Annotated in this window: 99 protein-coding genes, 5 tRNA genes and 4 pseudogenes (2 of these 108 cut by a window edge); 65 read left to right on the top strand and 43 right to left on the bottom strand. The window is 70.9% G+C overall.

Translation table 11 applies throughout. The features are described 5' to 3' along the window. Window positions 1-489: the 3' portion of a hypothetical protein gene (locus IE263_RS02935; RefSeq protein ID WP_189931798.1), read on the top strand. It extends 42 nt beyond the left edge of the window; 489 of the gene's 531 nt are visible here — the last part of the coding sequence; the start codon falls outside the window, past its left edge; it ends in the stop codon at window positions 487-489. A 58-nt stretch (window positions 490-547) separates the two neighbouring features. Here the strand turns inward: IE263_RS02935 and IE263_RS02930 are convergent, their stop codons facing one another. Further along, window positions 548-955: a MerR family transcriptional regulator gene (locus IE263_RS02930; RefSeq protein WP_189932044.1), complete on the bottom strand. Its 408-nt coding sequence runs from the start codon at window positions 953-955 to the stop codon at window positions 548-550. Between the two features lie 49 nt (window positions 956-1,004). On the opposite strand from IE263_RS02930, the gene IE263_RS02925 reads away from it, so the two are divergent. Beyond that, window positions 1,005-1,889: an NAD(P)-dependent oxidoreductase gene (locus IE263_RS02925; protein WP_189932042.1), complete on the top strand. Its 885-nt coding sequence runs from the start codon at window positions 1,005-1,007 to the stop codon at window positions 1,887-1,889. A gap of 130 nt (window positions 1,890-2,019) precedes the next feature. Here IE263_RS02925 and IE263_RS02920 read toward each other — a convergent pair. Both IE263_RS02920 and IE263_RS02915 read right to left on the bottom strand, forming a co-directional pair. After that, window positions 2,020-2,092 (bottom strand) — tRNA-Arg (locus IE263_RS02920). Window positions 2,093-2,301: 209 nt separating this feature from the next. Further along, window positions 2,302-2,392, bottom strand: a tRNA-Ser gene (locus IE263_RS02915). A gap of 557 nt (window positions 2,393-2,949) precedes the next feature. Between IE263_RS02915 and IE263_RS02910 the strand changes: the two genes are divergently transcribed. Next, window positions 2,950-7,761: a PAS domain-containing protein gene (locus IE263_RS02910; RefSeq protein ID WP_189931796.1), complete on the top strand. Its 4,812-nt coding sequence runs from the start codon at window positions 2,950-2,952 to the stop codon at window positions 7,759-7,761. A gap of 31 nt (window positions 7,762-7,792) precedes the next feature. Here the strand turns inward: IE263_RS02910 and IE263_RS02905 are convergent, their stop codons facing one another. After that, the gene (locus IE263_RS02905; RefSeq protein WP_189931788.1) at window positions 7,793-8,410 is read right to left on the bottom strand and encodes a TetR/AcrR family transcriptional regulator; all 618 of its coding nucleotides are present in this window, start codon (window positions 8,408-8,410) and stop codon (window positions 7,793-7,795) included. Window positions 8,411-8,540: 130 nt separating this feature from the next. Here IE263_RS02905 and IE263_RS02900 point away from each other — a divergent pair, with 130 nt between their 5' ends. The 5 genes from IE263_RS02900 (at window position 8,541) to IE263_RS02880 (ending at window position 14,733) form a co-directional block, all read left to right on the top strand. Beyond that, window positions 8,541-9,743 carry an MFS transporter gene (locus tag IE263_RS02900; RefSeq protein WP_189931786.1) on the top strand — a complete coding sequence of 401 codons (1,203 nt, stop codon included), beginning with the start codon at window positions 8,541-8,543 and terminating at the stop codon, window positions 9,741-9,743. Between the two features lie 361 nt (window positions 9,744-10,104). Next, window positions 10,105-10,317 carry a hypothetical protein gene (locus IE263_RS02895; RefSeq protein WP_189931784.1) on the top strand — a complete coding sequence of 71 codons (213 nt, stop codon included), beginning with the start codon at window positions 10,105-10,107 and terminating at the stop codon, window positions 10,315-10,317. A 51-nt stretch (window positions 10,318-10,368) separates the two neighbouring features. Then, entirely contained in the window at window positions 10,369-10,989 is a 621-nt protein-coding gene (locus IE263_RS02890; RefSeq protein ID WP_189931782.1) for a restriction endonuclease subunit S, read from the top strand. Beyond that, window positions 10,986-13,037 carry an N-6 DNA methylase gene (locus IE263_RS02885; RefSeq protein WP_189931779.1) on the top strand — a complete coding sequence of 684 codons (2,052 nt, stop codon included), beginning with the start codon at window positions 10,986-10,988 and terminating at the stop codon, window positions 13,035-13,037. The genes IE263_RS02890 and IE263_RS02885 overlap by 4 nt, the downstream gene beginning before the upstream one ends. Window positions 13,038-13,308: 271 nt before the next feature. After that, a complete protein-coding gene (locus IE263_RS02880; RefSeq protein ID WP_189931777.1) occupies window positions 13,309-14,733 on the top strand; it encodes a recombinase family protein in 1,425 nt (474 codons plus the stop codon). A 73-nt stretch (window positions 14,734-14,806) separates the two neighbouring features. On the opposite strand, the pseudogene IE263_RS02875 reads toward IE263_RS02880, so the two are convergent. Then, a pseudogene (locus IE263_RS02875) lies at window positions 14,807-14,953 on the bottom strand (IS30 family transposase); the annotation flags it as partial. Between IE263_RS02875 and IE263_RS02870 the strand changes: the two are divergent. Next, window positions 14,919-15,363, top strand: a pseudogene (locus tag IE263_RS02870) (NUDIX hydrolase). The pseudogenes IE263_RS02875 and IE263_RS02870 sit on opposite strands and share 35 nt — an antisense overlap. 104 nt (window positions 15,364-15,467) lie before the next feature. On the opposite strand, the gene IE263_RS02865 reads toward IE263_RS02870, so the two are convergent. The 5 genes from IE263_RS02865 to IE263_RS02845 form a co-directional block, all read right to left on the bottom strand. After that, on the bottom strand, window positions 15,468-17,126 hold the full coding sequence (locus IE263_RS02865) for a long-chain fatty acid--CoA ligase (protein ID WP_189931774.1): 1,659 nt from the start codon (window positions 17,124-17,126) through the stop codon (window positions 15,468-15,470). A 143-nt stretch (window positions 17,127-17,269) separates the two neighbouring features. After that, a complete protein-coding gene (locus tag IE263_RS02860) occupies window positions 17,270-17,818 on the bottom strand; it encodes a SigE family RNA polymerase sigma factor (RefSeq protein WP_189931772.1) in 549 nt (182 codons plus the stop codon). A 239-nt stretch (window positions 17,819-18,057) separates the two neighbouring features. Further along, the gene (locus IE263_RS02855) at window positions 18,058-19,224 is read right to left on the bottom strand and encodes a lipid-transfer protein (RefSeq protein ID WP_189931770.1); all 1,167 of its coding nucleotides are present in this window, start codon (window positions 19,222-19,224) and stop codon (window positions 18,058-18,060) included. Next, window positions 19,221-19,640, bottom strand: coding sequence for a MaoC/PaaZ C-terminal domain-containing protein (locus IE263_RS02850; RefSeq protein WP_189931767.1), 420 nt, complete (start codon window positions 19,638-19,640; stop codon window positions 19,221-19,223). Before IE263_RS02850 ends, IE263_RS02855 begins: the two co-directional genes overlap by 4 nt. Then, entirely contained in the window at window positions 19,637-20,569 is a 933-nt protein-coding gene (locus IE263_RS02845; RefSeq protein ID WP_229910764.1) for a bifunctional MaoC family dehydratase N-terminal/OB-fold nucleic acid binding domain-containing protein, read from the bottom strand. The genes IE263_RS02850 and IE263_RS02845 overlap by 4 nt, the downstream gene beginning before the upstream one ends. Window positions 20,570-20,808: 239 nt before the next feature. Between IE263_RS02845 and IE263_RS02840 the strand changes: the two genes are divergently transcribed. Continuing rightward, window positions 20,809-21,690: a bifunctional DNA primase/polymerase gene (locus tag IE263_RS02840; protein WP_189931765.1), complete on the top strand. Its 882-nt coding sequence runs from the start codon at window positions 20,809-20,811 to the stop codon at window positions 21,688-21,690. Window positions 21,691-21,770: 80 nt separating this feature from the next. Here the strand turns inward: IE263_RS02840 and IE263_RS02835 are convergent, their stop codons facing one another. From IE263_RS02835 to IE263_RS02820, 4 genes are all read right to left on the bottom strand, one after another. Further along, window positions 21,771-22,733: a hypothetical protein gene (locus IE263_RS02835; protein WP_189931763.1), complete on the bottom strand. Its 963-nt coding sequence runs from the start codon at window positions 22,731-22,733 to the stop codon at window positions 21,771-21,773. Window positions 22,734-22,881: 148 nt separating this feature from the next. Continuing rightward, a tRNA-Ser gene (locus tag IE263_RS02830) sits at window positions 22,882-22,981 on the bottom strand. A 70-nt stretch (window positions 22,982-23,051) separates the two neighbouring features. Next, window positions 23,052-23,621 carry a GNAT family N-acetyltransferase gene (locus IE263_RS02825; RefSeq protein ID WP_189931760.1) on the bottom strand — a complete coding sequence of 190 codons (570 nt, stop codon included), beginning with the start codon at window positions 23,619-23,621 and terminating at the stop codon, window positions 23,052-23,054. Next, on the bottom strand, window positions 23,618-24,385 hold the full coding sequence (locus tag IE263_RS02820; protein WP_189931758.1) for a GntR family transcriptional regulator: 768 nt from the start codon (window positions 24,383-24,385) through the stop codon (window positions 23,618-23,620). The genes IE263_RS02825 and IE263_RS02820 overlap by 4 nt, the downstream gene beginning before the upstream one ends. Window positions 24,386-24,854: 469 nt before the next feature. On the opposite strand from IE263_RS02820, the gene IE263_RS02815 reads away from it, so the two are divergent. The 16 genes from IE263_RS02815 (at window position 24,855) to IE263_RS02740 (ending at window position 37,175) form a co-directional block, all read left to right on the top strand. Beyond that, window positions 24,855-25,124: a DUF6284 family protein gene (locus tag IE263_RS02815; RefSeq protein WP_189931756.1), complete on the top strand. Its 270-nt coding sequence runs from the start codon at window positions 24,855-24,857 to the stop codon at window positions 25,122-25,124. Continuing rightward, window positions 25,121-25,978: a protein spdB gene (locus IE263_RS02810; protein WP_308430573.1), complete on the top strand. Its 858-nt coding sequence runs from the start codon at window positions 25,121-25,123 to the stop codon at window positions 25,976-25,978. Before IE263_RS02815 ends, IE263_RS02810 begins: the two co-directional genes overlap by 4 nt. Continuing rightward, complete coding sequence (locus IE263_RS02805; RefSeq protein ID WP_189931754.1) at window positions 25,978-26,325, top strand: RRQRL motif-containing zinc-binding protein; 348 nt, start codon at window positions 25,978-25,980, stop codon at window positions 26,323-26,325. The genes IE263_RS02810 and IE263_RS02805 overlap by 1 nt, the downstream gene beginning before the upstream one ends. Before the next feature lie 2 nt (window positions 26,326-26,327). Then, complete coding sequence (locus IE263_RS02800; RefSeq protein ID WP_189931752.1) at window positions 26,328-26,645, top strand: hypothetical protein; 318 nt, start codon at window positions 26,328-26,330, stop codon at window positions 26,643-26,645. Window positions 26,646-26,647: 2 nt separating this feature from the next. Further along, a complete protein-coding gene (locus IE263_RS02795) occupies window positions 26,648-26,956 on the top strand; it encodes a hypothetical protein (protein WP_189932036.1) in 309 nt (102 codons plus the stop codon). Window positions 26,957-27,047: 91 nt separating this feature from the next. Continuing rightward, entirely contained in the window at window positions 27,048-29,162 is a 2,115-nt protein-coding gene (locus IE263_RS02790; protein WP_189931750.1) for an FtsK/SpoIIIE domain-containing protein, read from the top strand. A gap of 204 nt (window positions 29,163-29,366) precedes the next feature. Beyond that, on the top strand, window positions 29,367-29,834 hold the full coding sequence (locus tag IE263_RS02785; protein WP_189931748.1) for a hypothetical protein: 468 nt from the start codon (window positions 29,367-29,369) through the stop codon (window positions 29,832-29,834). A 90-nt stretch (window positions 29,835-29,924) separates the two neighbouring features. Further along, entirely contained in the window at window positions 29,925-30,620 is a 696-nt protein-coding gene (locus IE263_RS02780; RefSeq protein WP_189931746.1) for a class I SAM-dependent methyltransferase, read from the top strand. After that, on the top strand, window positions 30,617-31,267 hold the full coding sequence (locus IE263_RS02775; RefSeq protein WP_189931744.1) for a class I SAM-dependent methyltransferase: 651 nt from the start codon (window positions 30,617-30,619) through the stop codon (window positions 31,265-31,267). Before IE263_RS02780 ends, IE263_RS02775 begins: the two co-directional genes overlap by 4 nt. Beyond that, window positions 31,264-32,169 (top strand): bifunctional DNA primase/polymerase, encoded by a 906-nt coding sequence (locus IE263_RS02770; RefSeq protein ID WP_189931742.1) that lies wholly within the window; start codon window positions 31,264-31,266, stop codon window positions 32,167-32,169. The genes IE263_RS02775 and IE263_RS02770 overlap by 4 nt, the downstream gene beginning before the upstream one ends. After that, window positions 32,166-32,558, top strand: coding sequence for a hypothetical protein (locus tag IE263_RS02765; RefSeq protein WP_229910763.1), 393 nt, complete (start codon window positions 32,166-32,168; stop codon window positions 32,556-32,558). The genes IE263_RS02770 and IE263_RS02765 overlap by 4 nt, the downstream gene beginning before the upstream one ends. Continuing rightward, complete coding sequence (locus IE263_RS02760; RefSeq protein WP_189931740.1) at window positions 32,555-33,787, top strand: DUF3631 domain-containing protein; 1,233 nt, start codon at window positions 32,555-32,557, stop codon at window positions 33,785-33,787. The genes IE263_RS02765 and IE263_RS02760 overlap by 4 nt, the downstream gene beginning before the upstream one ends. 163 nt (window positions 33,788-33,950) lie before the next feature. Further along, window positions 33,951-34,136: a helix-turn-helix transcriptional regulator gene (locus tag IE263_RS02755; protein ID WP_189931737.1), complete on the top strand. Its 186-nt coding sequence runs from the start codon at window positions 33,951-33,953 to the stop codon at window positions 34,134-34,136. 64 nt (window positions 34,137-34,200) lie between these two features. Continuing rightward, window positions 34,201-35,562 carry a tyrosine-type recombinase/integrase gene (locus IE263_RS02750; protein ID WP_189931735.1) on the top strand — a complete coding sequence of 454 codons (1,362 nt, stop codon included), beginning with the start codon at window positions 34,201-34,203 and terminating at the stop codon, window positions 35,560-35,562. Window positions 35,563-35,883: 321 nt separating this feature from the next. Beyond that, entirely contained in the window at window positions 35,884-36,630 is a 747-nt protein-coding gene (locus IE263_RS02745; RefSeq protein WP_189931733.1) for a class I SAM-dependent methyltransferase, read from the top strand. Window positions 36,631-36,854: 224 nt separating this feature from the next. Next, a complete protein-coding gene (locus tag IE263_RS02740; protein ID WP_189931731.1) occupies window positions 36,855-37,175 on the top strand; it encodes a hypothetical protein in 321 nt (106 codons plus the stop codon). A gap of 135 nt (window positions 37,176-37,310) precedes the next feature. On the opposite strand, the gene IE263_RS02735 is transcribed toward IE263_RS02740, so the two are convergent. Together IE263_RS02735 and IE263_RS02730 are read right to left on the bottom strand one after the other, a co-directional pair. Beyond that, window positions 37,311-37,397 (bottom strand) — tRNA-Ser (locus IE263_RS02735). 63 nt (window positions 37,398-37,460) lie between these two features. After that, window positions 37,461-39,005 (bottom strand): S1C family serine protease, encoded by a 1,545-nt coding sequence (locus IE263_RS02730; protein WP_189931729.1) that lies wholly within the window; start codon window positions 39,003-39,005, stop codon window positions 37,461-37,463. 301 nt (window positions 39,006-39,306) lie between these two features. Between IE263_RS02730 and IE263_RS02725 the strand changes: the two genes are divergently transcribed. The 3 genes from IE263_RS02725 (at window position 39,307) to IE263_RS02715 (ending at window position 42,168) form a co-directional block, all read left to right on the top strand. After that, entirely contained in the window at window positions 39,307-40,164 is an 858-nt protein-coding gene (locus IE263_RS02725; protein WP_189931727.1) for a glycerophosphodiester phosphodiesterase, read from the top strand. A gap of 193 nt (window positions 40,165-40,357) precedes the next feature. After that, on the top strand, window positions 40,358-40,996 hold the full coding sequence (locus tag IE263_RS02720) for an ATP-binding protein (protein WP_189931724.1): 639 nt from the start codon (window positions 40,358-40,360) through the stop codon (window positions 40,994-40,996). Window positions 40,997-41,202: 206 nt separating this feature from the next. After that, window positions 41,203-42,168, top strand: a complete 966-nt coding sequence (locus IE263_RS02715) for a DUF5926 family protein (protein ID WP_189931722.1) — start codon at window positions 41,203-41,205, stop codon at window positions 42,166-42,168. A gap of 276 nt (window positions 42,169-42,444) precedes the next feature. Here IE263_RS02715 and IE263_RS02710 read toward each other — a convergent pair whose 3' ends face one another. Both IE263_RS02710 and IE263_RS02705 read right to left on the bottom strand, forming a co-directional pair. Continuing rightward, the gene (locus IE263_RS02710; protein ID WP_229910762.1) at window positions 42,445-43,056 is read right to left on the bottom strand and encodes a hypothetical protein; all 612 of its coding nucleotides are present in this window, start codon (window positions 43,054-43,056) and stop codon (window positions 42,445-42,447) included. 55 nt (window positions 43,057-43,111) lie between these two features. After that, on the bottom strand, window positions 43,112-43,777 hold the full coding sequence (locus tag IE263_RS02705) for a bifunctional DNA primase/polymerase (RefSeq protein ID WP_189931718.1): 666 nt from the start codon (window positions 43,775-43,777) through the stop codon (window positions 43,112-43,114). A gap of 511 nt (window positions 43,778-44,288) precedes the next feature. On the opposite strand from IE263_RS02705, the gene IE263_RS02700 reads away from it, so the two are divergent. The 4 genes from IE263_RS02700 (at window position 44,289) to IE263_RS02685 (ending at window position 50,114) form a co-directional block, all read left to right on the top strand. Beyond that, window positions 44,289-45,794 (top strand): PP2C family protein-serine/threonine phosphatase, encoded by a 1,506-nt coding sequence (locus IE263_RS02700; protein ID WP_189932032.1) that lies wholly within the window; start codon window positions 44,289-44,291, stop codon window positions 45,792-45,794. 94 nt (window positions 45,795-45,888) lie between these two features. Next, window positions 45,889-47,388, top strand: coding sequence for an aminopeptidase P family protein (locus IE263_RS02695; protein WP_189931716.1), 1,500 nt, complete (start codon window positions 45,889-45,891; stop codon window positions 47,386-47,388). Window positions 47,389-47,464: 76 nt separating this feature from the next. Continuing rightward, window positions 47,465-48,832 (top strand): MocR-like pyridoxine biosynthesis transcription factor PdxR, encoded by a 1,368-nt coding sequence (gene pdxR / locus IE263_RS02690; protein WP_189931714.1) that lies wholly within the window; start codon window positions 47,465-47,467, stop codon window positions 48,830-48,832. Between the two features lie 67 nt (window positions 48,833-48,899). Further along, window positions 48,900-50,114: an MFS transporter gene (locus IE263_RS02685; protein ID WP_189931712.1), complete on the top strand. Its 1,215-nt coding sequence runs from the start codon at window positions 48,900-48,902 to the stop codon at window positions 50,112-50,114. A 556-nt stretch (window positions 50,115-50,670) separates the two neighbouring features. On the opposite strand, the gene IE263_RS02680 is transcribed toward IE263_RS02685, so the two are convergent. After that, window positions 50,671-51,504 (bottom strand): triphosphoribosyl-dephospho-CoA synthase, encoded by an 834-nt coding sequence (locus tag IE263_RS02680; protein ID WP_189931710.1) that lies wholly within the window; start codon window positions 51,502-51,504, stop codon window positions 50,671-50,673. A 9-nt stretch (window positions 51,505-51,513) separates the two neighbouring features. Then, window positions 51,514-52,455: an intradiol ring-cleavage dioxygenase gene (locus tag IE263_RS02675; protein WP_444545091.1), complete on the bottom strand. Its 942-nt coding sequence runs from the start codon at window positions 52,453-52,455 to the stop codon at window positions 51,514-51,516. A gap of 347 nt (window positions 52,456-52,802) precedes the next feature. Here IE263_RS02675 and IE263_RS02670 point away from each other — a divergent pair, with 347 nt between their 5' ends. The 3 genes from IE263_RS02670 (at window position 52,803) to IE263_RS02660 (ending at window position 56,442) form a co-directional block, all read left to right on the top strand. Beyond that, window positions 52,803-53,642, top strand: coding sequence for an SDR family oxidoreductase (locus tag IE263_RS02670; RefSeq protein ID WP_189931708.1), 840 nt, complete (start codon window positions 52,803-52,805; stop codon window positions 53,640-53,642). 251 nt (window positions 53,643-53,893) lie between these two features. Continuing rightward, entirely contained in the window at window positions 53,894-55,402 is a 1,509-nt protein-coding gene (locus IE263_RS02665) for a cytochrome ubiquinol oxidase subunit I (RefSeq protein WP_189931705.1), read from the top strand. Continuing rightward, window positions 55,402-56,442, top strand: coding sequence for a cytochrome d ubiquinol oxidase subunit II (locus IE263_RS02660; protein WP_189931703.1), 1,041 nt, complete (start codon window positions 55,402-55,404; stop codon window positions 56,440-56,442). Before IE263_RS02665 ends, IE263_RS02660 begins: the two co-directional genes overlap by 1 nt. Before the next feature lie 505 nt (window positions 56,443-56,947). On the opposite strand, the gene IE263_RS02655 is transcribed toward IE263_RS02660, so the two are convergent. After that, the gene (locus IE263_RS02655; protein ID WP_189931700.1) at window positions 56,948-58,696 is read right to left on the bottom strand and encodes a cation:proton antiporter; all 1,749 of its coding nucleotides are present in this window, start codon (window positions 58,694-58,696) and stop codon (window positions 56,948-56,950) included. A 128-nt stretch (window positions 58,697-58,824) separates the two neighbouring features. Between IE263_RS02655 and IE263_RS02650 the strand changes: the two genes are divergently transcribed. The 5 genes from IE263_RS02650 to IE263_RS02630 all read left to right on the top strand — a co-directional run bounded on the left by IE263_RS02650 (window position 58,825) and on the right by IE263_RS02630 (window position 65,198). Then, window positions 58,825-59,193: a hypothetical protein gene (locus tag IE263_RS02650; protein WP_189931698.1), complete on the top strand. Its 369-nt coding sequence runs from the start codon at window positions 58,825-58,827 to the stop codon at window positions 59,191-59,193. Window positions 59,194-59,381: 188 nt separating this feature from the next. Next, a complete protein-coding gene (locus tag IE263_RS02645; RefSeq protein WP_229910761.1) occupies window positions 59,382-60,719 on the top strand; it encodes a hypothetical protein in 1,338 nt (445 codons plus the stop codon). Between the two features lie 256 nt (window positions 60,720-60,975). Continuing rightward, window positions 60,976-61,785 carry a YhjD/YihY/BrkB family envelope integrity protein gene (locus IE263_RS02640; protein ID WP_229910760.1) on the top strand — a complete coding sequence of 270 codons (810 nt, stop codon included), beginning with the start codon at window positions 60,976-60,978 and terminating at the stop codon, window positions 61,783-61,785. Window positions 61,786-61,941: 156 nt separating this feature from the next. Further along, complete coding sequence (locus tag IE263_RS02635) at window positions 61,942-63,363, top strand: DUF2252 domain-containing protein (RefSeq protein WP_189931696.1); 1,422 nt, start codon at window positions 61,942-61,944, stop codon at window positions 63,361-63,363. 11 nt (window positions 63,364-63,374) lie between these two features. Next, window positions 63,375-65,198 carry a glycoside hydrolase family 15 protein gene (locus tag IE263_RS02630; protein ID WP_189931694.1) on the top strand — a complete coding sequence of 608 codons (1,824 nt, stop codon included), beginning with the start codon at window positions 63,375-63,377 and terminating at the stop codon, window positions 65,196-65,198. Here the strand turns inward: IE263_RS02630 and IE263_RS02625 are convergent. Further along, a complete protein-coding gene (locus IE263_RS02625) occupies window positions 65,146-66,453 on the bottom strand; it encodes a chloride channel protein (protein WP_189932026.1) in 1,308 nt (435 codons plus the stop codon). The genes IE263_RS02630 and IE263_RS02625 overlap by 53 nt on opposite strands. A gap of 221 nt (window positions 66,454-66,674) precedes the next feature. On the opposite strand from IE263_RS02625, the gene IE263_RS02620 reads away from it, so the two are divergent. Continuing rightward, entirely contained in the window at window positions 66,675-66,995 is a 321-nt protein-coding gene (locus IE263_RS02620; protein WP_229910759.1) for a hypothetical protein, read from the top strand. A 51-nt stretch (window positions 66,996-67,046) separates the two neighbouring features. Here the strand turns inward: IE263_RS02620 and IE263_RS02615 are convergent, their stop codons facing one another. After that, window positions 67,047-67,505 carry an ATP-binding protein gene (locus tag IE263_RS02615; RefSeq protein WP_189931692.1) on the bottom strand — a complete coding sequence of 153 codons (459 nt, stop codon included), beginning with the start codon at window positions 67,503-67,505 and terminating at the stop codon, window positions 67,047-67,049. A gap of 243 nt (window positions 67,506-67,748) precedes the next feature. On the opposite strand from IE263_RS02615, the gene IE263_RS02610 reads away from it, so the two are divergent. The 9 genes from IE263_RS02610 (at window position 67,749) to IE263_RS02570 (ending at window position 77,712) form a co-directional block, all read left to right on the top strand. Then, on the top strand, window positions 67,749-68,606 hold the full coding sequence (locus tag IE263_RS02610; protein ID WP_189931690.1) for a hypothetical protein: 858 nt from the start codon (window positions 67,749-67,751) through the stop codon (window positions 68,604-68,606). A gap of 128 nt (window positions 68,607-68,734) precedes the next feature. Continuing rightward, window positions 68,735-69,493 (top strand): YcnI family copper-binding membrane protein, encoded by a 759-nt coding sequence (locus IE263_RS02605; RefSeq protein WP_189931688.1) that lies wholly within the window; start codon window positions 68,735-68,737, stop codon window positions 69,491-69,493. An 80-nt stretch (window positions 69,494-69,573) separates the two neighbouring features. Continuing rightward, a complete protein-coding gene (locus IE263_RS02600) occupies window positions 69,574-70,224 on the top strand; it encodes an SCO family protein (RefSeq protein ID WP_189931686.1) in 651 nt (216 codons plus the stop codon). After that, window positions 70,221-70,670: a copper chaperone PCu(A)C gene (locus tag IE263_RS02595; protein WP_189931683.1), complete on the top strand. Its 450-nt coding sequence runs from the start codon at window positions 70,221-70,223 to the stop codon at window positions 70,668-70,670. The genes IE263_RS02600 and IE263_RS02595 overlap by 4 nt, the downstream gene beginning before the upstream one ends. A 13-nt stretch (window positions 70,671-70,683) precedes the next feature. Further along, window positions 70,684-72,645, top strand: a complete 1,962-nt coding sequence (locus tag IE263_RS02590) for a copper resistance CopC/CopD family protein (RefSeq protein WP_189931681.1) — start codon at window positions 70,684-70,686, stop codon at window positions 72,643-72,645. A 7-nt stretch (window positions 72,646-72,652) separates the two neighbouring features. Beyond that, the gene (gene efeB / locus IE263_RS02585; protein WP_189931678.1) at window positions 72,653-73,936 is read left to right on the top strand and encodes an iron uptake transporter deferrochelatase/peroxidase subunit; all 1,284 of its coding nucleotides are present in this window, start codon (window positions 72,653-72,655) and stop codon (window positions 73,934-73,936) included. 95 nt (window positions 73,937-74,031) lie between these two features. Beyond that, window positions 74,032-74,964: a prephenate dehydratase gene (pheA, locus tag IE263_RS02580; RefSeq protein ID WP_189931676.1), complete on the top strand. Its 933-nt coding sequence runs from the start codon at window positions 74,032-74,034 to the stop codon at window positions 74,962-74,964. Window positions 74,965-75,619: 655 nt separating this feature from the next. Further along, the gene (gene serS, locus IE263_RS02575; protein WP_189931674.1) at window positions 75,620-76,897 is read left to right on the top strand and encodes a serine--tRNA ligase; all 1,278 of its coding nucleotides are present in this window, start codon (window positions 75,620-75,622) and stop codon (window positions 76,895-76,897) included. Continuing rightward, entirely contained in the window at window positions 76,894-77,712 is an 819-nt protein-coding gene (locus IE263_RS02570; RefSeq protein ID WP_189931672.1) for an HAD family hydrolase, read from the top strand. Before serS ends, IE263_RS02570 begins: the two co-directional genes overlap by 4 nt. 301 nt (window positions 77,713-78,013) lie before the next feature. On the opposite strand, the gene IE263_RS02565 is transcribed toward IE263_RS02570, so the two are convergent. The 6 genes and pseudogenes from IE263_RS02565 to IE263_RS02540 all read right to left on the bottom strand — a co-directional run bounded on the left by IE263_RS02565 (window position 78,014) and on the right by IE263_RS02540 (window position 82,372). Further along, window positions 78,014-78,101: transfer RNA gene (locus IE263_RS02565), tRNA-Ser, on the bottom strand. Window positions 78,102-78,450: 349 nt separating this feature from the next. Further along, window positions 78,451-78,690 (bottom strand): annotated as a pseudogene (locus IE263_RS02560) (SGM_3592 family protein); the annotation flags it as partial. A gap of 180 nt (window positions 78,691-78,870) precedes the next feature. After that, entirely contained in the window at window positions 78,871-79,590 is a 720-nt protein-coding gene (locus IE263_RS02555; protein ID WP_189931670.1) for an ABC transporter permease subunit, read from the bottom strand. 10 nt (window positions 79,591-79,600) lie between these two features. Then, a complete protein-coding gene (locus IE263_RS02550; protein WP_189931668.1) occupies window positions 79,601-80,512 on the bottom strand; it encodes an ABC transporter ATP-binding protein in 912 nt (303 codons plus the stop codon). Beyond that, complete coding sequence (locus IE263_RS02545) at window positions 80,509-81,417, bottom strand: ABC transporter permease subunit (protein WP_189931666.1); 909 nt, start codon at window positions 81,415-81,417, stop codon at window positions 80,509-80,511. Before IE263_RS02545 ends, IE263_RS02550 begins: the two co-directional genes overlap by 4 nt. After that, window positions 81,407-82,372: an ABC transporter ATP-binding protein gene (locus IE263_RS02540; protein WP_189932023.1), complete on the bottom strand. Its 966-nt coding sequence runs from the start codon at window positions 82,370-82,372 to the stop codon at window positions 81,407-81,409. Before IE263_RS02540 ends, IE263_RS02545 begins: the two co-directional genes overlap by 11 nt. A 256-nt stretch (window positions 82,373-82,628) precedes the next feature. On the opposite strand from IE263_RS02540, the gene IE263_RS02535 reads away from it, so the two are divergent. From IE263_RS02535 to IE263_RS02515, 5 genes are all read left to right on the top strand, one after another. After that, window positions 82,629-84,404, top strand: a complete 1,776-nt coding sequence (locus tag IE263_RS02535; RefSeq protein ID WP_189931664.1) for an SDR family oxidoreductase — start codon at window positions 82,629-82,631, stop codon at window positions 84,402-84,404. A gap of 174 nt (window positions 84,405-84,578) precedes the next feature. After that, window positions 84,579-85,127 carry an RNA 2'-phosphotransferase gene (locus IE263_RS02530; protein ID WP_189931661.1) on the top strand — a complete coding sequence of 183 codons (549 nt, stop codon included), beginning with the start codon at window positions 84,579-84,581 and terminating at the stop codon, window positions 85,125-85,127. Window positions 85,128-85,159: 32 nt separating this feature from the next. Next, window positions 85,160-85,603 carry a hypothetical protein gene (locus IE263_RS02525; RefSeq protein ID WP_189931659.1) on the top strand — a complete coding sequence of 148 codons (444 nt, stop codon included), beginning with the start codon at window positions 85,160-85,162 and terminating at the stop codon, window positions 85,601-85,603. Between the two features lie 41 nt (window positions 85,604-85,644). Further along, window positions 85,645-86,547: an LLM class flavin-dependent oxidoreductase gene (locus tag IE263_RS02520; protein ID WP_189931657.1), complete on the top strand. Its 903-nt coding sequence runs from the start codon at window positions 85,645-85,647 to the stop codon at window positions 86,545-86,547. 167 nt (window positions 86,548-86,714) lie between these two features. Further along, window positions 86,715-87,596 (top strand): Cof-type HAD-IIB family hydrolase, encoded by an 882-nt coding sequence (locus IE263_RS02515; RefSeq protein WP_189931656.1) that lies wholly within the window; start codon window positions 86,715-86,717, stop codon window positions 87,594-87,596. A gap of 12 nt (window positions 87,597-87,608) precedes the next feature. Here the strand turns inward: IE263_RS02515 and IE263_RS02510 are convergent, their stop codons facing one another. The 5 genes from IE263_RS02510 to hisC form a co-directional block, all read right to left on the bottom strand. After that, window positions 87,609-88,673, bottom strand: a complete 1,065-nt coding sequence (locus IE263_RS02510; RefSeq protein ID WP_189931654.1) for a M23 family metallopeptidase — start codon at window positions 88,671-88,673, stop codon at window positions 87,609-87,611. A 206-nt stretch (window positions 88,674-88,879) separates the two neighbouring features. Further along, entirely contained in the window at window positions 88,880-92,371 is a 3,492-nt protein-coding gene (gene cydD, locus IE263_RS02505) for a thiol reductant ABC exporter subunit CydD (RefSeq protein ID WP_189931652.1), read from the bottom strand. Window positions 92,372-92,430: 59 nt separating this feature from the next. Further along, entirely contained in the window at window positions 92,431-93,435 is a 1,005-nt protein-coding gene (gene cydB / locus IE263_RS02500) for a cytochrome d ubiquinol oxidase subunit II (protein ID WP_189931651.1), read from the bottom strand. A gap of 20 nt (window positions 93,436-93,455) precedes the next feature. Continuing rightward, window positions 93,456-94,964: a cytochrome ubiquinol oxidase subunit I gene (locus tag IE263_RS02495; RefSeq protein WP_189931650.1), complete on the bottom strand. Its 1,509-nt coding sequence runs from the start codon at window positions 94,962-94,964 to the stop codon at window positions 93,456-93,458. Window positions 94,965-95,200: 236 nt separating this feature from the next. Beyond that, window positions 95,201-96,280: a histidinol-phosphate transaminase gene (gene hisC / locus IE263_RS02490; RefSeq protein ID WP_189931648.1), complete on the bottom strand. Its 1,080-nt coding sequence runs from the start codon at window positions 96,278-96,280 to the stop codon at window positions 95,201-95,203. Between the two features lie 437 nt (window positions 96,281-96,717). Between hisC and IE263_RS02485 the strand changes: the two genes are divergently transcribed. The 3 genes from IE263_RS02485 (at window position 96,718) to IE263_RS02475 (ending at window position 100,500) form a co-directional block, all read left to right on the top strand. Continuing rightward, complete coding sequence (locus IE263_RS02485) at window positions 96,718-97,830, top strand: LacI family DNA-binding transcriptional regulator (RefSeq protein WP_189931646.1); 1,113 nt, start codon at window positions 96,718-96,720, stop codon at window positions 97,828-97,830. Window positions 97,831-98,340: 510 nt separating this feature from the next. After that, entirely contained in the window at window positions 98,341-99,423 is a 1,083-nt protein-coding gene (locus IE263_RS02480) for a metallophosphoesterase (protein ID WP_189931644.1), read from the top strand. 192 nt (window positions 99,424-99,615) lie between these two features. After that, window positions 99,616-100,500 (top strand): hypothetical protein, encoded by an 885-nt coding sequence (locus IE263_RS02475; RefSeq protein ID WP_189931642.1) that lies wholly within the window; start codon window positions 99,616-99,618, stop codon window positions 100,498-100,500. A 201-nt stretch (window positions 100,501-100,701) separates the two neighbouring features. On the opposite strand, the gene IE263_RS02470 is transcribed toward IE263_RS02475, so the two are convergent. The 3 genes and pseudogenes from IE263_RS02470 to thiC form a co-directional block, all read right to left on the bottom strand. Beyond that, complete coding sequence (locus tag IE263_RS02470) at window positions 100,702-102,138, bottom strand: VWA domain-containing protein (protein ID WP_189931640.1); 1,437 nt, start codon at window positions 102,136-102,138, stop codon at window positions 100,702-100,704. An 80-nt stretch (window positions 102,139-102,218) separates the two neighbouring features. After that, window positions 102,219-102,365: pseudogene (locus IE263_RS02465) on the bottom strand (thiamine biosynthesis protein ThiC); the annotation flags it as partial. 470 nt (window positions 102,366-102,835) lie between these two features. Beyond that, entirely contained in the window at window positions 102,836-104,638 is a 1,803-nt protein-coding gene (gene thiC / locus IE263_RS02460) for a phosphomethylpyrimidine synthase ThiC (RefSeq protein WP_189931638.1), read from the bottom strand. Window positions 104,639-104,892: 254 nt separating this feature from the next. Here thiC and IE263_RS02455 point away from each other — a divergent pair, with 254 nt between their 5' ends. Further along, window positions 104,893-106,605: a YibE/F family protein gene (locus tag IE263_RS02455; protein ID WP_189931636.1), complete on the top strand. Its 1,713-nt coding sequence runs from the start codon at window positions 104,893-104,895 to the stop codon at window positions 106,603-106,605. A 238-nt stretch (window positions 106,606-106,843) separates the two neighbouring features. On the opposite strand, the gene IE263_RS02450 is transcribed toward IE263_RS02455, so the two are convergent. The 4 genes from IE263_RS02450 to IE263_RS02435 form a co-directional block, all read right to left on the bottom strand. Then, window positions 106,844-107,290, bottom strand: a complete 447-nt coding sequence (locus IE263_RS02450) for an SsgA family sporulation/cell division regulator (protein WP_189931634.1) — start codon at window positions 107,288-107,290, stop codon at window positions 106,844-106,846. Between the two features lie 99 nt (window positions 107,291-107,389). After that, window positions 107,390-108,253 carry an IclR family transcriptional regulator gene (locus IE263_RS02445; RefSeq protein WP_189931632.1) on the bottom strand — a complete coding sequence of 288 codons (864 nt, stop codon included), beginning with the start codon at window positions 108,251-108,253 and terminating at the stop codon, window positions 107,390-107,392. Window positions 108,254-108,450: 197 nt separating this feature from the next. Continuing rightward, window positions 108,451-108,663 carry a DUF5326 family protein gene (locus IE263_RS02440; protein WP_189931629.1) on the bottom strand — a complete coding sequence of 71 codons (213 nt, stop codon included), beginning with the start codon at window positions 108,661-108,663 and terminating at the stop codon, window positions 108,451-108,453. A 185-nt stretch (window positions 108,664-108,848) separates the two neighbouring features. Then, window positions 108,849-109,166 carry a cupin domain-containing protein gene (locus tag IE263_RS02435; RefSeq protein ID WP_189931627.1) on the bottom strand — a complete coding sequence of 106 codons (318 nt, stop codon included), beginning with the start codon at window positions 109,164-109,166 and terminating at the stop codon, window positions 108,849-108,851. A gap of 48 nt (window positions 109,167-109,214) precedes the next feature. Here IE263_RS02435 and IE263_RS02430 point away from each other — a divergent pair, with 48 nt between their 5' ends. From IE263_RS02430 to IE263_RS02410, 5 genes are all read left to right on the top strand, one after another. Beyond that, complete coding sequence (locus IE263_RS02430) at window positions 109,215-109,592, top strand: phage holin family protein (protein ID WP_189931625.1); 378 nt, start codon at window positions 109,215-109,217, stop codon at window positions 109,590-109,592. 7 nt (window positions 109,593-109,599) lie between these two features. Further along, a complete protein-coding gene (locus IE263_RS02425) occupies window positions 109,600-110,091 on the top strand; it encodes a low molecular weight protein-tyrosine-phosphatase (RefSeq protein WP_189931623.1) in 492 nt (163 codons plus the stop codon). Then, window positions 110,088-111,242, top strand: coding sequence for a cystathionine gamma-lyase (locus IE263_RS02420; RefSeq protein ID WP_189931621.1), 1,155 nt, complete (start codon window positions 110,088-110,090; stop codon window positions 111,240-111,242). The genes IE263_RS02425 and IE263_RS02420 overlap by 4 nt, the downstream gene beginning before the upstream one ends. Before the next feature lie 230 nt (window positions 111,243-111,472). Next, on the top strand, window positions 111,473-112,378 hold the full coding sequence (locus IE263_RS02415; RefSeq protein WP_189931619.1) for a LysR family transcriptional regulator: 906 nt from the start codon (window positions 111,473-111,475) through the stop codon (window positions 112,376-112,378). A gap of 88 nt (window positions 112,379-112,466) precedes the next feature. Continuing rightward, window positions 112,467-112,949: an NUDIX domain-containing protein gene (locus tag IE263_RS02410; RefSeq protein WP_189931617.1), complete on the top strand. Its 483-nt coding sequence runs from the start codon at window positions 112,467-112,469 to the stop codon at window positions 112,947-112,949. 16 nt (window positions 112,950-112,965) lie between these two features. Here IE263_RS02410 and IE263_RS02405 read toward each other — a convergent pair whose 3' ends face one another. Further along, window positions 112,966-114,513, bottom strand: coding sequence for a globin domain-containing protein (locus IE263_RS02405; protein WP_189931615.1), 1,548 nt, complete (start codon window positions 114,511-114,513; stop codon window positions 112,966-112,968). A 409-nt stretch (window positions 114,514-114,922) separates the two neighbouring features. Next, window positions 114,923-115,343, bottom strand: the 3' portion of a protein-coding gene (locus IE263_RS02400; RefSeq protein WP_189931613.1) for an HAD family hydrolase. The gene runs 212 nt beyond the window's last position; 421 of the gene's 633 nt are visible here — the last part of the coding sequence; its start codon lies beyond the right edge, outside the window; the stop codon is at window positions 114,923-114,925.

Raw genomic sequence — 115,343 nt, 5'->3', positions numbered from 1 at the left:
CTGAACGAGGCCTGGAACCTCGCGACCGCCCTGCTGAAGATCGCGTCCTGGTATCGGCCGGACGCCTGCTACCTGAACGCCTGGGCCAACACCGACGACGAGCTGCGCCGCCTGACGGAGACTCACCCCACGGCTTCGGTCACGCCGTACGGCCGGGACGGAGCCACCCTCCCGGCCAGCCTGGATCTGGCCGCCGACGACTCCGAGCGGTCTCGCGAGAACCTGCGGGCCTGGGCGGACATCACCAGCTGCCACATCCTCTGGCACGACCTGAAGTGGCCGCCCGTGCCCGAACTCGGCCTGGAGTACGAGGAGTACAAGTACGCCGAGCTGGAGATCGCGTGCCACAGCCACGACATCCACTGCGAGGAGTGGACGCCCGACCACACGGTCTTCGTCCACGCCCGCCCCGGACACGACGAGCGGGCGGCATGGCTGGCGAGACAGGTGGGCGCCGAGGTCGTCGGTCCGCCGGAGTTCGGCTGGTAGCAGCTGACGTCAGGCAGCGGAGGCGGTCGCCCTGACGCCGAGAGGTCCACCCGGCTGCTCAGGCGGGAAGGGGCTCCAGATCGGCCTCGCAAAAAGGTGGATAGCTCTCGTTGCCCGTTCGCTCGGCCGCATCGATGTAGGCGGCGAGAGCGCTGCGGGATTGAGCGATCCTGTCCATCTGCTCGTCCAGTCGCTGCATCCGTGACCGCATGGCGGCCAGCAGCTCGGGACACCCGAGCAGCTCCGGGGCCTCTCCGACCGCACAGGGCAGCAGGTACGCGATGTCCTCGGAGGACAGACCGGCACCCAACAGATGCCGGATCTGCCTCACCCGCAGCACGGCGTTTTCGTGGTACTCGCGGTAACCGTTCGCACCGCGGTCTGCCTCCAGCAGGCCCTGGGCCTCGTAGTAGCGCAACTGATGGGCGTTGACACCCGTCCGACGACTCAGTTCCCCGATCCGCATCGTCACCTCACTTGACCTTCACACCGGTATCAACGTTGACGATGCTGCCATGAACAACAGAGCCGATACACCGGTGACGATCATTGGACTCGGACTGATGGGCCAGGCACTCGCCGGCGCGTTCCTGAAAGTCGGGCATCCCACAACCGTGTGGAACCGTACGACCTCCAAGGCCGACCGGTTGGTGGCCGAGGGAGCACGGTTGGCACCAACGGTCGGCGACGCGCTGACGGCAGGTTCCCTGACGATCATCTGCGTCACCGACTACAAGGCCGTGCACGAGTTGCTCAGCTCGAGCGGCATCGAGCTGGACGGCACGACGTTGCTCAACCTGACCTCGGGCAACTCGGCCCAGGCCCGGGAAGCCGCCCAATGGGCCGAGCAGCGAGGCGCCCATTACCTGGACGGCGCCATCATGGCCGTCCCTTCGATGATCGGGACCGCCGAGGCGGTGATTCTGCACAGCGGGCCGCAGTCGGACTTCGAGGCACACCGGTCAACACTCGACGCGCTCGGCACCGTCACCTACCTCGGTGCGGACCATGGGCTGGCGTCCCTGTACGACATGGCCGGCCTCGCCATGATGTGGAGCGTCCTGAACGCCTGGCTCCAGGGCACTGCACTGCTCAGGACGGCCGGTGTCGATGCCGCAACGTATGCGCCGTTCGCGCAGCAGATCGCTACCGGGGTGGCCGAATGGCTGCCTGGGTATGCCCAGCAGATCGACAGCGGCTCCTTCCCGGCCGAGGCGTCGGCTCTGGAGACCGACGCGCGGGCGATGGCACACCTGATCGAGGAGAGTGAGGCGGCGGGCGTCAACGCCGAACTGCCGAAGTTGATCAAGGCGATGGCCGACCGCTCGATCGCCGCGGGACACGGTGGAGAGCAGTACCCCGTGCTGATCGAAGAGTTCTCCGAACCCGGTGACGACTGACCGATCCCGACACGGGGATCCACCTCGGGCTTGCGCGCGGCGGGCTCTCCCGGAGTAAGTGCCGTACCTCGCTGCTGCACGCTCCGGAAACGTGAGAGGCCCCGGATCTCTCCGGGGCCTCTCACCTGTGTGCACTCGGCAGGATTCGAACCTGCAACCTTCTGATCCGTAGTCAGATGCTCTATCCGTTAAGCTACGAGTGCTTGTCTTTCTTCTGTTTTTTGTCCTCCGCTCCCGGCCCTTCCGGCCCGCTCGCGGCGACAGGAAGAACATTACATGACTGCCGCCGTCATGTGAAATCCGATTCGCACACCCCTTGTGACCTGCGAAAACGCCCAGAACGGGGGCTCCGCGGCATCGGGCGGGAACAACGACGAAGCCCCGGTCACGGGGACCGGGGCTTCAGGTGGGGCGGAGGCGGAGGGATTTGAACCCTCGATGGGCTTTAAGGCCCAAACCGCATTAGCAGTGCGGCGCCATAGACCGGACTAGGCGACGCCTCCAGCACAGCCGCTCGCGTGTGTGCGAGTGGTGCGTGCAGATGATGACACAGTCGAGCGCGCTGTCACCAATCGGCCTCCACGGTACTAGGCAGGCGGGTCGCAGGGCAAAGGCCTTGTGGGTCGACCGGACGGGCGCGTCGTTCGCGGAGGCGGAGGAGGAGGGGGAGGAGGGGGAGGAGGGGGAGGAGGGGGAAGGGGCCGACGGGACGTTCGAGGTGTGCCGCCATCCGGCGGGGTGTGGGAGTCACCCGGACGTGTCGGGGCCGGCGGTCGACGTGGCGTACGGTCGCGGCGGCGGCAAGGGCGAGAGCGAGGGCGGTTGCCCGGGTTCCGTTCGCCCTGGCAAAAGCACCCGTCCCGTAAACGTGGCGCGAAGGTCCCGCGAAGCCTCAGCAGGCGGTCACACGTTCTGTGTCACTTCGTCGTGCGAGCTCCCTCTCATCCGGCGCCGCGAGCGCTGCCCCAGCCCTTAGACTCCCTCGCGTGACACGCTGCGGGCCGGTTGGCAAGATGGCCCGAGCGGTCGGCAAGGTGCGGTAACAGGGAGGAAGCGACTCGTGAGCAGCAGGCCATCCCGAGGCGCTGCTCGCCTCGCAGCCATACTCGACGCGCTTCCCGACGCGTTGGTGCTGGTCAACGCCAATGGGACCGTCGTCAACGCGAACACGATCGCGTTGGAAGCCTTCGAGGCGCCCGGGACCGCGCTCGTCGGGCGGGGGCTGCTGGATCTGCTCCCGCACTTCGACTCCAAGCTCATCCCCGGGTCCATGCGACGGCCCGACCACATCGATCCGCGCGGGCGGACCAAGCCGACGCGGATGATCGCCCGGCGCACGGACGGGTCCGAGTTCCCCGTCGAGGTCACCAGCGCGAATCTCGAGAACGGCCAGCAGGCCTACGACAGCCACGGCTACGCCAACGACGAGCTGCTGATGCTCGTCGTACGCGATCTGTCGGGGACCGTCGACACCGAGGCCGAGCTGGCGCGTTCGCAGCGGCAGACCGAGATGATTCTGCGGGCCGCGGCCGAGGGGGTCGTGGGAACCGACACCGACGGGCGGATCGTGCTCGTCAATCCGGCCGCCGCTCAGATACTGGGCTACCGGGCCAGTGATCTCGGCGGCAAGGAGCTGCACACGCTCGTGCTGCACTCGCGTGCCGACGGCGCCCCCTTCCCGTACGACGAGTCGCCGCTCGCGGACACCCTGCGGTCCGGGCGCAAGCACCGGGTGCGGGGGCAGGTGCTGTGGTCGAAGAGCGGGGACAAGGTCTCCGTCGATCTGACGACCGCGCCCGTGCGGGACGGGGACCAGCTCGTCGGCGCCGTCATGACCTTCACCGACCGGCGGCCCTTCGACGCCCTCGCCGAGGAGAAGAGCACCCTCGAGCAGAAGCACGCGGAGGAACTGGAGCGGCTCTCCGAGGAACACGCCTCCGATCTCACCGCGCTGCGCCAGCAGCACGTCACCGAACTGGAGGAGCTGCGCGAGCGGCACGCGGAGGAGCTCGCCGCCGGCGAGGATCGCTACGCCGCGCTGGGGGAGCGGGAGAAGGACCGGTACGAGGCTCTCGCAGCCCGGCACGAGCAGCTTCTGACGCTGCTCGGGCGGTCGCTGCGCGGCCCCCTGGACGAGCTGCGCCGGGAGCTGTCCACGCTCGCCGCCGACGACGCCGGGCAGCTGTGGCCCGAGGCCAACCAGGTGCTGCACCACCTCTCGGCGGGCTACGCGCGCATCACCACCCTCATCGACAACGTTCTCGGCTATCAGCGCCTCGACACCGGCAGCGAGGACATCAGCCGTACGAAGGTGATGCTCGACGCCGTCGTCGCCGCGGGTGTCGACGGGGCCGTCGAGCTCGTCGGGCCGGGTCGCGTGCAGTTCGCCGTGCACGCGCCGCCCATCGAGGCCGAGGTTGACGCGCGTCTCCTCGCGACCGCGCTCGCCCACCTCGTGGCGGACGTCGCCGGCGTCGACGCCACCGGCAACGCGCCCGTCTCGGCGGGCGGTTACATGGACAACACCGTCGTCGTGGCCGCCGCCCAGCGCGGTGAGGTCGTCCGCATCGAGGTGCGCGGGCCGTACGCCGGGGGCGACCCGGTGCACGAGCCGATCGTGCGCGGGATCGTGCGGGCGCACGGCGGTGTGCTGCAGACGCACGAGGTGCCGGGGATGAGCGGCAGCGCTTACGTCCTCGAGGTGCCGTTGGGCGGTGGGGCCGGCGCTGTCGCCGCTGCTCCGGTCGCCGGCGTCGGTTCCGCGGTCGCCCTGCCCGCCGGTTCGGAGGGCGGGGCACCGCAGGCGACGGAGGCCCCGGAGGCGGCGGAGGGTGACGCGGGCGCCGCCGAGCAGAGCTCCGGTGCGGGGCGGCGGCGGGCCCGGCGGTCCTCCGTGGACGCGTTCCTGGAGAGTGAGGTTCCGGGCGCGGGTCCCGCCGAGGGTGCCGAGGGGGAGGCCGCGGCTCCGACCGGGCGGCGTCGTAGGCGTGCCCCGGCCGCCGAGGAAGCGCCGGTCCCGGCTTCGGCCGACGACGCGGAGGCCGCCTCCGGAGGGACCGGGCGGCGGCGCGGACGGTCGGCCGAGCAGGCCGGTGCGGATTCCGGGGCGAGCCCCGGGGCGGGGGTGGCCGAGGGGTCCGTCGTCACGGCGGCCGAGCATGCGGCGGGAACCGCCGCGTCGGGTACGGGACTCGGCGGCACCGTTCCGCCGCAGGGTGTGCCCGCGCCCGGCGGACGGCGGGCCCGGCGTGCCGCCGACGAACCGCAGGCCCTGCCGGCCGCCCTGCCCGCGGGTGAAGGAACGGTTCCCGCGGAGGATGCGCAGCCGACGGGACGTCGTCGGCGTGCCCTGGCCGCGGCGACGGAACGTGCCGCCGCGCAGGAGGCGACGCCCCGTACGGTGTTCGCCCTGCCGCCGGCCGAGGCGGACCGGGCGTCCGACGGGACGGACGAGGTCGCCGAGGCCCAGGCTGTGGGACAGGTTCCGGCTGCGGGGCTGCCTGTGCCGGGGCAGCAGGGGCCTGGGGGCTCTCCGGTGGCCGGGCAGCAGGTTCCTGTTCCGGTTCCGGGGCAGCCGGTTCCCGTTCCGGGGCAGGCGCCGGTTCCGGGTGCGCCGGTTCCCATTCCGGGGCAGGCGGTTCCCGTTCCGGGGCAGGCGTCGGCTCCGGGGCAGCCGGTTCCCATTCCGGGGCAGGCGTCGGCTCCGGGGCAGCCGGTTCCCGTTCCCGGGCAGGCGCCGGTGGCCGGGCAGGCTCCGGTTCCCGCGCAGGCGCAGGTGCCCGTTCAGGGCGCGTCCGAGGACGCGCCGATCGACCACGGTCGGCATGACGCCGTCCCGCACGACCAGGCCGACGACCACACACCGCCGCAGCCGCATCCGACGAGCGCGCCGACGGGCCGTCGCCGCCGGGCGGTGGCCCAGCCGACGGCGGAGGCGGCCGGGGTGGCTTCGCCGCTTCCTCCGGGGGCCGTTCCTGCTCAGGCGCAGGGTCACGACAATGCCGGACAGGCAGTGCCTGCGCCGGGGCAGGCGGCGCCTCAGCAGCCGGGGCAGGCGGTGGTGGTGCCTTCGCAGGGGCAGCAGCCGATCGCGGCGGCCCAGCCGGGGGCGACAGTGCAGCAGCCGGGTGAAGTGGTCGCCACCGCCCAGGGCGGTTCGGGTCAGGGTGGGCAGGCCGGACCTGCGCAGTCCGTCGCCGGGCAGCCCGTCCCCGTACAGCCTGTGCCGGCGCAGTCCGGGCCGGGCCAGCCGCTTCCGGTCCAGCCGTTGCCGGCCCAGGCTCCTCCCGGTCAGCCGGCCGCTGGGCAGCCGGTCCCGGGACAGTCGATCCCGGGACAGTCGGTCCAGTCGGTCCCCGGGCAGCCCGTTGCGGCCCAGCCGACCCTCGACCAGGTACCCCCCGGTCAGCAGGCGGCCGCGGGCGACCTCTCGCCGAACGCCTCCGGGCAGGTCGGCGTGCCCAGCCAGGCTCCTCAGGCCCCTCAGCTCCCCCAGACCGCCGAACCCACCCCTGCCCAGCCGCAGCCCCTCCCCGCCGAGGCAGCTTCCAGCCCGGCCCCCGCGACGCCCACCCCGGGGACGGGCACCCCGCTGCCCCCCGAAGCCACCGCACAGCCGCGGACGGCGCAGCCGCTGCCCGCGGAGGCCGCCCCCGCGCCCATGGACCCCAACTCCACGCAGGGCCGGGCGATCAGCGTGCGGACCCTGGGCCAGGGGGTGCCCTTCACCCGCCAGGCCGCCCAGGTGCAGCAGGTCCAGCAGGCCGCCCAGTCCACCGCCACCCCCGCGCCGCACACGTCCGGTGGTTCCGGGCGGCGGCGCAAGCTGGGTACGCGACCGGACCCCGCCGAGCGACCGGAGCAGGCGGCCCGCCCGCACCCGACGGCCGAGCAGCCCGCCGTACCGCAGGTTTCCGTACCGCAGGCTCCGCCGGCCCCCGCGCCGCAACCCGCTGTCCCGCATCCCTCCCTCGCGGGGCAGCCGCTGCCCGGGCAGGCTCAGGTAGCGCCCGGGACCGAGGGGGTCGGGCGGTCGTACGCCATAGGTGCGCCGGACGAGAACGCCGCCGAGGGGCCGGAGCCGCTCGACGGGCCGGGTGGGGCCGTCGAGGTGGCGGATCCGCCGCGGCCGCAGCCGATGGACGACGAGTTGCCGCCGGAGCCCTTGGACAACCCGCGCCGGCTGCTGGTGTGGCCGGCGCCGGACGTGTCCACGCAGCAGGCGCTCAGCGATCGCGGCTACCGGCCGGTGATCGTGCACTCGCGCGAGGAGGTCGACGCGCAGATCGCCGCGTTCCCGGCCGCGCTGTTCGTGGACCCGCTGACCGGGCCGATCACGCGGACCGCGCTGCAGTCGCTGCGGCAGGCGGCGGTGGCCGCCGAGGTGCCGGTGCTGGTGACGGCCGGGCTGGGACAGGCGACGCGCGAGGCGGCGTACGGTGCCGATCCCGCCGTTCTGCTGAAGGCGCTCGCGCCGCGGGACAGTGAGCAGCATCCGCCGCGGGTGCTGCTCATCGAGGAGCACGCGGAGATCGCGCTGGCGCTGACCGCGACGCTGGAGCGGCGCGGGATGCAGGTGGCGCGGGCGGCGAGCGACGCGGACGCGGTGACGCTGGCCTCCCAGCTGCGGCCGAACCTGGTCGTGATGGACCTGTTGCAGGTGCACCGGGGCCGGGCCGGGATCATCGACTGGCTGCGCGCGAACCAGCAGCTCAACCGCACCCCGCTGGTCGTCTACACCGCCGCCGTCGACCAGGCCGACCTGCCGCGGCTGGCCTCCGGCGAGACCGTGCTGTTCCTCGCGGAGCGGTCCACGAGCGCCGAGGTGCAGTCGCGGATCGTGGACCTGCTCGCCCGGATCGGGACCAACTAGCCCCGGCTTCCTGGTCCCTGACCCCCGGTCCCTACTTGGCGATCAACCTGCGCGCCGCCTCCTTGACGGAGGCGCGCAGACGTTCGTGGTCGGCGTCCTCGCCGCCCACCACGATGCGCCGCATCTGGGGGACGACGGCGGACCAGTTGGCCAGCGCGATGAGCAGGAAGAGCAGGTCACGGGCCGGGATCGCGTCGGTGATGACGCCGCGGTCCTGGCCGTCCTGGAGGGCGGCGACCTTCTGGCGGTAGTGGTCCTGACGCTCGGTCTCGTCGGGGAGTTCGGTGGTGCCGTACTCCAGGCCCTCCCAGAAGAGCAGGCGCAGTACCTCGGGGTGGGCGGCGTGGTAGTCCATCACGCGGTCGATCCAGCCCTCGATGTCGTCCGCGTCGACGGGGACGGCTTCGGCCAGGTCGAGCATGGACTTCTCCAGGACCCGGGTGAACAGCTCCGCCTTGTTGCCGAAGTACGCGTAGATGAGCTGCTTGTTGGCCTTGGCCTCGGCGGCGATGCGGTCGATGCGGGCGCCCGCGACGCCGTAGCGGGCGAACTCGGCGACGGCCGCGTCGAAGATGCGCGCCTTGGTGGCCTCGGGGTCGCGGGGCGTCCGCGCCGTCCCGGGCGTGCCGGGCGTCCTGGTGGTTGCCATGCGGGCATGGTACCGAGACACGTAACCAACTAGTTGGTTGACGGGAATGGCCGGGCGCTCCAGACTGTTGACCCTCCCGTTCCAACCAACCAGTTAGTTGTTAGAGTCGGCTCGAAGGAGCGTCTCCGCCATGCCGTCCGCAGTCACCGCCCGGCAGCCCACCGCAGACATCCAGCGGCCCCCGGCCCGCACCACCCGCCTGCTCCTCCCCCTCATCGCCCTCTGCACCGCCGTCACCGCCGCCAACATCTACGTCGCGGCCCCGCTGCTCCCCCTCATCGCCCACGACTTCGGCTCCGCGCCCTCCGCCGTCGCCTGGATCGCCTCGGTCGCCCAGTTCGGCTACGCCGCCGGCCTGCTCTTCTTCGCGCCGCTCGGCGACCGCGTGAACCGGCGCCCGCTGGTCGCCGCCCTGTCCCTGGTCACCACGGCCGCGCTGGTCGCCGGGGCCGTGGCCTCCGGCACCGCCACGCTCGCGGCCGCCGTGCTCGTCGCCTCGGCCGCGACCGTCGTCCCCCAGCTGCTCGTGCCGCTGGTCGCCGAACGCGCCCCCGCCGACCGCCGCGCCCGCCATGTCGCCGCCGTCATCTCCGGCCTGTTCACCGGCATCGTCGCCGCCCGCGTCCTGGGCGGACTCGCCGGGCAGGCCTTCGGCTGGCGGGCGGTGTTCGTCGGCGCGGCCGTCCTCACGGCGGCGCTCGGTCTGCTGACCGCGGCCGTCCTGCCCTCCGAACGCCGCCGCCCTCGCGACGGCGGGCTCTTCGCCGGTCTGCGCGCGATGCCGGGCCTGGTGCGCCACTCGCCCGACCTGTGGCGGGCGTGCCTGCGGCAGGCGGGAATGTACGGCGCCTGGAGCGCCCTGTGGACCTCACTGGCGCTGCTGCTGACGGGCGAGTCGTACGGCCTGTCCACCGCCACCGCCGGGCTGTTCGGCCTCTTCGGCCTCGCGGCCAGCGCGGTCGCGCCCGTCGCCGGCGGCCTCGTCGACCGCTTCGGCGCCGCCAAGGTCGTCCGCCACGCCTATCTGCTCGCGGCGGTCTCCGTACCGCTGTTCTGGCTGGGCGGGCACGTGATGCCGGCGCTGTTCGTGGCCGCGATCGCCCTCCACGCCGCCCTGGTCGCCTCCCACGTCGCCAACCAGACCCTCGCCCTGACCACCACCTCCGCCCCGGCCACCGCCAACAGCGCCTACGTCGTCGCGGGCTTCGCCGGCGGCGCCACCGCCTCGGCCCTGGCGGGCCTCGCCTTCAGCCACTGGGGCTGGGGAGGGGTCGTCGTGGTGGCGGGGCTGTGGCTGGCGCTGGGGTGGGTCACGACGTCGGCGCGGCAGTGAGGGGTGTAAAGGTCGCGTAGTCCCCTACTGATTCATTCATTCACGCCGCTATGTCGACGGTCGACACCAATAAAAATGCTGCATCACCCAGGTGATGCAGCATTCTCGTCCGCCCGCGAAGACACCACGCAACGCGAAGACTCCTTCGCGAAACGCGAAGACACCTTCGCGTCTAGCGTGATACGGTACGACCACCGAGGCTGGGGTTCTCCGGGTTCGGCGCGGTGCTGCGGGGGCGGAAGTCGCCTACCTCGGCCTGCCAACGCTGAAAGACAGATCGCCGCACCGCCCGACCCGGGGTCCAATCCAAGACGGACGGTGCGGCCCGACCGCCCCTGAGGGGGCTTACGGGAGGATTCTCGTGAGAATCATCAACACCCATGATGCCTGGCCCGGGCCCAAGCAGGCCAGGAAGGCCACGGTCGTGCTGGTGGTGATCGTCGCCGTCGTGGTCCTGGCCGCGCTGGCCGGACACGGGACGGCTGCGGTGGTCACGGTTGCGCTGGCCGCGCTCACCGTGGCGGTGGAGGAGCTGCTCCGTGCGGCTCTGCGGTACTGGTTGCGCGTCGCCTGACGACGTCGACGAGGAAGGACGGGTCGTACTGTGCGAGGAGGTCACACATCCATGGCTCATGACCAGCCCTGGCGTGCCTCCGGGACCACCAGGCTCCCGCTGGGGCACTGCTGTCAGGTCACGGCCGGCCCGTCCGGCTCCCTGCTCGACACGCTCCATGATGGGCCCAGCGGTGTTCCGGTGATCGCACCTCCTGATCTCACCGAGCACCTCACCGTGGACACCCGGCGGATTCGCCGGGTGCCCGACTCCCAGGCCCAGCGCCTCGCCCGCTTCGCCCTGCAGGCCGGGGACATCCTCCTCGTCCGGCAGGGCACGCTCGGCCGGCTGGCCCTGATCGGGGCCGAACACACCGGCTGGTTCTACAGTTCGTCCTGTCTGCGCATCCGGCCCGACCGAACGCGCATCCTCCCGGAGTACCTCGCCGCGTATCTGGCCCATCCCCCGGTACAGCGCGAGCTGGTCGCCCAGGCTCAGTCGGGCACAGTCCCCTCGCTCAACTCTGCCATGCTCAACGAGTTCCCCGTCGAGGTCCCGCCGCTGGCCCGCCAGCAGAGCGTCGTCGACGCCCTCGCCGACATCGACGAGCAGATCGAGGTCCAGAGAATGATGCTCAACCGTCTGGTGACCCTGCGGCCGTCGGTCTTCGACAAGCTCACCAGAGGGGAGTGACCGAGTTGCTGGGGAAGCACCAGGAGCCTCTCACGGTTGACCGTCTCGAGGACTTCCTCCTGCAGACCGCGGACCGACTGCGCGGTGAGGTGAACCTCCCGGAGTTCCCCCAGATCATCGGTCCGCTGCTGCTACTCAAACGCGCCTCCGACCAGCCCGGCTTCCTGCGCCTCCCCGAGGACGCCCACTGGAACTCTGTGCTAGACCGCGGCTGGGGCCGCCTCGGGGAGTGCCTCGACAGGGCACTTGCCACGCTGGAGGCCCACAACTCGGGACTGGCTGATCTCTTCCTCGACGTCCACTTCGACGGGCCGAAGCAGAACGGGCACGTGCTTGCCGAACTCGTCGGCTCGGTCAGCCAGTTGTCCTTGAGCGACGACGATCTCGAGTTCCGTGACGTGGTGGGCCGGGCCTTCGACCGGCTCCTCACGCGCAGCGCGTCGGCGACGGGTCTCAAGGGAGCCGAGTTCTTCACGCCGCGGGCTGTGTGCCGGCTGATGGCCGAGCTGGTCGACCCTCAGCCGGGGCAGTCGATCGCCGACCCACACGCCGGCTCGGGTGGCATGCTGGTGAGCGCCGCCCAGTACGTCACCGAACACGGCGGGCACCAGGCGGACCTGGCTCTGTACGGACAGGAGAAGAACGGCACAGCGTGGCGCACCGGAAGGCTCAACCTGCTGTTGCACGGCCTCAGAGATCACGAGGTGTCTCACTCCGACTCGCTGACCGATCCCCTCGAGCGTGACGACGACTACGCACTCGCCCGCTTCGACCGGGTGCTCACCTCACCGCCGTTCTCGATGAACTACAGCCGGAACGCGATCAGGCATCCGGAACGCATGCGATACGGCTGGGTCCCCGAGGGCGGCAAGAAGGCCGACCTCATGTTCGTCCAGAGTGTGCTGTCCGTGCTGCGTCCCGACGGGACCGGAGCCGTGGTGGTACCGCAGGGCGTGCTGTTCCGTGGTGGTACGGAGGGCGAGATCCGGCGCGGCCTGATCGAGGAGGACCGGCTCGAAGCCGTGATCGGCATCGGGGCGAACGTCTTCTACAACACGGGCATCCCCGCGTGCATCCTCGTCCTGAAGGGCTCCCACGGTCGCTCCGCGGACAGGCGCGGCACCGTCCTGTTCGTCAACGCAGAGCGCGAGGTGACCGTCGGGCGTTCCAAGAACAGGCTCGACGCCCAGCACATCGCCAAGATCGTGGATGCGTTCCTCGGCCGGGCCGACGTCCCCGGCTTCGCCCGCGTCGTCTCCCTTGAGGAGCTCAGGGACAACGACTTCAACCTGAACATCCGCAGATACGTCGACGCCGGCCCGCCCCCCGAACCGTTGCTGGACATCAGCGCGGCACTCACCGGTGGCGTTCCCTGGCGGGAGATCGAGAGCCAAGCTGACCAGTTCCGCGCCTTCGGTGTCAGCCTGGACGACCTCTTCCTCCCCGATCGGCCCAGCTACGGACGATTCCCCGACGCTGGCTACGAGGCGACCGCCGCCCGCATTCCCGACCTGGCCTCCGCCCGGGAACAGCACTTCCTCACCGGAGTACGCGCTTGGTGGACGGGCCAGTACGAGATCGTCAGCGGCCTGGCGAGCGTGGGCCTGGCTCCTGCGGACGTGCGGTCCCAGCTCGAAGCGTCGCTCTGTGAGGAACTGCTCCATTTGGGAATCCTGGACAGATACCAACTGCTCGGAGCCGTGGCCTCATGGTGGTCCGAGCACGAGGACGACCTCAGAGCACTCTCCGCCTACGGCTTCTCCGGGGTGGTTCGTCGCCGACACTCGCTCGCGCGGGGGCGGGCAGGCGTACCGAGCCGGCCGAAGCCGCTTCGACAGAGCGAAGAGGTGGACTACGTGATGGGCATGCTGGGCAGCGACCTGTACGGCCGCATCGAGCAGCTCGTCACGGGCGAACGCCAGAAGCTGGTCGAGGCGTATCTGCGATGGGGAGAACGGTACGCGACCTCCATGGCAGACCTGGAAGACCGGTACCGGACGGCGGCGAACCGGATGCGGCAGCGCATGGCCGATCTCGGCTACTCCTGACGCTGGAGTCGTACGGCGGCACGGAACCCCTGTGCCACGTACGGGAGCCGAACGCCGGGTGCGCCAACCTCGTGGCCGCACCCGGCGTGTTCAGGAGTGGCCAGAGCTGCGTGACGTTCAGCCGCGTACTGCCTGCGCAGCACATTATCGAGAACCTGCCCATACCACCGTAGTTGCGCGATAGCCTCCTGCCCTGAGATCAGTGCAGGTCAGGCTACGAAGCTGGCCACTTGTACGACGCCCGGCAGGGCGGGGAGGTGCCAAGGCGGTTGTGCGGCTCGGGGGGTACGCCCGGATCAGCCTCGACAAGGACGGCGAAGAGCTGGGCGTGGAGCGCCAGCGTCACGACTACCGACAGGTTGCCGGGGTCCGCCCTGGCTGGGAGGTAGCGCGCGACTGCATCGACAACGACGTGAGCGCCTTCAAGCGCAACGTGGTTCGCCCCGAGTTCGAGCGGCTTCTGACGGATCTCCAGTCGGGCGTCATGGACGGCGTGATCGCTTATGACCTTGACCGGCTCGCCTGCCAGCCGCGCGATCTTGAACGACTCATCGACGTGTTCGAGGACCGGCCGGAACTGGTCTTCTGCACGGTCACGAACGACATTGACCTGTCGACGTCGGACGGCCGGACGATGGCGCGGGTAATGGTGGCGTTCGCCAACAAGGCCAGCGCCGACACAGGTAGGCGCGTGGCTCGTAAACATCGCGAGCTTGCGGACGCCGGGAAGAACGGCGGAGGTTTCCCGCCGTTCGGCTGGGAGGCCGACCGGGTGACCGTTGATCCGGAACAGGCCGAGATGATCACGAAGGCACATGACGCGCTGCTGGCTGGCACTCGGCTTTCAACGATCACTACCGAGTGGCAGGGGAAGGGGATTCGCACTTCGCGAAACACAGGCAAGCCGATCACACGCGTTGCCCTGAAAGGCATTCTCACGAATCCGCGTTTGGCTGGATTTCGCCCAGTAAAGAGCCAGAAGCATATCGGTCCGGATGGCAAGCCGGTCATGGGCGTTTGGGAGCCGATCTGCACCCCCGAGAAGCTTGACGCCATTGTGGCCGTTCTTGAGAACGTCAAGTCGCAGTATAGGGCAAACAACCTCAGCAACAACCACAAGTATTTGCTCAGCGGGATCCTCCGTTGCGCCGAATGCGGCACACGCATGATTGCGAACATGCGCTCTTCTTGGAAGGAAGGCAGCAAGGGAAGCCGATTCATGTACCGCTGCCCGGCCGCCAAGGATGGTGGTTGCGGAAAGGTGTCTCGCGCTGGTGAGCCGCTGGATGAGCACATTGTGAATCTGATCCACGAGGCTGAGGCCAGACTGAAGGCTCCTGCCGCTGAACCTGCGGAGTGGCCTGGCGCCGCCCGCCTGGCCGAAGTCGAGCAGGAAATCAGCGAACTGATTTCCGCGATGAACGGAAAGAGGATTTCGGCGGCTACGGCAATTGCCATGTTGGAGCCTCTTGAGCAGGAACGCGATGAGTTGACCTACGAGCGCAGCCGACACACCGTCGAGCGAATGAAAACAACGGCCGCGACGGTCGACTTGTCCGAGGGATTCGAGCGGCTACCCATCGAGCGTCAGCGCGCTGTCGTCATAAAACATATAAAGGCCATTGTTGTGCACCCTGCAGGGCGAGGTGCCCGCAAGTTCAATCCAGAGTTGCTGGACGTCGTTTGGGTCGCCTGAGAGTCCTGTCACGGCTAAAGACCCCTTGCTCATCGATGCTTTCCAGGGGTCGTTGCAACACGCGGTCGGTTGATCAGACCGCGAGCAGTTTATGCAGGCGCTCGGCTGGGGTTTCCCAGCCGAGTGTTTTGCGAGAGCGGCTGTTCACGGCGTAGAGGCGCTCGCGGGTGTGGACGGCGAGGTCGGTGCCCTTGGGGAAGTACTGCCGCAGCAAGCCATCACAAGCGCCGAACAGCTTGGCTGTGGCCGCGTCAGCAGTCGTCACGGACGACGAGGGGCGCATTCTCCTTCAGCGCCGGTCCGACTCGGGGAAGTGGGCACTGCCGGGTGGAGGCATGGAGATGACCGACAGTTTGCCCGGCCCGGCCGTGCGAGAGGTCGAGGAAGAGACCGGCCTGGACATTGAGGTCACGGGTCTCGTCGGCACGTATACCGACCCCCGGCATGTGATCGCGTACTGCGAGGGGGGAAGTGCGCCGACAGTTCAACGTGTGCTTCCGAGCCCGCGTCGCCGGCGGGTCCCTGACGATCTCGAATGAGTCGACAGAGCTCCGGTGGGTCGACCCAGAGGAGCTGGAGAGCCTGGACATGCACCACACACAGCGGCTCAGGAATCGGACACGTCCTTGAGGGCCCGGTCGACGCCGTACCAGAGATAAGAGAAGCCCTCGACAAAGGGCGACGCACAAAGCCCCCAGCGGTTGCCAGGGGCTCTGAACAGGACCCAGCGAAGGTCAGCTGAGCTCGGTCACGTCGAGCTTGCCCAACCTGTGCGCTTCGCGAATCTTCTTCTTGTCGAACTTGCCCACGCTCGTCTTCGGGACCGCCTCGACGATCGTCCAGCGCTCGGGAAGCTGCCACTTGGCGACCTTGCCCTCCTCGGCGAGGAAGGCGCGGAGGGACGCGAAGTCGGCGGTGGAGCCCTCCTTCAGCACGACGGTGGCCAGCGGGCGCTCGCCCCACTTGTCGTCGGGGACGGCCACCACGGCCGCCTCGGCGACCTCGGGGTGGGACATCAGCGCGTTCTCCAGCTCCACCGACGAGATCCACTCGCCGCCGGACTTGATGACGTCCTTGGCGCGGTCGGTGAGGGTGAGGAAGCCGTCGGGGGAGATGGTGCCGACGTCGCCGGTCTTCAGCCAGCCGTCCTCGCTGAACTTGTCGGCGGGGCGCAGGGGTTCGCCGTCGGGGCCGTTGTAGTAGGCGCCCGCGATCCAGGGGCCGCGCACCTCCAGCTCGCCCGCGGACTCGCCGTCCCAGGGGAGGCGTTCGCCGCCGGGGCCGGTGAGGCGGGCCTCGACGCCGGCCGGGAAGCGGCCCTGGGTGAGGCGGTAGCCCAGCTCGGCATCCGTGCCGACGGCATGGGCCGGCGGGCGGGCGATGGTGCCGAGCGGGGAGGTCTCCGTCATGCCCCAGGCGTGGCAGACCCGCATGCCCAGGTTGTCGAACGCCTCCATCAGGGAGGGGGGACAGGCCGAGCCGCCGATGGTCACCTGGGTGAGGGAGGAGACGTCCCGCGGCTTGGCGGTGAGCTCGGCGAGCAGGCCCTGCCAGATGGTGGGGACGGCGGCCGCGTGGGTCGGCTTCTCGGTCTCGATCATCTCGGCGAGGGGCGCGGGCTGCAGGAAGCGGTCCGGCATCAGCAGGTTCACGCCGGTCATGAAGGTGGCGTGCGGCAGGCCCCAGGCGTTGACGTGGAACTGGGGCACGACGACCAGGGAGGTGTCCTCGTCGGTCAGGCCCATCGACTGGGCCATGTTGACCTGCATGGAGTGCAGGTAGATGGAGCGGTGGCTGTAGACCACGCCCTTGGGGTCACCCGTGGTGCCGGAGGTGTAGCACATGGCGGCGGCCTGGCGTTCGTCCAGGTCGGGCCAGTCGTAGGCGGTGGGCTTTCCGGCGATGAGGTCCTCGTACTCGTGGACCTGGGCGGTCGCGTTCGCGAGGAGGGAGCGGTCGCCGGGGCCGGAGACGACCACGTGCTCGACCGTCTTCAGGTGCGGGAGCAGGGGGGCCAGCAGCGGCAGCAGCGAGCCGTTGGCGATCACGACCTTGTCGGCCGCGTGGTTGACGATCCAGGCCAGCTGCTCGGGGGGCAGGCGCAGGTTGAGGGTGTGGAGGACCGCGCCCATGGAGGGGATCGCGAAGTAGGCCTCGACGTGCTCGGCGTTGTTCCACATGAGGGTGGCGACCCGGTCGTCGCCGGTGACTCCGAGGTCCTCGCGCAGGGCGTGCGCGAGCTGGGCCGCGCGGGTGCCGATCTCGGCGTAGGAGCGGCGGTGCGGTGCGCCCTCGCCGGTCCAGGTGGTCACCTGCGATGTGCCGTGGATCGCGGACCCGTGGGTCAGGATCCTCGAGATCAGCAGTGGTACGTCCTGCATGGTGCTCAGCACGGCGTCCTCCCAGGTGCGGCGACATTGCCTACGCGGTGGTAACGGTTGCGCTGATTCTGCGCACATACCGCGCGGTATGTCACTAGGGAGCGACGATCGATCAGGTCACTTTAAAGCGCTCGTCAAATCCCCACTTGGGCGCGTTATCGAACAACGTCCAGCTCAGGGTCCTCGCGGAGCTTGCCGAGGGCCCGGGACACCGCCGACTTCACCGTGCCGACCGAGACGCCGAGAACCTCCGCCGTCTGGACCTCGCTCAGATCCTCGTAGTACCTGAGGACGACCATCGCGCGCTGCCGGGCGGGCAGTCTCATGATCGCCCGCCACATCGCGTCGTGCAGTGCCTGCTGCTCGGCCGGGTCGTCGTCGCCCGGCTGCGGCTCGGGCTCGGGCAGCTCGTCGCAGGCGAACTCGTCCACCTTGCGCTTGCGCCACTGCGAGGTGCGCGTGTTCAGCAGGGCCCGGCGGACATAGCCGTCGAGCGCCCGGTGGTCCTCGATCCGCTCCCACGCGACGTACGTCTTGGTGAGCGCGGTCTGCAGCAGGTCCTCCGCGTCGCTCGGGTTCGCGGTCAGCGACCGGGCGGTACGCAGCAGCACCGGCTGACGGGCCCTGACGTACGACGCGAAGGACGGGTACGGGGAAGGCCGCGTCATGCCGTTCGAAGCGCGGGTGCAGACGGGTGTGGTCATGGCTCCACGCTAGGAGCGGACCCCTGTGCGGCGGATCGGCCGCAGGTGCCGAAGCAGAGTCCGCCTCAGGTTGTAGGGGTCGTACCGGCTCCACCTCCTGAAGGTGGACGAAGGGGCGGCGTCTACTGCGGGATGACCCCTGGGGGTTGGGCCGTCCGCAGCAGGGCGTACGAGAGGCGGAGAGCCGGGGGGCAGGGGCGGGTGTGTGGGAGGGCGTGTGCGGGGCCCGGGGTGCGGGCTCAGCCGTCGGCCACCAGGACCAGCCCCGACGTCGGCACCCCCGTGCCCGCCGTCACCAGCGTCCGGGCCGCGCCCGGGATCTGGTTCACGGACGTGCCCCGCAGCTGCCGTACCGCCTCCGCGATGCCGTTCATGCCGTGGAGGTAGGCCTCGCCGAGCTGGCCGCCGTGGGTGTTGAGGGGGAGATGGTCCTCGGCCGCGTAGGCGGCGGCCTCACCGGGCGGGCAGAAGCCGAACTCCTCCAGTTGCATCAGCACGAACGGGGTGAAGTGGTCGTACAGGATCCCCACGTCGATGTCGGCGGGCGCGAGGCCGGAGGTCCGCCACAGCTGACGGGCGACCACGCCCATCTCCGGCAGGCCGGTGAGGTCGTCGCGGTAGAAGCTGGTCATCTGCTCCTGGGCCCGGCCGGCGCCCTGGGCGGCCGCGGCGATCACGGCCGGCGGACGCGGCAGGTCGCGGGCCCGCTCCACCGAGGTGACGACCAGCGCCTGGCCGCCGTCCGTCTCCTGGCAGCAGTCCAGCAGCCGCAGCGGCTCGGCGATCCAGCGGGAGGCCGCGTGGTCGGCGAGGGTGATCGGCCGGCCGTGGAAGTACGCCGCCGGATTGGCCGCCGCGTACCGACGCGCCGTGACGGCCACGGGCCCGAACGCCTCCGGGGTCAGCCCGTACGCGTACAGGTACCGCTGTGCCGCCATCGCCACCCAGGAGGCCGGGGTGAGCAGCCCGTAGGGGAGGGACCAGCCGAGCGCGGCTCCCTCGGCCGTCGGTTCCCGGTGCCGTACCCCCGAGCCGAATCTCCGCCCCGAGCGCTCGTTGAAGGCGCGGTAGCAGACGACGACCTCGGCCACCCCGGTGGCGACGGCGAGCGCCGCCTGCTGGACGGTGGCGCAGGCCGCGCCGCCGCCGTAGTGGACACGGGAGAAGAAGGACAGCTCGCCCATGCCGCAGGCCTGGGCCACGGTGATCTCCGGGCTGGTGTCCATGGTGAACGTCACCAGCCCGTCCACGTCCGTGGGCCGCAGCCCGGCGTCGTCCAGCGCCGCCCGGACCGCCTCCACCGCCAGCCTCAGCTCACTGCGCCCCGAGTCCTTGGAGAACTCCGTGGCCCCGATGCCGGCGATCGCCGCCCGCCCGCCGAGGGAGTCCCGCCCCCGCACGCTCATCCCGCGCCCCCGCCCGTACGTACGTCCCGCTCCCCCTCCGGGACGGTGACCGTGACCGTGCCGGTGACGTGCCGTCCCCTGCCGTTCTCCCCGAGGACCCGTACCACCGCCGTATCCCCGTCCACCGTCTCGACCGTGCCGCGCAACACCATCGTGTCGCCCGGGTGGTTGGGGGCGCCGAGCCGGATGGCGACCTTCCGGAGCACCGCCGTCGGTCCGAAGTGGTCGGTGATGTAGCGGCCGACCAGGCCGTTGGTGGTGAGGATGTTCATGAAGACGTCCGGAGAGCCCTTCGCGCGGGCGGCCTCCGGGTCGTGGTGCACGTCCTGGTAGTCGCGCGAGGCGAGGGCACCGGCGACGATCAGGGTCCGGGTGATCGGGACCTCCAGCGGCCGCAGCTCCTCCCCGACCCTCACGCCGCCACCCCCTGGAAAACCGGCAGCACCAACTCCTCGTCGTACCGCCGGAATTCGAGCCGCACCGGCATCCCGATGCGGACCTTGTCGTACGGCACACCGACGACGTTGCTCACCATCCGCACCCCCTCGGCGAGTTCGACCAGCGCGACGGCGTAAGGGCCGGCCGCGTCAGCGGCGTGATCGGATGCGGTGAAGGCGGGGAAGGGCGGGTGGTGCATCACGACGTACGAGAAGACGGTGCCCTCGCCGCTCGCCTCGACCGTGTCCCACTCCGGTGCGCCGCAGGTGCTGCAGCCGGGCAGCCAGGGGAAGCGGAGGGTGGCGCAGGCGGTGCAGCGCTGGATGAGGAGGCGGTGCTCGCGTACGCCGTCCCAGAAGCCGGCGTTGTCGCGGTTGATCACCGGGCGGGGGCGGCGCTCCTTCGGTTTCCGGTGCGCGGGCGCGTACTTGAGGATGCGGAAGCGGTGGGTGCCGGCCAACTCGCCGTCCACGCGCACGTCCGTCCGGGTCGTGACGAAGTACCCGGTGCCCAGCCTGGTCGTCTTGCGCTCCGACACCGACTCGATCACCGAGTCGAAGGCGACCTCGTCGCCGGGCCGCAGGGGACGGACGTACTCCTGCTCGCAGTCGGTGGCGACGACGGCGGTGCAGCCCGCCTCGTCGAGGAGGGCGAGCAGCTCCTCGTAGGCCCGCGCGCGGCTCGTGTGGCCGCCGAGGCCGCCCATGGTCCACGCCTGGAGCATGGTGGGCGGTGCGATGGCGCCGGGTCCGGTGTACGCCGGGTTGGTGTCGCCCATCGCCTCGCACCAGTGCCGGATCATGGGGGCGTTGACCGGGTCCCTGCCGACGCCGGCGACGGCGGCCGGCCGGCCCTCGTAGGCCTTCAGGCGTGCCGCCCACGCGTCGTCCACGGCCACCTCGTCCACGGCCGTACTCCTTTCGCAGGCCCGTAACGGAGGACGGACGGTTTCTGACTGTCCGTCAGATACCTGCGCCTGTCAAGGTCACGGGACGGGCGGACGAACACACCTGCCCGGCGGCACGGAAGCACCGCCGCACAGACGCGTGACCACCCACCACCCCGGCACATCTCCGGCCGATCCACCCCTGGCGCGCCACCCCGGACCCCCTTCCCTTTTTCGAACGCGTGTACGAACATAGAGCCATGGCCACCACCGACCGGTACCCCCGGCAGGCCACCACGCTGGCCCTCGCCCACGCCCTGTCGGCCGCCGAACGCGGCCTGGCCGTCATCCCCCTGTCCCGGACGAAGCTCCCGGCCCTGCGCTCCCCCCACCGCGACGACCCCACCGCCCCGCCCTGCCACGGGGAGTGCGGCCGCCCCGGCCACGGCGTCCACGACGCCTCCACCGACCCGGCACGCATCCGCGAGCTCTTCGCCGCCGCCCCCTGGGCCACCGGCTACGGCATCGCCTGCGGCCTGCCCCCGCACCACCTGATCGGCGTCGACCTGGACACCAAGTCCGGCGCCGACTCCTCGACCGCCCTGCGCGAACTGGCCCTGCGCCACCTGTTCACGATCCCGCCCACCGTCGTCGTCCTCACCCCCTCCGGCGGCCGCCACCTCTGGCTCACCGGCCCACCGGACGTCGTCGTCCCCAACTCGGCCGGCCGCCTCGCCCCCGGCATCGACATCCGCGGCGCCGGCGGCTACCTGGTCGGCCCCGGCTCCCGCACCGACCACGGCGTGTACGCCACCGCCCCCGGCACCGCCCACCTCGCCCCGGCGCCCTGTCCCCGCGCCCTGCTGCGCCTCCTGCTGCCCCCACCCCGCAAGCACCACTCCGCCCCGCTCTCCGCGGCCGGCGGCGCCCACGGCCGCGGCCTGATCCAGTTCGTGCTCGCCGCCCACGAGGGCCAGCGCAACACCCGGCTGTTCTGGGCGGCCTGCCGGGCGTACGAGGACGGAATAGGACCGGAACTGGCCGACGTCCTGGTCGACGCGGCCGTACGGACGGGCCTGACGGCACGCGAGGCGCGGTCGACGGTGGAGTCGGCGGCACGGATGACCGGCCATCACTCCTGAAGACCGGGGAACACCAGGTGAGCCAGGCCGCAGGTCGGACCGGCCGGGACCCGGCCGCTCACCTGAGCCGTCGTCAGCGGCTACGGCCGCCTGCGGCGGCGTCGCCACTGCCATGCCGCTGCCACTGCGCAGGACGCCGTGGCCAGGGTGATACCCAGCACGGGCCACCTGCTCCCCGCGAACCGCAGGTCGGCGAGGATCACGGTGAAGATCAGGCCCAGGGGAATCACCAGCGAGAGGAGAGCTTTGGCAGCGGCCGCCAGCATCTCGGGTTCGACCCTCGCGGTCCGCCGTGGCCGAGCCACCGGCTCGCCTGAGTAGAAGGCGGTGGCCCGGTCCAGAAGGTGATCGGTGGACCGGCTGTACGACAGGCCCAGGTACGGGAGCCAGACGAGAGGCGCGACCAGGGCGACCAGGAGCACGACGCCGAGCAGGGCGTAACGCCCCGCCTGGGCCGACCACCGCGCCGGGCCCCCCGTCGTCGCCTCACCCCCCGGCGAGATCAGCCCCAGAACACGCGCCATCCGCATCGTCAGCCCCCACAGGACTGCCACGCGCCCTCTTCCCTTTCCCGCCCTGCCCTTTTCAGTGAGTGACAGGTCCGTCAGCACGGCCCGCGCCTGGTCGACGTCCTCGTACACCCCTTGCAGGACCATGAGTTCGGCGCCGCGGACGGGAGTGGTGGGGTCCCGCCCTTCGAGGGCGGCCAGCTCCAGGCAGATACGCGCCTGGCTGAGCAGTGCCGCGCAGAACGCGAACGGCGCCAGGATCAGCAGCGGGCCACCGACGAGCGCTCCTTCCGCGACGACCTGGCGCTTGCCGCGGGAGAGCGCCAGGGCTCGCAGTTCGGCCGGGGCGGCGTCAGGGTGCTCCGTGCGCATCCGGGTCACCGAGCGCGCGGCGGCCGGGCCCATGTGCCGGACCGCGTAGGAGGCAAGAATTTCGGGCAGGTGCCGCGGGTCCGCGGCCGCCGCCCTCAGCACCGATCGCGACAGAGCAGGGTCTTGCAGCGCGTCCGTGTCGTCGGGAGATCGGCCCGGCACAGGTCACTCCGCCCCCGGGACAGGGCAGGGTCTGCCCGGCCCCAGGATCCCCAAATGCGACATATGTCATATGTAGCACAAACGTCATACAGAAGGGGTGCCTCTCACGAGAGACACCCCTTCTGACCTGCAAGGCTCATGACCTCTGCGGAGGCGGTGGGATTTGAACCCACGGTGACATCGCTGCCACGACGGTTTTCAAGACCATCCGGTTTCGCGTGGCCAGACAGCCCTTGACCTGCATCTACGGCACGTTGCGCCCCACAAGAGTGGCCATGTTGGCCAGAGGATGGCCAAAGGCGCCCAGGAAGGGGCACCTCAAGCCGCGAACGGAAGCCGCGCGGGCGCTGGCGTACGGTCCGTGAATCCGTGATCTGCGGGCCGCGCCGCTCGCTGTGCGAGCCACCCCGAGACCCGTGGGCCACCGTTCACCGCAGCGCCCTCCCGGACCGTACGGACGTACGTGAAGCCCTGGGCGAGGTAGTACCGCTGGAGCGCCCCGTTCGTCGTCCACGCGTCCAACCGAACCCACCGGGCGCCCGCACGGTGCGCCCGGTCACTCGCCCAATCGAGCAGCCGACCACCAAGGTTCTGCCCGGCGTACTCGCGGGCCACGGTGAGCTTGTTGACGAACATCGCCGGTTCGGCCAGTTCCTCGTCAGTCCACAGACCGTCTTCCGCGTCCGGGGTGAGCGTGATGGTGCCGGCGGTGGTGTGCCCGTCGCGGAGCATGAACACTGTGCCCGCTTCGATCGTGGCCAGCAGCTTGTCAGCCGGGTACGGGCGGCTCCACTGGTCGGAACCAAGGCCGCGCAGCCAAGCTGCGGCTTCCTCACGGAAGGCCAGCAGCTTGGCCACGTCGTGCGGCTCTGCGGGGGTGATGATCACGTGTTATCGCTCCGGGCGGCAAGGTCGCCGATCTCGTAGTTCATCCGGTTCAGGTCCCCCCGGAATGTCGTGATGGTGCACCGGATAGGGCGGTCTGCCGAGTAGCCGGTTCGCGTCCAGAGAAGCACTGGCACACCCGCTCCGATCTCCAACAGTCGGGCCTCATCCGGTGTCGGCATCCGCGCCGCGATTTCATCGAAGTACCCAACCTGCTCGATGCCCTGAGCAGCCAGGTACCGCGTCGTTCCCTCAGCGATGTCTCCGGGCTCAGCCAGTCGTGGCGACGCGTCGACCAGCCACGACGGATAGTAGGTCGCCTGTGTGGACCAAGGGACGTCGTCCACATAGCGATGACAAAACCGCAATACCGTCTTCGTACTGGGCTCGACCTTGAGACGCTCAGCGATCTCCTGCGACGCCGGCAGCATCTCGACACGGAACGTCTGGTGCGGCCGTCGTCCCGCGTTCGTCACGTCCGTGTTGTACGCGTCGCCGTTCTGCGGGAACGTCAGGTTCTCGAAGCGAGACGCGTTGAGTTCGAACACCTCGTGAGACTTGACCTCATAGCCGAGTCCCTGGCTTGACGAGATGAGCCCCTCACTGACCAGCAGGCTTAGGCCGTTGCGGATGGTGTTCCGCGACGCATCGAAACGCTGCTGCAGGTCGTTCTCTGAAGGCAGCCGCGCCCCTGGCGCATAGGTGCCGTTGGCGATCTCGCGGCGCAGGACGTCGGCAACTTGCCGGTACTTCGGCTGCTTGTTCATGCCTTCATCATGACGCACTCGCGCAACTTGTTGGTACATGTGGACCCCAATCGCTTGACGACTCACTGTCCGTGGGTGCAGCATCACTGCATCAGCTTGTACCAACAAGCTGACCAGGTGGTGCAACACCTAAGTGTGCCCATCTATGCCCGCCCGGAGGAAAGCCCCCACAGGGGTGAGTACGAAGGAAGCGGCGGTTGCTTGAGAACTCAACAGAGTGCTTTTGAGGGAAGCCCGCCCCACCTCTGCGAACAAGAGGGCGGGTGCGCACGGGTTCTGTCCCGTGCGCGGTACAGCGCATCCCCGACCCCCGCAGCGGTTCTGCGGGCCGGTTGCCTCCGCTGCGCGTCTCGCACGTGCAGCGCTGAGGGGAGCCGGATGTTCCGACTTCAACGGCGCGCACCCACCGGAGTTGCAGCTCCGGTGGGTGCTGTTCGGGCCGTTTCACCTGCTAGGGAGACCACGACCCATGGAACACATCGTCACTGTTCAGGACGTTGTTACCGCGTTCGCCGACTGGATCGAGCCGACGGATGCGGAGTTGGACGTGATCGAGCAGGAGTCCCCGCTGATCCTGGCGGAGGTCGACCTGTTGGACGCGCAGATCATCACGTTGGACCGCACCCCGACCGAGCTGGACAACCGGCGCATCCGCCGGGCCCGTAACCGTGTGCTGGCCGCGCGGCGGGACCTGGTCAACCGTACGGCCGGCGCGAGCGCGCCGGGAGGTGCGGCGTGAAAGCCAAGACCGTACTGCCCGCCGTCGCGATGACGGCGGTGTCCATGGTGCTCACCCTCGCCGTGGTCATGATGTGGCTGGGCACGGCCGTTCCGTGGCCGGTCGCCCTGGTCGTCGGTCTCGGCATCGACGGGGGATGGCTGGCCACCCTCGCCTACGAGCGCCGTCTGGCCGCGCAGGGCGACCACAGCCGCGCGGTGACCGCCGTGGGCTGGTTGTTCGGTCTGGTCGCGGCCGGCGTCCTGGTCGCGCACGCGCTCACCGCTGAGGAGTCCGCCGGGGCGTGGCTGGCCGTGGCGTGGCTGCCCATCGCGGCCAAGGCTCTATGGCTGGTGCACGGGCTGTGGGAGCGCACCGCGCTCACCCCGGCCGCCCTCGGGGCGATCCGGGGGATCCAGCAGGAAGCCCGCGATGAAGCGGCCGTGGCCCGCGCCCGGCTGCGCGCCGAAGCCTCGACCGAGGAGACCCGGCTGACGGCCGTGACGGAGGCCGGTGCCCGCGTCGCTCGCGTCCAGGCCAAGACCGCCGACGCCCTTGCCGGGGCGTGGTCGACGCTGGAGACGGCGCGGGCGGGTGAGGACACCGGCAGGGCGCTGACCAGTGTGACGGCCCGCGTCACGCCCGGTGTCACGCCCCGGTGGGAGCTCCCGGTCTGGGGCCCCATGGAGCCCGTTCCCGCGCTGGAGTCGGGGCCCGCGCTCACGGATGAGGCGCTGGACGCGCTGGTCGACGAGATCCGGCACAGCGAGGTTCCCGCCCTGTCCTACCGGGAGATGGCCACCCGCTTCCGTGGGGCCGGTCACTCCGCCTCCGAGGTCCGTCTTCGGGCCGCGTGGAAGCGCGTGGTGGCCTGATGGGGGCGCTGCCGGTGTTCCGGTGGCGCCTGGCCCCGGACGGTTACGCCACCCGCCGCCAACTGCGGGCGCGCGGTCTGCGCCCCGGCGGTCAGGACGTGGCCGCTCAGCTCGAACGGCCGCGCCGCCGCCGTGGGCCGCTGGTCGCCTACCTCTACCGGGTCGACCTGGCCAAGCCGGTACGGCCCATGACCCCGGCCAGGTGGGCGGCTCTGGCCAAGGCCAACACCGCCCGCCGTACGTGCCCGCAGTGCCGGCGTGACGCCGGATACGTCATCCCGCCGTCGCTGGGCACGTGCGTGCCCTGCGCCCACCCCGACCCTGCCGAGTCCCTGAGGAGTTGCTGACCATGGGCAAGCCCGACACCCGCAGCATCGACCGCGAGATCCAGAAGGTCACGCGCAAGCTGGAGGCCGTCCGCCGGGGCGAGATGTGGCCCCTGACCAGCTCCGAGCGCCGCGCCGTGATCGGCGCGCTCGCCGGCGGCTCGTACCGGGTCCTGCGCGGCAAGAGCACCACCCGCGCGGAGAACCGGCTGGACTCCGTCGCCACCTCCGCCGAGACCCGGCTGACCGCCGAGATCACCGCCCTGCACATGGAGCGGCAGCGCATCTTGCGCGAGCACGCCGCCGCCAAGGCCGCCAAGAAGGCGTCCCGGTGGTGGTGAGCATGCCGCCCGCCGGCCGCCGTTGCCCGGCCGCGCACCCGGAAGACCCCACGCCGTGCGTCGGTTCGGTCGTGGTGACCGTGCTCGACCGCGTCAACGCGGGTGCGGACGGCTGCGAGCACCACGGCGCCCGTCTGCTCGCCTCCCTCGCCGGGGGACGCGTCTACGCCCTCCCGCACGCCGCGCCCGGTACGGCCATCCGCGTGTTCACCGCCGCCGCCGGTATCCGCCCGTTCTGCTGGCTGGACGGCCCCCGCGTCGAGCCGTCCCAGCTCAGCGAGATCGAGAACCGCGCCCGTCACGGCCGCTGAACACCGCCGCCCGCCCCGCCCGCCCGGTTGCCGGGCGGGGCGCCCCCGACCGACTTCCGCCCCGTCCGGGGCAGTCAGGAGTGCTCCCGTCATGGGTAACACCGTCGTCCACCTGCACAAGACCCCCGACCCCGCCACCGTGACCACCCTGACCGTGGTCCCCGACCCGGTACCGCCCGCGCCCGTGCCGCTGTGGGTGCGCTCCGGGCGGGCTGTCAAGCACGCGGTCACGCACGAGCGCACGCAGACCACCGCCCGCACGGTCGCCCGACACGGCCTGTACGTGGTGGGCGGGGCGCGGATTGTGGGCCGCCGTACCTGGGACGGCAAGACCGCCGCACGCTACGAGCGGTTCATGAGGGCGGCGGAAGCCGCGGGGGACATGGACGCGGCGATGGAGTGGGAGGAGCGGGCGCAGCGCTTCCGCGACGCCCGGCACCGTCGGCGCATGGACCTGCTGCATTCCCCGGTCGACGCGGCCAAGGGAGTTGCGGTCACCACCGGCATGGGCATCGGCTCTCTGGTCGCTCTCGGGGTCGTCATGGCCATCGCCACGAAGGACGTGACGGACGTCGTCACGCCGCTGATGGCCACCGTGGAGTTCATCAACCTGCTGATCACGATCGTGCAGGTGGTGTGGGGCCCGCTGGTCACCCTGGGCCCGTTCCTCGCCCTGCTCGCCCTGTGGGCGGTCGGCAGCAAGCAGCAGGCCGCACCGCAGTGGGCTCTTCCTGCCCAAGTCCGCAACGGCGAGGGTGAGCCGATCACCCCGTCCATCGTGGTCAAGGCCCTGCGCGACCTGGGCGTGCCCGCCCTGCGCAACGCCATCAAGGACATGGGCGACGCCGGCGCCTCGATGCTGTCCCCGATCGTGATCGCCGGATGCGGCGTGGAAGTCGACGTCACGCTCCCGTCCGGGGTGTCCACGAACGAGGTGCAGAACAAGCGCCGCAAGCTTGCCGAGAACCTCACCCGGCACGAGCACGAGGTGTTCATCACCATCCCCCAGGCCGCCCGCACGGTCCGGCTGTGGATCGCCGACTCCGGCGCGCTGGACGAACCGATCGGCCCGTCCCCGCTGGTCACCGACGAGACCATGACCGCCGACTACGCCAAGGGCCGCGCCCCCTGGGGACAGGACCTGCGCGGCGATGCGGCATCGCTGAGCCTGTATCAGCGGCACTTGCTCATCACGGGGCTGTCCAACCAGGGCAAGACCGCCTCCCTGCGGGCACTGGCGCTGTGGGCCGCGCTGGACAAGCGGGTTGAGTTCCGCATCGCCGACCTCAAGGGCGTGGGCGACTGGGCCATGTTCGACGGCCTGGCCACGGTGCTCATCCAAGGTCCGACGGATGAGCACGTGATCGAGGCGACCGAGATGGTTGAGGACGCCCTGGACGAGATGAACCGCCGGATCGAGGCGCACCGGCTCGACCCCGACGCGGTGTTCGATCCGCTGATCTGCATCGTGGACGAAGCGCAGGTCGCGTTCATGTGCCCGGCCGTGGACGAGGACAAGCGCCCCTACGGCGGGTCCAAGGCCACGTCCCGGTACTTCATGGCCGTCCGCAAGATCCACAACCAGGGTCGTGCGGTCGACGTGCTGATGTGGCAGGGCACTCAGGACCCCACCGACCAGAACCTTCCCAAGCTGGTCCGCGAGGGCGCGCACACCCGCGCCGCGCTCGCGCTGGGCACCGAGTCGCAGGCCGTCATGGCGCTCGGGGAGAAGGCCGTCAACGGCGGCGCCGCCCCGCACCTGCTGCGGCAGGGTCTGGACAAGGGAACCCTGGTCGTGGCCTCCGACGGGATCGAGATCCCCAAGGGGCAGTCGTCCCTCACAGTGCGCACGCACTACATCGACGACGACGAGGCCAAGGCCATCACCGACCGTGCCAAGGCCATCCGCGACGGAGTCACCACCCTCCACAGCATCGAGCGGGGCGAGGAGCGTGACCCGCTGGCGGACGTCGCGGGCGTCATGGGCGACGCGGAGCGCTCATACACGCAGGACGTCCTCAAGCGGCTCGCGATCCTCAGCGAGGACGCCTACGGCGGCTGGACCTTCGGCGACCTCAAGCGCGTGCTGGAGGCCGCCGGGGTGGAGGCGTACAAGTCGCACGGCCGCATGGTCGTCCGCCGTGACGACGTCGCCCGCGCCCTCGCCGACCGCGACGACGAGGGTTCCACTTCCGCCTCCGAGTAGCGGGGAGGCGCACCCTCCCGCGCCGGGGAGGCGGGGAGAACTCCCCAACCGCCTCCCCGCCCCGCCTCCCCCGCGTTGATCAGCGAAAACACCGTTTCGGGGAGGCGGGGAGGCGCCCCAGGTCAGACCCTCAAAACCCCCTCTGCACGCCACCCGGCAGGGGGTGTCCCTGCCTCCCCAACCCAGCACCGGAAGGGATTCCGCATGTACCCCGAGCACACCGACAACGCGCCCGCCTTACGGGCCGTGGAAGTCCACCACCCCACTCCTATTACCCCCGCCGCCGTGGCGCCGGCGCCGCTCGCCCCGGTCCAGCCGCACGGCGTGCCGGCGGTCGCGAGTGTCGTCCTCCCGGACGGCCGCGTCGTCACCGGCTACGCGGTCGCCCCCATGCAGCCCGAACCGGTCGCCGCCAAACCGGCCGTGTCCCGGACGGCGGTGAACGTCGCCCTCGGGGGCGTCGGGTTCCTCGCTGTGTGCGGCGGGCTGCTGCTGCTGACCACGTTCATCACCGCCCTCACGGCGCTGATCACTCAGCTCATCACCCTCGCCGCCGTCATCTTCGGCGGATGGATCGCCGTGCAGACCTTCAGCGGCCGCGACCACAGCAATGGCGGCACGACGGTCAACATCCGCAAGGCCGTCATCAAGCGCAACCGCTTCTACCAGTAGCTACGCCAAGGGCGACCCCCACGTCTCGCCAAAGAACCGGGGTCGCCCTTGCCAACCAGCCCACTACAGACCTGTTGGAGGTCTCCCAGCATGACGCAACCCGCCCCCTTCCGGCGAGTGCACGGCCGACGGCCGCGCCTGCTGGACCTGTTCTGCTGCCAGGGCGGCGCCGCCAAGGGCTACGCCGACGCCGGGTTCGATGTGACCGGCGTCGACGTCGCCCCGCAGCCCCGCTATCCGTTCCCCTTCGTGCAGGCGGATGCGGTCGCGTTCGTCCTGGAGCACGGTGCAGAGTTCGACTTCATCCACGCGTCCCCGCCGTGCCAGCACGACAGCGAGTGCCAGCGCATCCGCAGCAACACCCACCCGGACCTGATCGCCCCCACCCGCACCGCGCTGGAGACGACCGGGCGGCCGTGGGTCATCGAGAACGTACGCGGTGCCGTCCCGAAGCTGCGCGAGCCGGTGATGCTGTGCGGGCGGATGTTCCGGCTGGAGAACTACCGCCACCGGTTCTTCGAGACCGGCGGAGGCTTCCGTCTCGACCAGCCCGGCCACCCGCCGCACCTGGTGCCTCAGGCCAAGATGGGGCGCCCCGTCCCGCCCGGACACTACGGCCAGTTCGTTGGCAACTTCGCCGGCGTCGACCTTGCCCGCCGGGTGCTCGGGGTGCCGTGGATGAACCGCGACGGCATCCGCGAGTGCATCCCGCCCGCCTATACCCACCACATCGGTGCCGCCGCGCTCGCCCTGCTCGCCGCCGACCGTCTGGGGGTGGCCGCGTGAACGCCCGGGTGCTGCCGCTGCGGCGACCGAACGGGCGGCGGGTGCTGGACGTGTGCTGCGGCGCCGGCGGCCTCTCGATGGGCTACTACCTCGCCGGGTTCGACGTCGTAGGCGTCGACATCCGCCCGCAGCCCAACTACCCCTTCCCCTTCGTCCAGGCCGACGGCATCGAGTACACCGCCGCCCACGGCCACAACTTCGACCTGGTCCACGGGTCCTGGCCGTGCGAGCGCTACGCCACCGTGACCAGGTGGCGCGGCAACCCCGACGACCACCCCGACCTGATCGGCCCCGGACGGGAGGTCATGCAGGCGACCGGGCGGCCGTGGGTCATCGAGAACGTCCCCGAGACCGCCACGGCCGGGCTGCTGCGCCCGGACTACCTGCTGTGCGGAACCCAGTTCGGCCTGAAGGTCCGCCGTCACCGCGTCTTCGAGACGTCGTGGGGCGGCGGCGGGGACCTGGTCCCGCCGTGCTGGCACCGCAGGGGCCTGCTCGCCTTCGAGCACAAGAACGAGCGCGCCTACGCCGACGCCATGGGCTGCACCTGGATGACCAACCTCGAAGCACGCAAAGCCGTACCCCCTGCCTACAGCCACTTCATCGCCACCCAGTTCCTCGCCCTGGAAGGGAGGACCGCAGCATGAACCACCACCTCCTGAACGCGGCCCTGGACGCTGCCGAACATGGCTGGCACGTCTTCCCCCTGCGCCCCGGCAGCAAGCGCCCCGCCCTGCACGGCGAGCAGGCATGCCCCCGCACGGGCCCCTGCACGAGCGGTCACCTCAAGTGGGAGCAGCGAGCCACCACCGACCCCGACCGCATCCGCGCCACCTGGTCACAGGCCCCGTACAACGTCGGCATCGCAACCGGCCCCTCCGGTCTGGTCGTGGTCGACCTCGACATGCCCAAGAACCAGGACAAGAACAAGGGCAGTTCGGACGCGCCTAACGGCGCGACAACCTTTCGAGCGCTCTGCGAGCGCGCCGGCCACGCCGTCCCGGCCACCTACCGGGTGCGGACCGCGAGCGGCGGAGTCCACCTGTACTTCACCGCCCCGACCGGCATCCGGCTCACCAACACGGCAGGGACCGTGGGTGAGTTGGTCGACACCCGGGCGTGGGGCGGGTACGTCGTCGCCGCCGGATCCCTCACCCCCGCCGGACCGTACGAAGCGCTGTGCGGCCCTGAGGCGGCCCCTCTGCCCCGGTGGCTGCAAAGCATCCTGCAACCTGCCCCCAAGCCGTCTCAGTCGCCTTCAGGGGTCGTAGCGGGGCAGTCCCGCCGATATGCGGATGTAGCACTCGCCTCCGAGACGCGGAACGTCGCCACGGCCCAACCCGGGGCGCGGGAAGCGACGTTGTTCCGCGCGGCGCGCGCCCTGGGGCGCTTCGTCGCGTGGGGCGACCTCCCCCGTCACGTGGTCGAACAGGCTCTTCAGGAGGCGGGGGAGGCGGCCGGCCTCGCCGTGTCCGAGTGCCGCTCCACCCTCCGCAGCGCCCTCAACTGGTCCATCACCCACAACCAGCGCAGGGGGACGGCGGCATGAGCACCCCTCCCCGTCCCCCTCTGAAGAGCGTCACCCCCACCACGGCCGGACCGCACGCCGCTCCACAGCCTGTGGGCACGGCGGCCGTGGGCGGGCCGAAGGGCGCCGCCCGCAAGGGCGTCCCCACTGCTGTTGGTTCTGACCCGACGCCCGACCGACCCGGGATCCGCATCTACGCCCCGCCGGTCTACCGCCACCACTATGACGGGGCCCGCTGGTCCAAGCGCTACGGCGACACCCCCACCGCCGCCTACGCCTGCCCCTGCGGCCACACCGCCACCGCCACCGGCCCACAGAACGTGGCCGACCTGGTCAACGACTACGCCGCACACAAGCACTTCTGCACCGGCACCCCCGCCACGCTCCCCGAACGGAGGACCGCCGCATGACCCCGCCCGCCATCGACGGCGCCGCCCTGCTCGACGAGGTCGAAGCCTTCCACCGCCGCTTCAACGTCTTCCCCACTGAGGCCGCCTACGTCGCCGTGGTGCTGTGGGACGCGCACGCTCACCTGATCGAGTGCTTCGAGACCACCCCCCGCATTGCGTTCCTTTCCCCGGAGCCAGGGTCGGGTAAGTCCCGCGCGCTGGAGATCGTGGAACTCCTCACCCCCCGCCCGGTCACCACGGTGTCCGCGTCCGCCAACGCCCTCTACCGGCTGGTCGACTCCGCCGCCGGCCTGCCCACGGTGCTGTTCGACGAGGTGGACACCATCTTCGGCCCCAAAGCAGGGGCGGATGAGGCGCTGCGCGGATTCTTGAACGCCGGGTGGCGCCGCACGGCCGGCGCCCTGCGCTGCGTCGGAGAGGGGTCCAACCAGAACGCGCAGATCTTCAACTCCTACTGCGCCGTGGCCATGGCGGGACTCGGCTCCCTGCCGGACACCGTGCTGACCCGCTCGGTCATCATCCGCATGCGTAAGCGCGCCCCGAACGAGAAAGCCGAGCCCTACCGCCAGCGAACCCACGAGAGGCAGGGTCACGCCCTGCGCGAGCGACTCGCCAAGTGGGCCGACACCGTGCGGGAACAGGTCGCGGAAGCCTGGCCCGAAACGCCAGAGGGTGTCACCGACCGTCCAGCGGACGTATGGGAACCGTTGCTGGCCGTCGCGGACGCGGCCGGCGGCGACTGGCCCAAGCGGGCCCGCGCCGCCTGCCTGGAACTGGTCAGCGCCGCGCACGACAACGACGAAGCTTCTCTAGGGGTTCGTCTCCTGACCGACCTGCGCGACAAGGTGTTCTGCGGCGAGGACCGCATGCCCACCGCCGCCATCCTCGAATGCCTGCTCTCCATGGACGACGCCCCATGGAGCGATCTGGACGACAAGCCGATCAACTCCCGCACTCTGGCCCGTCTGCTGAGTCAGTACGTCACCCCGGCGAACAAGCCGATCAAGCCGCGCACCTTCCGCACCCCGTCCGGGACCCCGAAGGGCTACTACGCGGAAGACCTCACCGACGCCTGGACGCGCTACTGCCCCCCGCCCGCCGACGAATCCGCAACATCCGCAACGTCCGCAACATCGCAGGTCAACTGCGGTGAATCTGTTGCGTCACCCCCCACCCCGATCCGCAACACGGCACCTGCATCCGCAACACAGCCCGCTCTCTCAGACTGACCCACCCCGGCACTTCCCTCGCCGCCACACCGCCCCGGTGTGGCGGCACCCATCCGCAACACTCCCGCTATCCGCAACAAACCCGAGGCTCTGACCTGCGTTGTTGCGGTGTTGCGGCTGTTGCGGAACCCCCGGAAGAAGAGAAGACGAAGGAGTACCCGCCTTGGCCCGCCCCAAGATGCTCAAGCTCCCGGAAGTCCTCGAAGAGATCGAGATGAGCCGCGCCGCCTTCTACCGGATGCGCGCCCGTGGTATGGCCCCGAAGCTCATCAAGCTGCCGAACGGACAGATCCGTTGTCGCCGCAGCGACTTGGACGCGTGGTGGGCCAAGCACGAGATCGCTGCCTGACCGTTGACCGACCCGAAGGGGACCCTGCCGATTGGCAGGGTCCCCTTCCCCGTGAAGGAGCACAATGCACAGCTACGACGTGCGTATTTGGAGTGTCCGGAAGCGTCCGAGCAAGGCGGCTCCATTCCAACTCCGCTGGCAGGTCGACGGCACGGAGCATCAGGAGAAGTTCGCCACCAAGACGCTCGCCGACGCCCGCCGCGCGGAGCTGCTGACCGCGACGCGCAAGGGCGAGCCGTTCGACACGGAAACCGGGCTGCCGGTCTCCGAGGTGCGGGAGCGGAACCGCACGAACTGGTACGCCCATGCCCGCGCGCACGCCGCCCGGAAGTGGCCGACGGCAGCAGCGAAGCACCGCGCGAGCATCGCGGAGAGCCTGACCGTCGCCACGATGGCTCTGTGTCCGACGGGGAAGGGTCGTCCGTCGGACGACGTCTTGCGTCGGGCGCTCTACCAGTGGGGGTTCAACGCGGGACGCCACGACCAGGAACCGCCGGAAGCGGAGGCCAAGGCGTTGGCGTGGGTGGAGCGCAACGCGCCGGCCGTGGTCGACCTGGACAGCGCCAAGCGTGTGCGCACGGTGCTGGAGCACCTGGCCAAGCGGCAGGACGGCAAGCCGGCCGCCGCCAACACGTTCCGGCGCCGCCGCGCGGTGCTGAGCAACTGTCTGCGCCTGGCCGTGGAACACGAGCTGCTGCCCGGCAACCCGCTCCATCGCGTCCACTGGGAGACCCCTAAGGCTGTGGAGGAGCTGGACGTGCGGAGCGTCGCCACGCCGGCGCAGGCACGCGCCCTGTTGGACGCCGTCCGCGCGCAGGGTCCCCGCGGTGCCCACCTGGTCGCGTTCTTCGCGTGCATCTACTACGCAGCGATGCGGCCCGAAGAGGTGTCCATGCTCAGCGCCGACCAGTGCGACCTTCCCTCGGAGGGGTGGGGACGGCTCATGCTCGCCGGCGCCCGGCCGCAGGTGGGATCCGCCTGGACCGACGACGGCAAGCCGTACGAGGAACGGCAGCTCAAGCACCGGGCCCGCCGCGCCGTCCGGCCGGTACCCATCCCGCCCGTGCTGGTCGGCATCCTGCGCGCCCACCTCGAAGCATTCGGGACCACGGCCGAGGGGCGTCTGTTCAGCGCAGTACGGGGCGGGCCCGTCCGGTCACAGGAGTACGGCGCGGTATGGAAAGAGGCCCGTAAGAAGGCGCTCACCGCCGCGCAGGTCGCCTCTCCACTGGCCGCGATCCCGTACGACCTGAGGCACGCCTGTGTGTCGTTCTGGCTCCGTTCCGGGGTGAGCCTCGCCGAGACAGCCCGCCGCGCGGGACAGAGCGTCGCCGTCCTCCAGCGCTACTACGCCAAGGTGCTGGACGGCGAGGAAGCGAAGATGAACGCGTTGATCGAGCAGGGGTTGGCGGAGCATGAGGGCTAAGTGCCTGTGTCACATCCTCTTTCCGCAGGTCACGATGCCCTGAGGCTGGATGGTGATCGGGTTTACCGTTCGGTTGAGCGTCGATGGACGCCGAACCGAACGGCAGCCGGAGGGATCGTCAGGCGGCTGCAGCAAGGGGCGTTGGGATCGCGTCGGTCTGGCGGTTGCGTCGGGACGATCAGCTTCAGCCGGGGCGCCCCGTCCCTGCCCATGCAGCCACCGTACGAAGCGAGGGAGGCCGTCAGGAACCCTTGCGACGCCGTGTCGGGGCAACGACGCCAAATGCTGTGCCAGGCCCATCGGACCGCCGAGGATGGTCCAATGACGATCACTTCGCAGGCCCGTTCCTTCGACAAGGCTGCCGCCAGCTATGCAGCGAACCGCCCTTCGTATCCGCCCGCCCTGCTCGATGCGGTCGAGGAACTCGCCGACCGCCCCTTAAACGGTGCCCGTGTCGCGGACATCGGCGCCGGCACGGGACTGGCAACCGCCCTCCTGCACGCCCGCGGCGCCCACGTCATCGCGGTCGAGCCCGGTCCCGCAATGGCCTCCCAGCTCCGCCTCACCCTGCCCGACGTCCCCGTCGTCCTCGGTGACGGCAACAACCTGCCACTGGCTTCAGAGTCCATCGATGTCCTCACCTATGCCCAGGCCTGGCACTGGACCGACCCGCACAAGTCCGTCCCGGAAGCCCTCCGAGTACTGCAGCCGGGCGGCGCACTCGCCCTCTGGTGGAACGACTCGGACAGCGCCGTCGGCTGGATAGCCGCCCAGGACACCCGATTGCGTCGCCTGTTCGGCGCGGAGGACAGCCAACCCGACCCCATGGCCCGATTCCGCCGTCTTCCGCCCGAACTGAGCTTCGTCACCCGGCAGGTGTCATGGACGAGGAGCGTCCCACTCGAAACGCATCTCGCGAATCTCGCCAGCTACTCCGACTTCCTCGTCCTCGGCAAGAAGGCCACCGAGACGTTCCTGGCCACAGAGCGCGACCTCCTGGCTGAAGCCTTCCCGAACGGGATGGTCAAGGAGCGCTACGTGGTCAGCTTGGCTGTGGCTATGCGATAGCGCCCTGACCTGTGTCTGAGCCCCGCTCAACTTGTCATGCGAGGCTCAGACACAGGCTCTAAGAACCACGCCGTGCAAAGATCGAGAAGGCAGGCACCCGCTCGTTCCCTCTCCGATAGTCTCCCCGCGCCAAGATCACCGAGCCCGAAGCCAGATTCGGGCCGACTGCGCGACGGGGTTACGGGACTTCGCGGCTTACGTCGCCTCACGGACTGGAGAACACCATGCCCGGATGGGCCGTCATGCGAGCCCTCGGTCTGGCGGAACTTTCCAATTACACCGTCTACCGTGAACTGGAGGGGACCGAAGCCGAAGCCCTGGCCGGGATGCTGCGCATCATCGACACCTTTGAGGAGGCTGTCACCGCAGCAGGGCGTCGACGCCAGAGGAGACAGGTCTTCCGCGTCTCCGAACGCAGCTACTTTGTGCGCGTCGAAAACCGGATGTCTATCCATGAGGCTCACTTCATCCTCGCCGAACTCATAGCCGACACCCACACCGACGGCCTCCCCGACACCGCCGGTGGTTTGACGGAGACGCCGTGATTCCTGGCCGCAGGTTGGCCGCACGCGCTGGTCAGAGGTGGGATACCGGCGAGTCAGGGTGAGACAGGGTCGCGCCGAAGGGGTGCCGCTCCGGAGAGTGGCACCCCTTCTGACCTGCAACGCTTATGACCTGTGCGGAGGCGGTGGGATTTGAACCCACGGTGACATCGCTGCCACGACGGTTTTCAAGACCGTTCCCTTCGGCCGCTCGGGCACACCTCCCCGCGCCGCAGGTGATCGGCGGCGCGGGGACAAGAGTAACGGGTGGGCACGCGCCCGTGGGTGTCAGCTGTCGCCCTTGCGGGAGCCGAGGGTGAGTTCGACGGTGTGGGTCTTGCCGTCGCGCTGGTAGGTGATGGTGACCTTGTCGCCGGGCTGGTGGGTCCAGATCTCGCCGATGAGGGTGGGGCCGCTGTCGATCACCGTGTCGTCGAGCTTGGTGATGACGTCACCGGCCTTGAGGCCGGCCTTGTCGGCGGGGCCGCCCGACTCGACTGCGGCGGCGCTGCCCTCGCCCTGGTCGATGATCTTCGCGCCGTCCGTGGAGTCCGCCAGGGAGACGGACGCGCCGATCTTGGCGTACACCGGCTCGCCGGTCTTGATGAGCTGCTGGGCGACGTACTTGGCCTGGTTGATCGGGATGGCGAAGCCCAGGCCGATCGAACCGGACTGGCTGGTGCCGCCCAGGCCACCGTTGCCGGTGGACTGGATCGCGGAGTTGATACCGATGACGTTGCCCTGCGCGTCCAGCAACGGGCCGCCGGAGTTGCCCGGGTTGATCGAGGCGTCCGTCTGCAGGGCACTCATGTAGGAGGCGCTGTTGCCGGTGCCGTCGGACGAGGCCACCGGGCGGTTCTTCGCGCTGATGATGCCGGTCGTGACCGTGTTGGACAGGCCGAAGGGGGCACCGATCGCGATCGTCGAGTCGCCGACCGCGACCTTGTCGGAGTCGCCGAGGGTCAGGGGCTTGAGGTCCGAGGGGGCGCTCTTGAGCTTGATGACGGCGACGTCGTAGCCCTCCGCGTGACCGACGACCTCGGCGTCGTACTTCTTGCCGCTCGGGAAGGTGGCCGTGACCTTGCCGCCGTCGACCGCCTCCGCGACGACGTGGTTGTTGGTGACGATGTGGCCCTGGGTGTCGAAGACGAAGCCGGTGCCGGTGCCGCCCTCGCCGTTGCTGGACTCGGCCTCGATGGTGACGGTGCTGGGCAGCGCCTTGGCGGCGACCGCGGCGACGGTGCCCGGGTCGCGCTTGACGGAGCCGCCGCTGTCGGAGGCGGAGACGGTGGTGGAGCCGGTGTCGTCGTTCTTGGCCAGGGTGTAGCCGAGGCCGCCGCCCAGACCGCCGGCGACCAGCGCGGCCACCAGGAGCGCGGCGACGAGTCCGCCGCGTCCGCGGCGGGGCTTGGGGGGCGTGGGCTGCTGGTAGGCGGCGCCCCAGACGGGCGGTTCACCTCCGGAGATGCCGCCGAAGCCGTCGGCGTACGTCGGGGTGGCCGGCGGCGGGGGCGGGGGCCAGTGGCCCTCGGGCGCGGTGGCGCCGTGCGGGACGGCGCTCTGAGGGGCGGAGGGCGGCGGCCAGTCGCCCTCGGGCGCGCTGCCCGTGCCGTGCGCGGGGGCCGGGGGCGCCGCCGGGAGAGGGGTGGTGGGCGCGCCGGTGTCGGGCGCGGGCGGCTGTGCCTGCGTCTGAGCCTGGGGCTGGGGCTGGGGCTGGGTCTGCGCCTGTGCCTGCGGGGAGGCCGAGGGAGATTCCACCGGCACGGGGGGTGCGGACGGGGCCGGGGGAACCGTGGGGGTGCCCTCGTTGGTGCCCTCGTTCTCGGTGCTCACAGCTCTTCTCCTCGATCCACGGCTGTTGTCCTCGGTCGCACTCGGTCACGTTCGTTCACGCTGTCGTCGACCCGGCGCTCTGCAGCTGTGCTTGTGCTGGGTGTACGTCTCAGCTTTTCCCACGGGCCGTCAGAGCACCATAAGCGGTGGCTGTGGGTCCATGGCCAGTCCTTACAATGGATATTTCTTTGTAATTCGGGCATTTCCCCGGAACATCTCAGAGGGTTCTCAGACAGCCGGTCCCGACGCCCGTGCATCCTCCGGCCGGACGCGTACCCCGCCTCGGTGGCACCATGACGCGGTGACCCACGCACGGCAGCAGCACCCCATTCAAGTCGTCGCCCACCGCGGGGCCTCCGAGGACGCCCCCGAGCACACCCTGGCCGCGTACCGGAAGGCCATCGAGGACGGGGCGGACGCCCTCGAGTGCGATGTGCGGCTGACCGCGGACGGCCATCTCGTCTGCGTGCACGACCGCCGCGTCAACCGTACGTCCAATGGCCGTGGAGCCGTCTCCGCCCTCGAGCTCGCCGACCTCGCGGCGCTGGACTTCGGCTCCTGGAAGGCTCGGGAGCCGCAGGAGACCCCCGGGACACCGGGATCCCGGAGCACGCGCGTGGAGGAGCCGGACTGGGTCGTGCGCCCCGAGGACCGCGAGCACACCTCCGTGCTGACCCTGGAACGACTGCTGGAGCTGGTCGCCGACGCGGGACGCCGGGTGGAACTGGCCATCGAGACGAAGCACCCCACGCGCTGGGCGGGACAGGTGGAGGAGCGGCTGCTGCTGCTCCTGAAGCGGTTCGGCCTGGACGCGCCGGCCACAGCCGCCGAGTCCCCGGTGCGGATCATGAGCTTCTCGGCGCGTTCGCTGCATCGCGTGCGTGCCGCCTCGCCGACGCTGCCGACGGTCTATCTGATGCAGTTCGTCTCGCCCCGGCTGCGCGACGGACGGCTGCCCGCCGGCGTCGGCATCGCGGGTCCCTCGATCCGGATCGTGCGCAACCACCCCGCCTATGTGGAGCGGCTGCAGCAGGTCGGCCACCAGGTGCACGTGTGGACCGTGAACGAACCGGAGGACGTGGACCTCTGTGTCGAGCTGGGGATCGACGCCATCATCACCAACCGCCCGCGCGCGGTGCTGCGCCGGCTGGGCCGCTGAGCCCGCCCGAAAAGCACGCCTTCGCCCCAAAGGAAGTCACAGAAGTCCCACAAGCCCCATCCACACCTCTTGACCACACCATTCACTTACAGCATCCTCCGTTCTCAGCCATACCGAAGAAATCCAGCCACCCGAAAACGGTTCCCTCACGGGGAGTGCTCCGGCGCGTTCGCTCCGTATTCGGTCGTTGCGAGTGCGTCACCGCACATGGATTGGCCGGTTTCCGGTACAGGCCAATGGGGCATCCACACCGTGGCGTGGGGCGAAGGAGGTCTCGGGGGTGGCGTTGGTGGTGGCACAGGAGGTGCCCACGTCGTCGAGCATGGCCGTACCCCATGGCCCTGCGGGCGTGGGGAAGGCGAGACACCGCATGCGCGATCAGCTGCGCACCGGCGGGGTCTCGGAAGCGGTCATCGACGATGCCGTACTGATCCTGTCGGAACTTCTGAGCAACGCGTGCAAGCACGGCCGGCCCCTGGGCGACGCCCTCGCCGGGGACGGTGACGTACGGGCGGCGTGGCGCGTCGACCCCGGTGGCCGGCTCGTCGTCGAGGTGACCGACGGCGGCGGCCCGACCCGCCCGGCCCCGGCCACTCCCTCGGTCACCGCGCACGGCGGCCGCGGGCTCAACATCATCACGGCGCTCGCCGACGACTGGGGCGTGCGGGACGACGCCCGCGGCGAGGTCACGGTGTGGGTCGTCGTCCACGAGGACGTGTACGACCCCGACGCCGCAAGCCGGCGCGACGACTTCGCCTCCCGGGTCGCAGCCCCGCCGGTGTCGTCGATGCCCGGCCTGGACTTCGCGGACGCGTTCGACGACCTGGACTGACGCGGTTCGGCGACCTGGACCGGGGGACCCGGGAGGGGGACTTTGGAGGGGCCCCGCGAGTGACGGGGGTGGTACACCGCTCGTCCCCCGTCCCGGTCCGTCCGTTGTCCACATGCCCGTCCGTTGTCCACGGGTTCCCGTGACTGCCCGTGCGAACGGCTAGGCTCCCGCCCGTACAGGACGAGCCGTACCCGGGAGACACCCAGATGGCCAAGAAGCGACCCCAGACGAAGGCCAAGCGGCCGCAGCTCACCGAGGGGGAGATCCCCGTCGTGGGCGCCCGGGAGCCCTGCCCCTGCGGCAGCGGCCGCCGCTACAAGGCCTGTCACGGCCGGGCCGCCGCACACGCCGTGACCGAGCTGGTGCACCGCCCCTTCGAGGGCCTGTCCGGCGAGTGCGACTGGGTGGCGCTGCGCGAGCTGGTCCCGGCGGCCACGGTCGAGCTGACGCTCCGGGGCGGCCTGCCCGAGGGCGTCCCGTCGGTCACGCTCGCCACCGTCCTGCCGATGGCCTGGCCGGCCCTGCGCCGCGACGACGGCTCGGTCCTGCTCGGCCTGCAGAACGACACGGCGTCGGGTGACATCAGCCGCGACCTCGCCGACACCCTCAAGCGCGCCCTGGAGGCGCAGCCCGGCACGCCGATCCAGGGCCGTCGCGCCCCGGCCGACGGTCCGCGGATGCAGGATCTGCTCGACTCGGAAGGCGCGTTCGAGCCAGTTGTGCACAGCGGCTTCGAGTTCTGGGTGCCGGACCCGGAGAACGCGACGCCGGAGGTGGCCGCCTCCCTGGAGCGGGCCAACGCGGCGGCGATCCCGACCGTGAAGCTGACCGGCGTGGACTCGGCGTACTGGTGCGAGACGCCGGAGAAGAACCACCTGCGCTGGGTCATGCCGCACCCGGAGGAGCAGCTTCTGGACGCCCTCGCGCGGCTGCACGCGGCGGGCCGTTCGAGCCTGGGCGAGGGCACCCGACTGGTGGGCTCGTTCCGGGCGCACGGCCTGACGGTGCCGGTCTGGGACCTGCCGAGCGAGGTCTCCGCGGAGGACGTGGAGAAGCCGGCCGCCGAGTTCGCCGAGCGTCTCGCCGCCGCCCTGGCCTCGGACGCACCGCTCTCGGCCGAGGAGCGACGTGCCCGCGGCGGCCTCACCAACCGACAGGTGACGCTCAGCTGACGCACAGGTCCGGACGCCGGTCCGGCTGACCGGCCGGTCAGCACCTTGGCGCCGACGGAAGACGTGACTCCGCTCACAACTCCCGCCCGGACAAGGGGAGTCGACACCAGAAGCAGCCATCTTCCGGTGTCCGGAAAGCCGATGAAAACGGGAGATCGAATTTGCTTGGAGCCGATCTCTTGTTACCGTTCCAATAGCCCGGTTGCTGGTGCATCCCCCGTCGCCAGCAACCGGGTCTTTCCATGCGGGGCTCCGTTCACGCTTGGGCGTCGGACGTCAACTCCCGGTATCCGCCGGGGAGTTGCTCCCGGAGCGCAGCAGCAGCGGCCCGTCGCCGCCCGCCCGCGCGAACTCCGAGACCGCCGTGTACGCAGCCGGCTCCCCCCGACCGGGCTCACGGGGCGTCTCGCAGACGCCCGGCTCGTCGTCGGCGCCCACCGCGCAGCGCATCCGCACCGTGCGCCCACGGGGCCCCATGAGGCTCAGGACGGCGTCCAGGGCGCGGCCGGTGGCGTTGCGGTAATAGGTGCGCGCCCAGGTCTCCTCGCCCTGCGTCAGGACACAGGTCTGCGCCTCGACGCCGTCGGGGGAGGTGAGTTCGGGACCACAGCGGGCGGCGGTGGCCAGGCCGAGCAGCAGGGGGGAACGGGAGGGTTCGGCGGGGGGCGCCTTGGGGTCCGTACCGTCACCGCCCGAGGGCAGCGGCCTCACGGCGGACCCCGGCGTCGATCGCTCTTCGTCAGCCAGGGTCCCCGTGGACACCATGACCAGAGGCAGTGCGATCGCGCCCACCACGGCGCCCCCGAGGGCAAGGAGACGAACCCATCGGGGACCGGGCCCGCCGCGAAGCCGCCATCGGGCGCCGTGTCGCCCAGAGTGTCGCTGCATGGACCGGAAGATAAGGCGCGAAACCGGCATACCGCCCGGCTCGCGCCCGACACCCTTACAACTCGGGTGCGCTCACGCCCGTCCGAGTGAGGGCGTCCACGACCGCGTCCACCACGGCCTCCACGTCGGGCACCCAGGGCGAGGCCGAGCCGGGCAGCGGGGCCCGCTCCCAGCGGATCTCCCCCTGGCCGGTCTCCGACGGGGGCAGGGCGAGATAGCCGCCCTCTCCGTGGAACCGCAGGGAACCGGGCACGAAGTCCTTGGCGTAGAGCAGTTCGCCCAACTGCTCCATGGAGTACGGCCGGACGAGGATCGCCCAGCGGGTGGGCGAGGCGACGACCGGGCCGAGCCGCATGCCCTGCCGGTCCAGCGCCACGAGCGCGCGGGAGGCCGCGAGGGCGGGCAGGCTGACCGCGCAGGGCGCCTTGCCTCCGGTGGCCAGGACGATGGGGGCCGCCGGCCGGTTGGTCCACCACCAGCGCACCATGCGCGCGTCGGTGGTGGCCGCGAGAAGGCTGGGGTCGAAGGGATGAGCGCCGGGCACCGAGCACTCCGGGTCGGGGCAGCCGCAGCGGGAACGCCCCTGCGGGTCCGCCGTCACGCCCGGGAGTACGGGCCACTGCCATTCCGTCGCGAAGGTCAGGGCCGCGTCGATCAACTCAGGCCCCCCGTCGCTGCGCTGGGACAGGAGCCTGCGTCGCCTTCCGAGGATCTCGCGCATGTGCGCTCGTTCCTTTCCGTTGCACCGCTGGCAACACCGTGGGCCACATCACACCATGTGTCGATCACTTCACTGTGCGTACCTGTTGGCGCATCACACCCCTGTCGCAGACAAGGGGAACCCCTGGGGTTCGATCGTTGGCTGCTTCCGCGGCCACTCCGTCCATACTGCGCCCACCTCAAGCATGGGCATGGCGCGGGGTGGCGAAGTCTGGCGTTTTGCCGTGCGCGTATTTCTCTCCGCCGCCGCCACGGGAGGATGGGGCACGGTCGTCGGTGGCTAAGACGCCCGGGTCGGTCACCAGGTTCCGGGTGGCTCCCAACGACCCCTGGTCCTACCGAGTACGTACCCATCACGACCGCTGTGACGCTCCGTGGAGCAAGCCCAGTCGACCGCAATCACCCGTTACCCGAGTCAGTTTTAAGCCAACTTTGCTATTTCGCAAGGGAGCCGGAGCAGCGTGCGCGACAACCCCACTGGCCCCACGGACACCAGCAATACCCGCAGGACAATGCTGGACATCCCCTCACGAGTGCGTGTACATGTGGAGACACTGCTAGCGGCGCAGAATGACATGGGGGTTTGCGATGCTTTTGCGCACTACGCACCGGTCCGAGAGCCGGACGCCATGAACGCCCCTCACGCTCCGAAAGTGGCCGGAATCGATTCAACGGTTCCCTCGCCCGCACACACTGTCCCGCCCGCGCCCGCAACCCCGGCCGCCCCGCCGGTCCCCCCCGCCGCGGGAGCCCTCCTCCAGGATCGCCTCGCCGGCTGGGTCTCCGACCTCACCACCCTGCACGAACTCACCGAACGCCTGGCCCGGACGGCCACCCTGGCCGACGCCCTCCAGGAACTGCTGCACGCCGGAGCCGCCCTCGTCGGCGCCCGGCGTGGTCTCGTCGTCCTGGAGCCCGCCGACGGACTCGGCCCGGACACCACGATCGGCCTCGGTCTCGGCCGCGCCGATCTCGGCCACATCGAGACCGTCCCGCGCAGCTCCATGCCGTACGGCCGCATCCTCGACGGACTGCCCGGCGGGGACGGGGCGATCGCCCAGCCCGACCTGTTCGCCGAGGACGGACTCGACCCCCGCCACCGTGAGGTCGCCGCCCGCCTCGGCTACGCCGCCAGCTACGCCCTGCCGCTCGCCGGCGAGGGCGCGGGCCGCCTGGGCGCCGCCGTCTGGCTCTACGACGAGCCCGCCGAACCGGTCGGACGCCAGCGTCACCTGGTCGGCCTGTACGTCCGCTACGCCGCCGAACACCTCGCCCGGCTCCTCGACGTCGAGCGCACGCGCGCGTGCATGACGACGATGGCCGAGGAACTGCTGCCCTCCCGGCTGCCGAGGATGGCCGGTGTCCAGCTCGCCGCCCGGCACCGCACCGGTCCGCGCGGGGGCGGCGACTGGTACGACGCGCTGCCGCTGCCGGACGCGGCCCTGGGGCTCGCCGTCGGCTCGGTCACCGGCTGCGGGCCCAGCGCGGTCGCCGCGATGGGCCGGCTGCGTGCCTCCCTGCGGGCGTACGCCGTGATGGAGGGAGAGGACCCCGTCGCCGTCCTCTCCGACCTGGAGCTGCTGCTGCGGCTGACCGAGCCCGCCCGCTCCGCCACCGCCCTGTTCGCCTACTGCGAACCCGAGCTGCGCAAGATCACCCTGGCTGGCGCCGGCCACTGCCCGCCCCTGCTGGTCGGCGGGCGGCGCACGGAGTTCGTCGAGACCTCCGTGTCCGCGCCGCTGGGCATGCTCGCCTGCTGGGAGGCGCCGAGCGTGGAACTGGAGACGGAGCCCGGCGAGACGGTCCTGCTCTACACCGACGGGCTGCTGCACCGCACCGGCGACCGCGTCGACCGTGCCTTCGCCCGGCTGCAGGCGGCCGCCGCCGGCGTGCCCCGGGCGCTTCGGCACGACCCCGCCGCGGTCGCCGACCATGTGCTGCGGACGATGCTGCCGGAGGAGCAGGACGCGACGGGCGGCACGGAGGACGTGGTGCTGCTGGCGGCCCGTTTCGACTAGCCGGGCGTTCAGGCAGCGGTAAGAGGTCCTTCGCCCCTGGGCCCCCTTCTGTACGACCGTACGATGGAGGGGGTCCAGTGCCGTATCTAGGAGGATGACCGTGGCGGAAGAGCTCCCGGCTGTGTCCGATCATGCTGCTGACGCAGCGGGCCCGGAGACCCCGGAAACCGCTGAAGAAGAGCCGATCAAGCAGCGCAAGAACGGCCTGTACCCGGGCGTGTCCGACGAGCTCGCCGAGAACATGAAGTCCGGCTGGGCCGACACGGAGCTGCGTGATCTGGAGCCGATCGCCCAGGCCGCCGAGACCGCCGCCCGCCGGGCCGCGCTCTCCGCGCGCTTCCCGGGCGAGCGCCTGGTGATCCCGGCGGGCAACCTCAAGACGCGCTCGAACGACACGGAGTACGCCTTCCGCGCCTCCGTCGAGTACGCCTACCTCACCGGCAACCAGACCGAGGACGGCGTCCTCGTACTGGAGCCCACCGCCGACGGCCACAAGGAGACGATCTACCTCCTGCCGCGCTCCGACCGGGAGAACGGCGAGTTCTGGCTCTCCGGCCAGGGCGAGCTGTGGGTCGGCCGCAGGCACTCCCTCACCGAGGCGGAGCAGCTGTACGGCATCCCGGCCTCCGACGTGCGCGAGCTGGCCGACAAGCTGCGTGAGGCGACCGGCCCGGTGCGGGTCGTGCGCGGTTACGACGCCGGCATCGAGGCGGCGCTGACCGACAAGGTCACCGCCGAGCGCGACGAGGAACTGCGGGTCTTCCTGTCCGAGGCGCGGCTGGTCAAGGACGACTTCGAGATCGGCGAGCTGCAGAAGGCGGTCGACTCGACCGTGCGGGGCTTCGAGGACGTCGTACGCGTTCTGGACAAGGCCGAGGCCACCTCCGAGCGGTACATCGAGGGCACGTTCTTCCTCCGCGCTCGCGTGGAGGGCAACGACGTCGGCTACGGCACCATCGCCGCGGCCGGGCCGCACGCCTGCACGCTGCACTGGGTGCGCAACGACGGGCCCGTGCGCTCCGGTGAGCTGCTGCTGCTCGACGCAGGCGTCGAGACGCACACGTACTACACCGCCGACGTCACGCGGACGCTGCCGATCAACGGGCGGTTCAGCGAGATCCAGAAGAAGATCTACGACGCCGTGTACGACGCACAGGAGGCCGGGATCGCGGCAGTGCGGCCGGGCGCGAAGTACCGGGACTTCCATGACGCCGCTCAGCGGGTGCTGGCCGAGCGGCTTGTGGAGTGGGGGCTCGTCGAGGGGCCCGTGGAGCGGGTGCTGGAGCTCGGTCTGCAGCGGCGCTGGACGCTGCACGGCACCGGGCACATGCTCGGCATGGACGTCCACGACTGCGCTGCCGCGCGGGTGGAGTCGTACGTCGACGGGACGCTGGAGCCGGGGATGGTACTCACGGTCGAGCCCGGACTGTACTTCCAGGCCGACGACCTGACCGTGCCGGAGGAGTACCGGGGGATCGGCGTGCGGATCGAGGACGACATCCTGGTGACCGAGGACGGGAACCGGAACCTGTCCGACGGGCTGCCGCGACGGTCGGACGAGGTCGAGGCCTGGATGGCTTCGCTCAAGGGCTGATACGGAGTCGATGGCCGGGTACGGGTGAGGTACCCGGCCATCGCCGTGTTCGGATCACGTGGCCAGGGGGGACTTCGTGGACGACTTCTGGGCCGGCGTCGGTGTCGACCTGCATCTCGAACCCGACTCCGGCGAAGGGCGGCGGGCCGGGCTGGAGCGGGCCCTGCGGGACGCCGTGCGGGGTGGGCGGCTCGCGCCCGGGACCCGGTTGCCGGCCACCCGGCGGCTCGCGGCCGAGGTGGGGATCTCGCGCAACACCGTGAAGGCCGCGTACGACCAGCTGGTCGCCGAGGGGTATCTGACGGCTCGGCAGGGGTCGGGCACCCGGGTCGCCTCACTGCCCTCCGTCGCCGCGGAACCGCCGGAGGCCGCCGCACGCGCGCGTGAGCCGCGTTTCGATCTGCGGCCCGGCAGTCCGGACGTCGGGGCGTTCCCGGCGGCGGCCTGGCTGCGTGCGCTGCGCCGCGCCATCGCCACGGCGCCCTCGCCGGCGTACGACTACGGGGATCCTCGGGGGCGCACGGAGCTGCGGACGGCGCTGTCCGGGTATCTGGGGCGCGCGCGGGGGGTCATCGCGCCGCCCGAGCGGATCGTGATCACCTCCGGGTATGTGCAGGGGCTCGCGCTGCTCACGCGGGTGCTGGAGGGCGCGCGGGTGGGCATGGAGGACCCCGGGCTGCCGTTCCACCGGGAGGTCGTGCGGCGGGGCGGCGGGGACGTGGTGCCGGTGCCGGTCGACGAGCGGGGGGTGCGCGCGGAGGAACTGGGGGACGTCAGGGCCGTGGTGGTCACGCCCGCGCACCAGTACCCGACCGGTGTGACCCTGCACCCGGAGCGACGGCGGGCGCTGACGGACTGGGCACGCGCGCGTGGCGGGCTGATCGTCGAGGACGACTACGACGGGGAGTTCCGCTACGACCGGCAGCCCGTCGGCGCGCTCCAGGGGATGGCGCCGGGGGAGGTCGTCTATCTGGGCACCGCCTCCAAGACCCTCGGGCCCGCGCTGCGGCTCGGCTGGATGGTGCTGCCGCCGCACCTGGTCGACGCGGTGGCCGACGCCAAGCTGCACAGCGACCACCACACCGAGTCCATCGGCCAGCTCGCCCTCACCGAACTGATCGACAGCCACGCCTACGACCGGCACGTGCGCGCGTGCCGGCTGCGTTACCGGCGCCGCCGGGATCTGTTGGTGGACCGGCTGGGCGCGCGCCGGGGCGTGCGCGGGATCGCGGCCGGGCTGCACGCGCTGGTGGAGGTCCGCGACGAGGAGGAGGTGCTGGCGCGCGCGGAGGCCGAGGGGCTGGCGGTCGGCCGGCTCGGCGAGCACTGGCACGCGCCCGGCGCGGGACGCCCGCAGGGGCTGGTGGTCGGCTACGGGACGCCCCGGGAGCGGGTGTATCCGGAGGCGTTGGAGGTGCTGGCGAAGGTGCTGGACGAGGCCTGATTGGGCCACTGAGGTGGCGGGTGATTGGTGCTGTCGGCAGGCCCACTCCGCCGCTAGCTTCGTGGACATGACGAAGACGCGCCCGCAGCGGCTCCTCGCCCTGGCCCAGTTGAGCAACTCGGTCGGGGACGGCGCGTACTACACGACCTCCGCCCTGTACTTCACCCAGGTCGTCGGTCTCGCTCCCGCGCGCGTGGGGCTCGGGCTGACCCTCGGGTGGGCGGTCGGCTCGCTGGCCGGCGTCCCGCTGGGACGGCTCGCCGACCGGCGCGGGCCGCGCGGCACGGCGGTGCTGCTGGCGCTGGCGACCGGGCTCGCGGTGGCGTCGTTCACGCTCGTGCGCGGGTTCATGCCGTTCGTGCTGATCGCGTGTGCGTACGCGGCCGGGCAGTCGGGGCTCGCGGCGGCACGGCAGGCGCTGCTGGCCGGGCTGGTGCCCGCCGGGGAGCGGACCGGGCTGCTGGCGCGGTTGCAGGCGACGCTCAACGCCGGTCTGGCGGTGGGGGCCGGGCTCGGCGGGCTCGCGCTGCACGCCGGGACGCGGGCGGCGTACCTCGCGGTGTTCGTGATGGACGCGGTGAGCTTCCTGCTGTGCGCGCTGCTGCTCCTCGGGCTGCCCCGGGTGGCACCGGTGCGGCTGCGTCCCCGTGGCGGCCCGGGCGTCCTGCGGGACCGGCCGTACGCGCTCGTCGCGCTGCTCAACACCGTGCTGTTGCTGCGGCTGCCGCTGCTCAGCCTCGTCCTGCCGCTGTGGATCACGTCGCGGACCGGGGCGCCGGCGTGGCTGGTCTCCACGCTGTTCGTGCTCAACACCGCCGCGGTGACGGTCTTCCAGGTGCGGGCCGCGCGCGGGGTCACGGGGCCGGCGAGTGCCGTACGCGCGGTGCGCCGCTCGGGGTGGGTGATGTGCGCCGCGTGCGCCGCGTTCGCGCTGTCCGCGGGCTTCTCCCCCTGGGTGGCGGCGGGCGTCCTGGTGCTGGGGGCGGTGCTGCAGGTCGTGGCGGAGATGGGGCAGTCGGCCGGCTCCTGGCAGCTGTCCTTCGACCTGGCCCCGGCCGACCGCGTCGGCGAGTACCAGGGCTTCTTCGGCACAGGCGTCACGGTCGCCCGCACTCTGGGCCCGCTGCTCCTGACCTGGCTCCTGGTGGAGTGGGGCACACCGGGCTGGCTGCTCCTGGGCGCGGTGACGGTGGCGGCGTCGTACGCGCTGGGACCGGCGACGCGGTGGGCGGCCCGCGGGCGGGTGGACGAGGAGGTCGGGCAGCCGGTGAGGGTGGGCTGAACGGCACTTTTACGGCTCCACGCGCGCGTGGAGGCCGACGCCGGGGGCCGACCTGGTTGCCGGCCCCCGGTGTCGTCGTCGTAGGGCCCGCCTCCAGGACCGCGCGGGCTCCACGCACGCGCGGTCGTCGGCGGCAAGGGCGGCCGGGAGTGCCGGACGGCACGCCCCAGTCGGCGTGCCGCCTGGTTCCAGGACCACGCGGACTCCCTGCACGCGCGGTCGTCGGCGGCAAGGGCGGCCGGGAGTGCCGGACGACATGCCTTGGTCGACGTGCCGCCGGCCTCCATGAGTATGCGGGCTCCACGCACGCGCGCGATCGGCGCCGAGGGCGGCGCAGAGCGGTGGCCCGCCCCCTGTCGGCGTACGCCACCGGCGCCTTGTTGCGGCCGTACGCCCGGAGATCAGGCAGCCCGCGCGGGCGATGAGCGGTAGCCAGTCCACGAGCCACGCGCCCGCCGCGGTCCCGCGCTCCCCCGCAGGCCCCCGTGCGTGTGCCGGCCGGCGCCCAGGGTGGTCGGCAGGGCCTCGTGGCCGCCCCGTCGGCGTACCGCGTCGATCAGACGGCCTTCACCTGGGCGATGACCGGCAGCGAGTCCACGAACAGCGCGCCCGCCAGGAGGCCCGCGCTTCCGCGGGGGCTCCACGCGCGTGTGTGGAGGTCTGTGTCGAGGGAGGCCAGGGCCTCGCGGCCGGCCTGTGTCGAGGTGCCTCCCGCCTCCAGGACCGCGCGGGCGCCCGCCTGGACGAGGCGGAGGCCGACCGGGCCCGCGGTGTGGAGGAGTTCGGTGTCCTGGAGGGTGGACATGACGATGAGGAGGGCGTCGAGGCGGGCCTGGGGTTCGGTGGCGCCGGCGGTGCGGGCGGCGGCGAGGGCGCCCAGGGCCCGGCGAACGTGCGGGAAGCCGGCCCGGGCCTCGCCGCGGGCGCCGGCCGCGCCGTACTTCGCCGAGACCGTCGAGCCGCGTGAGGGGCGCCGTGGGGCGCCCCGGTCGGTGTGGGCGGCGATCCGCTTGGCCGTCGCGGCGACCTCGGCGCCCCGCGCGCGCGGGTCGAGGGCGGCCGCCGCGACCAGCAGGCCGAGCGTCCACAGCGCGCCGCGGTGCCCGCCGCCGGCGAGGCCCACCGAGTGCTCGGTGGACCGCCCGATCGCGCCCAGCTCCGCGCGGAGCCGGGGCGTGGGTTCGCCGGTGCGGCGGGCGGCGGCGGCCATCGCCGCGAGGCCGGGCGCGAGCGCCTTGGCCGACCAGCGCAGGGCGCGGTGGTCCACGCGGGTGGCGCGGGCGGCGAGATCACGCGGGTCGGGCAGCCCGGGTTTGGGGGCCAGGGCCAGTTGTCCGGTCAGCGCGGCCACGGCGGCCTGCGCGAGCGTCTCGTCCTCGCGGCTCGTCATCGCCGTACCTCAGGAGGATGCCGAGGCCGACGGGGCGTCGCTCGGCGGGGCGCCGGTCGGGGGCGTGCCGCCCTCGCCGCCACCGCCGCCGCTGCCCGCGCCGGTGTTCTCGGCGTCCGGGTCGATGCCGAGGGTGAGGAAGCCCCTGTACCCCTTGGACGGGTCGGCCTTCTTGACCGGCTCGAGGGTGAGCAGGCCGCTGGCGCCGCCGCCGTCGTAGACCATGTCGTCGTCGAGGGTGGTGTAGCTGCCGGAGTGCCGGGAGTACGGCTCCAGCGTGAAGATCTCCTGGGCGATGTCGTCGGCGAAGAACAGCTGGCCGGTGTAGTTGACCTTGCCGCCCTCGTAGGTGCCGTCCTCCTTCTGGCCGCCGGTGTGCACCTTGAGGTGGATGTGGCAGGTGCGCGGGGTGTACCAGCCGGGGAAGATCGTCTCGAACTTGACGACCCCGTTGGCGTTGGCGATCTGGTAGCCGCGCAGATAGGTGTTGTCGTCGGCGGTCGAGCCGTCCTCGCTCTCCGCGGGCGCGGAGCCGCCGGGGTTGGCGGTGGTGTAGCCGGAGTAGTAGCCCCAGGCGTCGCAGTGCCAGATCTCCACGGCCGCGCCGGGGACCGGGGTGCAGCCGTCGGTGGCGTCGACGACGGTCAGCCGCAGGGTCAGCGGGACGCCGCTCTTGCCCTCGGTGATGTCCTTGCGCACCAAGGCACCGTCGAGGTAGTAGGGCCCCTCCGTGACGCTCGACATCAGCGTCATGCAGCTGCCGCTGGTCGAGGTCGCCGTGGCCGTGGCCGACGCGGTCGCCTCGGCCTCCGTGGTCGTGTCGGCGAACGCCGACTGGTATCCGGCGACGGCGAGCCCGCCGGCCGCGACCGTGCCGCCGGTCACCGCGAGGGCGCGGCGCCGGGTGATGGTCCTGTCTTTGTGGTTTCCCGCTTTGTGGTTTCCCGTCATGGACACGAAACGTAGGAACGCCACCCGTCAGGGACATGGGTCGACGCTGAGAGCCGGCTGTGAGTGCCGAGAGGGCTGAAGCGCGCCGGTCGGCGGTCACCCGGCCGTCTCACCCCGTGGTCCGGCCGGGTGACAGGCCGGGCCGGAACACGGCCGCGTGGCGTGCCGGTCCGTCCCGTCCTCGGGGCCGGGTGGTTTCGTCGGGGCCGGGCAGGCGACCGCTCTGCCCACCCCGCTGGGCCGGCCGACGCTCGGCCTTCCTCGGACGTGTCGCCCGTTCCCGGCGACACGTCCGTCGGTGTTCGGGACGGCGGGCGCACTCTCGGAACACCGAAGGAGAGATCGTCGTGGCGGGAAGTGTCGACGAGGACCGCGGGACGGCGTACGCGCAGCTTCTCAGGGGACAGAAGGCGCTGGTGACAGGCGCCCACTCGGGCATCGGCATGGCGACCGCCATCGCCCTGGGCCGGGCCGGGGCGGACGTCGTCGTGAACTACGTCGTCGGCGCGGACGAGGCCGAGAAGGTCGTGGCGCAGATCGAGGGCCTCGGGGTCCGCGCCTACGCCCACGAGGCCGACGTGTCCGACGAGGACCAGGTGGTCGCCATGGTCGCGCGGATGGTGAAGGAGTTCGGCACCATCGACATCATGGTGGCCAACGCCGGCCTGCAACGGGACGCGGCCGCGACGGACATGACGCTCCAGCAGTGGCAGAAGGTCATCGACGTCAACCTGACCGGACAGTTCCTGTGCGCGCGGGAGGCCGCGAAGGAGTTCGTGCGGCGCGGTGTCGTGCCGGAGGTGTCCCGGTCGGCCGGGAAGATCATCTGCATGAGCTCGGTCCACCAGATCATTCCCTGGTCGGGTCACGTCAACTACGCCTCCTCCAAGGGAGGCGTGGGCATGCTGATGCAGACCCTCGCCCAGGAGCTGGCCCCGCAGCACATCCGGGTGAACGCGATCGCTCCCGGCGCCATCCGGACCCCGATCAACCGCGATGCCTGGTCCACCCCCGAGGCCGAGGCCGAACTCCTCAAGCTGATCCCGTACCGCCGCGTGGGCGACCCGGACGACATCGCCGACGCCGTCGTCGCCATGGCGTCCGACCTGCTCGACTACGTCGTCGGCAGCACGCTCTTCGTGGACGGCGGGATGACGCTCTTCCCCGGCTTCGCCACGGGAGGCTGAGCGCCAGTGGAGGACCGTGTCACGCCCCGCCGGGCGGTGGTCCTCGGCGGGGGGTTCGCCGGGCCGCTCACCGCCCGTGCCCGGCGCGGTCGCGGGGCGCGGTGACCGCGGTCGCCCGTCGCGCCCCCGGATCCAGGGCGGCGTCGCCTCCTTCCTGACGACGGGCGACGGGCGACGGCCCCGCCCTCCCTCCCCGGCCACCCAGTCCCTCCTCAGCCCCGTCGGGCGCGGGACAGACCATCGAGGCGTACATGCTCAGCACAGCGGTCCAAGCGGTCCACCTGGCGAACACGCCGCCCCAACTCCTGCCGGCGCGCGAGCTGATGGCCTTCACCCTGGCCTCGCACATCCTGCTGGTCCCGTTCGGCGTGGCACTGCCGTTCATCACGCTCCTGATGCACCATCGGGCCCTGCGCCGCGACGACGCCGTCGCCCTCCTGCTCGCCCGACGCTGGTCGGCGGTGATGGCCGTGCAGTTCGCCATCGGCATCGTCACCGGCACGGTGCTGTCCTTCGAGTTCGGCCTGCTGTGGCCCGGGATGATGGGCCGCTGGGGCGACGTCTTCGGCCTCGGGTTCGGCGTCGAGGCATGGGCGTTCTTCCTGGAGGCCGTGCTGATCGCGATCTACCTCTACGGCTGGCGCCGGCTGAAGCCCTGGACGCACTTCTGGCTGGGCGTGCCGCTGCCGTTGGCCGCCCTGCTGGGGTCGTTCGGCATCATCGCGGCCAACGCGTGGATGAACACACCGCAGGGGTTCCGCCTCGACGCCCGGGGCGATCCCGTAGACGTCGACGTGCGGCAGGCGGTCTTCACCCCGATGCTCGGCCCGGAGTACTGGCACTTCGTGGTCGCGATGTTCATGACCGCCGGTTACCTGGTCGCGGGCGTGTACGCGGTCGGCTGGCTGCGCGGGCGCCGTGACCACTACCACCGGCTCGGCTTCACGGTCCCGTTCACCGTCGCCGCGATCCTCACCCCGGTCCAGTTCGTGCTCGGTGACTCCGCCGCTCGCGCCGTCTTCCACAAGCAGCCGGTCAAGTTCGCCGCCATGGAGCTCGTCTGGACGACCGACACCCATGTGCCCGAGTACGTGTTCGGACGGCTGAACAGCGACGGGACGATCTCTGGCGGGCTCAGGATCCCCCAGCTGGACTCGATCCTCGCCGGCTTCAAGCCCAGTACCCGGGTGACCGGGCTGACCTCGGTGCCGGCCGCCGACCGCCCCACCGCCGTCCAGGCCACCATCGCCCACTGGGCCTTCGACATCATGGTCACCGTCGGCTGTCTGCTGATCCTGCTCGCGCTCTGGTACGGGTGGTGCCGGCTGCGGCACCGGGACCTCCCGCGCAGCCGCTGGTTCTTCCGCTGCGCCGCCGTCGCGGGAGTGGCGTGCCTGGTCACCGTGGAGTGCGGCTGGATCACCACGGAGGTGGGCCGCCAGCCCTGGATCGTCTACCAGCACATGAGGGTCTCGGAGGCGGTGACCACCACCCGCGCCGGATCACTGTGGGCGATGCTCGGCATCGTCATGGTGGTGTACGCGGCCGTCTTCGGCGCGTTCCTCGCGGTCGTCCTGAAGATGCGCACCCGCTGGCGCATCGCCGACGAGAGCGCGGCCGACGACGGCTCGGCCGCGCCGCGCGCCGAACCGCCCCCGGAGACCGACACCCCGTACGGCCCCCGAAGCGAGCCCGAAGCCGCGGCGGGCGGGGCCGCGCCCGGTGGCGGATCCGGCCGCGCACCCGGCGGTGCGCCGTGATGGCCGACCTCATCGCCTGGGTGATGGTGCTCGCGATCGCCGCCTACGCCTGCGCCGGAGGCACCGACTACGGCGCGGGCTTCTGGGACCTCCTGGCCGGAGGAGCGGAGCGCGGCAGACGGCCCCGCTGGCTGATCGACCACGCCATGGCACCGGTCTGGGAGGTCAACAACGTCTGGTTGATCTTCCTCCTGGTCATCATGTGGACCGGCTTCCCGACCCTGTTCCAGGCCGTCTTCGGCGCGCTGTGGCTGCCGCTGGCCCTCGCCGCGATCGGCCTGGTGCTGCGCGGCGCCGGATTCGCCCTGCGCAAGCCCTCCCGCCGACTGGCCCGACGGCGGGTCTACGGCGCGGTGTTCGCCGTCTCCTCACTGCTCACGCCGTTCTTCCTCGGGGCGGTGCTCGGCGGCATCGCCTCCGGTCGGGTCGCGGTCGGCACACCCGCCTCCGCGGACGCCTGGGCCCATACGACGCCCGTCCTCACCGGCCTGCTGGCCGTCGCCGCCACCGCGTTCCTGGGGGCGGTCTTCCTCTGCTCCGACGCCCGGCGGTTCGGCGCGGACGACCTCGTCGACTACTTCCGTCTGCGGGCGCTGCTCGCCTTCGCCGCCGTCGTGGTCCTCGCGATCGCCGGCCTGCCCCTCACCCACGACGACGCCCGTTACGTCTGGGAGGGCCTCACCCGGGGACTGGGTCTGCTCCTGGTCGCCCTGGCCGCGGTCTGCGGGCTGGCCACGGTGCTGCTTCTGCTGTTCCGGTCCTACGGCTGGTCCCGCTTCACCTCGGTGGCGAGCGTCGCCCTGACCGTCGGCGCCTGGGGCTGCGCGCAGCGGCCCTACCTGCTGCCCACCTCGCTGACGGTGTCCCAGGCCGCCGGAGCCGCTCACACCCTGCGGTGGCTGGCGATCGTCACGGTCATCGCGATCGTGCTGGTCGGCCCCCCGCTGGTGCTGCTCTACCGGCTCGACACACTGGGCGAGCTGGAGCCGCTCACCGACGCCGACACCCGGGCCGCGGGATCACCCGGAGACGACCTCTAGCGCGGCGCCCCGGGCGAATCGCCGCCCGCCGTGCACTCCCGCCGATCCTCGGCCGGCCCGCGGGCCGGCCGAGGCCGGCCAGAGGTTGGCCGTGCGCCTGCTCTGCGCTCGAGCGCCGCTGCCGTGACTAAGTGCGGTCCGGTGCGAGCGAGGTCCGGTGCGAGCGAGGTCCGGTGCCGGGGCCCGGCCGTGGACCGGGACCTCGCCCAGGGTCGCGTCGTCGGCGCGGCGGCGGGGCACTTCACACCCGCCGGGCCGGTCGACTCGCGGGTCGACGGCCTGGGAGCGGCTTAGCGACTGGAACGGCCGAAGCGGCTGGAACGGCCGGAACGGCCGGAACAGCTGCAACGGCCGGAACGGCAGGAGGGGCCGGAACAGCTGCAACGGCCGGAGCGGCGAGCGACCGGAACGGCTGAAGCGGCCGGAGCGGCGAGCGGGGCGGCACCATCGGCGCCCGGAAAACCTCCGGGTCACCCTTTCTCGCGCTTTCTCGCGCGCCGAGTCGTCACCCCTCCAACACCACCGCCATGTCCCCCTCCTGCGGCGTCGGAGCGCTCGTCCGGGTGACCGGGAGCAGCCGGCCGCCGCCCCGCACCAGGAAGAGCAGCTCGGTGCCGTCGGGGAGAGGGCCCGCCACTCGGTGCGTCCGGACGCGGGCGCCCCGGTCGTAGCGGTGCGCCAGCTCGGCCCCGGTCAGTGCCGTGCCGAAGAGCACCTCGCCGCCCAGGTAGGGGGCGAAGACGCCCTCGCTGTCCTGGGGCGGTCCCAGGCGGTGGACCGTTCCCTCGAAGCTGCCCTCCAGATTCGTCGAGGCCAGGGCGTTGAAGTCGTCCTCCTCGGTGAGCAGCAGGACCCCGGTGAGGCCTTCCAGCTCCGCACCGGCCCCGGTGGCCGCCGCGAACAGTTCTCCGCGGGCGAGTCCGAGGCCGGCGGCGGTGATCCTCTCCCGCTCCTCCTCACGGCCTGCCCACAGGACAGCTTCCAGCCCCACCGACCGCAGCGCCTGCCCCAGATCGACCACCCATGGAGCGCCGCCCACCAGCAGGGGCCGGGAGCGTGCCGAGCGCACCACGTGCAGGCGTCGCGCCATGGGCGCGGCGGTCAGCCCGTACAGCGTGACCGTCGCGACGATCACCACGAACGTGGCGGGCAGGATCTTCGAGGCGCCGCCGACGCCCTCGTCGGCGAGCGACGGCGAGAAGGTCGAGGCGGTGGACGCGGCCACGATGCCGCGGGGCGCCATCCACCCCAGGAAGCCCCGCTCCCCCCGCGTCAGATCCGTCCGCAGGGACGCCACCAGCGCCGCCACGGGTCTGGTCACCAGGACGAGGACGGCGACGATCCCGAGCGTCGGCAGCGCGACGTGCAGCAGCGAGTGCGGGGTGACGGTGGCGGAGATGGAGACGAACAGCAGCCCGATGACCAGATGGACGAGGGTTTCGAAGAAGGGCTTGCGGGCGGGGACGTCGGCGCCGGGCAGGTTGGCCACAGCCAGCCCCATCAGGACGGCCGCGATGAGCCCGGTGTCGTCGCGGTGGACGTCGCAGGCGGCGGCGACGCCGACCACCGCCGCCAGCTGCACCGTCGTACTCAGCACCTCGCCCAGCTGGAGCCTGTGCAGCAGCAGGAAGAGTACGGCGCCCCCGACGACGCCCCCCACCACGCCGACCGCCGCGCTGGCGAGGAAGGCCAGGAGCTGGCTGCCGAGGCCGTGGCGGCCGTCGGTCACCACCGCGTGGAAGACCAGCGCGCCCAGGATGCCGCCCAACGGGTCGATCAGGGACCCCTCCCAGACGAGGATCCGTTGCACGCGGTCCGTGGGGCGTACGAACCGGAGCAGCGGGGCCACGACCGTCGGCCCGGAGACGATCACGATCGCGCCGAACATCACCGCCGCGCTCCCGGACATCCCGAGCAGGGGAGCGGCGACGAGCGCCGCCGACAGCCAGGTGACGAGCACACCGAACCACAGCAGCCGCACCACGACCTGCCGGGTGCGGGCGGCGAACCGGCGCAGATCGAGTCCCAGCCCCGCGTCGTACAGGATGACGGCGACGGCCAGCGAGACCAGCGGCGAGAAGGCGCTGCCCAGCAGCCGCTCGGGGTTGACGTCGTCCGTCAGGGCGCCGGCGGTGAAACCGACCGGCAGCAGGACGACCAGCGCCGGGATCCGCAGCCGGCTCGCCAGCACCTGTGAGCCCACCGCCAGGACGACGATCAGAGCGACGCCCCTGAGTACCTGGTCGGTCGTCACCGCGGTTCCGTCCGGAATTCAGCCGACTGGTCCCGCATCAGATGACGTGAACCGATCGTCACGGCAGCGTGAGCCGAAGAGGCCGCACACCTCCCGCTGACCTCCCGCACAGACGAGGACTCGTCGCCATGATCTGTCGTCGCCCCACCGGCCGCCGGGCCGGAGCCGTCGTCCTCCTGCTCGCCGCGGCGGGCTGCTCGGGCTCCGCCACGGGCACGATCGTCTACACGACACCGGCCGACAAGGAGGTGACGATCCAGAGCCCGGCCGACGACAAGTGCCATCGCCTGCCGGGCGGCGCCCGTCACGTGACCAACCACACGGTCGACGACATCCGGCTCTACGCCAACGAGCGCTGTGTGCTGACGTCGGCCGGTGAGAACCAGAGCGGCCGGATCGGCGGCGAGAGCTTCTACCTGGGCACGCAGTTGTCCGTCGCCCACACCCCCGGCCAGTCCCCGTGGCTGAGCTACCGCGTCATCGGCGGTGGCGGCTGAGTGCGGGGCAGGCATGCTCGGGACGCCTACTCGTCGAACTGCTCGCTCACGGCGTCACCTCTGGTGCTCGTGGGCCCCTTCCCTGCCATTGCATCACCGGACACCGGTCGTCGCACCCGGTACGGAGCGTCACCCCGTCGGCCCCTCCCGTCTCGCTCGACGGCCCCCGCCGGGATCTGCTCGAAGGCATGACGAGCAGCGACACGCCCCCACCCGAACCGGAGCGCCCTCCTGCGGCTCCTTCCGGCGAGCAGCGCCCCTCGCGGCACAACAGCGGCGAACTGGACGAACTGCGGCACCGGGTGAGCGAGTTGGAGAGCGCCCGGCACGCGCCGAGGCACCGGCTCCGGTCGCTGGGTTCGGTCCTGCTGATCATCCTGGCGTCCCTGCTGGCGCTGCTCGCCGTGGTCGCGGTCTGGGCGAACAGCATCGTCCGTGACACCGACCGTTACGTCGCGACCGTGGCGCCGCTGGCCTCCGATCCCGACGTCCAGCAGGCGGTCACGAACCGGGTCACCGACGCGGTGCTCCAGCACATCGACGTGGACGCCCTGGTCGCGGAGTTGAGCAAGGCGGCGTCGCAGGAGGGCGTACCGCCCAGGGTGGCGAGTCTCATCGGCGACCTGAGCGGCCCCCTCACGAGCGGTCTGAAGGAGCTGGTGAGCGCGACCGTGATGCGGGTGGTCTCCAGCAGCGCCTTCGAGAAGGCCTGGACGAACGCCAACCGCCGCGCCCACGACGCCGTGGAGAAGGCGCTCACGGGCACGTCCGACACCGCGGTGACGCTGAAGAACGATCAGGTCGCCATCGACGTCGGGCCCATCGTGGCCCAGGTGAAGGACCGGCTGGTCGGTGCGGGATTCGGGGCGGCCGCGAAGATCCCGGAGGTGCACACGGACTTCGTCGTGATCGAGGGGAAGGACATCGGAGAGATCAAGTCGTATCTGAGGGTCCTGCAGATCCTCGGCAACTGGCTGCCCGCCCTCGCGGTGCTGATCGCCGCCGCGGGCGTGTTCCTGGCCTCCCATCGCCGGCGGGCGCTGATCGGGGCCGCGCTCGGGGTGTTCGCCGCCATGGTGGTCCTGGGGGTGTGCCTCACCGTCTTCCGCGCGGTGTACATCGACCATCTGCCGCCGGGGACGAACACGGACGCCGCGGGCTCCGTCTACGACGCGCTGGTGAGGTTCCTGCGCTCCGGTGTGCGGGCTGTCGGAGCGCTGGCCCTGGTCACCGCCCTCGGGGCCTACCTCGTCGGCCCGTCCCGAGTCGCCGTGTTCACCCGCCACTTCTGTGGCAGGGGCATCGGCGCGGGGCGGGACGTGGCCGCCTCGGCGGGGCTGCGGCTGGGCGCAGTGGGCCGGTTCGTGCACCGCTTCAAGCGGTGGATCGGGGCGGCGATCCTCGTGGTGGCCGCGATCGTCCTGTTCACCTGGAGTTATCCGACCACGATGGTCGTGATCTGGACGGCGGTGATCGTGCTGGTGGCCTTCGCGATCCGCGAGTTCCTGGACGCACCCGCGGCCTGACGCCCTCTCAAGCCCACGCACCGTCCACGCCCGCGGGCGCCGGCCCGGTCGCGCCGTCACCCGTACGGTCCCCGCCCCGCGCGCACCACGGGCCGCGAGGTCACCGCGACGGCAGGCTGGCAGCATGCAGCCAAGCACAGGATCCGGACGGGACCGCCCGGATCCGCGTCCACGCCGGGAACGGCGGCGCGGGCGGCCGGCCTCGGCCCGGTCCCGGCTGCGCGGGCTGCGCGCCCGGGCCGGGACACGGTTCCCGGTGATCACGCGTCTCGTGTCCCACCTGGTCTCGGTGAACGTGCTGGACTCCGCGACGCGGCTGGCCGCCCAGACGTTCCTCACGGCCGTACCGCTGCTCTTCGTGGTGGCCTCCGTCGCCCCGCAGGCGCTGCGCGACCAGTTCCTCAGGTCCGTGAGCGAGGTCTTCGGACTGACGGGAAGCGCCGAGGACCAGTGGGAGAAGGTCTTCCAGGAGGACAGCTCCGAACTGAGCCAGACCACCGGTGTCGTCGGCGCACTGATGGTGCTGCTCTCGGCCACCGCGTGCAGCCGTGCCATGCAACGGCTCTGCGAGCGCGCCTGGAGACTGCCGAGAGCGGGTGCGAGGGTGGCCGCGTGGCGCTGGGTCGCCTGGCTCGCCGCGTGGCTGGTCATGATCGGGCTGCAGGGGCCCCTGCGGGACGGCTTCGGCCTCGGACTGTGGCTGGGCGTGCCGCTTCTGCTGGTCGCCGAGGTCGGTATGTGGTGGTGGACGCAGTATCTGCTGCTGACCGGTCGGATGCCGTGGGCGCCGCTGCTGCCGGGCGCCCTCCTGACGGGAACGGCCCTGAGCGTCCTCACCTCGGCCGCGCACCTGTACGTGCCCAGGGCGCTCAACCACAGCCTCGACAGGTACGGTTCGCTGGGCGCGGTCTTCACCCTGCTGTCGTGGCTGATCGCGTTGTGCGTGGTCGTGGCGCTCTGCGTCACCGCCGGCGCGGTCGTCGCACGCGAACCCGCGGTCGCCCGGCGTCTGGGAACGCCCGAGTCGCCGGGTGCGGTGTCCGGCGATACGTTGGTGGGCGGATAGCAGTCGACCACTTCACCCGGCAGGACCGGAGCGTGCTCCGAGAACGGCGGCCGGCATGAGCGACGCGCGACCTCACGCCGTGATGGTGCGGCACACCGACCTGACGCTGACGGCCATGTCCAGGGAACCGGGCGAGCCCCTCGTGGAGCGTCCGCGATGAGCGAGACCGGCAACCCCACCGGCCACGACGTGCGGCACCGCACTCCGAAGGAGCGGGCCGCGCTCGGCAGGGCCGCCCGCTCCACCGCTCCCCGCTCCGCGCACGCCGAGTTCACACCCCCGCCGGGGCGCACCGACCCGGTGGACGTCATCGAGACCCAGTCGGCGAGACGGGTCCCGGAACTCGTACCGATCCGCTACGGCAGGATGAGCTCCTCACCGTTCCGCTTCTACCGCGGAGCCGCCGCCGTCATGGCCGCGGACCTCGCCGACACCCCGCGCAGCGGCATCAGGGCGCAGTTGTGCGGCGACGCGCACATGCTGAACTTCCGGTTGCTGGCCTCGCCGGAACGCCGCCTGATGTTCGACATCAACGACTTCGACGAGACCCTGCCGGGCCCGTGGGAGTGGGACGTCAAGCGGCTGTCGGCCAGCCTGGTCATCGCGGGCCGGGCGAACGGCTTCAGCGACAAGGAGCGGGCGTCGGTGGTGCGCGCGGCCGTACGGTCGTACCGCGAGCGGATGCGCGGCTTCGCGGGGATGGGCAATCTCGACGTCTGGTACACCCGCTTCGAAGCGGACGAACTGCAGCAGCAGTTCGCGCCGGAGCTCGGCGCCAGGATCCGCGAGCGCTGGGAACGGACCCGGGAGCGGGCCCGCGCGCACGACACGCTGCAGGCTTTCGACAAACTCACCCATGTCGTCGGCGGAGAGCGCCTGATCGCCTCCGATCCACCGCTCCTGGTGCGGCTGGCGGATCTGCTTCCGCAGGACCGGCGCGGCTCGCAGGAGAAGGAGATCAGACGGCTGATCGAGCGCTACGGCCGGACCCTGCAGCTCGACCGGCGGTTCCTGCTGGAGAGTTACCGCGTCGCCGACATCGCCCGCAAGGTCGTGGGAGTGGGCAGCGTGGGCACCCGCTGCTGGATCGTGCTGTTGCTCGGCAGGGACGACGAGGATCCCCTGTTCCTGCAGGCCAAAGAGGCCGAGGAGTCGGTGCTGGCGCCCTACGCCGGCGGCGGCACCTACCGCACCCAGGGTGAACGCGTCGTCTCCGGCCAGCGGTTGATGCAGGCCACCAGCGACATCTTCCTGGGCTGGGAACGCGTCCAGGGCATCGACGGACGGCGCCGGGACTTCTACGTGCGCCAACTGCGGGACTGGAAGGGCATCGCCGTGGCCGAAAACATGTCACCGAAACGAATGACGCTCTTCGGTCAGCTGTGCGGCGCCACGCTGGCCCGCGCTCACGCCAGGTCCGGCGACCGGATCGCGATCGCCGCGTACCTCGGCGGCGGCGACGTCTTCGACCGCGCGCTGGCGGGCTTCGCCGAGCGGTACGCGGACCAGAACGAGAAGGACCACCAGGCCTTGGTCGACGCCATCCGGTCGGGACGGGTGCCCGCTGAAGCGGCCTGAAGGAGACTGCCATGGATCGCTACCCGCCCATCGCCGACCACGGACTGATCGGGGACCTGCAGACCGCCGCCCTGGTGACCTCCGAAGGGGTGATCGACTGGTTCGCGGCACCGCGATTCGACTCGCCGAGCATCTTCGCGTCCCTGCTGGACCACGCCGACGGCGGGCACTTCCGGTTCGCGCCCAGCTCCTCCGAGGTGACGCGCCGACAGCTCTACTACCCCGACACGGCCGGCGTCGTGACCCGCTTCATGTCTCCCGACGGGGTCGGTGAGGTCATCGACCACATGCCGGTCATCCGGTCACGGACACCGTCCGACCGGCACACGGTGGTACGCGTCGTACGGACGGTGCGCGGCACCGTGCGCTTCGCCCTGGACTGCCGTCCGCGCTTCGACTACGCCCGGGCCGACCACACCCTCGAGGTGACCGACCGGACCGCCACCTTCCGGGCTCCGGGGACCACCGCATACCTGCAGACCACCTTCCCGCTGGAGCGGGACGGACGGGACGCCCGGGGCTCGGTCACGCTGGAGGCGGGTCAGGCGGCCGCCGCCGTGTTCACCGTGTGCGAGCCGGACGGTGCACCACCGCCGCCGCCGACCGTGGACACGATCACCGAGGAGCTGTGGGACAACATCGACTTCTGGCAGGGCTGGGTGCGCACCTCCCGGTACCGCGGCCGCTGGCCGGACATGGTGAACCGCTCGGCCATCACCCTGAAACTGCTCACCTACGCCCCGACCGGCGCCCCGGTCGCCGCGGCGACGATGGGGCTGCCCGAGCAGGTCGGCGGCGAGCGCAACTGGGACTACCGGTACACATGGGTGCGGGACGGCTCGCTGTCGGTGCGGGCGCTGCTCGACCTGGGATTCGTCGAGGAGGCCGGCCAGTTCATCCACTGGATCGGAGAGCGACTGCGGGACCGTGAGGGCGCGGACGGGGAGCCGCTGCAGATCATGTACCGGGTGGACGGGGATCCCCGTCTGACGGAGGAGATCCTCGGCCACTTCGAGGGCTACCGCGGTTCCAGCCCCGTGCGGGCCGGCAACGCCGCCGCCGACCAGCTGCAGCTCGACATCTACGGCGAGGCCCTGTACGCCATGTCCGAGGGCGTCGAGGAGATCGGCCAGCAGGTGGGCTACCACGGCTGGAAGGGACTCGCGCGCCTGATGGACTGGCTCGCGGACCACTGGGACCGGCCGGACGAGGGCATCTGGGAGACCCGCGGCGGCCGGAAGGACTTCACCTACAGCCGGGTGATGTGCTGGGCCGCCTTCGACAACTGCCTGAAACTCGCCGAGGAGTTCAGACGGCCGGCCGACACCCAGCGCTGGACGCGGGCCCGCGACACGATCCTGGAGGAGGTCATGGAGCGCGGCTGGAGCCAGAAGGAACAGGCACTGGTGCAGCACTACGGCGCCGACGTCCTGGACGCCTCGCTCCTGCTCGCGCCCCGGGTGGGTTTCATCGCCCCGCGGAGCCCGGGCTGGCTGTCCACCCTCGACGCCATGGACCACCGCCTCGTCTCCGACAGCCTGGTCTACCGCTACGACCCCGCGGCCTCCCCCGACGGACTGCGGGGCTCGGAGGGCACGTTCAGCCTCTGCACGTTCCTGTACGTCGACGCTCTCGCCCGGGCCGGCCGGCTCCCCCAGGCCCGCTACACCTTCGAGAAGATGCACACATACGCCAACCATGTCGGGCTGTTCGCCGAGGAGATCGGCCCCAGCGGCGAGCAACTGGGCAACTTCCCGCAGGCCTTCACCCACCTGTCGCTCATCATGGCCGCGACGACGCTCGACGAGGCGCTCGACCGGCTGGCGGCTCGCTGAACGCGGGGATCGGCGGGCCCTGCGGCAGCAGTTCGGTCAGGACGAAGGACACGACCGCCGCCAGCACCACCACCGGAACCGTCTCCACGTTGCCCAGCACCAGGACGACCAGCACCACGCTGCTGACGGGCAGCCGCAGGGCCGCGGCCGCCGACGCCGCCATCCCGGCCGCCATGGCCGGCACCAGACCGAAGCCGGGCAGCGGCGCCAGCAGGGCGCCGACCGCCCCGCCCAGGAACAGCGTGGGGAAGACGGGTCCGCCGCGCAGACTGCCCAGGCAGAGCGTGTACGCCAGGGACTTGAACACCAGCACCGCGATGAGGGCGCCCACCGGCCAGGCATGCGGGTCCGAGGCCAGCCGGCCGAGGGTAGCCTCGCCGGACAGGGCGACCTCGGACGGCGAACGGCCGGTGGCGACCGTGTAGAGGGCGATGCAGCCGGCCGTCCCGAGCGCGCAGAGCGTGGTGTTCCGCACCGTCCGCGACGCCACGAAGCCGGCGGTGAGCCGCCCGCCCGCGAAGACGCAGTGGATGAACAGCGCGATGGCGGGCGCCATCAGCAGCACCCACAGCACGTCGCCGGCGTCGAGCCGCGGCGCCTCGGGCAGTCCGATGCGCAGACTCCCGGTCTCCAGACCGGTCCAGCGGCCGAACCCGGTGAACACCACCGCCCCGACTCCGCTGGACAGCAGGGCGGGCAGTATCACCGCGAAGAGCCGCGGCCCTCCCACGCCGGCCACCTCCATCAGGAGCACCGCTCCCACCAGCGGGTTCCCGAAGAGCGCCGAGATGGCCGCCGCGGAGCCGGCGGCGCCGAGCAACGCCGTGCTCGCCTCGGTCAGCGGCACCCGCACGAGACCGGCGAGCAGCAGGGCGAGACCGCCGCCCAGGGCGATCAGGGGCGCCTCGGGGCCCAGCACGGCGCCGAGCGGCAGGCCGAACAGGGCGGCGAGGACGACACCCGGCAGCGCGTTCCGCGTGATCCCACCCGGGTGCAGGCCGCCCGCCGGGATGTGACCGCCCCGCCCGGGGAGCCGCGTGACGACCAGGCCGACGGCCACACCCGCCACGAGCAGCAGGGGAAAGCCCCACCACCAGGGAGCCTGCCGCCGGCCGAGATCCCTGGGCCAGTCCGTCCAGATCAGCTCCTGCAGCTCGTGGATCGCCACGAGGAACCAGAACGCGATCAGCGACACCGGAATGCCGATCAGCCCGCAGAACACCAGCGTCTTGCGGTACTCGGGCCGACGCAGCATGTTCCGCAGCTGCTCGGCCTCTTGGGGCTGGTTCCCCGGCGCGGACACGTCCGCTTCCGGCTTCGTCCCGGCGATGGCGTCCTCCTGAGGTCACAAAGGTGCCCGGCGGCTGCCGCTGCACTGTCCCCACGCCCTGGATAGGGTGGACACAAACAGTAAGAAACCCTGCCATAGCACACCGGTGACGCGTCTGCGACCGGCCGGTGGAACGGGTGGCGACCATGACCGCATCAACCGTCAGCGCACAGGAGACCCACCCCTGCGGGTCCGATGCTTCGAACGTGGGGGCGGCACCCGGGAAGACCTCCGCGGCAGCCGACCGCGCCGTCGCGCACAACGCCGTGGCCCTCGACGTGCTCGGTCGGCGACTTGAACTGCCGCCGCCCGACCAACTGGCGTTTCTCGCGGGCGTCGGCGTACTGGCCGCGATGGAGATCATCGAATGGCCCGTGGCGCTGGCGCTGTCGATCGGACACCAGCTCGCCCACAGCCATCACGGCCGCGTTCTGCGCGAGTTCGGCAACGCCCTGGAAGAAGCCTGAGGCCGCCGCGACCGACCCCCCAGGACCTGCCCCCAGGACCTGCCCCCGGCGCTACACCGCCATCAGCGGCGCGTCCTTCCTCCACTTGAGGATCTTGTCGAAGCTCACCACCGCCCCCGTCCGCCCCGGCTTGTTGCCGATGTGGACGTGGTCGGCGAGTTCCTGGATGAGGTACAGGCCGCGGCCCGCCTCGGCGTCGGTGTCGGTGTGGACCGGGGCGGGGCGGGCGGGGCGTTCGCCGGTGAAGCCCGGGCCGGAGTCGGCGACCTCGATACGGCACTTCTCACCGTCGAGGTAGGCGGTGACGCGGTACGCCTCCGAACAGCCGCCGTGCGCGGTGTCCCCGCCGTGCTCGACGGCGTTGGCGCAGGCCTCGCTCAGGGCGACGGACAGGTCGTAGGAGACGTCGGGGTCGACGCCCGCCGTCTCCATCGTGCCGAGCAGCAGGCGTCGGGCGAGCGGCACGCTCGCGGCCTCGCGCCGCAGATGGAGTGACCACCAGATGCTCATGCTCCAGCCTCCTGGCCGCGGCTCGACATACCGATACGTATTGCCGCCCTGCCCCGTAAGTAAGCGTGATTTCCGCGTGATGCCTCCCATATGGGGGATGCGCGGCACGTAGGAATCGGTGTATGGGGGGATTCAACGGCACCAGTCGTATCAGTCACACCAGAGGGTGATCTTCCGCACCGTGGGGAATGTTGTGGGCCTGCCGTGTGGGCGTCGTCAGGGCAGTGCGATGATGAGCCCGCCATGACTGACCCCCACCAGCGCACGGCGCGCTCCGGAGGTGCTCTCCGGCTGCTGCGGGCCGCGGTGTTCGCCGCGGTCTGCGTCGTGCTGGCCGGGGCCGGGCACACCATGGCCTCCTGCGCCACCGTTCCGCTGTGGACGCTGGGCGCGGGGTTCCTGGCCGTCCTCGCGGCCGTGGTACCGCTCGCCGGGCGCGAGCGGTCGCTGCCGGGCATCGCGGCGCTGCTCGCCGTCGGACAGACCGTGCTGCACACGCTGTTCGGGCTCGGACAGCACGGCACGGCGGCCGTGACGTCGACGGCGACGACCGTCTCCGACGCCGCGCTGGTCGAGCGGGCGGCACGGCTGTTGTGCGGAACCACGGCGGCGGCCCTCAGCCCCGCCCAGGCGCAGAGGATCCTCATCGAGGCGCGGGTCTACGACGCCGACGGCAGCAACGGCAGCTCCGCCGCCGGCGGTGTCGGCGGCGGGGGCATGAGCGCCATGCACCATCCCGCCGACGCCCTGTCCACCGTCGGCTCGTCGGTGTCGCTGCTGCCCTCCCTGCCGATGCTGCTCGGCCACGTCCTCGCGGCCGTCGCCGCCGGCTGGCTGCTGCGGCACGGTGACGCGGCCCTGCTGCGCCTCATGCACCTGTCGGCGCACGGCGTCGCCGAGGGCGCGTTCGTACGGTCCCTGCGCGGGGCGCTCGCGTTGGTGCGCGCCCTGCTCGCGGGGCTGCCCGCGGCGCCCGAGTGGGGCCCGCGCACCCCGCGCACGGCCCTGCTCGCGCGCCCCCGGCCGCCTGTCCACGCACTCCAGCACACGGTGATCAGGCGCGGCCCGCCGACCGCCGCCGCACTCGTCCTCGCTGCCTGACGCGACGCGACCAGCACTCCACCACACGGGTGGGCGGCCGCCGTCGTGCGGCACGCGCGCGTGCGCACGGTTCCCGCGCTCACGCCTCCTCACCGTCAGACCTCACTCATAGTGGAGTGCTCGCTGTCATGAAGCCTGTCCTCAAGGCCTCCCGTCTCGCTGCCGCCGCTGCCGTCGCCGGCTCCGCCGTCCTCGTCCTGTGCTCGCCCGCCTTCGCGCACGTCACCGTGCAGCCGGAGGGCACGGCTGCCAAGGGCGGCTACGCGGTGGTGAACTTCCGCGTCCCCAACGAGCGCGACAACGCCTCGACCACCAAGCTGGAGATCAACTTCCCGACGGACACCCCGCTCTCCTCGGTGCTGCCGCAGCCGGTCCCCGGCTGGAAGATCGACGTCACCAAGAGCAAGCTCGCCAAGCCGCTGGAGGTGCACGGGCAGCAGATCTCCGAGGCCGTCTCCAAGGTCACGTGGACCGCGACGGCCGAGGGCATCAAGCCCGGCTTCCTCCAGCAGTTCCCGGTCTCCATGGGCGTGCTGCCCGAGAAGGCCGACCAGGTCGTCTTCAAGGCGATCCAGACGTACTCCAACAAGGAGGTCGTGCGCTGGATCGAGGTGCAGGCGGAGGGTGCCGAGGAGCCCGAGAACCCGGCCCCGGTGCTCGCGCTGGCCGACGCCTCCGAGGACGGCCACTCCCACGGCTCGTCCACCGAGGAGGCCTCCGAGGAGTCCGACGACGCCAAGGCCGCGGCCGCGACGACCGAGGCCTCCGACTCCTCCGGCGGCAGTGACACCACCGCCCGTGTCCTCGGCGTCGTCGGTATCGTCGTCGGCGCCGCCGGCGTGGGGTACGGCGTGCTCGCCGGCCGTCGCCGGCCCGACGCCTCCTGACCTCGGCCGTCCGCGGTGCGCACCGGGGTCGTCAGGGCCCCGGTGCGCACCGGAATTCACCACATCTGGGACATCTCTCCATGCGTAAGAAGACGTTCGCCGCGGCCGCGCTGCTCGCCGCGGCCACCCTCACCCTCTCCGCCTGCGGCAGTGGCGACAGCGACTCCAGCCCCGTCGCCGCCGTCTCCGAGGACAGCTCCAAGCAGGCCGCGACCGTGCTCGACCAGCCCTTCACCAAGCCGAACCTGGTCCTGACCGACACCCAGGGCAAGCAGTACGACCTCCGCAAGGAGACCGCCGGGCACCCGACGCTGCTGTACTTCGGCTACACCCACTGCCCGGACGTCTGCCCGCTGACGATGAACAACATCGCCGTCGCGAAGAAGCAGCTGCCCAAGGCGGAGCAGGACGAGCTGCGCGTCGTGTTCGTCACCACCGACCCGGACCGCGACACCCCGGCCGCGCTCGGCGCCTGGCTGAAAGGCATCGACTCGCAGGTGGTGGGCCTGACCGGCGACTTCACGACCATCCAGACCGCCGCACGCACCGTGGGCATCTCCATCGAGCCGCCGCACAAGGACAAGAACGGCAAGATGGTCTCGACGCACGGCACCCAGGTCATCGCCTTCTCCCCGAAGACGAACGGCGGTTACCTTCTCTACGGCGAGGGCGTCACGGTCGACCAGTACGCCAAGGACCTCCCCAAGATCGCCAAGGGGCAGAACCCGTGAGGCGGTTCGCCGTCTGCGCCACCGTTCTGACCGGGGCCCTGGTCCTCGCGGGCTGCGGCTCCGACGACTCGGCCGCCGAACTGTCCGTGAGCTCCGCCTATATGCCGCAGCCGGTCTCCGACTCCATGGCGGCGGGCTTCCTGACGATCAGCAACAAGGGCGGGACCAAGGACGAGTTGACCTCCGTGACCAGCGATGCCGCGGGCAGCGTCACCGTCCACGAGACCGTCGATGGGGCGATGCAGGAGGTCGACTCCCTCGAGGTCCCCGCCCACGGCCGGCTGGTGCTCGCCAGCGGAGGGAACCACCTGATGTTCGAGAAGCTGAAGCGGAAGCCGGCGCAGGGCGAGAAGGTGACCGTGGAACTGCACTTCGCCGAGTCCGGAACCGTCGAGGTCGAGATGCCGGTGGAATCCGCCACCTACACCCCGAAGACCGGGCACTGAGGGAGGGACCGCCTTGACCCAGACCATCGCTCCCAGAGTCCGGATGCTGGTGCTGCTGTTCCTGGCCGTCACCGGCGCACTCCTCGCCGGCGCCGGGCCGGCCTCCGCGCACGCCGCGCTGACCGGCAGCGACCCCGCTCAGGGGGTGGTGGTCGACAAGGCGCCCACCCGGGTGTCGCTGACCTTCTCCGAGCAGGTCTCGACGACCGGCGACTCGCTGCGCGTCCTCGACCCCAAGGGCACACGCGTCGACACCGGCAAGCCGTCCAACGTCAGCGGCACCACCTACGCCGTGCAGCTGCACTCGGGGCTGCCCGACGGCACGTACACGGTGACCTATCAGGTGGTGTCCGCCGACAGCCATCCCGTCGCCGGCGCCTACACCTTCTCCATCGGCTCCCCCTCCAAGACCAGCGTCTCGGTCTCCGAGCAGCAGGCCGGCGGTGGAGTCGTCGGCGGCTTGTACGGGTTCGGGCGGTATGTGTCGTACGGCGGGTTCATCGTCATGGTCGGCGGCGCCGCCTTCGTACTGGTCTGCTGGCAGCGCGGCGCCGGTGAGCGGGCCGTGCAGCGGCTCGTCGTCTCCGGCTGGCTCGCGCTCACCGCGGCCACCCTGTTCCTGCTGCTCCTGCGCGGCTCCTACACCGGCTCCGGCAAGCTCGGTGACGTCTTCGACCTCGATCTGCTCGGGCAGGTCCTGCAGACGAAGACGGGCGCCGCGCTGGTCTCCCGGCTACTGCTGCTCGCCGCGGCCGCACTGTTCATCGCCGTCCTCTTCGGCGCCTATGACAAACGCGAGGACGAGGAGAAGCGGGACCTGACGTTCGGGCTCGCCATCGGCGGCACGGTCGTGGCGGCCGGGCTCGCGGCGAGCTGGTCGATGGCCGAGCACGCCTCGACCGGGCTGCAGCCGGGCATCGCGATGCCCGTGGACGTCGTCCATCTGGTGGCCGTCGCCGCCTGGCTGGGCGGGCTGTGCGCACTCCTCGTGGCGCTGTACCGGGCAAAGACCCCGCTCGAGGCCCCGGCCGTCCGCCGGTTCTCGCAGGTCGCCTTCGGCAGTGTCCTCGCCCTGGTCGCGACCGGCGTCTACCAGTCGTGGCGTCAGCTCGGCTCCTGGTCGGCCTTCACCGACACCCGCTACGGACAGCTCCTGCTCGTCAAGATCGGCCTGGTCGCGCTGCTCGTCGGCATCGCCTGGATCTCCCGCCGGTGGATGGCCCGGCTCGCGGAGACGGCTACGGAGACGGCCGCGGACACGACGTCCGATACGGCGTCGAGGGCGCCCCACGAGGAGAAGGAAACCGCTGCGGAGACCGCCACCGCGGTCAAGGAGCCCGTCGCCGCCAAGGCGTCCTCCGGTGAGGCCGGGGCCGGTTCCGGCGCCGGAGACGCCCAGCGGGCCACACAGCTCGCCCGGCAGCAGGCCGCCATGGAGGCCGCGCGGCAGAAGCGGGAGCGCGAGGCCGACCCGAACCGCTCGGGCCTGCGCCGCTCGGTGCTCGCCGAGGCCGGCGTCGCCGTCTTCCTGCTCGCCGTCACTACCGCGCTGACGTCCACCGAGCCCGGCCGCACCGAGCTGGAGGCCAGGGCGGCCACGGCGGCCTCCTCGTCGTCCGCGTCGGACGCCTCGGGGGCCCTGACCCTCGACATGTCCTTCGACACCGGCGGCACCGACGGCAAGGGCGTCGTCAGCGTGGACCTCGACCCCGCGCGGGCCGGGGCCAACGAGATGCACGTCTATGTGACCCGGCCCAACGGCCGTGCCTTCGACGTCCCCGAGGTGAAGGTCGCCTTCACCCTCGAAGCCCAGAAGATCGGGCCGCTGCCCGTCACCCCCGACCACATCACCACCGGCCACTGGGCGGCGAACGGAGTGCAGATCCCCATGGCCGGCGAATGGAAGATCGCCGTGACTGTACGGACTTCCGACATCGACCAGGTGACCGTCTCCAAGAACGCGCAGATCGGCTGACCGCACCATGCCCGACCAGACCATTCCGCAGGCCCCGACCCCGGAGAAGCCCCTGTCCCCGGAGGCCCCCGCACCGGCCCTGACCCGGCGCAGGCTGCTCGGCACCGCCGGGGCCACCGGGCTCGTCCTCGGCGTCGCGGGCGGGGCCGCCGGCTACACCGCCGCGCCCGCACAGGCGACCCCTCTGTCCACGATCGGTTCCGAGCGGGCGATGTTCCACGTGAAACATCAGCCCGGCATCACCCAGGGTCTCCAGGCCCGCGGCCACCTCATCGCCTTCGACCTTGCGGCCGGCGCCGGCCGCAAGGAGGCCGCCGCACTGCTGCGCCGCTGGTCGGAGACAGCCCGCCGGCTGATGGCGGGCGAGGCCGCCCCGCACGACGACACCGACGTGGCCCGGGACGCCGGTCCGTCCTCGCTGACGATCACCTTCGGCTTCGGCCACAGCTTCTTCGCCCGCACCGGTCTGGAGAAGCAGCGCCCGGTCGCCCTGGACCCGCTGCCCGACTTCTCCTCCGACCAGCTGGACAAATCCCGCAGCAACGGCGACCTGTGGGTGCAGATCGGCGCGAACGACGCCCTGGTCGCCTTCCACGCCCTGCGCGCGATCCAGAAGGACGCGGGCAGCGCCGCTCGCGTGCGCTGGCAGATGAACGGCTTCAACCGCACTCCGGGCGCCACCGCTCACCCCATGACCGCTCGCAACCTCATGGGCCAGATGGACGGCACGCGCAATCCCAAGCCGACCGACGCCGACTTCGAGAAGCGGATCTTCGTGCCGGCGTCCGGCTCGAACGACCCGGCCTGGATGGCCAACGGCTCCTACGCCGTCGTACGCCGTATCCGCATGCTCCTCGACGACTGGGAGAAGCTGTCGGTCAAGGCCCAGGAGCAGGTCATCGGGCGTCGCAAGTCCGACGGGGCGCCGCTGTCCGGAGGCACCGAGACGACCGAGATGGACCTGGAGAAGACCGACGCCAAGGGCGATCTGGTCGTCCCGCTCAACGCCCACGCCCGGATCACCCGCCCCGACCAGAACGGGGGCGCGGCGATGCTGCGACGGCCGTTCTCGTACCACGACGGCATCGACGCGGACGGGGTGCCGGACGCGGGGCTGCTGTTCATCTGCTGGCAGGCGGATCCGCTGCGCGGCTTCGTCACCGTGCAACGCAAGCTGGACCGCGGGGACGCCCTGTCGAAGTACATCCGCCACGAGGCGAGCGGGCTGTTCGCGGTGCCGGGCGGGGCGGCGGAGGGGGAGTACGTGGGCCAGCGGTTGCTGGAGGGGTGAGACACGCCGGGCTCAGGTCACGCAGGTTCACTCCCCTGAGGGGTCAGCGTGAGACGTATACGCTGGGGTTTGGCAAGGGCCATTAGGGTGAGGTCATGCCAGCGAGCTATGCCTACCTCGGCCCCGAGGGCACCTTCACGGAGGTCGCCCTGCGCACGCTTCCCGAAACCGCCACCCGGCAGCTGATCCCGTACGTGTCCGTGCAGTCCGCGCTGGACGCGGTGCGGACCGGCGAGGCCGAGGCGGCGTTCGTGCCGATCGAGAACTCCGTCGAGGGCGGGATCACCACCACCCTCGACGAGCTGGTCGCGGGCGCGCCGCTGATGATCTACCGCGAGGTGCTGCTGTCGATCACCTTCGCGCTGCTGGTCCGGCCCGGCACCGAGCTGTCGGACATCAAGACGGTCTCCGCGCATCCGGCCGCGCAGCCGCAGGTGCGCAACTGGCTGAAGGCGAACCTCCCGGACGCCGTCTGGGAGTCGGCCGCCTCGAACGCCGACGCCGCCCGTCTGGTCCAGGAGGGCCGCTACGACGCCGCCTTCGCGGGAGAGTTCGCGGCCGCCCGGTATGGCCTCGAGGCCCTGGAGACCGAGATCCACGACGCGGAGAACGCGCAGACGCGGTTCGTGCTGGTGGGCCGCCCGGCCCGGCCCGCGGCGCCGACCGGGGCCGACAAGACGTCCGTCGTGCTGTGGCAGCGCGACGACCACCCCGGCGGGCTGCGCGATCTGCTGGGCGAGTTCGCGACCCGCGGCATCAACCTCATGGTGCTGCAGTCCCGGCCGACCGGCGCCGGCATCGGCAACTACTGCTTCTGCATCGACGCCGCCGGTCACATCGCCGACCGCCGGATGGCCGAGGCGCTCATGGGGCTGAAGCGGATCTGCCACGATGTGCGCTTCCTCGGGTCGTACCCGCGCGCGGACATGACGGCGGCGGATGTTCCTGCCCCGCAGCCCGGGACCTCCGACGGGGAGTTCGTGTCGGCGGCGGACTGGGTGGCGCGCTGCCAGGACGGCCGGTTCTAGGCGGCTGCCAGGACAGCCGGTTCCGGACAGCTGCCGGCACGGCCGGTTTCAGGCAGGCGGAGGCCGGGTTTCGGCCAGTCCGATCTGCATACCTTCGTTATCCACAGGCGTTATCCACAGGGCGGCTTCTCGACCTGGGGACAAGTCGACAACGAAGCACCATCGAGTCGACAAATCGCTCTACGGCGAGCAAGCACGGCTTTCGCCCCGCAGATCGCTCTTCGTCCACACGTTTCCTTCGATCAACCCCTTGGGGTGACCCCATTCCACCCGAACGTGGGCGCGCGCAGGGTTTGACCAAGGAATTGCATGCCGCGTGAACCGTACTCGGAATGATCAATTCCGATATCCACAGATCTTTCGCACAGCCTGTGGATAACTCTCCAGGGGTGCGGGTTCCTGTGGAAAACGGGGTCTCCAAGCCCCTCCAAGTTCCGTTTTCCACAAGGAATTCGAATCAGCACGGCGCCTCACGACCGCGCCGTCCCAGGGAGTGAGACACTTTTTCCTGACACCAAGGAGCGCGAGGGGCCATTCGGCAGCAACCAGGAAGCGCCAGGAGAACACATGGCGCAATTGCCGCATAACGTAACGCAAGGCATGTTCCTCAATAGTGAGTCGTGGGCCGTCATCCCGCACCGGTAGCCTTGAGCTCGTGATTGACCTTCGCCTGCTCCGTGAGGACCCCGACCGTGTGCGCGCGTCCCAGCGCGCCCGTGGAGAGGACGTCGCGCTCGTCGACGCTCTCCTGTCTGCCGACGAGCGGCGCAGGTCGTCCGGCGTCCGCTTCGACGAGCTGCGCGCCGAGCAGAAGCAGCTCGGCAAGCTCATCCCGAAGGCTTCCGCGGACGAGAAGGCCGAGCTGCTCAAGCGCGCCGAACAGCTCAAGGCCGACGTCAAGGCCGCCGACGCCGAACGCGACGCGGCCGACACCGAGACCCAGGAGCTGCTCCTGCAGCTCGGCAACCTCGTCCACCCCGACGTGCCCGTCGGCGGCGAGGAGGACTTCGTCACGCTGGAGACCCACGGCGAGATCCGCGACTTCACGGCTGAGGGTTTCGAGCCCAAGGACCACCTGGAGCTCGGCCAGCTCCTCGGCGCGATCGACGTCGAGCGCGGCGCGAAGGTCTCGGGTTCGCGCTTCTACTTCCTGACGGGTGTGGGCGCCCTCCTGGAGCTGGCGCTCGTCAACGCGGCGATCGCGCAGGCCACGGCGGCCGGCTTCACGCCGATGCTGACCCCGGCTCTGGTGCGCCCCCAGTCCATGGCGGGCACCGGCTTCCTCGGCCAGGCGGCCCAGGACGTCTACCACCTCGACAAGGACGACCTCTACCTCGTCGGCACCTCCGAGGTCCCCCTCGCCGCGTACCACATGGACGAGATCATCGACGCCGAGCGGCTGCCGCTGCGCTACGCCGGCTTCTCGCCCTGCTTCCGCCGCGAGGCCGGCTCGCACGGCAAGGACACCCGGGGCATCTTCCGCGTGCACCAGTTCGACAAGGTCGAGATGTTCACGTACGTCACTCCCGAGGACTCGCAGGCCGAGCACCAGCGCCTGCTGGAGTGGGAGAAGCAGTGGCTGACCTCGCTGGAGCTGCCGTTCCGCGTCATCGACGTCGCCACGGGTGACCTGGGCTCGTCGGCCGCCCGCAAGTTCGACTGCGAGGCGTGGATCCCGACCCAGGGCAAGTACCGCGAGCTGACCTCGACCTCGGACTGCACCGAGTTCCAGTCCCGCCGCCTGCAGATCCGCGTCCGCGAGGGCAAGCAGGTCCGCCCGCTGGCCACGCTCAACGGCACGCTGTGCGCCGTTCCGCGCACCATCGTGGCAATCCTGGAGAACCACCAGCAGGCCGATGGCTCCGTGCGCGTGCCCGAGGTGCTGCGCCCGTACCTCGGCGGCCGAGAGGTCCTGGAGCCGGTGGCCAAGTGAGCGACGCCGCTCCCGCCTCGGGTTTCCCCTACCGACTGATCGCGACCGACCTCGACGGGACGCTGCTGCGCTCCGACGAGTCGATCTCGCTGCGCACCCGTGACGCCCTCGCCGCGGCCACCGCGGCGGGGGCGGCCCACATCGTGGTGACCGGCCGCTCGGTCCCCTGGACCCGGCACATCCTCGACGACCTCGGCTACGACGGCCTCGCGGTCTGCGGCCAGGGTGCTCAGGTCTACGACGCCGGCACGCACCGCCTGCTGACGTCGGTGACCCTGGACCGCCAGCTGGCCGGCGTGGCGCTCGCCAAGATCGAGGCGGAGGTCGGCCCGCTGTACCTGGCGGCGAGCCGTGACGGACTGGAGGGAGAGGTGCTGGTCGGCCCCGGTTACGCGGTCACCGGCAAGCTCCCGGCGACACCGTTCACGGACGCGTCGGACCTCTGGACGGCCCCGCTGAACAAGATCTACATACAGCACCCGGACCTCTCGGACGACGAGCTGGCCGAGACGGCCCGGCAGGCCGCGGGCGGCTTCGTCACCGTCGCGATGGCCGGCGAGGGCATCGTGGAGCTCCTCCCCCTCGGCCTCTCCAAGGCCACAGGCCTCTCCCTGGCGGCCCGCCGCCTGGGCCTCAAGGCCACCGACACCCTCGCTTTCGGCGACATGCCCAACGACATCCCGATGTTCGCCTGGGCCGCCAAGGGTGTAGCCATGGCCAACGCCCACCTCGAACTGAAGGCAGTGGCAGACGAGGTGACGACCTCGAACGAGGAGGACGGCATCGCGGTGGTGTTGGAGAGGATGCTGGGCTAACGGGCTGCGGGCTGCGGGCTGCGGGCTGCGGGCTGCGGGCTGCGGGCTGCGGGCTGCGGGCTGCGGGCTGCGGGCTGCGGGCTGCGGGCTGCGGGCTGCGGGCTGCGGGCTGCGGGGCGCAACGATCGCGCAGGCGATCAAGGACGCGGGCTGTACCGATATGCGGCTCCGCCCCGTGGGCGCGACCAGCCACAGCACTCCCGCACCCGTACGGCTGCGCGCCCCGCGGCTCCCCGCCCACGGCCCCTTCTTGCCGCACCACCAGCCAACATCTCGGCCCAGTCCCAGTGACAACGTCTCGCGGAGGATGCACGAATCGAACGTGCGCGGGCTTTTCAGGCCCGACCACGGCTTAGCAAGCCGGTGCCTTACCACTCGGCCAATCCTCCGGGTGGGCGGCCTCACGCGAGAGCGACATCGCGTGCTCGAAGCGGCCGCCCCGGGCAGCTCCCCGTGCGGGGCGGGCTCGGACGGAGCGGGTAACTACTCCGGAGCCCGCCGCGGGCTGCCCTGACGGGAGCTGGACGAACTGCCGTGCATGGACATCGTCCGGCTCCTCTCCCAGTACCTGACGCCGGATCCGTCCCGGCGCTGCGGACACAACAACTCTGCCTTCCCGACGAGTTGGGCGCCACCGAATAAAACGTCTGTGTGAGTGGCGGGGCGCGCCGGGGGCCGGCCGGGCGGCTGAAGGACGACTGAAGCCGAGCCGCGTCGACGCCGTAAGGTCCAGGGTCCCTACCGGCGGCGCCACCTGCGCCGGCGCGCCTTGCTGAAGAACCAGCCCGCCGGGGGCTCGTCCGAGCGCCACGGCTGGGGCTCGGGCTTCTCGTTGCGCCAGCGCGCGGCGAGCATCCGGGCGCGGGCGGACGGCTCGGAGGTCTCGGCGGCCCGTATGAAGTCCTCGTCAAGGACCAGGTCGTCCCAGGTCCCGTCCGAAGTCCGGTCGGACGCCCCGTCCGAAGTCCGGTCGGACGCCCCGCCCGAGGTCCGGTCCGGCGTCCCGTCCCCGGGCCGCCCACGGCCGTCGCGCTCACGACCACCGAACTGCGCCGCCTCGTCAGCCATCCCGACCTCCTGCCGTCCTCGCAGCCGTATCCGTTCGCCCAGTGTGCCCGGACAGAGGTGAAGCCCCTGTCAAGAACGCCCCGCCGGTGTCTACTCCTCGCCCGCCAGCGTCAGCGCCCGCAGCTTCTGTCCCGCATACCAGGTGGCCAGCACGGTCACCGCGATCAACAGGACGGTCGCCGTGGTCAGTCCGACGTCCGAGGAGATCATGTCCCCGCCGGCGACCTTGTCGGCGACGGCCAGCGACCACTGCTGGACGCTGAGCGTGCGCGCGCCCGGCACCAGGGAGCCGAACAATGCCTCCCAGACGAGGGCGTAGACGAGGCCGAAGACCACCGCGTGCCGGGACACCGTGCCCAGCAGCAGGAAGAGTGCGGCGTAGGCGATGGAGGAGACCAGCGCGGCCACCGTGTAGGCGACGGCGATCTGCTGGCCGTTGCCGTTGAGGATGAACCCGGCGATCAGGGTGGGCAGCGCGGAGAACACCATCGTGACCGCTATCGCGACGATGAGCTTGGTGAAGATGATCGTCGGCCGCTTCAGCGGCTTGGACAGCAGGTACACCACGGAGCCATCGTCGATCTCCGGGCCGATCGCGCCCGTGCCGGCGATGACGCCGATGATCGGCACCATGGTGGCGAGCGCGAGCCCGCCCAGCAGGTCGGACGCCGTCTGGTCGTCGGCGCCGGCCAGGGCGCGCACGACCAGGGAGATCCCGATCAGCAGCAGCGGCAGAGCGCCGAGGATGAGGGCCCGGCGGCGGCCGAGCAGGGCCCGATAGGTGAGTCGGGCGACTGTGGGGTCGTACATCTTGGGCCTCCTACGCCGCGACCAGGTACGAGAAGACGGACTCGAGGGACTCGTCGGACGGCGAGACCGTGAGCAGGCGAATGCCATGGTCGCGCGCCACTCTCGGCAGCAGGGCCGTGAAGCGGCCGAAGTCGACGGCCTGGATGCGCAACGCGCCCTCCGCCAGGTCGACTTCGATGCCTGACGTCGACGGGTCGGCGATCAGTGCGGCCGCGAGGGCGCGGTCGTCGCTGGAGCGCACCAGGTAGCGGTGCGGCCGGTCGGTCATCAGGCGGCGGATCCGGCGGAAGTCACCGCTGGCCGCATGACGTCCGGCGACGACGACCTCGATGTGCCAGGCGAGTTGCTCGACCTCTTCGAGGATGTGGGACGAGAACAGCACCGTGCGGCCCTCGTCGCCCATGCGCCGCAGCAGGTCCATCAGCTGCATGCGCTGGCGTGGGTCCATGCCGTTGAAGGGTTCGTCGAGCAGCAGCAGCGACGGGTCGTGGACGAGGGCGCTCGCCATCTTCACACGCTGGCGCATGCCCTTGGAGTACGTGGCGATCTTGCGGTCCTGCGCGTACTCCATCTCGACGGTGGCCAGCGCCTTCTGGGCGGCCTTGGCGCCCAGGCCGTGCAACTCGGCGTTGGCGACGACGAACTCGCGGCCGGTGAGGAAGTCGTACATCGCCTCGCGCTCGGGGACGATGCCGATGTGCTTGTAGATCGCCTCGTTGCGCCAGACCTGCCGGCCGTCGAGAGTGACCGAGCCGGTGGAGGGGGCGAGGAAGCCGCCCATCATGTTGATGAGGGTGGACTTTCCGGCGCCGTTGGGGCCGAGCAGGCCGGTGACGCCGGGGCCGATGGTCATGGTGATGTCGTTGACGGCGACCACGTTGCCGAACCAGCGGGAGACATGGTCGAGGGAGAGCGTGGTCACAGTCCCACCTTCTTGTAGCGGCGCATCAGGAGGCCGTAGCTCGCGGCGATCAGGCCCAGGACGACGAGGACGTAGGCCACGCCCTCCCCGTGGGACGGGCCGACCCCGCCCGGGAAGGCGGAGGTGGCGCCGAGGAAGGCCGACTGCACGCCGTCGATGAGCGTGATCGGCGAGAAGAGGCCTATCCACGGGATCGCACTGGTGCTTCCCTGGGCGTCGGCGATGGCCTGGAGTGTGGAGACCGCGCCGTAGGAGATGGTCAGGACGGCGATGACGGCCGCGATGCCGAAGCCGCGGCGCGGGGTGACCGCGGCGATGACCAGGCCGAGGCCGGCGAGGAGCAGGGAGAGCAGGGTCACGGAGACGAGTCCCTGGGCGAACCCCTTGGTCTGGTCGGTGAAGTCGAGCTTGGCCAGCAGGGCACCCACATAGAGCACCAGCAGGGGTGCGGCGGTGAGGATGAACATCGCCGAGGCGAGCGCGGCGAACTTGGCACGGACGTAGTCGGCGGTCTCGATGGGCCGCGAGAAGTACAGCGGCACGGTCTTGAAGCGCAGGTCGCGCGAGACGGACTGGGGCGCCTGGGAGGCCACGTACAGGCTGATGACGGCCTGGAAGTAGATCGCGTATTCCGTGTAGTCGACGGGCAGTTTGCTGGCCTTCGTGGCGACCGCGACGGCGACCATGATGGCCGCGGGCACGCACATCACCACGAACAACAGCATGGGCAGGACCTTGGACTTCACCGAGCGGCCGAGGCCGTAGGCGCCGCGCAGGGACTGCGAGTAGAGGGAGCGGCGGGCGTAGGAGCGGCCCAGGCGCGGGCCGTCGTAGCTGCGGTAGCCGATGTTGTGGATGCGGGTCTGGTCACCCGACGGCGGTGCTACGGGGTGCTCAACTGCCATGGCCGACCGCCTCCTTCCGCTGCTCGTCGCTGTCCTTGAAGACCTCCGAGATGTGGTGCCGCCGCTGCTCCATGCGGACCAGACCGAGGCCGAGGTCCGCGACCACGTCCCGCACCAGGTCGTACGTCTCCTCGCCCTGCGCGGTCAGCAGCAGGATGTGGCCGGCGCCCGGCAGGCCGCCGTCGGCGTCGAGGACGTCCACCCCGCGCGCGTGGAGCGCCTCGCGCACCGCGCGGGTGCCGTCGGGGTGGTCGTCGGTGTCGGTGACCTCGATGGCGAGGGTGGTCGTGGTCTGGGTGAAGTCGGTGGTGGAGCTGGAGCGCAGGAGCTTGCCGCCGTCGATGACGACGACGTGGTCACAGGTGCGCTCCAGTTCGCCCAGCAGGTGGGAGGTGACCAGGACCGAGATGCCGAAGTCGGTGTGGATGCGGCGGATCAGGCCCAGCATCTCGTCGCGGCCGACCGGGTCGAGACCGTTGGTCGGCTCGTCCAGGAAGACCAACTGCGGGTCGTGGACGAGGGCCTGGGCCAGCTTCACGCGCTGCTTCATGCCGGTCGAGTAGCCGCCGATGGGGCGGTAGCGCTCCTCGTACAGGCCGACATGGCGCAGTGTGTCGGCGGTGCGCTCGCGGGCGGCCGTCGGCGGCAGGCCGGACATGCGGGCCATGTGCACGACGAACTCGGTGGCCGAGACGTCGGGCGGCAAGCAGTCGTGCTCCGGCATGTAGCCGACGCGCTCGCGGATGGCGGCGCCCTTGGTGGCGACGTCGAGGCCGAGCACCTCGGCGCGGCCCTCCGTGGCGGGCGAGAGACCCAGCAGGATCTTGATGAGCGTGGACTTGCCGGCCCCGTTGGCGCCGACGAGCCCGGTCACACCGGGCCCGACGTCCACGGACAGCCGGTCGAGAGCGGTCACCCGGGGGAACCGCTTGCTCAGGCTTTCGGTCGCGATCACAGTCACGTCTTCGAAGGTAGTGACGCACGCCACGGAAATCGTCAGACCTCAGAGCCGTCTTCGCGTCAGACCTCAGATGTACGGGCCCGTAGGGGATCCCCTGCTTGAGAGTTACGGGCCGTGATCCACGGCTCGGCGTCCGCCCTGTTGACGCTTCCTCTAACAAGTGCCAGATTCGGCGAGGTCACGTTACGGACGCGTCCCGCAGCCAGCGTGGACCGGGGCGCCCGGCCGCGGAAGGGAAGGCGGAGGGGAAGTGACGGTGCTGGAGGGGGCGCGCGAGCGCCGGGTGCGGACCGGCGGGATCGAGCTGTGCGTCGCCGAACTGGGCGACCCCGAGCGGCCGACGCTCGTCCTGGTGCACGGCTATCCGGACAGCAAGGAGGTGTGGTCCGAGGTCGCGTCCCGGCTGGCCGACCGCTTCCACGTGGTGCTGTACGACGTGCGGGGCCATGGCTGTTCCACCGCGCCCGAGCCGCTGCGGGGCGGGTTCACCCTGGAGAAGCTGACGGACGACTTCCTGGCGGTCGTGGACGCGGTCAGCCCCGGCCGGGCGGTGCACCTGGTGGGGCACGACTGGGGATCGGTGCAGGCCTGGGAGTTCGTCACGGTCGAACGAACCCGGGACAGGATCGCCTCCTTCACCTCGATGTCCGGCCCGTCCCTCGACCACTTCGGTCACTGGATCAACCGGCGTCTGAGGCGGCCGACTCCGCGCCGGGTCGGCCAACTCCTCGGCCAGGGCGCCAAGTCCTGGTACGTGTACCTGCTGCACACACCCGCCCTGCCCGAACTCGCCTGGCGCGGCCCGCTGGGCAAGCGCTGGCCGGGCATCCTGCGCAGGCTGGAGAAGGTCCCCGCCGGCACCTACCCGACGTCGTCCCTCCCCGACGACGCCGCCCACGGCGCCTGGTTGTACCGCGACAACGTACGGGCCCGGCTGCGCCGTCCACGCACGGACGCGCACGCGCACGCGCCCGTGCAGCTCATCACACCCCTGGGCGACGCGTATCTTTCGGAGCGGCTGTACGACGAACTGGAGCGGTGGGTCCCGCGGTTGACGCGACGGACACTCGCGGCGAAGCACTGGGTGCCGCGTACCCGACCCGATCAGCTGTCGGCGTGGATCGCGGAGTTCGTCACCTCGGTGGAGGCCGAGGGAGGCGGCGAGAAGGCGGCGGCGACACCGAAGGCCACCGGTCCGTACGCCGAACGCTTCGGCGGGCAGCTGGTGTTGGTCACCGGGGCGGGCAGCGGCATCGGCCGGGCCACGGCGTCCGCGTTCGCGGAGGCCGGTGCACGGGTGATCGCCGTCGATCTGGACGCGGAGAGCGCGGCCCGCACTGCCGAGACGTGCCGGCTGATCGGCGCGCCGGAGGCCTGGGCGGAGACGGTGGACGTCTCCGACGAGCAGGCGGTGGAGAAGCTCGCGGCGAAGGTCCAGGCCGAACTCGGCGTCGTGGACGTGCTGGTGAACAACGCGGGCACAGGGCTGGCGGGCTCGTTCTTCGACACCACGCCCGAGGACTGGCGCAAGGTCCTGGACGTCAATCTGTGGGGCGTCGTCCACGGGTGTCGTCTCTTCGGCCGGCAGATGATCGACCGCGGCCAGGGCGGCCACATCGTCAACATCGCTTCTGCTGCGGCCTTTCAGCCCTCCAGGGTTCTGCCCGCCTACAGCACTTCCAAGGCCGCCGTCCTGATGCTCAGCGAGTGCCTGCGCGCCGAACTGGCGGGCCGGGACATCGGTGTTACGGCGATCTGTCCCGGGCTGGTGAACACCGGCATCACGTCCAGGGCGAGGTTTGTCGGGGTCGACGCGGAGGAGGAGAAGCGTCGCCGGCAGCGCTCCACGCGCGTGTACCGGCTGCGCAACTACCCACCGGAGAAGGTCGCGAGCGCGGTCCTGCGCGCGGTGGCCCGCAACGAGGCGGTGGTTCCGGTGACGCCGGAGGCGCGAGGGGCGTATGCCCTGTCGCGGTTCGCGCCCCGGGTGTTGAGGTGGTTGGCGCGTGTGGAGCCGCCGTTGTAGGGCAGTTGGCCAAGTCACCATGGGGCGACCGATCTTGGTGAAACCGCCTATGACGACGGCCCGTTGTCCACAGAAGCGCCAATTCCCCTGTGGATAACTACAGTTGGTTGTGGATCAAACCTCGGACACAAAACAAAAATGCGTGATCCATGTCTCTCCCGTCATGCTGAGCGTATGGACGAACGACGCACCGTGAAGGTGTCGAAGTACCTCTCGAAACACCTGCGCCACCAGCCCGAGCGCATCGGCCTCATCCTCGACGAGGGTGGCTGGGTCGAGATCGACACGCTGATCGCGGCCGCCACGGCCCATGGCTTCCCCTTCACCCGGGACGAGCTGGACCACGTGGTGGCCGCCAACGACAAGAAACGCTTCGCGATCGAGGGCACCCGCATCCGCGCCAGCCAGGGCCACAGCATCGAGGTGGACCTCGGCCTGCCCCCGGCGACCCCACCGCCGTACCTCTATCACGGGACCGTGGCCCGCTACCTGGACGCGATCCGGGTCGAGGGGCTGCGGCCCATGAACCGGCACGACGTGCATCTCTCGCCCGACCGCGAGACGGCGACCCGGGTCGGTGCCCGTCGTGGCCGGCCGGTGGTCCTCTCCGTGGACGCGGGGGCGATGCACCGCGACGGCCACGTCTTCCACGTCAGCGCGAACGGGGTGTGGCTGACCAAGGCCGTTCCGCCGCAGTACCTGCGGTTTCCCGAGTCCCGATGACATGAGCGCCGCGGACGGGAAGGATCATAGGTATGGACCATATCCCCACCACCGAGGCCGCCGTCGCCGCGCTGCGCGCGATCGCCGCCGAGTACGGACTCGCCATCGAGGTCAGCCATGACATCGGCGCCGACCAGACCTCCCGCCGCACCGCCGCGGGCGTCGGCGTCACCACCGACCCGGACGGTTCCCTGCCCCACGAGGCCTACGTCGAGCTCGGCGGCCGTCCTCACGTGAGCGTGCGGCTGTACCCGGACGACGACGCGCTGATCACGGTCGACGGTGTGGAGTGCCCCGACATCGCCCGCGACGACGTCCCCGCCTTCCTCCGCGCCCTCTACGACGGCCACGCCTGGGTCAAGGCCCGCCGCTTCCCGCCGAGCGAGTTCCTGATGGTGCCGTTGCCGGGCGATCGGGTGCACAAGGAGTTCATCTCGATCAACCTCAGCCCGTGGCTCGCCGGGCGCGCGCGGTGACCGTTTCACGTGAAACACGGTCGCCGCATACGCTCGATGCCATGAGTCTGCGCCTGAGCACTGTGATCCTTCCGTACCGCCGCTGGAACGAGGGCGGCCGTTCGACATGGACACGTGCCGAGCAGCTTGGCTTCCACACCGCGTACACGTACGACCACCTCTCCTGGCGCACCTTCCGTGACGGCCCGTGGTTCGGTGCCATCCCGACGCTGACCGCCGCCGCGTCCGTCACCGAGCGCCTGCGTCTGGGCACGCTGGTGACCTCGCCCAACTTCCGCCACCCGGTGACCCTCGCCAAGGAACTGATCTCCCTGGACGACATCTCCGGCGGCCGCGTCACTCTGGGCATCGGCGCGGGCGGCACCGGCTTCGACGCCACCGCCCTCGGCCAGGAGCCTTGGACCCCGCGCGAGCGGGCCGACCGCTTCGCCGAGTTCGTGCCGTTGCTCGACCGGCTGCTCACCGAGGACTCGGTGTCGTACGAGGGCGACTTCTACTCGGCGCACGAGGCGCGCAACATCCCGGGCTGCGTCCAGCGCCCCCGGCTGCCCTTCGCCGTCGCCGCGACCGGCCCGCGCGGGCTGAAGCTCGCGGCCCGCCACGGACAGGCCTGGGTGACCACCGGCGACCCCAGGCTGTACGAGAACGGCACGCCCGAGCAATCGGTGCAGGCCCTGAGCGGCCAGATCGACAAGCTCACGGACGCCTGCGTGGCCCTCGGGCGGGATGTGCACCGGTTCGACAAGATCCTCCTCACCGGGTTCACCCCGGACCGCGGCCGCCCGCTCGAGTCCCTGGACGCCTTCGTCGACTTCGCCGGCCGGCACCAGGAGCTCGGCTTCACGGAGCTCGTGATCCACTGGCCGATCCCGGACTCCGACTTCGCCGCGGACGAGAAGGTCTTCGAGCAGATCGCCATGGAAGCACCGGCCCAGCTGGGCTGACGGCCGGCGACGGTCGGCTTGAGCTCCCCTCGACAACCGCCTCCGCTGCGCCGGCTCAGGCAGTCGGCGGTCCGCGTCCTGTGCGCCGACCTCGGCAATCAGCCGCCCGCGCCTCATCCGTGCGGGCTCTCGCACGGCCGTGCGGACGTATACGGGAGAATGGCCCGGTGACCTCAGCGACTCGACAGCCCGAGACCCCGGCCGCCACCCTCCCACCCCGGCTGATCGCCACCGACCTCGACGGCACCCTGCTGCGCGACGACAAGTCGGTGTCCCCGCGCACGGTCGCGGCTCTCGCCGCCGCCGAGGAGGCGGGCATCGAGGTTTTCTTCGTCACCGGCCGCCCTGCCCGCTGGATGGACGTCGTCAGCGACCACGTCCACGGGCACGGCCTGGCGATCTGCGGCAACGGCGCCGCCGTGGTCGACCTGCACGGCGGCCCCGGCGCCCACCGCTTCGTGAAGGTGCGCGAGTTGCCCCGGAAGAACGCGCTGGACGCCGTACGACTGCTGCGCGAGGCAGCTCCCGGGACCATGTACGCCATCGAGCAGACGTACGGCTTCTACCAGGAGCCGGAGTATCCCAAGATGCACATGGAGATCCCCGACTCCCTCGCCCCGGCCGAGCAGCTGCTGGCGCCGGACGCCCCCGGGGCCGACGAGCCGGTACTGAAGATCCTCGCGTTCCACCCCACGCTCGACCCCGACGCCTTCCTCACCCTCGCGCGGCTGGCCATCGGCGATCGCGCCGATGTCACCCGGTCCAGCCCCAGCGCGCTGCTGGAGATCAGCGGCCCCGGCGTCTCCAAGGCCAGCACGCTCGCCCTGTGCTGCGCCGAACGCGGCATCTCCCACGAGGAGGTCGTCGCGTTCGGGGACATGCCGAACGACGTCCAGATGCTCACCTGGGCGGGCCGGTCGTACGCGATGGGCAACGCGCACCCGGACGTGATCGCGGCGGCCTCCGGTCAAACCGTCGCCAACAACGAGGACGGAGTCGCCATCGTCATCGAGCAGCTGGTCGCCGAGCGGGTCCAGTCCTCCGACTGACCCCTGTCACACCTAACCGACCGGCACCCCGCGCGCCGTCAGCCACGGCACCGGATCCACCGCCGACCCCATCTCCGGCGTGACCCGCACCTCGAAGTGCAAGTGCGGCCCGGTGGAGTTGCCGCTGGTGCCCGACTGCCCGATCCACTGCCCGGGCGTCACGTTCTCGTCCTGATCGACGGTGACGGCCGCGAGGTGGGCGTACTGCGTGTAGTAGCCGTCGGCGTGCTGGAGCACGATCTCGATGCCGAACGCGCCTCCGCACGCCACCCGCACCACGCGGCCCGCGCCGACCGCCCGCACAGGCGTCCCGATCGGCACCGCGAAGTCCTGCCCGGTGTGCCGGTTCACCCAGCGGGCACCGCCACTGCCGAAGCTCGCGGACAGCGTGTAGCCCTCGACGGGCGCGGCCCACTCCCGGGTCAGCTGCACCGATGGCCGGCCGAGCCGCACGGCGCCCCGGCACGAGCCGGCGGCGACCGAGGCGTCCGCCTGCCCCTGCAACTGCCACCGCGCCTGTTCCAGCTTCTGCTCGATGCCCTTCTTCAGCACGGCGAGTTCGGCGTTGCGCCGCTCCAGCGCCTGCTTGGCCCCGGTGGCCTTCGCCTCGTCGGCGGCCAGCCGTGCCTCCGCCCGGCGGCTCTTGCCGATCGCGTTGTCGACAGCCTGGTTCGTCCGGGAGAAGACGTGCTGACCCCGCATCAACTCGTCGGGATCGCGGGCCAGGACGAACCGCGCGGCGTCCGACAGGCCACCACCGCTGCGGTACTGGGCGCGCGCGATACGTCCCAGGTCGCCACGGAGCACGGCGAGCTCCTGCCGTTGGCGGCCGAGGAGTGCCTCCAGCCGCTGGGCCTCGGCCCGCTGTGCCTCCGCCTCGCGCCGCCCCGCCTCGTACCGCTGTGTGGCCAGTGCGGCGTCCTCGTACAGCCGGGCCACCTGCGCGCTGATCCCGGCATCGGCGCCGGAACCGTCCCCGCCGGGCTCGCCGTCGGCGGCCGTGGGCCGTGCTGCGAGCACCGCGGCCGCGCACAGCAGAACGGGAAAGAGCGGGAGCCGACGGCGAGATGAGCGCATGTCAGCGATCGTGTCCTGACTGCCTGCCGTCGGTCCTGTTCAAGTCGTACGCCTGGGGGACGGGCCGCCACGAATGGCCCAGCGAGGGCCTGTGTGCCGGTCCGTCAGTGCGGCGCCTGCCACCACCGCCGTCCCGCCGCCGGGCCTCGCCGAGGCCCGCCCCGTACCTGCTGCCGCCACCGAGGACTCCGCCCGTGCGAGGTTCCTCAGGCCCGCGCCCCCACCAGCGCCTCCGCCGCCGCCTCTCTCTCGACCATCCTCCGCAACGGCCCCTCAGCGGCGGCCAGTTCCGCGTACGCGCCGCGCTGCACGACCCGCCCCTCGTCCAGCACGACCACCTCGTCGACCGCCTCCAACCCGGCCAGCCGGTGGGTGATGAGGAGCGTCGTACGGCCCTCGGTGGCGGCCAGCAGGTCCGCGGTGAGCGCGTCGGCGGTCGCCAGGTCGAGGTGCTCGGCGGGCTCGTCGAGGATCAGGACGGGGAAGTCGGCGAGAAGCGCGCGGGCCAACGCGAGCCGCTGCCGCTGGCCTCCGGACAGCCGGGCCCCGTGCTCGCCGACGAGCGTGTCGAGCCCGTCGGGCAGGCTGTCGGCCCACTCCAGCAGCCGGGCCCGGGCCAGCGCGTCACGCAGCTCCTCCTCGGTCGCGTCCTTCTTCGCCAGCAGCAGGTTCTCGCGGACCGAGCTGTCGAAGAGGTGCGCGTCCTGCGCACACAGCCCGACGAGCCGCCGTACGTCGTCGCTGTCCAGGGCGTACGCATCCACCCCGCCGAGCGTGTAGGAGCCCGCGCCCGCGTCCAGGAACCGCAGCAGCACCTGCGCGAGGGTCGTCTTGCCGGAGCCGGAGGGCCCCACCACGGCGGTCCGGCGCCCTTGCGCCAGCGTGAGGTCGACACCGGCGAGCGCGTCCCGGTCCTGCCCGGCGTGCCGGCCGGTCAGCCCCTTGACGACGAGCGGGAGCGGCGACGCGGGCGCCTGCCGGGGCCGCTCCGGCTCGCCCACCGGCTCGGGGGCGTCCAGGACCTCGTACACCCGCTCCGCGCTCCTGCGCACCCGCTGGCGGTACTGGACGGCCAGAGGCAGCCCCAGAACGGCCTCGAAGGCGGCCAGCGGGGTGAGGACGACGACAGCCGTCGTCACGCCGCCCAGCCGCCCGTCGACAACGGCCTGCGCGCCCACGAGGGCGGCGGCCGCGACGGTCAGCCCGGAGACGAGGGCGGTCAGTCCGTCCCCGAGCGCGGTGGCGGTGGCGGCCCGTGAGGCGATCCGCGTGAGGACGGAGTCGGCCGCCCGCACCTCTGCGGTACGGGCGGGCAGGGCCCCGGCGACGGTCAGCTCGGCGGTCCCGGTGAGCAGGTCGGCCGCGCGGGTGGCGAGCACGCCCCGCGCGGGGGCGAGCCGGCGTTCGGCCCGGCGCGCCACCGCACCGGTGACCAGGGGGACGCCCACCCCGGCCGCGAGCAGCCCCGCCGCGAGGACGGCCCCTGCCTCGGGCAGCAACCACGCCGTGAACGCGACGGACCCGGCCGAGACGACGGCGGCCGCACCGGCGGGCAGCAGCCACCGCAGCCAGTAGTCCTGCAAGGCGTCCACATCGGCGACGAGCCGGGTCAGCAGATCGCCCCGGCGGGTCGTGCGCAGTCCGGCGGGCGCCAGCCGCTCCAGCCGCCGGTAGACGGCGACCCGGGTGTCGGCGAGCATCCGCAGCACCGCGTCGTGCGACACGAGCCGCTCGGCGTACCGGAACACGGCCCGTCCGATACCGAAGGCCCTGGTCGCCGTCACGGCCACCATCAGATACAGCACCGGCGGCTGCTGAGAGGCCCGCGAGATGAGCCAGCCGGAGGTGGCCATGAGCCCGACGGCGCTGCCCAGGGCCAGGCTGCCCAGCAGCAGCGCGAGGCCGAGGCGGCCGCGCCGGGCGCCGGCCATGGCGCGGACCCGGGCGAGGACACCGCCCTCGGTCGCCGTGAGCCGCGGCTCGAACTCGGACGCGACGGCGGGGACGGGTGCTTCCTCGAGCCGCGTGGAAACGCCCGTGTGCGCGGCCTCGACGCGTCGAGTGGCCGCGGCTTCCGCCAGCCGCACCACCCGGTCCGCCACCGCCAGCAGCGCCGGCCGGTGCACCACCAGCAGGACCGTCCGTCCGGCTGCGAGCCGTCGCACGGCCGCCACGACCTCGGCCTCGGTCTCCCCGTCGAGGGCGGCCGTCGGTTCGTCCAGCAGCAGCACCGGCCGGTGCGCGAGGAACGCCCGGGCCAGTGCGAGCCGCTGCCGCTGACCGGCGGACAGCCCGGCTCCGTCCTCCCCGAGCACGGTCTCGGCCCCGGCGGGCAGCGCGTCCACGAACTCCAGCGCCCCGGCGTCCGCCAGCGCCCGCCGCACGGCCGTGTCATCGGCGTCGGGACGCGCCAGCCGTACGTTCTCGGCGATCGTCCCGGCGTACAGGTGTGGGTGCTGCGGCACCCATGCGATCCGGGACCGCCACTGCTCCAGGTCGATGTCGGCGAGGTCGACTCCCCCGACCCGGATCCGGCCCTCTGTGGGCCGCACGAAGCCCAGGAGTACGTTCAGCAGAGTCGACTTGCCCGCACCGCTCGGGCCGACCAGCGCGACCGTCTCCCCGGGCTCGACGGCGAAGGACACGTCCGACACGGCGTCGGTGGACCGGCCTGGGTAGCGGACCGTCACGCCCTCGAAGGCCACGCCCCCCGCCGGCACGGCGCCCTTGCCCGACGCGGGCACCGGCGTCTCCAGCACCGCGAAGATCTCCTCAGCGGCAGCGATCCCTTCGGCGGCCGCGTGGTACTGCGCCCCGACCTGCCGCAGCGGCAGATACGCCTCCGGCGCGAGCACGAGGATGACCAGGCCGATGTACAGGTCCATCTCGCCGTGGACGAGCCGCATGCCGATGGTCACGGCGACCAGCGCCACCGAGAGCGTCGACAGCAGCTCCAGCGCGAACGACGAGATGAAGGCGATCCGCAGGGTCCGCATGGTCGCCTGCCGGTACTCGCCGGTGATCCGCCGGATCGACTCGGCCTGCGCCTTGGCCCGCCCGAACACCTTCAGGGTGGGCAATCCCGCGACGACGTCCAGGAAGTGCCCCGACAAACGGGACAGCAGCCGCCACTGACGGTCCATCCGTGACTGCGTGGCCCAGCCGATCAGCACCATGAAGATCGGGATCAGGGGCAACGTGCCGACGATGATCGCCGCGGACACCCAGTCCTCGGTCACGATCCGCGCCAGCACCGCCACCGGCACGACCACGGCAAGCCCCAACTGCGGCAGATAGCGCGAGAAGTAGCCGTCGAGGGCGTCCACACCCCGCGTGGCGAGGGCCACCAGCGAACCGGTCCGCTGCCCGCTCAGCCACCCGGGACCAAGCTCCGTGGCCCGCTCCAGCAACCGCCCCCGCAGCTCCGATTTCACCGCCGCGCTCGCTCGGTGCGCGGAGAGCTCGGTGAGCCAGGCGACGAGTGCGCGGCCGATCGCCACCGTCACCAACAGCAGCAGGGGAGTGCGGAGTTCGGCGGCCGACAGCCCGTGCTGGAAAGCGCCGACCACCACCTCGGCGATGAGCATGGCCTGTGCGATGACCAGCGCCGCCCCGACGGCACCCAGACCGACGACCGCCACCAGGAAGAGGCGGGTGGCGCGGGCATATCGGAGCAGACGCGGGTCGATCGGTTTCACGTGAAACACACCCTCTTCTCAAGGGGCATGTTTCACGTGAAACATGCCCCAACTCGGACTCAGTGCACAGTTTCAGCGATGTGCTGTGTACCGATCCGCTTGCGGAACACCCAGTACGTCCACCCCTGGTAGAGCATCACGATCGGTGTGGCGATCACCGCACACCAGGTCATGATCTTCAAGGTGTAGGGGCTCGACGAGGCGTTGGTCACCGTGAGGCTCCACTCCTCGTTGAGCGTGGACGGCATGACGTTCGGGAAGAGCGTCAGGAACAGCATGGCCACGGCGGCCACGATGGTGACGCCGGACAGTGCGAACGACCACCCCTCGCGCCCGGCCTGGTTCGCCACGAGCGCCGCGACCAGGGCGGCGACCGCCACGACCAGCGCGACCAGGCTCTTGCCGTCACCGCCGTCGACCTGCGTCCACAGCAGGAAGAGCAGCGCGAAGGCAGCAGTCGCCAGACCGACCTTGAACGCCAGCTTCCGCGCCCGCTCCCGGATGTCGCCGACGGTCTTGAGGGCCGTGAACACCGCCCCGTGGAAGGTGAACAGCGTCAGGGTCACCAGACCGCCGAGCAGCGCGTACGGGTTGAGCAGGTCCCAGAGGTTGCCGACGTACTCGAAGTTCTGGTCGATCTTCACGCCCCGGACGATGTTGCCGAAGGCCACACCCCACAGGAACGCCGGGAGGAGCGAGGTCCAGAAGATCGCGTGCTCCCAGTTGCGCTGCCAGTTCTCCTCCGGCCGCTTCACCCGGTACTCGAAGGCGACGCCCCGCACGATCAGGCAGACGAGGATGAGCAGCAGCGGCAGATAGAAGCCGGAGAAGAGCGTGGCGTACCACTCCGGGAAGGCGGCGAAGGTCGCGCCGCCCGCCGAGAGCAGCCACACCTCGTTGCCGTCCCAGACGGGCCCGATGGTGTTGATGAGCACCCGCTTCTCGGGCCGGTTGCGGGCGAGCAGCTTGGTGAGGACGCCGACTCCGAAGTCGAAGCCCTCCAGGAAGAAGTAGCCGGTCCACAGGACGGCGATCAGGACGAACCAGACGTCGTGCAGTTCCATGACTGTGCAGCTCCCTCGGCCTAGTACGAGAAGGCCATCGGCTTGTCGGCGTCACGGGAGTCGCCGCCGATCTTCGTGGGCGGGTTGAGGTCGGCCTCGGTGAGCTCGGGCGGGCCGGCCTTCACGTACTTCACCAGCAGCTTGACCTCGACGACGGCGAGGATCGCGTACAGGGTCGTGAAGACGATCATCGAGGTGAGGACCTCGCCCTGGGAGACGCCGGGGGAGACCGCGTCGCGGGTCTGCAGGACGCCGTAGACGACCCACGGCTGGCGACCCATCTCGGTGAAGATCCAGCCCCAGGAGTTGGCGATCAGCGGGAAGGCCAGGGTCCAGATGGCGGCCAGCCAGTAGAGCCTGGTGAGCTTGGGGTTGAGCGCCTTGTTCCGGAACAGGACCAGGTGCGGCACCTCGTCGTCACCGACCCGCAGGTGCTGCGGCAGCAGGAACTTCTTGCGGGTCAGCCACAGTCCGGCCAGGCCGATCGCGAAGGACGTCATGCCGAAGCCGATCATCCAGCGGAAGCCCCAGTAGGCGACGGGGACGTTGGGCCGGTAGTCGCCGGGCCCGAACTTCTCCTGCTCGGCCTTGTTGACGTCGTTGATGCCGGGGACGTACGAGGTGAAGTCGTCCTTGGCGAGGAAGGAGAGCAGGCCGGGGATCTCGATCGCGACCTTGTTGTGGCCCTTGTCGACGTCCCCGTAGGCGAAGACCGAGAAGGGCGCGGGCGCCTCGCCGTCCCACAGGGCCTCGGCCGCGGCCATCTTCATCGGCTGCTGTTCGTACATGATCTTGCCGAGGACATCGCCACTGACCGCGGTGAGCAGACCGCCCACGGCGACGGTGACCAGGCCGAGCCGCAGTGAGGTCTTCATATCGCGGATGTGCTTCTTGCGCAGCAAGTGGAAGGCGGAGATGCCGACCATGAAGGCGCCGCCGGTGAGGAAGGCCGCGGAGAGGGTGTGGAAGGCCTGGGCGAGCGCGGTGTTCTGGGTCAGCACGAGCCAGAAGTCGGTGAGCTCGGCCCGCCCCTTCGCCTCGTTGATCCGGTAGCCGACCGGGTGCTGCATCCACGAGTTGGCCGCGAGGATGAAGTAAGCCGACAGGATCGTGCCGATCGAGACCATCCAGATGCAGGCCAGGTGGATCTTCTGGGGCAGCTTGTCCCAGCCGAAGATCCACAGCCCGATGAAGGTGGACTCGAAGAAGAAGGCTATGAGCGCCTCGAAGGCAAGCGGCGCACCGAAGACGTCACCGACGAACCGCGAGTAGTCCGACCAGTTCATGCCGAACTGGAACTCCTGCACGATGCCGGTGACAACGCCCATCGCGATGTTGATCAAAAAGAGCTTGCCCCAGAACTTGGTCGCCCTGAGGTACTTCTCCTTCTCCGTGCGCACCCAGGCGGTCTGCAGCCCGGCCGTGAGAGCGGCCAGCGAGATCGTCAGGGGGACGAACAGGAAGTGGTAGACGGTCGTGATGCCGAACTGCCAGCGCGCCAGAGTCTCCGGCGCCAAAGCCAGGTCCACGTCGCCGCTCCTTACCTCACCGCTTGTGAAAGCGTTCACATTCACAAGCAATTATGACGCATAGCCGTTCGAGGCTCGACGGGCGGGGGTCCCCAACGCGGCCCACCCGCCCTCACCTGCGAGGGGCCGGTGGGAGCCAGGACACAGACCGGTGGGCCCATGGCACGGAAAGAGCGCCTTGGTTCCACGTGAAACCAAGGCGCCCAGCAGCAGCCGGCCTGAGGCAGCGGGCCGCCCTACAGCTCCTTGCGGAACACTTCCGCCACCTTGAGAAAGATGTCGTTGGCCTCGGTCTCCCCGACCGTGACGCGCACACCCTCACCCGGGAACGGCCGGATCACGACACCGGCCTGCTCGCACGCCGCCGCGAAGGCGACCGTCTGCTCGCCCAGCCGCAGCCACACGAAGTTCGCCTGGGTCTCGGGCACCGTCCAGCCCTGCTCGCGCAGGCCCTCGACCACGCGGTTGCGCTCGCAGACCAGGGACCCGACCCGGCCGAACAGCTCGTCCTCGGCCCGCAGCGAGGCGATCGCCGCCTCCTGCGCGAGCTGGCTCACCCCGAACGGCACCGCTGTCTTGCGCAGCGCCGCCGCCACCGGCTCGTGGGCGATCGCGAAACCGACCCGCAGCCCGGCAAGGCCGTACGCCTTGGAGAACGTCCGCAGCACACAGACGTTCGGCCGCTGCCGGTACAGCTCGACGCCGTCCGGCACCTCGGGGTCGCGGATGAACTCGCGGTAGGCCTCGTCGAGCACGACCAGCACGTCACCGGGCACCCGATCCAGGAACCGCTCCAGCTCGGGCCGCTTCACCACGGTGCCCGTGGGGTTGTTGGGGTTGCAGACGAAGATCAGCCGGGTCCGCTCGGTGATCGCGTCGGCCATCGCGTCCAGGTCGTGCACGTCCCCCGGCGTCAGCGGCACCCGGACCGCGGTCGCGCCGCTGATCTGCGTGACGATCGGGTACGCCTCGAAGGACCGCCAGGCGAAGATCACCTCGTCGCCGGGGCCGGCGGTCGACTGGAGCAACTGCTGGGCGACGCCGACCGAGCCAGTGCCGGTCGCCAGATGGGAGGCGGGGACACCGAAGCGCTCGGAGAGCTCGTTCACCAGGCCCGTGCACGCCATGTCCGGGTAGCGGTTGAAGGAGGCGACGGCGGCCGACACGCTCTCCAGCACACCGGGCAGCGGCGGGTAGGGGTTCTCGTTGGAGGACAGCTTGTAGGCCACGGGACCGCCGGCCGCCGCCGGCTTGCCCGGCTTGTAGGTGGGGATCCCCTCCAGCTCGGCGCGCAGCTTGGGGCTCGTCTCGCTCACCGCAGTCCTCCTCGTGACCACCACCGGCTTCCCATACTGCTCACCTTATGAGGATTCGGCTCGGGTGCGAACAGCTGCGGAGAGGCTGCTGATGACGGGCCCCCGGCGGATCGCGTACGGGCGATGTACCTCAGGCACGCATCAGGCGCATCACCGTACGAAGGCGTATGAAACGGGGGGCGCGCCGCACATATATCTATGCGCCGGTAGCTCACGCCGTGGCGCGCATCCCTCGTGCAGGTGAGTTGAGACCTCTTCGAAACATCGGTGCCTTGGCAGGCTCATCCGCGCACACACACCACGTCCTGGCATGGAGATCCTCAACTGGCTTGTTTTCCAAGGCATTTGCTCGCTTGCGACCATGCAGAAACGTGCCTGTCAACGCGTGCATATGCGTCCGCCCTACCCCACCGGATGAGCCCTACTATCGGCTCGCCATGACAGCAGCAGGGAAGCACCAGGTGAGCCGCGCGGAAACCTCACGCCGAGGCAGCCGGCCGGGCCGAGCGGGTATCAGGGACGTGGCCGCCGCCGCCGGAGTCTCCATCACGACCGTCTCCGACGCCCTCAACGGCAAGGGCAGGCTCCCCGATGCCACCCGACGCCATGTCCGCGAGGTCGCCGACCGACTGGGCTACCGCCCCTCGGCCGCGGCCAGAACCCTCCGTACCGGCAAGTCGGGCCTCATCGGCCTGACCGTGACGACGTACGGGGATGAACCTTTCACCTTCACGGAGTTCGCGTACTTCGCCGAGATGGCGCGCGCCGCGACCTCCGCCGCGCTGGCCCGCGGCTACGCGCTAGTCATCCTCCCCGCGACCTCGCGCCACGACGTGTGGTCGAACGTCGCCCTGGACGGCACGGTCGTCATCGACCCCTCCGACCAGGATCCGGTGCTCAGCGAGCTCGTCCGACAGGGTTTACCGGTCGTCTCCGACGGCCGCCCGGCCGGCACGCTCCCGGTCACCGCGTGGGTCGACAACGACCACGAGGCCGCCGTCCTCGACATCCTCGACCACCTCGCCGACGCCGGCGCCCGCCGCATCGGCCTGCTCACGGGCACCTCGACGGACACGTACACGCATCTGTCGACCAGCGCGTACCTGCACTGGTGCGAGCGTGTCGGCCAGGACCCGGTCTACGAGGCCTACCCCGCACACGACCCGTGCGCGGGCGCCGTCGCCGCCGACCGGCTGCTGGCCCGCCCCGACCGCCCCGACGCCGTCTACGGGTTGTTCGACCCCAACGGCACCGATCTCCTCGCCGCCGCCCGCCGCTACGGGCTGCGCGTCCCGGAGGACCTGCTGCTGGTGTGCTGCAGCGAGTCCACCGTGTACGCCAACACCGAACCGCCCATCACCACCCTCTCCCTGAAACCGCGCCGCATCGGCACGGCGGTGGTCCAGCTCCTCATCGACGCCATCGAGGGCGTGGAATCGGACCAGCCCGTCGAGCAGGTGATACCGACCGAACTGATCGTGCGTACCTCGTCTCAGCGACGTCCGCCACGCACGACGGTGAGTCCACCGCGGGAGCCCGAGGAGAGGTAGGGGGTGGGCGGTCCGGCCCCTGGGCGGTCCGGCCCCTGGGCGGTCCGGCCCCTGGGTGATCTGACCCCTGGGTGATCAGGCGGTCTGTCCCCTGGGCGATCTCGTCTCCTGGGCGGTCATTCCAGGCGGTCCCCTGGGGGCACGCGGGGCCACGTTGCTGCTCGTTGCCGGACGGCATGTGGAAGGCCGCAGCAGGCCCCGGGGGGCGGGAAGTGCGCCACCGGTCTGTGCGCCGCCTGTGATCGCCAGGCGCCCCTCGGTCCCGTCCGTGGCGCCGGAGGCACGTGGGGCGAGGGTGTGATCATGGTCTGCCTGGGATGAACGCGCACTGCCGAAGCCCGGCCCAATCGGGACGAAAGCCGCAGTGAACTGGAGCCTTGCTCCGATTCACCACCCCTGGGTCATCACACGGCACGATCCGCATTCCTATGATGGGCGCACGGCACCGCGGGCCGTCGCGACCAGGCAGTCCGAAGCGGTGCAGATGCGGCGCGATGGTGGAGGGGTCTGATGACTCAGGGGGCCGGTCAGGGACCCGAGGTGGAGCGGACGGCGACGTTGCGCGACTTTCGGGTGCCCGCGTACGTCCACGAGACCGGTCCGTACGTCCACGGCACGCATCCCGGCAACGCCGCGCCTCCCCTCGAGGAGCCGCTGGAGCACCCCGAGGGCTACACGCCCACCCAACGCGACCTGCCCGTCATCAACCGGGGGGACACCCTCCAAGTGACCGTCGACCCCACGGCCGTCCAGGCTCCGCTGCCCGCGACCGGCCCCGGCCCGCTGTTCGTCGTCGGTGACGTGCACGGCTATCTCGACGAGCTGGTCGCCGCGCTGCAGGAGAAGGGCCTGATCGACGGGGCCGGCCACTGGTGCGCGGGCACCGCCCGGCTGTGGTTCCTCGGCGACTTCACCGACCGCGGCCCGGACGGCATCGGCGTCATCGACCTCGTGATGCGGCTGTCCGCCGAGGCCGCCGCGGCCGGCGGCTACTGCAAGGCCCTGATGGGCAACCACGAGCTGCTGCTGCTCGGTGCCAAACGGTTCGGCGACACCCCCGTCAACTCCGGCGCGGGCACCGCCACCTTCCAGGCGGCCTGGCTGCTCAACGGCGGCCAGAAGTCCGACATGGACCGCCTCCAGGACCATCACCTGCAGTGGATGGCCCGTCTCGACGCCGTCGAGGAGGTCGACGGCCACCTGCTCGTCCACTCCGACACCACCGCCTACCTCGACTACGGCGACTCGATCGAGGCGGTCAACGACACCGTCCGCGAGACGATCACCCGCAACGACGCGGACGAAGTCTGGGATCTGTTCCGCAAGTTCACCAAGCGCTTCTCCTTCCGCGACGAGGGCGGCGCCGACGCCGTCCGCTCACTGCTGAATACGTACGGCGGCACCCGCATCGTTCACGGCCACAGCCCGATCCCGTATCTGCTGGGCGAGGTCGGCTCCGAGGAGGGTGAGGACAGCGCAGGTCCCGTGGTCGAGGGACCGCACGTCTACGCCGACGGGCTGGCCATCGCCATGGACGGCGGAGTGACGATGGCCGGAAAGCTGCTGGTCCAGCAACTGCCTCTGGGCGCCTGATCGTTCACGCATCCGGCGTCCCGCGCGCCGGAGCGTCCGACGACGCCGCAGGCCAGGGGCCAATTTCGGCAAACCCCCTGTTACCTCATGCCGTCGCCGCTCTACCATCGGTTTATCCGTAGCAGGCTCCCCTCCGTTTCTGCCCGACGGCTCGTTGGCATGCGAGCCCCAAGCCCTACGGAGCATCGGGGGATGCACATGAACAGCGTTCCGCAGCACCTGCACAGCGAGGACCGCCAAGAGTACGAGCGGATCCTCGACGAGGCGCTGCGCTCCGCACCACACCACCCGGAACTGACCGCTGTCGGCGAGCGGCTCAACGCCGAACAGCTGCGCACCATGGCGCTCAACGCCTCCGCACTCATCACGGTGGCCGCGGCGACCGAGTACCAGCACTATGTGAAGGTCCGCGAGGAACTGCGCCACCCGGCGCCGTCCACCCCGTCGTCACCCATCCACGAGTCCGGCTCCGGTGAGCCGGACGTGGGCGGTATGGGGCTCGCCACCACCATGGGGGAGGCGGCCCAGGCCGCCGAAGCCGCCGGAGCGGGCGCCGTCGCCGTTGCCGCCGTCCTCACCCCCGTTCTCGCCGGAACCGCCGCGGTGATCTTCCTGCTCGTCGGTTACGTCCTCAGGATGCTCGATCCCGATCAGTCGTTCGCCCAGGCCATGGTCACCGCCGGATGGGCGTTCGGGGCCATCGCCGCAGCCGCGATCCTCGTCGCCACCGTCGGGCTCCTGCTCACCGCCCTGCGCAACCGGCCCTCCCTGGAGGCCGGTCCGTACAGCGAACTGAGCGAGGAGGTGGCCCGAGCCAGGGAAGCCTGGCGAGAAGCCCTGCTGGAACGGGGCATACTGCCGTTCCTCCGCGAGGCCCTCGCCGACCCCGGTACGGCCGCCGCACTGCACCCCGCACCGGCCCCGCCGGCACCCACCGGCCGCCTGCCGAAGATCGGCTACGACCGTCCGGGCTTCACCAGCCCCGACGACGGCCCCTCGGCCGGCCCGCGCCCGAGCTTCAGCAGCCCGGACTACACCAGCCCGGACTTCGGAGGCCCGGAACACCAGCCGGAGTAGGCCCTCGGCTTGCGCCCCCGGAGAAGGGAGCGCAAGCCGTGTGCCCGGCTCGGATCAGGATCGGAGCCGACCGTAACGGCCCGCACTCACAACGCCTGCTGCCTGCTGCCTGCTGCCTGCTGCCTGCTGCCTGCTGCCTGCTGCCTGCTGCCTGCTGCCTGCTGCCTGCTGCCTGCTGCAGGAGGGAAGCGTCTGCCCGGGTCAGAGGATTCCTGCCCGGCCGGCAGCCGTGATCCAGGAGGGGAACTCGGACAGGAGCCGGTCGTAGAGCTCCTGGTCCGGGACCGTTCTGATGTCGTCCACGGCGAAGAAACCGACGTTGTCGACGCGGCGGCCGGGCAGGGTGTCGAAGCGTTCCAGCACCCCGTAGTGGGACCGGCCGAGGCCCACGAACTGCCAGAAGATCGGCTCCTCCACCGCGGCACGCAGCTCCCGTTCGATCGCGCTGTCGCGGTAGACGCCGCCGTCCGAGAAGAACAGCACCAGGGTCGGGGCGGCCGCCGGGTTCTCCCGTACGTACTCTCTGACCTGGGCGATCGCCTTCTGCTCCTCGTTCTGGATGCCGATCGTCCGCATGTCGACCTGCCCTGGTTCCAGGCCCTTCCTCGGCTTCTTGCGACGGAAGAGGCTGATCTCCCCCACCCGTACGTGCAGCCGCAGCCACTCGGGGAGTTCGCCCAGGCGGAGGTCGGGCAGGCGGGCGGCGTTGGAGGCGAACGTCCAGGCCTGCATCTCGCCGTCGTCGTCGAGCTGTGCCGCCACCGCGGCCATGCGCTCCACCACATCCGCCACCACGCCCCCGGAGTAGAGGAACGCCATGGATCCGGAGGCATCGAGCACGAGGATGATCCGCGCCCTGACGCCCGCAGCTCCCCGCTTGCTCAGGCTGACGGCGACCTGCTCCTTGCGCAGGGACAGCCGCTTGCGCATGTCGACCGGCAGCCGTTCCTCACCCTTGCTCAGGCGAGGGCCGGCAGGCGCCTGAGCGGGGGCGGAAGCCGGCGGGGCAGACGAGGTCGGCGGGGGCGGCGAGGCCGGCGGAGGCGGGGGCGGCGGAGGTGGCGGAGCGACAACCGTGGCAGAGGAAGCAACCGTTGCGGGTGGCTCGTCATCGACGGTGATCCCGAAATCGGTGGCCAGTCCCGCCAGCCCGGAGGCATATCCCTGGCCGACCGCACGGAACTTCCACCTCCCCTCGCGCAGGTACAACTCGCCGCCGATGAACGCCGTCTCCGTGTCCCCCTGCATCTCGAAGCGCGCCAGCTCCGCCAGGCTCCCCGAGTCGAGCAGTCTCAACGTCAGACCGCTCACCTGCCCGAAGGTGCCCCCGTCCGCCGACGCGCACAGCTCGACCCGCGCGATGGCGCTCTCCAGCGCACGCAGGTCCACCTCGACGGTGTCGGTCGTGACGTCGGCATCGCTCCGCTTCCCCCGGTGGATCACGGCGTCGGAGGCATGCTGCGGCTGGTTGTAGAAGACGAAGTCCCCGTCGTCCCGCACCTTCCCGGCCGCGGTCAACAACAGGGCCGACACGTCGACATCGGGCCCACCGGCCCTCTCGGCCCAACTGATCTCGACGCGCACCGCCGAAGCGTCGACCGGCAGATTGGCGCCCTTGCTCATGGATCGCGCTGTCATGGAGCCAGTCTGCCGAGCCACGGCCCCTGGGCAAGCGTTCTGGGACACCGCCGGGGCGCCGTGGCCGACACCGGTCGACGTCAGTCCGCCAACGGCAGATACACCCGGTTGCCCGCGGCCACGAACTCCTTCGACTTCTGTGCCATCCCTTCCTCGATCCCCGCCCGGCTACCGCCGTGTTCGCGGCGGATGTCCTGGGAGATCTTCATCGACGACAGGTTCGCACCGGAATCACTCATGCAGACACCGTGCCTGATGCACTACGAGTCGTTCCAAATCTTCCTTTGTCGCAGGCGGGTTTGACGCGCCCTCTCCCCCCGGGCTGTCAGCGCAAAGATGGCGCCCATCATCACGCCGACCAGTAGGACCAGAGCAATGTCCGTCGGATGCGTCCGGCTTGTAAGCGCTACCAAAGCGAAAGCCCCGGTCGCTATGGCCCCAGCCACCAGCCCCACCCGCAGCGGATGGAGCGCCGCGTAGCGCTGTGCACGGGTTGGAGGGCGGTCACCGCCCAAGGCGCGGTCCATGGCCCAGAAAAGCCGCACCAGACTCCTGCCGAGCTGTCTCAGCCGTCGAACCGCTCCTGACATGGCGCGAGCGTAAATGCACTGTGCCCGATCGTCCACGAGATCAGCGAAGATCAGCATGGGCCCCTCGCCCCATCGGGAGGGGCCCACGCCGCAAGAACGTTGTCGGCTCAGTCCGCGAGCGGCAGGTACACCCGGTTCCCACTCGCCGCGAACTCCTTCGACTTCTGGAGCATCCCCTCAGCGATCTCCTCGGGAGAAGCCCCCTCAGCCGCGGCACCACCGAACCGCTCTGTGATGCTTTGGCTAATCTTCATCGAACAGAACTTCGGCCCGCACATCGAGCAGAAGTGAGCGGTCTTGGCCGGCTCGGCCGGCAGTGTCTCGTCGTGGAACTCGCGGGCCGTGTCGGGGTCGAGGGCCAGGTTGAACTGGTCCTCCCAGCGGAACTCGAAGCGGGCGTCGGACAGCGCGTCGTCCCATTCCTGCGCACCGGGGTGCCCCTTGGCGAGGTCGGCTGCGTGGGCGGCGATCTTGTAGGTGATGACGCCGGTCTTGACGTCGTCACGGTTGGGCAGGCCCAGATGTTCCTTGGGCGTCACGTAGCAGAGCATGGCCGTGCCCCACCAGGCGATCATCGCGGCACCGATGCCGGAGGTGATGTGGTCGTACGCCGGAGCGACGTCCGTCGTCAGCGGGCCGAGCGTATAGAACGGAGCTTCATCGCAGATCTCCTGCTGAAGGTCGATGTTCTCCTTGATCTTGTGCATCGGGACATGGCCCGGGCCCTCGATCATGGTCTGAACGTTGAAACGCTTCGCGATCCGGTTGAGTTCCCCGAGCGTCCGCAGCTCCGCGAACTGCGCCTCGTCGTTGGCGTCCGCAATCGAACCGGGGCGCAGGCCGTCGCCCAGCGAGTACGTGACGTCGTAGGCGGCGAGGATCTCGCAGAGCTCCTCGAAGTTCTCGTAGAGGAACGATTCCTTGTGGTGGGCCAGGCACCACGCCGCCATGATCGAGCCGCCGCGGGAGACGATGCCGGTCTTGCGGTTCGCCGTCAGAGGGACGTACGGCAGGCGGACACCCGCATGGACCGTCATGTAGTCCACGCCCTGCTCGGCCTGTTCGATGACGGTGTCCTTGTAGATCTCCCAGGTCAGTTCCTCGGCTTTGCCGTCGACCTTCTCGAGGGCTTGGTAGAGCGGGACCGTGCCGATGGGGACGGGGGAGTTGCGCAACACCCACTCGCGGGTGGTGTGGATGTTGCGGCCGGTGGACAGGTCCATGACCGTGTCGGCGCCCCAGCGGGTCGCCCAGGTCATCTTCTCGACCTCCTCCTCGATGGAGGACGTCACCGCCGAGTTGCCGATGTTGGCGTTGACCTTCACCAGGAACCGCTTGCCGATGATCATCGGCTCGATCTCCGGGTGGTTGACGTTCGCGGGCAGGACCGCCCGACCCGCCGCGATTTCCTCGCGGACCACCTCGGGCGAAACGTTCTCCCGGATGGCCACGTACTCCATCTCGGGCGTGATCTCACCCCGACGCGCGTACGCGAGCTGCGTGACCGCCTTGCCGTCGCGGCTGCGGCGCGGCAGGCGTGGCCGTCCGGGGAAGACCGCGTCGAGGTTGCGCAGGCCGCCGCGGGGTGAGGTGTGCTTGATGCCGTCGTCCTCGGGACGGACGGGCCGGCCCGCGTACTCCTCGGTGTCGCCGCGGGCGATGATCCAGTTCTCCCGCAGCGGCGGCAGCCCCCTACGGACATCGGTCTCGACGAGTGGATCGGTGTATGGGCCGGAGGTGTCGTACAGCGTGACCGACTGCCCGTTGGTGAGGTGCACCTGACGGACCGGCACGCGAAGGTCGGGGCGTGTGCCCTCGACATACGCCTTGTGCCAGCCGATGGACTTCCCGGCCTCTTCGTCGGCAGAGATCTGCGTGGAGGCAGGCGTGCGTGCGTCCTTGATGGTCATGAGACCTACTCCCTACGCCGGCATTACCCGGTAACAGGTTCAGCGGTCGACGCAGCGGTTACCGTCGGCCGACGTTTCATGTGAAACATCACTCGGTTCTGGTGACGTTCCACGTGAAACATCGCAAAGACGGAGGTCAGCGCCCTCTCAGCCCGGTGCTCCGAGCTCCCGCGTGTGCAAAGGTTGCCCCCACGCTAGCGGCAATTCGGGCGCGGTGAACAGAGGGCCCCTGTCGTTCTTGCGATGATCGGTCGGTGACCACGACACACCATCCTCCGTACCCACCCCCCGAACCGCCCCGCGGACCGGGCGCCGGAAACGGCAACGGTCCCGGCCCCCGTCCCGGCCCCGGCCTCGGTCCCAGCCTTGGTTCCGGCCCTGGTTCTGGAGCCGACCGCGACTTCACCAGCGCGCACGATCAGGGGCCCACGTACGGAGGCGGCCGTCCCGGATACGGTGGCGCGCCGAGACCGGGCGGCGGTCAGGAGCCGGGCGGTGGGTACGGACCAGGGGCCGGTGGTGGCGAGCACGGCCCCGGTGGTGGCCATGACGACGGCCACGGCCACCGCGACGACGGAGACAGCGGTGGCCACGGTGGCGGTCACGGCGGTCCCGGCGGCGGACACGGGCACTCCCACAGCCACGGCCCGGCCGCTCCCGTCTCCAAGCATCTGCGCAAGGTCATCGCGGCCGTCCTCATCCCGTTCGCCGTGGCCGTGCTCGCCGGGTTGGTCGTGCTGTGGCCCGGCGGTGCCCCGCCGCACGAGCGCACCGGGGTCGGCTTCGACCGGCAGACGCAACAGGCGACGGTCACCAAGGTCGAGAGCGTGAGCTGTTCGTCGGTGAACGCCTCGGGCGACACCCCGACCGGCGACACGTCGACGGCCGAGGGCTCCTCCGCCCAGCAGCAGGCGAACGGCACCTGCAAGAAGGCCACCATCCGGGTCGACACCGGCAAGGACAAGGGCCGTACGTTCACGGAGATCGTGCAGCCCGACCAGTCACGGCAGTTGCACGAGGGCGAGAAGGTCGTGGTCGCCTACGAGCCCTCCGCGCCGAAGGATCTGCAGTACTCGGTCACCGATGTGAACCGCCGAGTCCCGCTGGGAGTGCTCGCCGCGATCTTCGCCGTCGCCGTCGTGGTCGTCGGGCGGCTGCGGGGCGTCATGGCGCTCATCTCACTGGCCATCAGCTTCCTGGTGCTGAACTTCTTCGTCCTGCCCGCGATCCTGCAGGGCTCGAATCCGCTGGTCGTGGCGGTGGTGGGGTCGAGCGCCATCATGCTGATCGCGCTCTATCTGTGTCACGGCCTCTCGGCCCGCACGTCCGTCGCGGTCCTGGGCACGCTCATCTCGCTGCTGCTGATCGGCTTCCTCGGCTCGTGGTTCGTCGACTGGGCCGCGCTGACCGGTAACACGGATGACAACACCGGTCTGATCCACGGCCTGTATCCGTCCATCGACATGAGCGGTCTGCTGCTCGCCGGCATCATCATCGGTTCGCTCGGCGTCCTCGACGACGTGACGGTCACCCAGACGTCGGCGGTCTGGGAGCTGCACGAAGCCAACCCGTCGATGGGCTGGCGCGGGCTGTACCGGGCCGGTATCCGGATCGGCCGTGACCACATCGCGTCCGTGGTCAACACGCTCGTCCTCGCCTACGCCGGTGCGGCGCTGCCCCTGCTGCTGCTCTTCTCGATCGCGCAGAGCAGCGTCGGCACGGTCGCCAACAGCGAACTGGTCGCCGAGGAGATCGTGCGCACGCTGGTGGGCTCGATCGGCCTGGTCGCGTCGGTGCCGGTGACCACGGCTCTCGCGGCTCTGGTGGTCGCGGCCGACCGACCGGAGTCCGGGACGGCACCCAGGCCGGCCGCTCCGGACGCGGTGCCGGGGGCGACGCCGTCCGGTACGGAGGGCTCCGCGCCCCAGGCCACCCGGGGCGGCAGGGGCAGGCGGCGCAAGCGCTGACGCGACCGAGCGTCCGGGCGTCCGGGCGTCCGGGCGTCCGGGCGTCCGGGCCGATCGTCGACACCGGCCCGGACGCCCGGTGCTTCACCTCTGGGCGAGTTCCTCGCCTCTCTGCCTCGCGCTTCTGCTGCAAGCCGGCTACAAGCCCGCGCGCGGCAACGCCCCTGCCCGGAAGAAGCGTTCCTGCGTACCCCCTCCCCACGCTGAAGCGTTCCGCCACCATGCCTCGGCGCATCATTCAGCCGGCGCTCTGCTCCTCCGCCAGGATCCGGTCCAGCGCCTCGTCGAGATGTGCGTCGAAGTCGGCCAGCGCGCCCTCCTGCCCCAGCGGCACCAGCTTGTCGGTACGGTCGAGGAAAGCCACGAGCGGAGCCGCCGAGGAGCGGAACACCGCCTGGTCACCGCCGACCTGAAGCCGGATCAGAACCTCGCCCAAAGAGCCCGGATCGAGGGGCGCGACCCGCACGTCCCCCTCGCCGCATGGCCTGCCCACCCCGTCGATCAGCAGCTCCCGCCCGAAAGCCCAGGTCACCGGGGCGTCACCGGGCAGGTGAAAAGTGAGCCGTACGGCATAGGGATCGCAGGTCTCGTAGCCCAGCTCCACCGGGATGCGGAAAGAGAGCTCATCGGAGACGAGAAAACTCATCATCACCTCTGCCTGTACTGCCTGTACGGACTCGCGCATCGCCTTACCCCGTCGTTCGCCGTCGACTGGCTGGGAATGTACCCCGGATACTGCAGGCATCTTGCTGAACGTACACAACTGATCACAAGGAGTGAGTTTTCAGATACTGATAGAGATCGCAAGCGAACCCAGCATCCGTCCGGCCTCGTTCTGCAGTTGCTGCGCCGCCGACGCCAGCCGGTCGGCCTGGTGGGCGGGCAGGGAGATGGCCATGGTGGCCGCTGTGGTGCCCACGGTGATGGGGATCGCGGCGCACACCGTGCCCAGCGCGTACTCCTGCCGTTCGACAACCGTCTCCATCCGCTGCACGCGGGCCAACCGCCGCATCAGCGTGTGGTCGTCCCGGACGGTGAAGGGGGTGATCGACTGCACCGGATAGCGGTCCAGGTGGTCGCGGCGGGACTCCTCGTCCAGCTGGGACAGCAGACACTGGCCGATGGCGTGCGCATGCCCGGTCTCACGGAAGTCGGCCCATTCCTCTACCGCCGGATTTCCCGGGGTGTCGGAGACGCACACGACCTCGATCTCACCTTCGCGGTACACGGCGTAGTACACCGGAACGCCGATCACATCACGCCAATGGGCGAGGGTGTCGACGACCGTGCTGCGACGTTTCTGCGCCGCCCCGCTGCTGCCCAGCCGCTCGGCCGCCTCCCCGAGGAAGAACAGCCCCTTGTCCCGGCGGAGATAGCCCTCGTGCACGAGGGTGCGCAGCAGGTGGTACGCCGTGGGGAGCGCGAGGCCGGTTTCCCGGGCCAGTTGTTTGGCCGGGGCGCCGCACGCGTGCTCGGCGACGGTTTCCAGCAGGCGCATCGCGCGCTGCACGGAGCCGATGAGGGTCGTGGCGGAGTGCGGCTGCTCGGGGACGCCGCTGCTCGGCGGGCGCTGGAGCGGGGGTGCGGTGGAACACGGCCGGGTGGGGGGTGCGTACGGTTTCGCTGAGGCGGTGTCAACCGTGGCCAAGGGTCACTCCCGAAGCGCGAGAGGGCGGTCCGTGCGGGGAAACACGGGAGGGGGAAACGCCGCTCGCGGGGGTCGTCCCCGCGTCGGGTTCCGGACTCTAACCGTCCACCACCGCTTGTGAACGGGCTGTCCTGGAAACTTCCCCCGGCCGAGGGAACCGGCGATTCCTGTTACCGATCACCGGCTCCCCGCACCGCTCACCAGTCGCCGCGCGAGGAGGAAGTCGACGTGAACTTCCGTACGACGTAGATCAGTCCGCCGACCAACGCCACGAAGACCAGCAGCTTGAAGAGCAGGCCGATCACGAAGCCGACAACGCTGGCTATCAGGCCGCCGAACACCACCAGGGCGATGACCGGCACGGCCACCCACTTCACCCACCACGGCAGTCCCGCAAAGATCTCTCGCATCGCCCTCGTCCTCGCCCTCGTCCAGTCCGTGGTCCGGCACCTTCGACGGGCCGGATCCTTTCGATGTCCTGCCGTCGATGCTAGGTCCGACCGGGGTGCCGGCGGGGGCCTCGCATCCCTTGTCCTCCCCTGACCGATCCCCTAGGGAACCCGGAGGCGGCACATCGGCTCCCGGGCGGAGACGGTCAGCCCTCGGGCGGCGAGAACACGACCAGGACCCGCAGGTCCTCGCTGATGTGATGGAACTTGTGGGCGACCCCGGCCGGCACGTACACGACGCTGCCGCGCGCCACCTGGGTGGTCTCCATGCCGACGGTGAGGGAGGCCCGCCCGCTCACGACGAAGTACACCTCGTCCTGGTTGTGCGGGTTCTGTGGATCATGTTCCCCGGCATTCAGCGCGTACAGCCCGACCGACATGTTCCGCTCCCGCAGAAACTGCAGGTAGGCGCCGTCATTGGCGGCTCGCTCCGCCTCCAGTTCGTCCAGCCGGAATGCCTTCATCGCCCTCGTCCACGCTCGTAGCCGATCTCTTCTGCCACGATCAGACACATGAAGAATTTCGTAGTCAAGACGATCGCCAACGCGGGCGCCCTGGCGGTCGCCGTCTGGCTGCTAGACAAGATCACTCTGACCGGCGACAGCACGGGCAAAAAGACCGGCACCCTGCTCCTGGTGGCGCTGCTCTTCGGCCTGGTCAACTTCCTCGTCAAGCCGATCGTGCAGGTGCTGACCTTCCCGCTCTTCATCCTCACGCTCGGCCTGATCACGCTGGTCGTCAACGCACTCATGCTGCTGCTCACGTCGTGGCTGGCCGACGTGCTCGACCTGAGCTTCCACGTCGAGGGCTTCTGGACCGCGGTCCTCGGCGGTCTGATCATCTCCGTCGTCTCCTGGGCGCTCAACGTCGTCCTGCCCGACAAGGACTGAACCCGCGATGACCTATCGCGTCTGCTTCGTCTGCACCGGCAACATCTGCCGCTCCCCGATGGCCGAGTCGGTCTTCCGCGCACGCGTGGAGGAGGCCGGCCTCGACGGGCTGGTCGAGGTCGACAGCGCCGGCACGGGCGACTGGCACGTGGGCGAGGGCGCCGACCCGCGCACCGTCTCCGTCCTCGAGGAGAATGGTTACGCCATCGCCCACACGGCCCGTATGTTCGAGCGGTCCTGGTTCGCCCGCCTCGACCTCGTGATCGCTCTGGACTCCGGCCACCTCAGGGCCCTGCGCCGCCTCGCCCCCACCGACGAGGACGCCCGGAAGGTGCGCCTGCTGCGGGCCTACGACCCCGCCGCCCAGGACGACCTCGACGTCCCCGACCCCTACTACGGGGGCAGGGACGGCTTCGAGGAATGCCTTGAGATGGTGGAGGAGGCGAGCGTCGGTCTGCTCGCCGCGGTGCGTGAGGACGTGGAAGGACGAGTGGCATGAGCGATTCCGCTACGGGCGATGGCTTCCCCAGCGCCGGCGAGGGCACGCGGGCGGTCCGAGCGGGTCTTCCCGACCCGGTGAAGTACGAGCCGCACCTGCCGGGTCCGGTGTTCGCCGCCCACTTCCACCTGCCGGGCGAGCCCACGGGCCCGTACACCTACGGCCGTGACGAGAACCCGACCTGGACCCACCTGGAGCACGCCATCGGCGAGCTGGAGGCGCCGGGGCAGGACGGCGTCGAGACGCTCGTGTTCGCCTCCGGCATGGCCGCGATCTCGTCGGTGCTCTTCTCCCAGCTGCGCGCCGGGGACGCCGTCGTCCTTCCCAGTGACGGCTACCAGGCGCTGCCCCTGGTCCGCACCCAGCTGGAGGCGTACGGGATCGAGGTGCGCACCGCGCCGACCGGTGACGACGCCCAGCTCGACGTTCTCGACGGCGCGAAGCTGCTGTGGATCGAGTCGCCGTCGAACCCCGAGCTCGATGTGTGCGACATCCGGCGGCTCGTCGAGTCGGCACACGCGCGTGGCGCCCTGGTGGCCGTCGACAACACCCTCGCGACGCCGCTCGGCCAGCGCCCGCTGGGACTCGGCGCCGACTTCTCGGTGGCCAGCGGCACCAAGCAGCTCACCGGACATGGCGACGTCCTCCTCGGCTACGTCACCGGACGCTCCGGCGAGGCAATGACGGCCGTACGGCGCTGGCGCAAGATCGTCGGGGCGATTCCGGGGCCCATGGAGGCCTGGCTGGCGCACCGGTCGATCGCCACGCTGCAGTTGCGCGTCGACCGGCAGAACGCCAGTGCCCTGGCCGTCGCCGAGGCGCTGCGGGGGAGGCCCGAGGTGACCGGGCTGCGGTACCCGGGGCTGCCCGACGACCCGTCCCACAAGGTCGCCTCGCGGCAGATGCGGCGCTATGGGTGCGTGGTCTCCTTCACGCTGCCCACGCGCGCGCGTGCCGAGCGTTTTCTCGAGGCGCTGCGGCTCGTGGACGACGCGACGAGCTTCGGCGGGGTGCGGTCGACGGCCGAGCGACGCGGGCGCTGGGGCGGGGACGCGGTGCCGGAGGGCTTCATCCGCCTGTCGGTCGGCGCCGAGGATCCCGAGGACCTGGTGGCGGACGTACTGCGTGCGCTGGAGGAGTCGGCGCGGTGACTGTTCCACGGACGCCTTGGTGGTGTCCCGCTACGTACATCGGACGGTCCGAGCCTCCCCCCTCGTGGCTCGGACCGTCCGCGGTTCTGCGCGCGAAGAACCGCGCGACCAAGGCTAGTTGACTCTGTGTCAGTGTCCAATCACAGTAGCGACAGAGACCTATCGACTTATTTATAGTTGGGCCCTGCCTCGGGGCCGGGAGAAGGGCAGGGGAAGGGGGAGGGCGCTCCATGGATCTGGCCTTGCTGCGCACCTTCGTGACCGTGCACCGGGCCGGCTCCTTCACCCGCGCCGCCGCCCTGCTGGGCCTCTCCCAGCCGGCCGTGACCTCCCAGATCCGCACGCTGGAGCGGCAGCTGGGGCGTCCCCTGTTCCTGCGCCAGGCCCGCGGCGTCACGCCGACGACCATCGGTGACGAGCTCGCCCACAAGGCGGCCCCCCACCTCGACGCGTTGGTGGAGATCGCCGAGACCGGCCTCGACGACGAGTCCTCCGTACGGACGCTGCACCTGGCCGGCCCACCCGAGTTCACCGCGGAGCGTGCTCTTCCCGCCCTCACCGAGCTGACCGGCGAGGACGGGCAGGGGCTCGCCCTGCGCGCCTCCTTCGGTACCACCGAGGAGGTCCTGGAAGGGCTGGCCGCCGGCCACCACGACCTGGCCATCAGTACGGCCCGGCCACGAGGCGCCCTGCTCACCGCCACCCCGCTGTGCGACGAGGAACACGTCCTCGTCGCCGCCCCGCGCCAAGCCGAGGTGATCGGTGCCCAGAAGCTGCGTCGCAGGGGCGCGTCCGCTCTGGAGAACCTCCCTGTCGTCGAGGTCCACGAGTCGCTGCCCTTCGTCTCCCGCTACTGGGCCTCCGTCTTCGACTCCCGCCCCGCGGCCTCGGGCACCGTCATCGTTCCCGATCTGCGTGCCGTGCTCGCCTGTGCGATCGCGGGCGCCGGCCTGGCGGTGTTGCCCCGCTATCTGTGCGCGGCCGCCCTGGAGCGCGGTGACGTGGTCGAACTGCTTGAGCCCGCGGTGCCGCCGCTGCGGACATATGTGCTGGTGGTGCGCACCGGCACGCTGGCGATGCCGCATATCGCGCGGGCCCACGAGTGGCTGCTGAGGACGGCCGCCGACTGGTGCTGACCAGGCACTTTCGCGGCCTCACGGAGTGAGCTCGTCCGATGACATTTTGCGATGTTTCACGTGGAACCAGCCGGGCCACATTTCTCCCATGACCGTCCGACCCGTGGTCAAGCGCACCGCCCGCGCCGTTCTGCTGGACGGCGACGACTTGATCCTGATCAAGCGCACGAAACCCGGCATGGATCCCTACTGGTTGACGCCCGGGGGCGGGGTCGAGCCGGAGGACCCGACCGTCGTCGACGCCCTGCACCGCGAGGTGTACGAGGAACTCGGCGCCAAGATCACCGATGTGGTGCCCTGTTTCGTCGACACCGTCGAGCACATCGGCGAGGACGGTGGCGCGACCGGTGTGAAGGTGCAGCACTTCTTCGTCTGCCGTCTGGGATCCATGGACCCGGCCCTGCGGCACGGCCCCGAGGTCGACGAGCCCGTCGGCGAGTACGAGATCGTCAGAGTGCCGTTCACCCGCGTCGGCATCGCCTCGGTCCACCTCGTACCGCTGTCTCTGCGGCACTACCTCGACGGCAACATCGAGGGCGTACGGGCCATGCACGCACCCGACCTGGGATGACGTTCGGGACGCCGGGTCAGTCTCCGGCGGTGACGAGCTCTTCGACCGAGTCGTGGCGTATGCGCTCCACCGGGATACCGACGCCGCGGAGGGCGTCCACTCCGCTGCGGATCATGCCGGGTGGGCCGGAGACATAGGCGTCGTACTCGATCCAGGGGCCGAAGGCGCGTATGGCGTCGGGGAGCTGGAGCAGCCCGTCCCGGTCCACCACCGGGCGGACCTCCAGCCAGGGGTGGGACTGCTGGAGCCGCAGCATCGTGTCGATGTCGTACAGGTCGTGGTCGCTGCGGGCGCCGTAGAAGACCTCGACCGGGCGGCGGGCGCCGTGCTCGGCGACATCCTCGACCAGCGCCTTGATGGGGGCTATGCCGGTGCCGCCGCCCAGACAGAGCAGCCCGCTGTCGCTGGTGTGGTCGACGGTCATGGAGCCGGCGGGCGGGCCGAGGCGGACGACGTCGCCGGGCCGGGCGCGGTGCACCAGCGCGTTGGAGACCCAGCCCGCGGGGATCGCCTTCACGTGGAAGGTCAGCAGTCCGTCGGAGCGGGGCGCGGAGGCGAAGGAGTAGTGCCGCCAGATCCGCGGCCACCACGGCGTCTCGAGGCTCGCGTACTGCCCGGCGAGGAAGGGGTAGGGCTGGTCGGGGCGCAGGGTGAGGACGGCGATGTCGGCGGTTCTCAGGTCGTGGGAGACGACCTCCGCGTACCACCAGGCCGGTGCGCGCAGCTCGTCCGCGGCCGCGGCATCGATCATGACCTGGGAGATCGTCGTGTACGTCCGGACCCAGGCCGCCTCCGTCTCGGCGTCCCACACGGACTCGGCGTACTTGCTCAGCGCGCCGATAAGGCACTCGCCGACGGCCGGGTAGTGCTCGGCGCGAGTGCCGTACTTGCGGTGGCCGCGGCCGAGGTTCTGCAGGTAGTCGACGAGGACCGGGGTGTTGTCGATGTGCTCGGCGGCGGTGAGCAGGGCCTTGAGCAGCCGGTCCCGCTGGGCGTCCATCGCGGGCGGGAAGAGCGAACGCAGGTCGGGGTGGCGGACGAAGAGCAGTGCGTAGAAGTACGAGGTGACCTTGTCGGCGGCGGGGGCCACCTCGGCCATGGTCCGCCGGACGAGGACGGCGTCCGGGGAGGGGTTCCCCGTGGGGGCGGACCGTTGGGTGGGCACGCGGGGATCGGCGGGGGCTGGTGGCGGGACAGGTGCCTGAGGCTCCGCGGATGCGGGCGCCTCGGCCTCTGCGGGTTCCTGGATCTGGACGGACGCCGGGGGCTGTGCGGGTTGCTGGGGCTGGTCGCTCGTGAACGTGGTCGACGTGGAGGGAGGCGTGGGTATGCGGGGGGTCGGGTTCTCGGCCTCGTTCTGGGGCGGTTCGCCGTCGGGGTCGGCTGTGCCCCTGTTCACTGGGCGCAGTGCGGCCAGGCGGTGGCCTTCGGAGGTTCCCTGCTCGCTGCCGGCAGCCGGTATCGGCTGCTGACGCGGCGTGAACCATCCGTCCCCGCCGCCGGACGTGCCGTTGTCGGCCGACCTGGTGGTCGGAGCGTCCATGGTGTGCCTCGCCTCGAACATCTCTCGGTCGGTCTGCGCACTTCCACGTTCGGAAGGTGCCTGCTTCCCCCGCAGACGGCTTGGTTTTGCGTTCCGTTCCGTTCACGGCCGGTGCGGCCGCAGTCCACCCGTATTTCTGCTGCGTACGGTCACGTAAGGCGAGAGTGCGACATGGGCCGCAGTCCTCTCACCGCAGCATCCCACCGCCTGCGGATGCCTCGGCCGCATAACCGAAATCGCGGGTCTTCGATCTCTCCGTCCCGTTAGGCTGCATTGCCCTGCTCTCGGCCCGCACGGAATGTGTGCACGGCATCTTGTGCATCTCGCCCCGGACACGAACCGGAGTCGACCATACCGGGCGCCGCTCCCCGCACAAGTCCCCCTTCCCTCCCTCGACGAAGACCAGGGTTCGAACCGTCGATTCCTTCAATTACGGGGTGTGGTCCACCAATTCATAGGCATCCCACAGATCCTTCCCCACATAGGAGTGGGTCGCGATGCCCGAGAGATGGCTGTCCGCATTGACCGCCACGGAGACGGGCACCACGCCGAACAGGTCCTTGTCCGAGAGTGAATCGCCATACGCGACGCAGTCGTCCCGCGTCAGCCCGAACTCCCCGCACAGCCGGTCGGCAATCAGCACCTTCGCCGCGGCACTGAGCACTCCCGCCGGGTCCACGGGCTCGGTGAAAGGCACCGCCGGAAAGCGGGAACCGTAGGCGGCGTGGGCGCCCCACCCGGTCAATCGCTCCACGAAGAAGGAAGGCGAGAGGGATACGACCGCGCAGTACTCCCCTCGGCTCCTGATCTCCGCCCAGACCTCGCGAATGCGCGCCAGCCAGGGAGCCGCC

Source organism: Streptomyces aurantiogriseus, from assembly GCF_014649375.1.
Classification (GTDB): Bacteria; Actinomycetota; Actinomycetes; order Streptomycetales; family Streptomycetaceae; genus Streptomyces; species Streptomyces aurantiogriseus.
The sequence above is the reverse complement of the archived record's forward strand: the minus strand, read 5'-3'. Positions and strand labels throughout refer to the sequence as shown.

Coding starts and splice junctions, on each gene's coding strand:
- IE263_RS02765 (WP_229910763.1), top strand. CDS start 32,166: ATGAGCACCCCTCCCCGTCCCCCTCTGAAGAGCGTCACCCCCACCACG.
- IE263_RS02780 (WP_189931746.1), top strand. CDS start 29,925: ATGACGCAACCCGCCCCCTTCCGGCGAGTGCACGGCCGACGGCCGCGC.
- IE263_RS02485 (WP_189931646.1), top strand. CDS start 96,718: ATGACAGCAGCAGGGAAGCACCAGGTGAGCCGCGCGGAAACCTCACGC.
- IE263_RS02700 (WP_189932032.1), top strand. CDS start 44,289: ATGCTGGACATCCCCTCACGAGTGCGTGTACATGTGGAGACACTGCTA.
- IE263_RS02600 (WP_189931686.1), top strand. CDS start 69,574: ATGCGTAAGAAGACGTTCGCCGCGGCCGCGCTGCTCGCCGCGGCCACC.
- IE263_RS02615 (WP_189931692.1), bottom strand. CDS start 67,505: ATGAGCATCTGGTGGTCACTCCATCTGCGGCGCGAGGCCGCGAGCGTG.
- IE263_RS02750 (WP_189931735.1), top strand. CDS start 34,201: ATGCACAGCTACGACGTGCGTATTTGGAGTGTCCGGAAGCGTCCGAGC.
- thiC (WP_189931638.1), bottom strand. CDS start 104,638: ATGACCATCAAGGACGCACGCACGCCTGCCTCCACGCAGATCTCTGCC.
- IE263_RS02675 (WP_444545091.1), bottom strand. CDS start 52,455: ATGACGGGAAACCACAAAGCGGGAAACCACAAAGACAGGACCATCACC.
- IE263_RS02520 (WP_189931657.1), top strand. CDS start 85,645: ATGAGTCTGCGCCTGAGCACTGTGATCCTTCCGTACCGCCGCTGGAAC.
- IE263_RS02815 (WP_189931756.1), top strand. CDS start 24,855: ATGGAACACATCGTCACTGTTCAGGACGTTGTTACCGCGTTCGCCGAC.
- IE263_RS02610 (WP_189931690.1), top strand. CDS start 67,749: ATGACTGACCCCCACCAGCGCACGGCGCGCTCCGGAGGTGCTCTCCGG.
- IE263_RS02665 (WP_189931705.1), top strand. CDS start 53,894: ATGCTCAGCACAGCGGTCCAAGCGGTCCACCTGGCGAACACGCCGCCC.
- IE263_RS02415 (WP_189931619.1), top strand. CDS start 111,473: ATGGATCTGGCCTTGCTGCGCACCTTCGTGACCGTGCACCGGGCCGGC.
- IE263_RS02760 (WP_189931740.1), top strand. CDS start 32,555: ATGACCCCGCCCGCCATCGACGGCGCCGCCCTGCTCGACGAGGTCGAA.
- IE263_RS02605 (WP_189931688.1), top strand. CDS start 68,735: ATGAAGCCTGTCCTCAAGGCCTCCCGTCTCGCTGCCGCCGCTGCCGTC.
- IE263_RS02545 (WP_189931666.1), bottom strand. CDS start 81,417: ATGGCAGTTGAGCACCCCGTAGCACCGCCGTCGGGTGACCAGACCCGC.
- IE263_RS02625 (WP_189932026.1), bottom strand. CDS start 66,453: ATGCTGCGTCGGCCCGAGTACCGCAAGACGCTGGTGTTCTGCGGGCTG.
- IE263_RS02925 (WP_189932042.1), top strand. CDS start 1,005: ATGAACAACAGAGCCGATACACCGGTGACGATCATTGGACTCGGACTG.
- IE263_RS02770 (WP_189931742.1), top strand. CDS start 31,264: ATGAACCACCACCTCCTGAACGCGGCCCTGGACGCTGCCGAACATGGC.
- IE263_RS02840 (WP_189931765.1), top strand. CDS start 20,809: ATGGCCACCACCGACCGGTACCCCCGGCAGGCCACCACGCTGGCCCTC.
- IE263_RS02555 (WP_189931670.1), bottom strand. CDS start 79,590: ATGTACGACCCCACAGTCGCCCGACTCACCTATCGGGCCCTGCTCGGC.
- IE263_RS02900 (WP_189931786.1), top strand. CDS start 8,541: ATGCCGTCCGCAGTCACCGCCCGGCAGCCCACCGCAGACATCCAGCGG.
- IE263_RS02650 (WP_189931698.1), top strand. CDS start 58,825: ATGATCTGTCGTCGCCCCACCGGCCGCCGGGCCGGAGCCGTCGTCCTC.
- IE263_RS02470 (WP_189931640.1), bottom strand. CDS start 102,138: ATGACAGCGCGATCCATGAGCAAGGGCGCCAATCTGCCGGTCGACGCT.
- IE263_RS02450 (WP_189931634.1), bottom strand. CDS start 107,290: ATGCGCGAGTCCGTACAGGCAGTACAGGCAGAGGTGATGATGAGTTTT.
- IE263_RS02905 (WP_189931788.1), bottom strand. CDS start 8,410: ATGGCAACCACCAGGACGCCCGGCACGCCCGGGACGGCGCGGACGCCC.
- IE263_RS02410 (WP_189931617.1), top strand. CDS start 112,467: ATGACCGTCCGACCCGTGGTCAAGCGCACCGCCCGCGCCGTTCTGCTG.
- IE263_RS02420 (WP_189931621.1), top strand. CDS start 110,088: ATGAGCGATTCCGCTACGGGCGATGGCTTCCCCAGCGCCGGCGAGGGC.
- IE263_RS02645 (WP_229910761.1), top strand. CDS start 59,382: ATGACGAGCAGCGACACGCCCCCACCCGAACCGGAGCGCCCTCCTGCG.
- IE263_RS02405 (WP_189931615.1), bottom strand. CDS start 114,513: ATGTTCGAGGCGAGGCACACCATGGACGCTCCGACCACCAGGTCGGCC.
- pheA (WP_189931676.1), top strand. CDS start 74,032: ATGCCAGCGAGCTATGCCTACCTCGGCCCCGAGGGCACCTTCACGGAG.
- IE263_RS02510 (WP_189931654.1), bottom strand. CDS start 88,673: ATGCGCTCATCTCGCCGTCGGCTCCCGCTCTTTCCCGTTCTGCTGTGC.
- IE263_RS02820 (WP_189931758.1), bottom strand. CDS start 24,385: ATGAACAAGCAGCCGAAGTACCGGCAAGTTGCCGACGTCCTGCGCCGC.
- IE263_RS02890 (WP_189931782.1), top strand. CDS start 10,369: ATGGCTCATGACCAGCCCTGGCGTGCCTCCGGGACCACCAGGCTCCCG.
- IE263_RS02860 (WP_189931772.1), bottom strand. CDS start 17,818: ATGACCACACCCGTCTGCACCCGCGCTTCGAACGGCATGACGCGGCCT.
- IE263_RS02430 (WP_189931625.1), top strand. CDS start 109,215: ATGAAGAATTTCGTAGTCAAGACGATCGCCAACGCGGGCGCCCTGGCG.
- IE263_RS02440 (WP_189931629.1), bottom strand. CDS start 108,663: ATGCGAGAGATCTTTGCGGGACTGCCGTGGTGGGTGAAGTGGGTGGCC.
- IE263_RS02800 (WP_189931752.1), top strand. CDS start 26,328: ATGGGCAAGCCCGACACCCGCAGCATCGACCGCGAGATCCAGAAGGTC.
- IE263_RS02525 (WP_189931659.1), top strand. CDS start 85,160: ATGGACCATATCCCCACCACCGAGGCCGCCGTCGCCGCGCTGCGCGCG.
- IE263_RS02710 (WP_229910762.1), bottom strand. CDS start 43,056: ATGCAGCGACACTCTGGGCGACACGGCGCCCGATGGCGGCTTCGCGGC.
- IE263_RS02695 (WP_189931716.1), top strand. CDS start 45,889: ATGACCGTGGCGGAAGAGCTCCCGGCTGTGTCCGATCATGCTGCTGAC.
- IE263_RS02620 (WP_229910759.1), top strand. CDS start 66,675: ATGACCGCATCAACCGTCAGCGCACAGGAGACCCACCCCTGCGGGTCC.
- IE263_RS02530 (WP_189931661.1), top strand. CDS start 84,579: ATGGACGAACGACGCACCGTGAAGGTGTCGAAGTACCTCTCGAAACAC.
- IE263_RS02740 (WP_189931731.1), top strand. CDS start 36,855: ATGCCCGGATGGGCCGTCATGCGAGCCCTCGGTCTGGCGGAACTTTCC.
- IE263_RS02715 (WP_189931722.1), top strand. CDS start 41,203: ATGGCCAAGAAGCGACCCCAGACGAAGGCCAAGCGGCCGCAGCTCACC.
- IE263_RS02930 (WP_189932044.1), bottom strand. CDS start 955: ATGCGGATCGGGGAACTGAGTCGTCGGACGGGTGTCAACGCCCATCAG.
- IE263_RS02475 (WP_189931642.1), top strand. CDS start 99,616: ATGCACATGAACAGCGTTCCGCAGCACCTGCACAGCGAGGACCGCCAA.
- IE263_RS02685 (WP_189931712.1), top strand. CDS start 48,900: ATGACGAAGACGCGCCCGCAGCGGCTCCTCGCCCTGGCCCAGTTGAGC.
- IE263_RS02660 (WP_189931703.1), top strand. CDS start 55,402: ATGGCCGACCTCATCGCCTGGGTGATGGTGCTCGCGATCGCCGCCTAC.
- IE263_RS02855 (WP_189931770.1), bottom strand. CDS start 19,224: ATGAGCGTGCGGGGGCGGGACTCCCTCGGCGGGCGGGCGGCGATCGCC.
- efeB (WP_189931678.1), top strand. CDS start 72,653: ATGCCCGACCAGACCATTCCGCAGGCCCCGACCCCGGAGAAGCCCCTG.
- IE263_RS02790 (WP_189931750.1), top strand. CDS start 27,048: ATGGGTAACACCGTCGTCCACCTGCACAAGACCCCCGACCCCGCCACC.
- IE263_RS02705 (WP_189931718.1), bottom strand. CDS start 43,777: ATGCGCGAGATCCTCGGAAGGCGACGCAGGCTCCTGTCCCAGCGCAGC.
- IE263_RS02630 (WP_189931694.1), top strand. CDS start 63,375: ATGGATCGCTACCCGCCCATCGCCGACCACGGACTGATCGGGGACCTG.
- IE263_RS02680 (WP_189931710.1), bottom strand. CDS start 51,504: ATGACGAGCCGCGAGGACGAGACGCTCGCGCAGGCCGCCGTGGCCGCG.
- IE263_RS02805 (WP_189931754.1), top strand. CDS start 25,978: ATGGGGGCGCTGCCGGTGTTCCGGTGGCGCCTGGCCCCGGACGGTTAC.
- IE263_RS02795 (WP_189932036.1), top strand. CDS start 26,648: ATGCCGCCCGCCGGCCGCCGTTGCCCGGCCGCGCACCCGGAAGACCCC.
- cydB (WP_189931651.1), bottom strand. CDS start 93,435: ATGGAACTGCACGACGTCTGGTTCGTCCTGATCGCCGTCCTGTGGACC.
- IE263_RS02480 (WP_189931644.1), top strand. CDS start 98,341: ATGACTCAGGGGGCCGGTCAGGGACCCGAGGTGGAGCGGACGGCGACG.
- IE263_RS02635 (WP_189931696.1), top strand. CDS start 61,942: ATGAGCGAGACCGGCAACCCCACCGGCCACGACGTGCGGCACCGCACT.
- IE263_RS02435 (WP_189931627.1), bottom strand. CDS start 109,166: ATGAAGGCATTCCGGCTGGACGAACTGGAGGCGGAGCGAGCCGCCAAT.
- IE263_RS02745 (WP_189931733.1), top strand. CDS start 35,884: ATGACGATCACTTCGCAGGCCCGTTCCTTCGACAAGGCTGCCGCCAGC.
- IE263_RS02785 (WP_189931748.1), top strand. CDS start 29,367: ATGTACCCCGAGCACACCGACAACGCGCCCGCCTTACGGGCCGTGGAA.
- IE263_RS02425 (WP_189931623.1), top strand. CDS start 109,600: ATGACCTATCGCGTCTGCTTCGTCTGCACCGGCAACATCTGCCGCTCC.